At 55.5% G+C, this 110,035-nt stretch carries 123 protein-coding genes, 3 tRNA genes, 1 other RNA gene and 5 pseudogenes (1 of these 132 cut by a window edge); 65 read left to right on the forward strand and 67 right to left on the reverse strand.

Annotated elements, in window-relative coordinates; translation table 11 throughout:
• Positions 1–197 precede the first annotated feature (197 nt).
• From A7P96_RS00675 to A7P96_RS10525, 7 genes are all read left to right on the forward strand, one after another.
• Positions 198–2,399: a UvrD-helicase domain-containing protein gene (locus tag A7P96_RS00675; RefSeq protein WP_067523963.1), complete on the forward strand. Its 2,202-nt coding sequence runs from the start codon at positions 198–200 to the stop codon at positions 2,397–2,399.
• A gap of 107 nt (positions 2,400–2,506) precedes the next feature.
• A complete protein-coding gene (locus tag A7P96_RS00680) occupies positions 2,507–2,968 on the forward strand; it encodes an HIT family protein (protein WP_067524339.1) in 462 nt (153 codons plus the stop codon).
• 419 nt (positions 2,969–3,387) lie between these two features.
• The gene (locus A7P96_RS00685) at positions 3,388–3,993 is read left to right on the forward strand and encodes a sigma-70 family RNA polymerase sigma factor (RefSeq protein ID WP_067523964.1); all 606 of its coding nucleotides are present in this window, start codon (positions 3,388–3,390) and stop codon (positions 3,991–3,993) included.
• An 11-nt stretch (positions 3,994–4,004) separates the two neighbouring features.
• Positions 4,005–4,196 carry a zf-HC2 domain-containing protein gene (locus A7P96_RS00690; protein ID WP_067447873.1) on the forward strand — a complete coding sequence of 64 codons (192 nt, stop codon included), beginning with the start codon at positions 4,005–4,007 and terminating at the stop codon, positions 4,194–4,196.
• A gap of 115 nt (positions 4,197–4,311) precedes the next feature.
• Positions 4,312–4,387 (forward strand) — tRNA-Phe (locus tag A7P96_RS00695).
• Positions 4,388–4,586: 199 nt separating this feature from the next.
• The gene (locus A7P96_RS00700; RefSeq protein WP_082887877.1) at positions 4,587–5,672 is read left to right on the forward strand and encodes an integrase arm-type DNA-binding domain-containing protein; all 1,086 of its coding nucleotides are present in this window, start codon (positions 4,587–4,589) and stop codon (positions 5,670–5,672) included.
• A 66-nt stretch (positions 5,673–5,738) separates the two neighbouring features.
• Positions 5,739–5,909, forward strand: a complete 171-nt coding sequence (locus A7P96_RS10525) for a hypothetical protein (protein WP_156496216.1) — start codon at positions 5,739–5,741, stop codon at positions 5,907–5,909.
• A 650-nt stretch (positions 5,910–6,559) separates the two neighbouring features.
• Here the strand turns inward: A7P96_RS10525 and rpsI are convergent.
• The 3 genes and pseudogenes from rpsI to A7P96_RS00715 all read right to left on the reverse strand — a co-directional run bounded on the left by rpsI (position 6,560) and on the right by A7P96_RS00715 (position 8,254).
• Complete coding sequence (gene rpsI, locus A7P96_RS00705) at positions 6,560–6,952, reverse strand: 30S ribosomal protein S9 (RefSeq protein ID WP_067523965.1); 393 nt, start codon at positions 6,950–6,952, stop codon at positions 6,560–6,562.
• A 12-nt stretch (positions 6,953–6,964) separates the two neighbouring features.
• Positions 6,965–7,393: a 50S ribosomal protein L13 gene (rplM, locus tag A7P96_RS00710; RefSeq protein ID WP_067523970.1), complete on the reverse strand. Its 429-nt coding sequence runs from the start codon at positions 7,391–7,393 to the stop codon at positions 6,965–6,967.
• Positions 7,394–7,723: 330 nt separating this feature from the next.
• A pseudogene (locus tag A7P96_RS00715) lies at positions 7,724–8,254 on the reverse strand (alpha/beta hydrolase).
• 270 nt (positions 8,255–8,524) lie between these two features.
• On the opposite strand from A7P96_RS00715, the gene pseB reads away from it, so the two are divergent.
• From pseB to A7P96_RS00750, 8 genes are all read left to right on the forward strand, one after another.
• Positions 8,525–9,523, forward strand: a complete 999-nt coding sequence (gene pseB / locus A7P96_RS00720; RefSeq protein WP_067523972.1) for a UDP-N-acetylglucosamine 4,6-dehydratase (inverting) — start codon at positions 8,525–8,527, stop codon at positions 9,521–9,523.
• 30 nt (positions 9,524–9,553) lie between these two features.
• Positions 9,554–10,189 (forward strand): Sbal_3080 family lipoprotein, encoded by a 636-nt coding sequence (locus A7P96_RS00725; RefSeq protein ID WP_067523974.1) that lies wholly within the window; start codon positions 9,554–9,556, stop codon positions 10,187–10,189.
• A gap of 118 nt (positions 10,190–10,307) precedes the next feature.
• Positions 10,308–11,465, forward strand: a complete 1,158-nt coding sequence (pseC, locus tag A7P96_RS00730) for a UDP-4-amino-4,6-dideoxy-N-acetyl-beta-L-altrosamine transaminase (RefSeq protein WP_067523976.1) — start codon at positions 10,308–10,310, stop codon at positions 11,463–11,465.
• A gap of 95 nt (positions 11,466–11,560) precedes the next feature.
• On the forward strand, positions 11,561–11,956 hold the full coding sequence (locus A7P96_RS00735) for a hypothetical protein (protein ID WP_067523978.1): 396 nt from the start codon (positions 11,561–11,563) through the stop codon (positions 11,954–11,956).
• A gap of 165 nt (positions 11,957–12,121) precedes the next feature.
• A complete protein-coding gene (locus tag A7P96_RS10530) occupies positions 12,122–12,295 on the forward strand; it encodes a hypothetical protein (protein WP_156496217.1) in 174 nt (57 codons plus the stop codon).
• Positions 12,292–12,591, forward strand: coding sequence for a hypothetical protein (locus A7P96_RS00740; protein ID WP_067523981.1), 300 nt, complete (start codon positions 12,292–12,294; stop codon positions 12,589–12,591). The genes A7P96_RS10530 and A7P96_RS00740 overlap by 4 nt, the downstream gene beginning before the upstream one ends.
• Before the next feature lie 104 nt (positions 12,592–12,695).
• Entirely contained in the window at positions 12,696–13,421 is a 726-nt protein-coding gene (locus A7P96_RS00745; protein ID WP_067523983.1) for a nitroreductase family protein, read from the forward strand.
• Between the two features lie 230 nt (positions 13,422–13,651).
• Positions 13,652–14,419, forward strand: coding sequence for a pseudaminic acid cytidylyltransferase (locus A7P96_RS00750; protein WP_067524341.1), 768 nt, complete (start codon positions 13,652–13,654; stop codon positions 14,417–14,419).
• A 98-nt stretch (positions 14,420–14,517) separates the two neighbouring features.
• On the opposite strand, the gene A7P96_RS00755 is transcribed toward A7P96_RS00750, so the two are convergent.
• A complete protein-coding gene (locus A7P96_RS00755) occupies positions 14,518–14,790 on the reverse strand; it encodes a GNAT family N-acetyltransferase (RefSeq protein ID WP_067523985.1) in 273 nt (90 codons plus the stop codon).
• Between the two features lie 90 nt (positions 14,791–14,880).
• Between A7P96_RS00755 and pseG the strand changes: the two genes are divergently transcribed.
• The 9 genes from pseG to A7P96_RS00805 all read left to right on the forward strand — a co-directional run bounded on the left by pseG (position 14,881) and on the right by A7P96_RS00805 (position 25,850).
• Positions 14,881–16,509, forward strand: a complete 1,629-nt coding sequence (gene pseG, locus A7P96_RS00760) for a UDP-2,4-diacetamido-2,4,6-trideoxy-beta-L-altropyranose hydrolase (RefSeq protein WP_067523987.1) — start codon at positions 14,881–14,883, stop codon at positions 16,507–16,509.
• 51 nt (positions 16,510–16,560) lie between these two features.
• A complete protein-coding gene (gene pseI, locus A7P96_RS00765; RefSeq protein ID WP_067523988.1) occupies positions 16,561–17,613 on the forward strand; it encodes a pseudaminic acid synthase in 1,053 nt (350 codons plus the stop codon).
• 573 nt (positions 17,614–18,186) lie between these two features.
• Complete coding sequence (locus tag A7P96_RS00775) at positions 18,187–19,386, forward strand: oligosaccharide flippase family protein (RefSeq protein WP_067523993.1); 1,200 nt, start codon at positions 18,187–18,189, stop codon at positions 19,384–19,386.
• Entirely contained in the window at positions 19,379–20,464 is a 1,086-nt protein-coding gene (locus A7P96_RS10910) for a glycosyltransferase family 52 (RefSeq protein WP_067523995.1), read from the forward strand. The genes A7P96_RS00775 and A7P96_RS10910 overlap by 8 nt, the downstream gene beginning before the upstream one ends.
• Positions 20,465–20,488: 24 nt before the next feature.
• Complete coding sequence (locus A7P96_RS00785) at positions 20,489–21,313, forward strand: beta-1,6-N-acetylglucosaminyltransferase (RefSeq protein ID WP_067523997.1); 825 nt, start codon at positions 20,489–20,491, stop codon at positions 21,311–21,313.
• Positions 21,310–22,173 (forward strand): glycosyltransferase, encoded by an 864-nt coding sequence (locus tag A7P96_RS00790; RefSeq protein ID WP_067523999.1) that lies wholly within the window; start codon positions 21,310–21,312, stop codon positions 22,171–22,173. Before A7P96_RS00785 ends, A7P96_RS00790 begins: the two co-directional genes overlap by 4 nt.
• A 251-nt stretch (positions 22,174–22,424) precedes the next feature.
• A complete protein-coding gene (locus A7P96_RS00795) occupies positions 22,425–23,660 on the forward strand; it encodes a sugar transferase (protein ID WP_082887878.1) in 1,236 nt (411 codons plus the stop codon).
• A 97-nt stretch (positions 23,661–23,757) separates the two neighbouring features.
• Positions 23,758–24,777: a UDP-glucose 4-epimerase GalE gene (gene galE, locus A7P96_RS00800; protein WP_067524002.1), complete on the forward strand. Its 1,020-nt coding sequence runs from the start codon at positions 23,758–23,760 to the stop codon at positions 24,775–24,777.
• A gap of 269 nt (positions 24,778–25,046) precedes the next feature.
• Positions 25,047–25,850 (forward strand): outer membrane beta-barrel protein, encoded by an 804-nt coding sequence (locus A7P96_RS00805; RefSeq protein WP_067524004.1) that lies wholly within the window; start codon positions 25,047–25,049, stop codon positions 25,848–25,850.
• A gap of 117 nt (positions 25,851–25,967) precedes the next feature.
• Here A7P96_RS00805 and pta read toward each other — a convergent pair whose 3' ends face one another.
• The 5 genes from pta to mutS all read right to left on the reverse strand — a co-directional run bounded on the left by pta (position 25,968) and on the right by mutS (position 32,485).
• Positions 25,968–28,046, reverse strand: a complete 2,079-nt coding sequence (gene pta / locus A7P96_RS00810; RefSeq protein ID WP_067524006.1) for a phosphate acetyltransferase — start codon at positions 28,044–28,046, stop codon at positions 25,968–25,970.
• A gap of 208 nt (positions 28,047–28,254) precedes the next feature.
• Positions 28,255–28,815, reverse strand: coding sequence for a hypoxanthine-guanine phosphoribosyltransferase (locus tag A7P96_RS00815; protein WP_067447924.1), 561 nt, complete (start codon positions 28,813–28,815; stop codon positions 28,255–28,257).
• Between the two features lie 62 nt (positions 28,816–28,877).
• Positions 28,878–29,084: a hypothetical protein gene (locus tag A7P96_RS10535; protein WP_156496218.1), complete on the reverse strand. Its 207-nt coding sequence runs from the start codon at positions 29,082–29,084 to the stop codon at positions 28,878–28,880.
• Between the two features lie 174 nt (positions 29,085–29,258).
• Positions 29,259–29,738, reverse strand: coding sequence for a hypothetical protein (locus A7P96_RS00820; RefSeq protein ID WP_067524008.1), 480 nt, complete (start codon positions 29,736–29,738; stop codon positions 29,259–29,261).
• A 152-nt stretch (positions 29,739–29,890) separates the two neighbouring features.
• Positions 29,891–32,485: a DNA mismatch repair protein MutS gene (gene mutS, locus A7P96_RS00825; protein WP_067524010.1), complete on the reverse strand. Its 2,595-nt coding sequence runs from the start codon at positions 32,483–32,485 to the stop codon at positions 29,891–29,893.
• Between the two features lie 264 nt (positions 32,486–32,749).
• On the opposite strand from mutS, the gene A7P96_RS00830 reads away from it, so the two are divergent.
• From A7P96_RS00830 to aroA, 9 genes are all read left to right on the forward strand, one after another.
• Complete coding sequence (locus A7P96_RS00830) at positions 32,750–34,057, forward strand: murein transglycosylase A (RefSeq protein ID WP_067524345.1); 1,308 nt, start codon at positions 32,750–32,752, stop codon at positions 34,055–34,057.
• Positions 34,058–34,278: 221 nt separating this feature from the next.
• Positions 34,279–35,775: a hypothetical protein gene (locus tag A7P96_RS00835; protein WP_067524012.1), complete on the forward strand. Its 1,497-nt coding sequence runs from the start codon at positions 34,279–34,281 to the stop codon at positions 35,773–35,775.
• Positions 35,776–35,778: 3 nt separating this feature from the next.
• Entirely contained in the window at positions 35,779–36,903 is a 1,125-nt protein-coding gene (locus A7P96_RS00840; RefSeq protein ID WP_067524014.1) for a hypothetical protein, read from the forward strand.
• A gap of 11 nt (positions 36,904–36,914) precedes the next feature.
• Positions 36,915–37,451 (forward strand): ATP/GTP-binding protein, encoded by a 537-nt coding sequence (locus A7P96_RS00845; RefSeq protein WP_064089950.1) that lies wholly within the window; start codon positions 36,915–36,917, stop codon positions 37,449–37,451.
• Between the two features lie 2 nt (positions 37,452–37,453).
• The gene (locus A7P96_RS00850) at positions 37,454–38,113 is read left to right on the forward strand and encodes a roadblock/LC7 domain-containing protein (protein WP_067441086.1); all 660 of its coding nucleotides are present in this window, start codon (positions 37,454–37,456) and stop codon (positions 38,111–38,113) included.
• A gap of 23 nt (positions 38,114–38,136) precedes the next feature.
• Positions 38,137–38,505, forward strand: coding sequence for a roadblock/LC7 domain-containing protein (locus A7P96_RS00855; protein ID WP_067441083.1), 369 nt, complete (start codon positions 38,137–38,139; stop codon positions 38,503–38,505).
• A 127-nt stretch (positions 38,506–38,632) separates the two neighbouring features.
• Positions 38,633–39,988: a signal recognition particle-docking protein FtsY gene (gene ftsY, locus A7P96_RS00860; protein ID WP_082887879.1), complete on the forward strand. Its 1,356-nt coding sequence runs from the start codon at positions 38,633–38,635 to the stop codon at positions 39,986–39,988.
• A gap of 109 nt (positions 39,989–40,097) precedes the next feature.
• Positions 40,098–41,762: a DNA repair protein RecN gene (gene recN / locus A7P96_RS00865; protein ID WP_067524018.1), complete on the forward strand. Its 1,665-nt coding sequence runs from the start codon at positions 40,098–40,100 to the stop codon at positions 41,760–41,762.
• Between the two features lie 170 nt (positions 41,763–41,932).
• Positions 41,933–43,225, forward strand: coding sequence for a 3-phosphoshikimate 1-carboxyvinyltransferase (gene aroA / locus A7P96_RS00870; RefSeq protein ID WP_067524020.1), 1,293 nt, complete (start codon positions 41,933–41,935; stop codon positions 43,223–43,225).
• Here the strand turns inward: aroA and A7P96_RS11450 are convergent.
• Both A7P96_RS11450 and A7P96_RS00880 read right to left on the reverse strand, forming a co-directional pair.
• Positions 43,192–43,575 carry a hypothetical protein gene (locus tag A7P96_RS11450; protein WP_067524022.1) on the reverse strand — a complete coding sequence of 128 codons (384 nt, stop codon included), beginning with the start codon at positions 43,573–43,575 and terminating at the stop codon, positions 43,192–43,194. The two genes, aroA and A7P96_RS11450, sit on opposite strands and share 34 nt — an antisense overlap.
• A gap of 33 nt (positions 43,576–43,608) precedes the next feature.
• On the reverse strand, positions 43,609–44,394 hold the full coding sequence (locus tag A7P96_RS00880; protein WP_067524025.1) for a zinc-binding dehydrogenase: 786 nt from the start codon (positions 44,392–44,394) through the stop codon (positions 43,609–43,611).
• A 196-nt stretch (positions 44,395–44,590) separates the two neighbouring features.
• Between A7P96_RS00880 and A7P96_RS00885 the strand changes: the two genes are divergently transcribed.
• The 8 genes from A7P96_RS00885 (at position 44,591) to A7P96_RS00920 (ending at position 50,834) form a co-directional block, all read left to right on the forward strand.
• Complete coding sequence (locus A7P96_RS00885; RefSeq protein ID WP_067524027.1) at positions 44,591–45,484, forward strand: ABC transporter ATP-binding protein; 894 nt, start codon at positions 44,591–44,593, stop codon at positions 45,482–45,484.
• Between the two features lie 60 nt (positions 45,485–45,544).
• Positions 45,545–46,792, forward strand: coding sequence for an ABC transporter permease (locus tag A7P96_RS00890; RefSeq protein ID WP_067524029.1), 1,248 nt, complete (start codon positions 45,545–45,547; stop codon positions 46,790–46,792).
• A gap of 1 nt (position 46,793) precedes the next feature.
• Positions 46,794–47,081 carry an acyl carrier protein gene (locus A7P96_RS00895; protein WP_067524032.1) on the forward strand — a complete coding sequence of 96 codons (288 nt, stop codon included), beginning with the start codon at positions 46,794–46,796 and terminating at the stop codon, positions 47,079–47,081.
• 65 nt (positions 47,082–47,146) lie between these two features.
• A complete protein-coding gene (locus A7P96_RS00900; protein ID WP_067524034.1) occupies positions 47,147–47,623 on the forward strand; it encodes a hypothetical protein in 477 nt (158 codons plus the stop codon).
• A 3-nt stretch (positions 47,624–47,626) separates the two neighbouring features.
• Positions 47,627–48,742 (forward strand): beta-ketoacyl synthase N-terminal-like domain-containing protein, encoded by a 1,116-nt coding sequence (locus A7P96_RS00905; protein WP_067524035.1) that lies wholly within the window; start codon positions 47,627–47,629, stop codon positions 48,740–48,742.
• 55 nt (positions 48,743–48,797) lie between these two features.
• Positions 48,798–49,496 carry a hypothetical protein gene (locus A7P96_RS00910; RefSeq protein WP_067524037.1) on the forward strand — a complete coding sequence of 233 codons (699 nt, stop codon included), beginning with the start codon at positions 48,798–48,800 and terminating at the stop codon, positions 49,494–49,496.
• A gap of 534 nt (positions 49,497–50,030) precedes the next feature.
• Positions 50,031–50,231 (forward strand): (2Fe-2S)-binding protein, encoded by a 201-nt coding sequence (locus A7P96_RS00915; RefSeq protein WP_067524039.1) that lies wholly within the window; start codon positions 50,031–50,033, stop codon positions 50,229–50,231.
• Positions 50,232–50,330: 99 nt separating this feature from the next.
• Positions 50,331–50,834, forward strand: a complete 504-nt coding sequence (locus tag A7P96_RS00920) for a hemerythrin domain-containing protein (protein ID WP_067524041.1) — start codon at positions 50,331–50,333, stop codon at positions 50,832–50,834.
• A gap of 84 nt (positions 50,835–50,918) precedes the next feature.
• Here the strand turns inward: A7P96_RS00920 and A7P96_RS10915 are convergent, their stop codons facing one another.
• The 15 genes and pseudogenes from A7P96_RS10915 to fur form a co-directional block, all read right to left on the reverse strand.
• Entirely contained in the window at positions 50,919–51,065 is a 147-nt protein-coding gene (locus A7P96_RS10915; RefSeq protein WP_197476431.1) for a hypothetical protein, read from the reverse strand.
• Between the two features lie 50 nt (positions 51,066–51,115).
• Complete coding sequence (gene ftsH / locus A7P96_RS00925; RefSeq protein ID WP_067524043.1) at positions 51,116–53,152, reverse strand: ATP-dependent zinc metalloprotease FtsH; 2,037 nt, start codon at positions 53,150–53,152, stop codon at positions 51,116–51,118.
• A 69-nt stretch (positions 53,153–53,221) separates the two neighbouring features.
• A complete protein-coding gene (locus tag A7P96_RS00930) occupies positions 53,222–53,842 on the reverse strand; it encodes an RlmE family RNA methyltransferase (RefSeq protein WP_067524347.1) in 621 nt (206 codons plus the stop codon).
• Between the two features lie 102 nt (positions 53,843–53,944).
• Positions 53,945–54,265: an iron-sulfur cluster assembly protein IscA gene (gene iscA / locus A7P96_RS00935; RefSeq protein WP_049257904.1), complete on the reverse strand. Its 321-nt coding sequence runs from the start codon at positions 54,263–54,265 to the stop codon at positions 53,945–53,947.
• A gap of 57 nt (positions 54,266–54,322) precedes the next feature.
• Positions 54,323–54,565: a recombinase RecA gene (locus A7P96_RS00940; RefSeq protein ID WP_067524045.1), complete on the reverse strand. Its 243-nt coding sequence runs from the start codon at positions 54,563–54,565 to the stop codon at positions 54,323–54,325.
• A gap of 251 nt (positions 54,566–54,816) precedes the next feature.
• Entirely contained in the window at positions 54,817–55,083 is a 267-nt protein-coding gene (locus A7P96_RS00945; protein WP_067524047.1) for a DksA/TraR family C4-type zinc finger protein, read from the reverse strand.
• A 2-nt stretch (positions 55,084–55,085) separates the two neighbouring features.
• On the reverse strand, positions 55,086–55,469 hold the full coding sequence (gene iscU, locus A7P96_RS00950) for a Fe-S cluster assembly scaffold IscU (RefSeq protein WP_067447952.1): 384 nt from the start codon (positions 55,467–55,469) through the stop codon (positions 55,086–55,088).
• Positions 55,470–55,611: 142 nt separating this feature from the next.
• The gene (locus tag A7P96_RS11335; RefSeq protein WP_255361152.1) at positions 55,612–55,743 is read right to left on the reverse strand and encodes a hypothetical protein; all 132 of its coding nucleotides are present in this window, start codon (positions 55,741–55,743) and stop codon (positions 55,612–55,614) included.
• 135 nt (positions 55,744–55,878) lie between these two features.
• Positions 55,879–57,093 carry an IscS subfamily cysteine desulfurase gene (locus A7P96_RS00955; protein WP_067524049.1) on the reverse strand — a complete coding sequence of 405 codons (1,215 nt, stop codon included), beginning with the start codon at positions 57,091–57,093 and terminating at the stop codon, positions 55,879–55,881.
• Positions 57,094–57,227: 134 nt separating this feature from the next.
• A complete protein-coding gene (locus tag A7P96_RS00960; protein WP_067441032.1) occupies positions 57,228–57,647 on the reverse strand; it encodes an Rrf2 family transcriptional regulator in 420 nt (139 codons plus the stop codon).
• A 148-nt stretch (positions 57,648–57,795) separates the two neighbouring features.
• Positions 57,796–59,490 carry a glutamine--tRNA ligase/YqeY domain fusion protein gene (locus A7P96_RS00965; protein WP_067524051.1) on the reverse strand — a complete coding sequence of 565 codons (1,695 nt, stop codon included), beginning with the start codon at positions 59,488–59,490 and terminating at the stop codon, positions 57,796–57,798.
• 138 nt (positions 59,491–59,628) lie between these two features.
• Entirely contained in the window at positions 59,629–60,225 is a 597-nt protein-coding gene (gene pncA / locus A7P96_RS00970) for a bifunctional nicotinamidase/pyrazinamidase (RefSeq protein ID WP_067524053.1), read from the reverse strand.
• A 69-nt stretch (positions 60,226–60,294) separates the two neighbouring features.
• The gene (gene dapD / locus A7P96_RS00975) at positions 60,295–61,116 is read right to left on the reverse strand and encodes a 2,3,4,5-tetrahydropyridine-2,6-dicarboxylate N-succinyltransferase (protein ID WP_067524055.1); all 822 of its coding nucleotides are present in this window, start codon (positions 61,114–61,116) and stop codon (positions 60,295–60,297) included.
• Positions 61,117–61,313: 197 nt separating this feature from the next.
• Positions 61,314–62,062: pseudogene (gene aat / locus A7P96_RS00980) on the reverse strand (leucyl/phenylalanyl-tRNA--protein transferase).
• A gap of 45 nt (positions 62,063–62,107) precedes the next feature.
• Positions 62,108–62,557, reverse strand: coding sequence for a ferric iron uptake transcriptional regulator (gene fur / locus A7P96_RS00985; protein WP_185737504.1), 450 nt, complete (start codon positions 62,555–62,557; stop codon positions 62,108–62,110).
• 87 nt (positions 62,558–62,644) lie between these two features.
• Between fur and A7P96_RS00990 the strand changes: the two genes are divergently transcribed.
• The 7 genes from A7P96_RS00990 to A7P96_RS01020 all read left to right on the forward strand — a co-directional run bounded on the left by A7P96_RS00990 (position 62,645) and on the right by A7P96_RS01020 (position 68,448).
• Positions 62,645–63,034 carry an outer membrane protein assembly factor BamE gene (locus A7P96_RS00990; RefSeq protein ID WP_064106631.1) on the forward strand — a complete coding sequence of 130 codons (390 nt, stop codon included), beginning with the start codon at positions 62,645–62,647 and terminating at the stop codon, positions 63,032–63,034.
• 18 nt (positions 63,035–63,052) lie between these two features.
• On the forward strand, positions 63,053–63,868 hold the full coding sequence (gene dapB, locus A7P96_RS00995) for a 4-hydroxy-tetrahydrodipicolinate reductase (RefSeq protein WP_067524057.1): 816 nt from the start codon (positions 63,053–63,055) through the stop codon (positions 63,866–63,868).
• Between the two features lie 33 nt (positions 63,869–63,901).
• Complete coding sequence (locus A7P96_RS01000) at positions 63,902–64,177, forward strand: oxidative damage protection protein (protein WP_049257916.1); 276 nt, start codon at positions 63,902–63,904, stop codon at positions 64,175–64,177.
• Between the two features lie 90 nt (positions 64,178–64,267).
• Positions 64,268–66,052, forward strand: coding sequence for a DNA primase (gene dnaG / locus A7P96_RS01005; RefSeq protein WP_067524060.1), 1,785 nt, complete (start codon positions 64,268–64,270; stop codon positions 66,050–66,052).
• Between the two features lie 40 nt (positions 66,053–66,092).
• Positions 66,093–68,036 carry an RNA polymerase sigma factor RpoD gene (gene rpoD / locus A7P96_RS01010; RefSeq protein WP_067524062.1) on the forward strand — a complete coding sequence of 648 codons (1,944 nt, stop codon included), beginning with the start codon at positions 66,093–66,095 and terminating at the stop codon, positions 68,034–68,036.
• Between the two features lie 48 nt (positions 68,037–68,084).
• Positions 68,085–68,160 (forward strand) — tRNA-Ile (locus A7P96_RS01015).
• 199 nt (positions 68,161–68,359) lie between these two features.
• Positions 68,360–68,448, forward strand: a tRNA-Ser gene (locus A7P96_RS01020).
• 307 nt (positions 68,449–68,755) lie between these two features.
• Here A7P96_RS01020 and recA read toward each other — a convergent pair.
• Entirely contained in the window at positions 68,756–69,841 is a 1,086-nt protein-coding gene (recA, locus tag A7P96_RS01025) for a recombinase RecA (protein WP_067524063.1), read from the reverse strand.
• 152 nt (positions 69,842–69,993) lie between these two features.
• On the opposite strand from recA, the gene trmB reads away from it, so the two are divergent.
• The 4 genes from trmB to ispH all read left to right on the forward strand — a co-directional run bounded on the left by trmB (position 69,994) and on the right by ispH (position 73,350).
• The gene (trmB, locus tag A7P96_RS01030; protein ID WP_067524065.1) at positions 69,994–70,689 is read left to right on the forward strand and encodes a tRNA (guanosine(46)-N7)-methyltransferase TrmB; all 696 of its coding nucleotides are present in this window, start codon (positions 69,994–69,996) and stop codon (positions 70,687–70,689) included.
• Between the two features lie 251 nt (positions 70,690–70,940).
• Positions 70,941–71,768, forward strand: a complete 828-nt coding sequence (locus A7P96_RS01035) for a DUF4184 family protein (protein ID WP_067524067.1) — start codon at positions 70,941–70,943, stop codon at positions 71,766–71,768.
• Positions 71,769–71,879: 111 nt separating this feature from the next.
• Positions 71,880–72,386 (forward strand): signal peptidase II, encoded by a 507-nt coding sequence (gene lspA, locus A7P96_RS01040; RefSeq protein ID WP_156496221.1) that lies wholly within the window; start codon positions 71,880–71,882, stop codon positions 72,384–72,386.
• A complete protein-coding gene (ispH, locus tag A7P96_RS01045; RefSeq protein WP_255361155.1) occupies positions 72,373–73,350 on the forward strand; it encodes a 4-hydroxy-3-methylbut-2-enyl diphosphate reductase in 978 nt (325 codons plus the stop codon). The genes lspA and ispH overlap by 14 nt, the downstream gene beginning before the upstream one ends.
• 353 nt (positions 73,351–73,703) lie before the next feature.
• On the opposite strand, the gene A7P96_RS01050 is transcribed toward ispH, so the two are convergent.
• The 3 genes from A7P96_RS01050 to groES form a co-directional block, all read right to left on the reverse strand.
• Complete coding sequence (locus tag A7P96_RS01050) at positions 73,704–74,216, reverse strand: hypothetical protein (protein ID WP_156496222.1); 513 nt, start codon at positions 74,214–74,216, stop codon at positions 73,704–73,706.
• Between the two features lie 332 nt (positions 74,217–74,548).
• The gene (groL, locus tag A7P96_RS01055) at positions 74,549–76,192 is read right to left on the reverse strand and encodes a chaperonin GroEL (protein WP_067524076.1); all 1,644 of its coding nucleotides are present in this window, start codon (positions 76,190–76,192) and stop codon (positions 74,549–74,551) included.
• 52 nt (positions 76,193–76,244) lie between these two features.
• A complete protein-coding gene (gene groES, locus A7P96_RS01060) occupies positions 76,245–76,532 on the reverse strand; it encodes a co-chaperone GroES (protein WP_067524078.1) in 288 nt (95 codons plus the stop codon).
• Positions 76,533–76,747: 215 nt separating this feature from the next.
• Between groES and A7P96_RS10085 the strand changes: the two are divergent.
• Positions 76,748–77,086, forward strand: a pseudogene (locus A7P96_RS10085) (3-dehydroquinate synthase); the annotation flags it as partial.
• Positions 77,087–77,452: 366 nt separating this feature from the next.
• Here the strand turns inward: A7P96_RS10085 and A7P96_RS10090 are convergent.
• Positions 77,453–78,102 (reverse strand): annotated as a pseudogene (locus tag A7P96_RS10090) (IS1595 family transposase).
• 112 nt (positions 78,103–78,214) lie between these two features.
• On the opposite strand from A7P96_RS10090, the gene A7P96_RS01080 reads away from it, so the two are divergent.
• The 3 genes from A7P96_RS01080 to grcA all read left to right on the forward strand — a co-directional run bounded on the left by A7P96_RS01080 (position 78,215) and on the right by grcA (position 79,680).
• A complete protein-coding gene (locus A7P96_RS01080) occupies positions 78,215–78,457 on the forward strand; it encodes a molybdenum cofactor biosynthesis protein MoaE (protein WP_067524083.1) in 243 nt (80 codons plus the stop codon).
• A gap of 397 nt (positions 78,458–78,854) precedes the next feature.
• Positions 78,855–79,193 carry a hypothetical protein gene (locus A7P96_RS01085; protein WP_067524085.1) on the forward strand — a complete coding sequence of 113 codons (339 nt, stop codon included), beginning with the start codon at positions 78,855–78,857 and terminating at the stop codon, positions 79,191–79,193.
• A 97-nt stretch (positions 79,194–79,290) separates the two neighbouring features.
• Entirely contained in the window at positions 79,291–79,680 is a 390-nt protein-coding gene (grcA, locus tag A7P96_RS01090) for an autonomous glycyl radical cofactor GrcA (RefSeq protein WP_067524087.1), read from the forward strand.
• A gap of 307 nt (positions 79,681–79,987) precedes the next feature.
• Here grcA and glmU read toward each other — a convergent pair whose 3' ends face one another.
• Together glmU and A7P96_RS01100 are read right to left on the reverse strand one after the other, a co-directional pair.
• Positions 79,988–81,358 (reverse strand): bifunctional UDP-N-acetylglucosamine diphosphorylase/glucosamine-1-phosphate N-acetyltransferase GlmU, encoded by a 1,371-nt coding sequence (glmU, locus tag A7P96_RS01095; RefSeq protein WP_067524089.1) that lies wholly within the window; start codon positions 81,356–81,358, stop codon positions 79,988–79,990.
• 93 nt (positions 81,359–81,451) lie between these two features.
• A complete protein-coding gene (locus A7P96_RS01100; protein ID WP_067524091.1) occupies positions 81,452–81,721 on the reverse strand; it encodes a hypothetical protein in 270 nt (89 codons plus the stop codon).
• Positions 81,722–81,957: 236 nt separating this feature from the next.
• On the opposite strand from A7P96_RS01100, the gene A7P96_RS01105 reads away from it, so the two are divergent.
• Positions 81,958–82,569, forward strand: a complete 612-nt coding sequence (locus A7P96_RS01105) for a hypothetical protein (RefSeq protein WP_156496223.1) — start codon at positions 81,958–81,960, stop codon at positions 82,567–82,569.
• 79 nt (positions 82,570–82,648) lie between these two features.
• Here A7P96_RS01105 and A7P96_RS01110 read toward each other — a convergent pair whose 3' ends face one another.
• Positions 82,649–84,079 (reverse strand): MFS transporter, encoded by a 1,431-nt coding sequence (locus A7P96_RS01110; RefSeq protein ID WP_067524096.1) that lies wholly within the window; start codon positions 84,077–84,079, stop codon positions 82,649–82,651.
• Positions 84,080–84,192: 113 nt separating this feature from the next.
• A complete protein-coding gene (locus A7P96_RS01115) occupies positions 84,193–84,843 on the reverse strand; it encodes a pyrimidine 5'-nucleotidase (protein ID WP_067524099.1) in 651 nt (216 codons plus the stop codon).
• A gap of 203 nt (positions 84,844–85,046) precedes the next feature.
• Between A7P96_RS01115 and fba the strand changes: the two genes are divergently transcribed.
• A complete protein-coding gene (fba, locus tag A7P96_RS01120) occupies positions 85,047–86,114 on the forward strand; it encodes a class II fructose-bisphosphate aldolase (protein WP_067524102.1) in 1,068 nt (355 codons plus the stop codon).
• A 129-nt stretch (positions 86,115–86,243) separates the two neighbouring features.
• Here the strand turns inward: fba and A7P96_RS10545 are convergent, their stop codons facing one another.
• Positions 86,244–86,387, reverse strand: coding sequence for a hypothetical protein (locus A7P96_RS10545; RefSeq protein ID WP_156496224.1), 144 nt, complete (start codon positions 86,385–86,387; stop codon positions 86,244–86,246).
• Positions 86,388–86,412: 25 nt separating this feature from the next.
• Between A7P96_RS10545 and A7P96_RS01125 the strand changes: the two are divergent.
• The 4 genes and pseudogenes from A7P96_RS01125 to ffs form a co-directional block, all read left to right on the forward strand.
• Positions 86,413–87,269 (forward strand): annotated as a pseudogene (locus A7P96_RS01125) (homoserine O-acetyltransferase); the annotation flags it as partial.
• Positions 87,270–87,329: 60 nt separating this feature from the next.
• Positions 87,330–87,530, forward strand: a complete 201-nt coding sequence (locus tag A7P96_RS10095; protein ID WP_082887882.1) for a methionine biosynthesis protein MetW — start codon at positions 87,330–87,332, stop codon at positions 87,528–87,530.
• Between the two features lie 171 nt (positions 87,531–87,701).
• Positions 87,702–87,980: a hypothetical protein gene (locus tag A7P96_RS01130; protein WP_067440955.1), complete on the forward strand. Its 279-nt coding sequence runs from the start codon at positions 87,702–87,704 to the stop codon at positions 87,978–87,980.
• A 237-nt stretch (positions 87,981–88,217) separates the two neighbouring features.
• Positions 88,218–88,315: signal recognition particle sRNA small type (gene ffs / locus A7P96_RS01135), an RNA gene on the forward strand.
• Positions 88,316–88,396: 81 nt separating this feature from the next.
• On the opposite strand, the gene A7P96_RS01140 is transcribed toward ffs, so the two are convergent.
• Positions 88,397–88,591 (reverse strand): hypothetical protein, encoded by a 195-nt coding sequence (locus tag A7P96_RS01140; RefSeq protein WP_067440952.1) that lies wholly within the window; start codon positions 88,589–88,591, stop codon positions 88,397–88,399.
• Between the two features lie 171 nt (positions 88,592–88,762).
• Positions 88,763–89,638 (reverse strand): ribosome small subunit-dependent GTPase A, encoded by an 876-nt coding sequence (gene rsgA, locus A7P96_RS01145; protein WP_067524104.1) that lies wholly within the window; start codon positions 89,636–89,638, stop codon positions 88,763–88,765.
• Positions 89,639–89,770: 132 nt separating this feature from the next.
• Between rsgA and dxs the strand changes: the two genes are divergently transcribed.
• The gene (gene dxs / locus A7P96_RS01150) at positions 89,771–91,639 is read left to right on the forward strand and encodes a 1-deoxy-D-xylulose-5-phosphate synthase (protein ID WP_067524105.1); all 1,869 of its coding nucleotides are present in this window, start codon (positions 89,771–89,773) and stop codon (positions 91,637–91,639) included.
• A 447-nt stretch (positions 91,640–92,086) separates the two neighbouring features.
• Here the strand turns inward: dxs and A7P96_RS01155 are convergent, their stop codons facing one another.
• The 20 genes from A7P96_RS01155 to A7P96_RS01245 form a co-directional block, all read right to left on the reverse strand.
• The gene (locus A7P96_RS01155) at positions 92,087–92,575 is read right to left on the reverse strand and encodes a hypothetical protein (protein WP_067524107.1); all 489 of its coding nucleotides are present in this window, start codon (positions 92,573–92,575) and stop codon (positions 92,087–92,089) included.
• 205 nt (positions 92,576–92,780) lie between these two features.
• The gene (locus tag A7P96_RS01160) at positions 92,781–93,779 is read right to left on the reverse strand and encodes a tyrosine-type recombinase/integrase (protein WP_067440801.1); all 999 of its coding nucleotides are present in this window, start codon (positions 93,777–93,779) and stop codon (positions 92,781–92,783) included.
• A 557-nt stretch (positions 93,780–94,336) separates the two neighbouring features.
• Positions 94,337–95,116, reverse strand: coding sequence for a DNA adenine methylase (locus A7P96_RS01165; protein ID WP_067440804.1), 780 nt, complete (start codon positions 95,114–95,116; stop codon positions 94,337–94,339).
• 42 nt (positions 95,117–95,158) lie between these two features.
• Complete coding sequence (locus A7P96_RS10550) at positions 95,159–95,287, reverse strand: Com family DNA-binding transcriptional regulator (protein WP_156496225.1); 129 nt, start codon at positions 95,285–95,287, stop codon at positions 95,159–95,161.
• Positions 95,288–95,455: 168 nt separating this feature from the next.
• Positions 95,456–95,692: a hypothetical protein gene (locus A7P96_RS01170; protein WP_067524109.1), complete on the reverse strand. Its 237-nt coding sequence runs from the start codon at positions 95,690–95,692 to the stop codon at positions 95,456–95,458.
• Positions 95,689–96,123: a DUF551 domain-containing protein gene (locus A7P96_RS01175; protein ID WP_067440810.1), complete on the reverse strand. Its 435-nt coding sequence runs from the start codon at positions 96,121–96,123 to the stop codon at positions 95,689–95,691. Before A7P96_RS01175 ends, A7P96_RS01170 begins: the two co-directional genes overlap by 4 nt.
• A 2-nt stretch (positions 96,124–96,125) precedes the next feature.
• Positions 96,126–96,617: a methyltransferase domain-containing protein gene (locus A7P96_RS01180; RefSeq protein WP_067440813.1), complete on the reverse strand. Its 492-nt coding sequence runs from the start codon at positions 96,615–96,617 to the stop codon at positions 96,126–96,128.
• Between the two features lies 1 nt (position 96,618).
• Entirely contained in the window at positions 96,619–96,915 is a 297-nt protein-coding gene (locus tag A7P96_RS01185) for a hypothetical protein (protein ID WP_067524111.1), read from the reverse strand.
• Positions 96,916–96,928: 13 nt separating this feature from the next.
• Positions 96,929–97,726, reverse strand: a complete 798-nt coding sequence (locus tag A7P96_RS01190) for a hypothetical protein (RefSeq protein WP_067524113.1) — start codon at positions 97,724–97,726, stop codon at positions 96,929–96,931.
• The gene (locus A7P96_RS01195) at positions 97,723–98,232 is read right to left on the reverse strand and encodes a hypothetical protein (protein ID WP_067440822.1); all 510 of its coding nucleotides are present in this window, start codon (positions 98,230–98,232) and stop codon (positions 97,723–97,725) included. Before A7P96_RS01195 ends, A7P96_RS01190 begins: the two co-directional genes overlap by 4 nt.
• A 30-nt stretch (positions 98,233–98,262) precedes the next feature.
• Positions 98,263–98,757, reverse strand: coding sequence for a hypothetical protein (locus A7P96_RS01200; protein ID WP_156496227.1), 495 nt, complete (start codon positions 98,755–98,757; stop codon positions 98,263–98,265).
• Positions 98,727–101,510, reverse strand: coding sequence for a toprim domain-containing protein (locus A7P96_RS01205; RefSeq protein WP_197476427.1), 2,784 nt, complete (start codon positions 101,508–101,510; stop codon positions 98,727–98,729). Before A7P96_RS01205 ends, A7P96_RS01200 begins: the two co-directional genes overlap by 31 nt.
• Positions 101,507–101,875: a hypothetical protein gene (locus A7P96_RS01210; RefSeq protein ID WP_064084067.1), complete on the reverse strand. Its 369-nt coding sequence runs from the start codon at positions 101,873–101,875 to the stop codon at positions 101,507–101,509. The genes A7P96_RS01205 and A7P96_RS01210 overlap by 4 nt, the downstream gene beginning before the upstream one ends.
• Before the next feature lie 2 nt (positions 101,876–101,877).
• Complete coding sequence (locus tag A7P96_RS01215) at positions 101,878–102,111, reverse strand: hypothetical protein (protein ID WP_156496228.1); 234 nt, start codon at positions 102,109–102,111, stop codon at positions 101,878–101,880.
• 155 nt (positions 102,112–102,266) lie between these two features.
• Positions 102,267–102,989: a hypothetical protein gene (locus tag A7P96_RS01220; protein WP_067440830.1), complete on the reverse strand. Its 723-nt coding sequence runs from the start codon at positions 102,987–102,989 to the stop codon at positions 102,267–102,269.
• A 58-nt stretch (positions 102,990–103,047) separates the two neighbouring features.
• On the reverse strand, positions 103,048–103,275 hold the full coding sequence (locus A7P96_RS01225; protein WP_067440833.1) for a hypothetical protein: 228 nt from the start codon (positions 103,273–103,275) through the stop codon (positions 103,048–103,050).
• Positions 103,272–103,922 carry a tyrosine-type recombinase/integrase gene (locus A7P96_RS01230; RefSeq protein WP_067440836.1) on the reverse strand — a complete coding sequence of 217 codons (651 nt, stop codon included), beginning with the start codon at positions 103,920–103,922 and terminating at the stop codon, positions 103,272–103,274. Before A7P96_RS01230 ends, A7P96_RS01225 begins: the two co-directional genes overlap by 4 nt.
• Positions 103,919–104,185, reverse strand: coding sequence for a hypothetical protein (locus A7P96_RS01235; RefSeq protein WP_067440839.1), 267 nt, complete (start codon positions 104,183–104,185; stop codon positions 103,919–103,921). Before A7P96_RS01235 ends, A7P96_RS01230 begins: the two co-directional genes overlap by 4 nt.
• 149 nt (positions 104,186–104,334) lie before the next feature.
• The gene (locus A7P96_RS01240; RefSeq protein ID WP_067440842.1) at positions 104,335–104,808 is read right to left on the reverse strand and encodes a phage regulatory CII family protein; all 474 of its coding nucleotides are present in this window, start codon (positions 104,806–104,808) and stop codon (positions 104,335–104,337) included.
• 66 nt (positions 104,809–104,874) lie between these two features.
• Complete coding sequence (locus A7P96_RS01245; protein ID WP_064087302.1) at positions 104,875–105,078, reverse strand: helix-turn-helix transcriptional regulator; 204 nt, start codon at positions 105,076–105,078, stop codon at positions 104,875–104,877.
• Between the two features lie 115 nt (positions 105,079–105,193).
• Between A7P96_RS01245 and A7P96_RS01250 the strand changes: the two genes are divergently transcribed.
• Positions 105,194–105,556 carry a helix-turn-helix domain-containing protein gene (locus A7P96_RS01250; RefSeq protein ID WP_255361153.1) on the forward strand — a complete coding sequence of 121 codons (363 nt, stop codon included), beginning with the start codon at positions 105,194–105,196 and terminating at the stop codon, positions 105,554–105,556.
• Positions 105,553–105,984, forward strand: a complete 432-nt coding sequence (locus A7P96_RS01255; protein WP_156496229.1) for a hypothetical protein — start codon at positions 105,553–105,555, stop codon at positions 105,982–105,984. Before A7P96_RS01250 ends, A7P96_RS01255 begins: the two co-directional genes overlap by 4 nt.
• A 90-nt stretch (positions 105,985–106,074) precedes the next feature.
• Here the strand turns inward: A7P96_RS01255 and A7P96_RS01260 are convergent, their stop codons facing one another.
• The 9 genes in view from A7P96_RS01260 to A7P96_RS11110 are tightly spaced (at most 43 nt apart) and all read right to left on the reverse strand, a layout consistent with a single transcriptional unit that may run on beyond the window.
• On the reverse strand, positions 106,075–106,575 hold the full coding sequence (locus tag A7P96_RS01260; protein ID WP_067440851.1) for a hypothetical protein: 501 nt from the start codon (positions 106,573–106,575) through the stop codon (positions 106,075–106,077).
• A gap of 10 nt (positions 106,576–106,585) precedes the next feature.
• Complete coding sequence (locus A7P96_RS01265) at positions 106,586–107,095, reverse strand: D-Ala-D-Ala carboxypeptidase family metallohydrolase (protein WP_067440854.1); 510 nt, start codon at positions 107,093–107,095, stop codon at positions 106,586–106,588.
• A gap of 43 nt (positions 107,096–107,138) precedes the next feature.
• Positions 107,139–107,402: a hypothetical protein gene (locus tag A7P96_RS01270; protein ID WP_067440857.1), complete on the reverse strand. Its 264-nt coding sequence runs from the start codon at positions 107,400–107,402 to the stop codon at positions 107,139–107,141.
• Entirely contained in the window at positions 107,390–107,779 is a 390-nt protein-coding gene (locus A7P96_RS01275) for a hypothetical protein (protein WP_067440860.1), read from the reverse strand. The genes A7P96_RS01270 and A7P96_RS01275 overlap by 13 nt, the downstream gene beginning before the upstream one ends.
• Positions 107,776–108,018 (reverse strand): hypothetical protein, encoded by a 243-nt coding sequence (locus A7P96_RS10555; RefSeq protein ID WP_156496230.1) that lies wholly within the window; start codon positions 108,016–108,018, stop codon positions 107,776–107,778. The genes A7P96_RS01275 and A7P96_RS10555 overlap by 4 nt, the downstream gene beginning before the upstream one ends.
• Entirely contained in the window at positions 108,015–108,719 is a 705-nt protein-coding gene (locus tag A7P96_RS01280; protein WP_067440863.1) for a hypothetical protein, read from the reverse strand. The genes A7P96_RS10555 and A7P96_RS01280 overlap by 4 nt, the downstream gene beginning before the upstream one ends.
• Position 108,720: 1 nt before the next feature.
• Positions 108,721–109,224, reverse strand: a complete 504-nt coding sequence (locus A7P96_RS01285) for an enoyl-CoA hydratase (RefSeq protein WP_067524119.1) — start codon at positions 109,222–109,224, stop codon at positions 108,721–108,723.
• Positions 109,221–109,856: a DUF4376 domain-containing protein gene (locus A7P96_RS01290; RefSeq protein ID WP_067524121.1), complete on the reverse strand. Its 636-nt coding sequence runs from the start codon at positions 109,854–109,856 to the stop codon at positions 109,221–109,223. The genes A7P96_RS01285 and A7P96_RS01290 overlap by 4 nt, the downstream gene beginning before the upstream one ends.
• Before the next feature lie 13 nt (positions 109,857–109,869).
• On the reverse strand, positions 109,870–110,035 hold the 3' portion of the coding sequence (locus A7P96_RS11110) for a phage tail protein (RefSeq protein ID WP_067524123.1). Its footprint extends 1,283 nt past the window's final position; the window shows 166 of its 1,449 coding nt (coding positions 1,284–1,449); its start codon lies beyond the right edge, outside the window; the stop codon is at positions 109,870–109,872.

The following is a 110,035-nucleotide window of genomic DNA, read 5'->3' on the forward strand; positions in this document are numbered from 1 at the left end:
AACGAACCAGCGCCGATGATAGTACGGATTACCCGTGCGAAAGTAGGACACTGCCAAACACCTATTTACGACACCTGCCTGATGGCGGGTGTCGTGCTTTGTGGGAGTATGATGAAAGGAATGGAAAGAATACTCAGATTAATTAAGAATTTTAACTATATAATCCATCTTTTCTAGTTAGCCCAATACTCCATATCGTGTTCACGCCTATTCCGAAAAACTCCCTACTTTCCGGCTTAAACAATGAGCAACTTTCCGCGGTAACCTGGCCGGCGCAATCTGCTTTGGTGCTGGCTGGTGCCGGCAGTGGTAAAACGAAAGTGCTTACTACCCGCATCGCCTGGCTCTTGCATAGCGCCCAAGCTAGCCTACATTCGGTGATGGCGGTTACTTTCACTAATAAGGCTGCGAAAGAAATGCGTGCCCGGCTCGAAGCCATGTTGCCGCTTAATATTCGCGCTATGTGGCTGGGTACGTTCCATAGCCTGTGCCACCGATTTCTGCGTTTGCATCACAAAGAAGCTGGTTTGCCTGCTGCCTTCCAGATTTTAGATAGCAGTGACCAGCTCGCTCTAGTCAAACGCCTGCTCAAAGCTCTCAACATTTCCGAAGAAATCATCGCCCCGCGTGTCTTACAAGGCTTTGTCAACGCGCAAAAAGAAGCAGGTTTGCGTGCTGCTGTGCTACATGCCAACAATCCGTTTGAGCAGCACCTGATTGAATGCTATGCCGAATACGATCGTCTGTGTCGGCAGGAAGGGGTAGCAGATTTTGCTGAACTCATGTTGCGTAGCTATGAAGTGTTGCAAAGTAACGAGATCCTACGTACTCACTACCAAAACCGCTTCAACCACATCTTGGTGGACGAATTCCAAGACACCAACAAATTGCAATACGATTGGCTCAAACTTTTGGCTGGGCAACATGCTGCCGTGTTTGCTGTAGGAGATGACGATCAAAGTATCTACCGTTTCCGTGGTGCGCGCGTGGGCAATATGGCCGACTTCATGCGCGAATTTCAGGTAGCCTCTCCCATCAAGCTGGAGCAGAACTACCGTTCGGTGGGCAACATCCTTGCTGCGGCCAATGCCGTGATTGCCCATAACGACGGCCGCTTGGGCAAGAACCTGCGCACTGAAGCCGAGCATGGCGAAAAAATCCGCTTCCTTTCTGCCTTTACCGACGGTGAAGAAGCCGAATTCGTGGTAGAAGAAATCAAAGCCCTGCACCGCGACGGCATGGATTTGGCACAAACTGCCGTGCTCTACCGCAGCAATGCCCAGTCGCGAATTCTCGAACAAGCTCTGTTTCGTGCAGGACTGCCCTATAAAATCTACGGCGGCCTGCGCTTTTATGAGCGGCAGGAGATCAAACATGCACTTGCTTATTTGCGGCTGGCGGTTAATCCTGACGACGATAACGCTTTGTTGCGCGTCATCAACGTGCCCGCACGCGGCATTGGCAGCCGTACGGTGGAAAACATTCAAGCCGCTGCTGCGCAGGAAGGCATGCCGCTGTGGCAGGCAGCCTGCCGCGTGGCCGTGAAAAACGGCAAAGTGGCAGCCTTTGTGCGCCTGATTGAAAGCCTGCGTGGCTGCATTGGCCAAGCGGGGCTACCTGAAATTGTGGCCGAGGCCGTGTGCAGCAGCGGTCTGTATGAGTATTACCAAAACCAAAAAGCCGACTATCAAGACCGCTTAAACAACTTGGACGAACTCATCCGTGCGGCCGAAGAATTCCGCCCTGAAGACAGCACGTTTGAAACCCTGCCCGCCGATGCCGCAGAGAGCCCGGCATTCCCCGTGCTTGCCTTTTTGAGCAATGCTGCGCTTGAGTCCGGCGAAAACCAGGCTGCCGCCGATGAATCTGCCGTGCAGCTGATGACCGTACACGCCGCCAAAGGGCTGGAGTTCGACGCCGTATTCCTTACCGGCATGGAAGAAGGTCGGTTCCCCAGCGAATTGAGCCTGACCGAACACGGCGGGCTGGAAGAAGAGCGGCGGCTGATGTATGTGGCCATCACGCGCGCACGGCAGCGGCTCTACATCAGCATGGCGCAACAGCGGATGTTGCACGGCCAAACCCATTTCGGCACCGTATCGCGCTTTGTGGAAGAAATTCCGCCCGATTTACTGCATTTCCTTACTCCCGTGCTAAAACCACGCTTTCCCGTGCCCGAAGGCCGGCCTCAACAGAGCAGGGCAGAATGGGCTGCGCCGGTGGCGAAGCAGGATTACGACGGCTTCAGCATCGGCCAAAATGTGCGGCACGCCAAATTCGGCACCGGCGTAATCATCGAAGGTGAGCACAAAGCCGGCAGCGCCCGCCTCACCGTAAACTTCGGCAAGCAGGGCATCAAAGTGCTGGACACCAAGTTTGCCAAACTGGAAGCCGTGTGAGTTTTCAGGTAGCCTTAGGGCTTGAAGCAATTTGCTTAGCAGGCTACCTGAAAAACATCAGCCGCAACGTAGCTGAAAAATTCTTATTGACTATCAAGGAGAACGCCATGTCCGCATACGACAGCAATAATATTTTCGCCAAAATCCTGCGCGGTGAAATTCCCAACCATACGGTGTACGAAGACGAAAAAGTCCTCGCCTTTCTCGACGTGATGCCACAGGCGCGTGGCCATGTGTTGATTGTGCCGAAAACACAGGCTGTGGAGCTGACCGACCTGCCGACGGAATACGCCCAAGCCGTGTTTGCTGCTGCCCAAAAAATCATTGCTGCCCAGCGCAAAGTTCTGCAGCGGCACGGCATCGTGCAAATGCAGCTTAACGGCCAAGAAGCAGGCCAGAGCGTGTTCCACTACCATATGCACCTGATTCCCGGGCATTTGTACGAGCTGGCGCAACACGAAGATAAAATGGCCGATCATGCAGAACTGGCCGTGCTGGCCGCCCAACTGCGTGAGGCCGTGGCAAAGTCGTGCTCCTATTCGGCAGCATATCGAAGCGGCGGCAATTAAATCGACTACATGCACAGCAGCATTCACGGCAAACCTGAAAAGTTTCAGGTAACCTTTTGGAAGAATCCAATTGAGTTGCTGAAGTTAGCGGCATAAGACCTTTTAAGAGTTGCCGAATATGGGCGCAGTTCAAGGCGTTTCACCAAACACCTTCTTCTCCTCCCCTTACGGCGTTAGCTCACCTTGTTGTACTACTGTGCTTTCTGCAGCTCGCTGCTTTGCGGGGAGAAAGAATTTGTTTGGCTGTCGCAGCACAGGCATATCATTAGGTAGGTAAGCGATTGAGTAGCGCATAATGCCCTAAGTGCCCGTGGGAGGTAGTTTTTCAAAGGTCTTAGCATGTCAGAATGGCAGTAGCTAAATCGTCTAATCACAAAGTATGGGCTACTTGAAAGTTTCAGGTAGCCTTCCAAAGCAAAATGAAACCTAACCAAGCAGACCCCAATCACCACCTGGAACAGGTTTGGCAGCAGGCCGATGTTGCCGAACTGCGGCGCAAACTTCTACGTTTTGCCACCCTGCAACTACACGATGCCCAATGGGCGGAAGACGTGGTGCAAGACACCCTGCTGAAAGCTTTTGCCCGCCGGCAGCAGTTTCAAGCTGCCGCACAATGGCAAACATGGGTGTTTGCTATTTTGCGTAACACCTTATTAGACAGCCTGCGTAGCCAACAAAACCGACTGCAATGGCAAGTGAGCAGCGAAGACGAGCAGTTTCTCGATGCCGTCCGCCGGCAGCAGTTTGACGAGAACGGCCATTGGATGGACAGCGCCAACCCACAAGCATGGGCTTCTCCGGAAGACATCATCCGGCAGCAGGAATTTATGCATACTATGGAATACTGCCTCGAACAATTACCGGACAATACCGCGCGAGTATTTATGCTACGGGAGTTGATGGGGTTGGAAGTGGCTGAAATTTGTCAGCAAACCGGTATTAGCGCTGATAACTGCTACACCATTCTTTACCGCGCCCGTAATGGCCTACGTCGCTGTCTGCAAAGTAATTGGTTAAACGGATAAGGAGGATGCATATGCTGAAATGCCAACAAGCCGCAGAACTGATTTCGCTACAACACGACCGTCCACTGAGCCTCTTGGAACACTGGCAACTGCGATTGCATCTCCTCGTTTGTTCACCTTGCAAACACTACCGTAAACAGCTGTACACTATTGAGTTGGCAATGGAACATTTGCGGCAGGATCAGGGTAGAGACAAGAGATGAAAGGCTACCTGAAAAATATTTGAGAAAATAATATATTCGCTAATTAACAAAAATATTTTCCCGGAAAAGCTTGACTCAGATTGGAATAACTGGTGTAATAATAAGCTGCGAAAGCGGCCAGATAGCTCAGTTGGTAGAGCAACGGATTGAAAATCCGTGTGTCGGCAGTTCGATCCTGCCTCTGGCCACCACTAACCGCTTTTTAGCGGTTATTTTTTTGTCTAACGTCGTCTATCCAAATCTACAAGACCAAAGCCCAGCAAGGCCTTCAGCCATGTTTAGGGCTTGTTTGGTATCTACCGCCGTCTATCCGAATTGCATTGAAGCAACAGAATTTTAGGGGTATATTTGGAGGTATCTTAGAAATACCGCCGAAAAAATACCCCCAAAATGCCGCTAACCGACCGCCAAATCAAGAATGCCAAGCCTGCCGCCAAAGCCTACAAGCTGGCTGACGGTGGCGGGCTGTATCTGCAAGTTACCCCGGCAGGCGGCAAACTGTGGCGCTTGAAATACCGCGTAGGCGGCAAAGAAAAACTGTTATCAATCGGGAAATACCCCCTTATCTCCCTGCTCGAAGCGCGGGAAGCCGCCGAAAGCGCGCGCCGCCTGCTGGCTGCCGGGCAAGACCCGGGCGAAGCCAAGAAGCAGGCCAAACAAGAGCGCATTGCCGCCCTGCAAAACACCTTCCGCAATTTGGCCGCGGAATGGTACGAACACCAGCGCGCCGGCTGGACGGCAGGCCATGCCGCTAAAGTGTGGCGCAGCTTCGAAGTGGATATTTTGCCAGCGCTTGGCAGCCTACCGATAGCGGAAATCCGTATTAAGGACGTGAAAGCAACTGTTGATGCGGTGGCCGCACGCGGTGCGTTGGATACGGCGGCCAGCGTATTGCAGCGCATCAAAGCCGTATTCAATCACGCCATACGCACGGAGCGAGCCGAAAATAACCCCGCCGCCGCGCTAACCGGCACAATCAAACTGCCCAAACAAAAACACCAGCCCGCCTTGCCGCAAGCCGAGCTGGTGGAGTTTTACCGCCGTTTGCTGGCCGAAAAAATCCGGCAGCCAACCCGGATAGCCATGCTGCTGATTATGCTGCTGTTTGTGCGGGCAGGGGAATTGAGGCGGGCGGAATGGGAGGAAATCGACTTTGAGGCGGCAGAGTGGCGCATTCCCGCCGAGAAAATGAAGATGAAAGCCCCGCATATCGTGCCGCTGGCCAATTGGTCGCTGGAACTGCTGGCCGAACTGCGGGCGATAACCGGCTACAGCCGCTATTTATTTCCCGCCGTGAGCCATGCCGATAGGTGCATGAGCGAAAACACCCTGTCTTATCTGACAGGTAGGATGGGCTACAGCGGCATAGCCACACCGCACGGCTTCCGCAGCTTGGCTACCGATATTCTGAACGAAAACGGCTGGCCGCCGGACGTTATCGAGCGGCAGTTATCCCCTACATTAGATAACCACTAAAGCCGATAAAGGATAGCCGTAGCTATACAGACCGCCCAGCCTGATACCAGCGAATGAGGCCAAGCCATGCGCCTGCCGGCAGACTGGCAGGGTTTCAATGCTGCTACCTGCGAATTGGTAGATGAGGGCATAGTGCGTGCCCAAGACAGCCAAGGGCACGATGTATTCGCCGATTGGCAGGAATATAGCCGTTATGCGGCGCTGTGCAGCGGTTTGGCTAGAATGGGCGTTGGCTGATAGCCTTATGTAGGCGGTTGTGTTGTGCCGTGCTATTGCTTAGGCAGCGTATTTGGTAGAATGGACGGGATAGCTGCTGAAAATCGGGCTGCCTGAAAACTGTGTCTAAAAATGTCTAAAAGTCCAAAAAAAGCTTAGACATTGCAAATTGGGGGTATTTTTGGGGGTATTTTCGGATTTTTGAAAATTTGTACCTTTATATTTCAATAAGTTATCTTTTCATTTCGATAGAGCCTCTGTTATTTTTTTGTCTAACGCCTCTACGGCAATCTCCCAAATCCAAGACCAGCAAGGCTTTCAGTCATGTTTGGAGTTTGTTCAGTATCTATCGCGGATTATCCGGGTGTCATTGAAACGACAGAATTTTTGGGGGTATATTTGGGATATTCTAGAAATACTTTCGAAAAATGCCCCTTATAATGAACCGACAACTAAGTTGATCGTACCAAGTTTAGTTATAACACGGTGGTGAGTATAGGCATACAAATAGGTAAGCGATAAGTGAGCCGGCAGCAAACAAAGAAAGTAGGCATGTGTCACAAACAACGTTTTTCAAGTATCTAAGGCTACCGAGAATTTTCAGGTAGCATTAGATACTTGCATATAAATAAAGAGCCGGGGAAACCGGCTCTTCTGCAATATAAAACGAATTAACGTTTGGAGAACTGTTTGGCGCGCCGTGCTTTGCGCAGACCGAATTTCTTACGCTCCACTTCGCGGGCATCACGGGTAACGAAGCCGGCTTGGGAGAGGGCAGATTTCAAGCCTGCATCGTAGTCGATCAGGGCGCGGGTGATGCCGTGACGGATGGCGCCGGATTGGCCGGTTTCACCGCCGCCGCACACGTTTACCATAATATCGAATGCTTCAGTATTTTCGGTCAGAACCAAAGGCTGGCGAACCACCATGCGGCTGGTTTCACGGGCGAAAAATTCGTCAACGGGGCGACCGTTTACCACAATCTGACCAGAACCTTTTTGCAGGAACACACGGGCTACAGAACTTTTGCGACGGCCGGTGCCGTAGTAGTATTTGCTGTTCATAAAATGGTGTCCTTAAATTTCCAATACTTTGGGTTGTTGGGAGGCATGCCGGTGTTCGCTGCCAGCGTACACTTTCAGCTTGCGGATCATGGCGTAGCCCAAGGGGCCTTTGGGCAACATGCCTTTAACGGCTTGCTCCAGAGCGCGACCTGGGAATTTGTCTTGCATTTCCCGGAAAGTGCGCTGGTAGATACCACCGGGGAAACCAGAGTGACGGTAGTAAATTTTGCCTTCGTTTTTATCACCGGTAACACGCAGTTTGTCGGCATTAACTACAATGATGTAGTCGCCAGTATCTACGTGCGGGGTGTATTCGGGCTTGTGTTTGCCACGCAAGCGACGGGCGACTTCGGTAGCCACGCGACCCAGAACTTTATCTTGGGCATCAATGACATACCATTCGCGCTTCACCTCGTGCGGTTTGGCTGAGAAGGTTTTCATAGCAGGAAAATCCAAATTAATATAAGAAAACTTTAATTTTAAAGATTAAGTGGTTTACTGTCAATGTTTATCCTGAGCGGAAACGGAATTTATGGCGTAATCTCTATACATTGTTGCAGTAAGGCAAGATAGGGAGGAAGGCTGTATATATGGATAGGCTGCCAGTTTTGGCCGCTATTTGATATTGTTTGGCTGGGTGTGAGTTCGGATAAAGTCAATTTATTTCAATAGATCAGATTTATCCTGTGTTGATCTGATTTGGTGCATGGAAAACGTGACAAGGAGTGTAGAGGCTATCTGAAAACCGTATTGCTCGTAGCGCCAAAGATATTAGTCATCCCACAACATTTCCTGCATCAGCCGCATGCCCCATTGCCAGCCGCCCAAGCGCTGGTTGAGGTGGCCGGACTGCGGTGCGCGTAACAGCCTGGCTTGCCAGATGGTGGCGGTATCGCTTGCCCAGTTGGTTGGGCACAGCGGATTTTCATCTTGCCCGATTACTAAAGCGGCTTTGCAGTTGGTACGGGCGCGTTGCAGGGTATGCCATTCATCATCCATGTAGGCAGATTGCAGGGGGGGAGGCCAAGATCATGCTACGGATGCGTTGCTGGCCGCGCATGCTGTTTTGGAACTGCCAGGCCATCACGGCTGGTACGCCTGCGCCGTGTGCCACAATCATGGCCGGGCCGGGAATAATCCTCCACGCTGTGTTGATTTTACTTTGCCATTGGGCAATGCCTTCATCGGCAGCGCAGGATACCTGTTGCACCAGCGGATAACTGCGTGCCCAAATATCTATCCACATTCCGGCTCGGCAGCGTCACGCACGAGGAGCAGGGTAAGGTCTTGGGCGGCAGACATAGGCGGTAGGGTGGAGTAGGGGAAAGGCATTATTGTAATGCATGGCTACTCCAAAGAGGAGTGACGTGGGGGGAATCTATTATTTCTACTTTGGCACGGCTATCAGTGTAGTTGGGAGAGGTTGTGCTGCCACTTTTCAGGTAGCATGCGGTACGATAGAAGCCACCGAATGCCGGTGCTATAATCCGCCACTTCATATTATGCTGTTTCCATTAAGATGATTTTGCGGTGGAATCAGCTATCCTATTAAGCTAAAACAACAGGTTATCCATGCTTTCTAATTCCACCATCCTCGTAACCGGCGGCACCGGCTCGTTCAGCAACACCTTCGTGCCCATGACCCTGGCCAAATACAATCCCAAAAAAATCATCATCTTCTCCCGCGACGAAATGAAGCAGTGGGAAATGGCGAAAAAATTTCAGGGCGACAAACGCGTGCGCTTCTTCATCGGCGACGTGCGCGACAAAGACCGCCTGTACCGCGCGCTTGATGGCGTGGACTACGTCGTCCATGCCGCCGCCACCAAAATCGTCCCCACCGCCGAATACAACCCGTTCGAGTGCGTGAAAACCAACATCAACGGCGCAATGAACCTGATTGACGCTTGCATCGACAAAGGCGTGAAACGCGTCGTCGCCCTGTCCACCGACAAAGCCAGCAGCCCCGTCAATTTATACGGCGCCACCAAGCTCGCCAGCGACAAACTCTTCGTGGCCGGCAACGCCTATTCCGGCGAACACGGCTGCCGCTTCGCCGTGGTGCGCTACGGCAACGTAATGGGCTCGCGCGGCTCGGTGATTCCGTTTTTCCTCACCCAGCGCGCACGCGGCACACTACCGATTACCGACCCGCGCATGACCCGCTTCATGATTTCGCTGGAACAGGGCGTGGAGCTGGTGTGGCACGCGTTTGACGACATGGTGGGCGGCGAAATTTATGTGAAAAAAATCCCGTCCATGAACATTTGCGATTTGGCCGCCGCCGTTGCCCCCGAATGCACGCAGGAAACCGTCGGCATCCGCCCAGGCGAGAAACTGCACGAGCAGATGATTGGCGCGGAAGACTCGTTCCACACCTACGAATACCCCGAACACTTCAAAATCCTGCCCGCCATCAACGGCTGGGACGAAACGCCCGAGCGCATCAAAAATGGCGTGAAAGTGCCCGAAGGCTTCGTGTATGCCAGCGACAACAACACGGAATGGATGACGCGCGAGGAATTGCAGGCGTGGATTGAGGCGAACAAAGAGAAAATCGGCGCGATTTGAGAGAGAAGGCTACCTGAAAGAGAAGCTTCAATGAAGTTAAAACTAGTTGAACAATTTTCAGGTAGCCTGAATTTTATGATGGAGACATTAAAGGAGAAAATTATGTATTCAAATCAAAAGAGACTTTTGGCAGCATTGTTAGGAGCAACCGTCCTTTTTGCATGTACATCAATTACGGTTCAACCTGTTAGTGCGGCTGAGGATATTAGGGAAATCTGTATTGAGAATAACCCGCGTGTGCAGGTTAGAGATTTTGTTAGCGTACTGCAAAATCGGTTGGCATATCATAATATTCAGTCGCAAGTTGTAGAAAATAAATCAGCACAAGGTTGTGTTTATTCTATGACTTATACTGCTTTGCGTTCTTGGGACGTAACTACTTACCTATCTCATGCCGAATTATATCTTTGGAAAGAAGGAAGACAAATTGCGCAAGCAGAATATCATTTGCGTGGCGGTGGCGGTCTGGCATTGACAAAATTTGCTTCTACACAAACCAAAATGGAACCTGTCATTGATCAATTGTTAGGACGAAGTGGTGTAAAACAAGGTGCTCCTACAACAGTTACTCAGCCACGAGTTTCCCCTGTTCCTATGCAGCAGCAGCAACCTCAGCAAATAGAGCAGGAGCAGCCGATGATAAACGAGAATATGGGCAGTAATTAAAACCTAATTTCAGGTAGCCTGCATCCGTAAAGGCTACCTGAAAATAAAATCCCAGCAGCTACGCATCAGAAAAGCCATTTCCACAACAAATCCATCTATCCAACTAAAGGACTCCCCCATGATCCCCTATGGCCGCCAAACCATCTCTGAAGCCGACATAGCCACCGTCGTGCGTGTGCTCCAATCCGACTTTCTCACCCAAGGCCCGCAAGTGCCTGCCTTTGAAGACAGCCTGAAGAATTACTGCGGTGCGCAGCACGCCGTTGCTGTAAACAGCGCCACTTCCGCCCTGCACCTCGCCTGCCTCGCCCTCGGCCTGGGCAAAGGCGACAGCCTGTGGACATCTCCCATCACCTTCACCGCCTCTGCTAACTGTGCCCGCTATTGCGGTGCTGATGTGGATTTTGTAGATATTGATCCGCACACGCTGGATATGTCCCCCGCTGCGCTGGAAGCCAAGCTGAAAGCGGCCAAAGTTTCAGGTAGCCTGCCCAAAATCGTTGTGCCGGTTCACTTTTCGGGTGAACCCTGTGATATGCGGAAAATCCACGCATTATCCAAAGAATACGGCTTCAAAATCATCGAAGATGCCTCCCATGCCGTTGGTGGCAGTTATCAGGGCGGCAAAGTTGGCAACTGCCAATATAGCGACATCACCGTATTCAGTTTTCACCCCGTCAAAATCATCACCACCGCCGAAGGCGGCGCAGCCCTCACCAACAGCCCAGAGCTTGCCGCTAAACTCGCCCTGCTGCGCAGCCACGGCATCACCCGCAATCCTGAAGAAATGACCCAAGAGCCGGATGGCGCTTGGTATTACCAGCAAATCGACCTCGGCTACAACTACCGCATGACCGAGCTGCAAGCCGCCCTCGGCGTGAGCCAGATGACCCGCATCGACGAATTCGTCGCCCGCCGCCATGAACTTGCTGCGCGATACGACCGCCTGCTTGCCTATCTGCCGCTCGTCTTGCCGTACCGACATCCAGAAAGCCGCTCCGCCTTGCATCTCTACCCCGTGCAAGTTCGCGCCGACAGCGGCAAAACCCGCCGCCAAGTGTTTGACTTCCTGCGGCAAAACGGCATCGGCGCCAACGTGCACTACATTCCCGTCTACACCCAGCCCTACTACCGCCAACACTTCGGCTTCAAAACCGGCGACTTCCCAGCCGCCGAAGCCTACTACGCCGGCACAATCAGCATTCCGCTGTATTTTGATCTGACTGAAGCCGAACAGGATAAAGTGGCGGAAGTGTTGGAACGGGCTTTCAGGTAGCCTTTGGCAGCGAGGGGAGGCAGCCTGAAAATGAGGTTTCCGCAGGAAGATGAGTTTCTACAAAGCTAAAATTTCTGCTGCCTGAGAGAACAATCATGACAAATAAAGCATTATGGATATTACTGGCCTGCACGGTATTTGCTGCCCGGGCCGAGCCTCCGTCGCCTGAGCAAGAACGTGGTTATGCGCTTATGGTTGCAGCCATGCTCGGGCAGGCACATCAGGCATTGGTGCTGTGCGGCCTGTCGCAGGGAAACGACCCATTTTTTGCCGAGGGCAACCCCATTCAGCAAAACATGGTGATTCATATGAATCGCGTAGCGCCTGACGACAAAGCTTTTCCACAAATGTTTTACCAGACGTATCAAGATGCATTCCGCCGGTCCAATCCCGATTTTTCGCCTGAAAAATGTGGTCATTTGGATGAGGAAGCCGTGAATCGGGGAAAGCAGCGTTTGCTGGATCGGTTTGCTGCACCGTTTGGCAGATAGCAACAGCCGTAAGATATGTGTGTGAGCAAGCTTCCTCCTGCTTGCTGATGAAGAGGTCTTGACGCAGACAAGACTGTTCATGTTCAGGTAGCCTTTATTAAAGTATAAAGGCTACCTGAAAACGAACGTAGTGCACTTCTACACAGCATAACTTCAAGCCGCCCGGTGTTCGTATCCCAAATGTGCCGCACCCGCGAAACCACCGCACCCTATTGCCGGCACTATGGCATCGAGCCCGCTGAGTTGCCCTGTTTAAACGAATTTTCCTATCTGCCATTCGATTTGATCGCCAAGCTCAGCCCTAGCGAGCGCCGGCCTATTGGCAGCGCGGCGATGTGAACGAGCGAGTAGGGCAGGGCGCAGACAGCTTTGCCGATTTCGATGCACGGCTGGAGGCGTTTTTGCAGCAATGGCATCAGTTGCCAGATGGCAGTTTGTTGTTCGGTCACGGGATTTGGATTGCCTTATTGGCGTGGAAGCTGTTGGGCTTTCAGGTAGCCTCTCCTGCCGACATGGCAGCCTTCCGTGCCTTTCAAACTGCCATGCCTATGCCGAATACCGCCATGTGGACGCTCGTTGGCAGCTGCCGAGAAGATTTGCGGCTGGTGTTTCAAAGCGGCCCGGTGGCAGAGTGAGATCCCAAATAGTACATTGCCACCGCCTGCGCTTATTAAGGATTAATGCAATCATTTTATGCATTGTTTAAAATAATGTTTTCAGGCTACCTGAAGGAGTAATCATGACCCTGCAACAAGCTCTCGAACACCGCCGCTCCGTGCGCCACTACGGCGATGTGCCCATTGATGCCGACATCGTTCGCCAATGCCTGCGCCTCGCCCAGCTCGCCCCCAGCAGCTCCAATATGCAGCTTTACGAGTTCTACCACATCACCGATGCCGCCGTGTTAAAGCAGCTCGCTGCAGCCTGCCTCGGCCAAAAAGCCGCCGCCACCGCGCCGCAGATGGTGGTGTTCGTTACCCGCCAAGACCTGCACCGCAGCCGCGCCCAAACCGTGCTCGATTTTGAGCGAGGCAACATCCAACGCAACAGCCCGCCCGAAAAACAGGCCAAACGCATTCAGGCGGAAGAAGGCTACCGCAACAAGCTCATGCCCTTTGTTTACGCCCGCTGCTTCGGCCTGCTCGGCGCATTCCGCACAATGCTGGCATGGAGCATCGGCCTGTTCCGCCCGATGATGCGTGACGTGTCTGAAGCCGATATGCGTATCGTCGTACACAAAAGCTGCGGCTTGGCGGCGCAAACCTTTATGCTCGCCATGGCCGAAGCGGGCTACGACACCTGCCCGATGGAAGGGCTGGACAGCCACCGCGTGAAACGCATCCTGAACCTGCCGCGCGGCGCAGAAATCAATATGGTTGTTTCCTGCGGCATCCGTAAAGAAGGCCACGGCATTTGGGGCGAACGCTACCGCCTGCCGTTTGACGAGGTGTATCGGCATATTTGAAGCGCCGCACACAAATTTGAGGCTACCTGAAAAGTTTCAGGTAGCCTTTTTGATAGACGGGCGGATTTTATATTTGCCAAGCCCCGCCGAAACCCCTGTTGCAGCCACCGCAATCCCTGCCTACGCACATCGCAAACCGCTGCGGCGGCCTGCCCAAATCAGCTATAATCCCCGCCTTAATAAACCGTATGCGCCACGCCTTCCCAAAGGCCGGCAGAAACCGCGATTCCATGACCCTATGCATCATTCCCGCCCGCGGCGGCAGCAAACGCATTCCGCGCAAAAACATCAAGCCATTCAACGGCAAGCCGATGCTTGTCTATTCCGTCGAAGCGGCGCTGGAGAGCGGCTGCTTTGCGCGTGTGGCGGTGTCGACCGATGATGAAGAAATCGCCGCCGTGGCGCGGCAATACGGCGCGGAAACCCCGTTTGTGCGCCCGCCCGAGCTGGCGGATGATTTCGCCACCACCGGCGCCGTGATGCGTCATGCCGTTGCCACGCTGCTGGCGGAGAGGCTACCTGAAAGTGAGCGCGGCGGGTTGTTGCACGGCAAAAGCGGGCAGCCGGATTGTTCAGCTAGCCTCAAACCAACCTTGCCCGAAGTCTGCTGCCTGTATGCCACCGCCCCATTCGTGCGCCCTGCCGACCTGCAACGCGGGCTGGATACGCTGCGCCGAAGCGGCGGCGATTATGCTTTTTCGGTAACCGATTTCCCCTTTCCTATCCAGCGTGCCCTGCGGCTGGACGGGCAGGGCGGCGTGTCGATGTTTCAGCCGGAAAATTTTGCCGTGCGCTCGCAAGATTTGGAGCATGCTTGGCACGATGCGGGGCAGTTTTATTGGGGCAATGCCGAGGCTTGGCTGGCGGAAAAACCGATTTTCAACAGCCGTGCCGCTGCCGTGAAACTGCCGCGCTATCGTGTGCAGGATATTGATACGCCGGAAGATTGGGCGCGGGCGGAAATGATGTGGCGGGTGTTGCAGGAGATGGGCGGTTAGCCGGATTAGCAAATCCCGCTGCGCCTTTTGCCGGGTAGAAGCTCGCGACAATCGCTTTGGCTACGCAGAAGCCCGCTGCGTCCGTTTTCAGGTAGCCTTTAGGCTTCCAAATCGGCAAATTCCGGATGAAAGGCGAGATAGCCGATTACGAACGGGCAGTCGCTGTGGATTTTCACGCCCTGCCGCCGCGCTTCTTCCAGCGCGGTGCGGACGATGTCGGCAGCGATGCCGCGCCCGTAAGGGCTGGCCGGTGCTTCGGTGTGCAACAGCTGCCAGATGCCGCCTTCGACTCGGTAGGACACATAATAGGTTGCGCCGTGTTCGGTGTATTCGAAGCGTTGCGCGGCTGGGTTGTGGGTGATGGTGCGCATATATGGTTTTCCTGTTTTCAGGTAGCCTGTGTTTTTGCTACGCAGAAAGCTGCGTTCGCTTTCAGGTAGCCTTTGATTAAAGGACAAACGATGAAGATTTTAATCCGTGCAGACGCGTCCCTCCAAATCGGCAGCGGCCACATCATGCGCTGCCTCACGCTGGCGCACGAGCTTGCGCGGCGCGGCCACGAGGTGCGTTTTATCTGTCGTGCGCTGCCCGGCCATTTGGGCGAAACCATCGAGCGCGCCGGTTTCGGCTTGGTGTTGCTGCCCGTGCCGCCGCAGGCCGGAAGGCTACCTGAAAGCGAGTGCGGTGAACTTCTGCGCAGCAAAAACGAAGCAAAGGCCGCAACATGTGTTCAGCTGGCTCATGCCCATTGGCTGCCGGTATCGCAGGCGCAGGATGCTGCCGACTGCGTGCCGCCTATCCGCGCTTTTGCGCCGGATTGGATCATCTGCGACCACTACGCCTTATCCGCCGAGTGGGAGTTGACCGCCAAAGCCGCTGCGGGCAGCCGCCTGATGGCGATCGACGATTTGGCCGACCGCCCCCACGCCGCCGATTTGCTGCTGGATCAAAACCTCGGCTACACCCCTGCCGATTACGCCGGCCTGGTGCCGCCCGCCTGCCGTCTGCTCATCGGCACGCGCTACGCCCTGCTGCGCGAAGAATTTGCAGCCTGGCGCGAGGTAAGCCTGCAACGCCGCGCTGCCCAAGCCGACAAAGGCTACCTGAAACATATTTTGGTGAACTTGGGCGGTGTGGATAAGGACAACCATACTTTGGCGGTGCTGCAGGCGCTTTCAGGTAGCCTGCCTGCCGCCTGCCGCGTCACCGTAGTGATGGGCAAAACCGCGCCGCACACCGTTGCCGTGCAGGCTTTTGCCGATAGCGCGCCGTATCCTTGCCGCGTGCTGGTGGGCGCCAACAATATGGCCGAGCTGATGGCCGAAGCCGATTTGGCCATCGGCGCGGCGGGCAGCACTTCGTGGGAACGCTGCTGCCTGGGATTGCCCACCATGATGCTGGTGTTGGCGGAAAACCAACGAGGCATAGCTGAAACCTTGCAGCAGGCTGGCGTGGCGAGCGTGGCTGATATGGCGGATTTGCCTGCCAGTTTGGCCAGTCTGTTGGCCGAAACGCCTGCCCTGCGGGCAGAACAAAGTCGCCGTGCCGCCGCGCTGTGTGATGGGCGCGGCGTGCTGCGGGCAGCCAATAATTTGGCCGATTTCGCGCCTGCCGTGCTGCGCCCTGCCACGCCCGCCGACTGTCGCCGCCTGTTTGAGTGGCGCAATCATCTTGAGATTCGCCGCTTTATGTTCGATAGCGGGGAAATCGCTTGGGATGGGCATCAGGCATGGTTTGCCCGCCAGCTGGCCAATCCCGAGTTCACCATGCTGTTGTATGAAACCGGCGGCACGGCGCAGGGCTATGCCAGCTTCAAACACCTGGGCGGTGGCCGCTGCGAATGGGGCTTCTACCTTGCGCCCGATTGCCCGCGCGGCCAAGGCCACGGCGGCACATTGGGGCAGCTGGCGTTACAATACGCTTTCTGCCGCCTGAATATGCGCGAAGTGCACGGCCAAGTGTTGCCGCACAATACCGCCAGCCTGGCTCTGCACCGCCGGCTCGGTTTCCGCCCGGCGGATAAGGCAGCCGGGCAGAATGCGCAGCAGGCCTTATCATTTGTGCTTCGTGCCGAAGATTTTTTGTATTAAACGCTAAAACGGCAGCCTCCCCATGAAGGCTACCTGAAACCGAAACCACCCATGAAACCCGCATTCCAAATCAACGGCCGCCCCATCGGTGCTGCCCACCCACCCTATATCATTGCCGAAATGTCGGCCAATCATAACGGCAGCCTGCAAACCGCCTTTAACATCATAGAACAGGCCAAGGCCGCCGGTGCCGATGCCGTCAAAATCCAAACCTACACCGCCGACACCATCACGCTGCGCAGCAACGCGCCCGAGTTTCAAATCAAAGGCGGCCTGTGGGACGGGCAAACGCTGCACGAGCTGTATCAAAAAGCGCATCTGCCTTGGGAATGGCACAAGCCGCTGTTTGATTTTGCCCGCGAGCAGGGCATCACCATTTTCAGCTCGCCGTTTGATTTTACGGCGGTGGATTTGTTGGAAAGCCTCGATGCCCCGGCTTACAAAATCGCCTCGTTTGAAGCGGTGGATTTGCCGCTGATCCGCTATGTGGCGCAAACCGGCAAGCCGATGATCGTGTCCACCGGCATGGCCGATGCCGAAGAAATCGCCGAAGCCGTGGCCGCCGCGCGCGACGGCGGCTGCAAGGAATTGGTGCTGCTGCACTGCGTGAGCGGCTACCCCGCACCGGCGGCGGATTACAACCTGCGCACGCTGCCCGATATGGCGCAGCGTTTCGGCGTGCCGGTGGGTTTGTCCGACCACACGCTGGATAACACCACCGCCATCGCCGCCGTGGCGCTCGGTGCGTGCGTGATCGAAAAACACTTCACGCTAGACAGAAACGGCGGCGGCCCGGATGACAGTTTTTCTTTAGAACCGCAGGATTTAGCCGAATTGTGCCGCAGCAGCCATACCGCCTGGCAGGCGCTGGGACAGGCCGATTACGGCTTGAAATCGAGCGAGCAGGGCAATATCCAGTTTCGCCGTTCGCTGTATTTTGTGAAGGATATGAAAGCGGGCGACACCATCGGCGCCGACTGCATCCGCAGCGTGCGCCCCGGCTACGGGCTGGCGCCCAAGCATTACGATGCGCTCATCGGTAAACGCCTGCGCCGCGATGTGGCAGCCAATACGGCCACCGATTGGGATTGCGTGGAAGAGTAGAAAAAGTTTCAGGTAGCCTTCTGGCGGTGTTTGGGGCTACTTGAAACATGAGTACCAACGAAGCTGGGAATTCGCTTTTTGTTGTGTCTGAAGCAGTTTGCCAAATTTCAGGTAGCCTTCCTTCATTTATGCCTTGTTCACCTTTGCGCCTCATGCCGGCGCGGGGCACTCGTTTAGCTGCGTAAAAACAAGCTCTCTTGCAGAGGTCTTGTTTTAACTTCGTTAAAACGAACCCTTCTAGCGAAGGTTTCGTTTTTGCTCCGCAGAAACTCGCCCCCCTTCGGAGACCTCGTTTTCTTTGCTTCGCCAAAGAAAGGAAGCAAAGAAAGGCGACTGCGGGCACAGGTTTGGCTTCGCCAAACTTCCCTCACTCCGCGCGGTTTTTCGGGCGCAAAGAGAAACTGGATTAGCTGCAACTTGCGGCTACGCCGCTTCGGGCATGCAAGCCCTTGTCCCCCGAAAAACCTCGCTCCGTTCGGCTGTGCCAGCAGAGCAGGGTATAACCCCACCGTTTGTGCCAAATATTTTATGTTTGGATATGTAGGAAGTTTAATATCGGCTTCGTAGTGAAACATGAAGATTCTAAAAGACAGCCTCATCTACCTAGTCGGCGAAATGCTGGCCAAGGCCATGCCTTTCCTGCTGTTGCCCTATCTCACGCGCAAGCTGGGTACGGCGGGTTTTGGTGAGCTGTCGTACTATCAGGCGGCATTTTCGCTGCTGCTTATAGGCTTCGGCATGAGCCAGGATGGCGCGGTTACGCGGTATTACTATGTGTATGGCCAGCGCAATCTGCACAGTGTGGTGTATGCCGGTGCGCTGTATACTGTTTTTGCCGCGCTTATCGGCTTGTTGGCAGCATGGCAGCTGCATTCGCTGGCGTTGGCGGCGGTGGTGTGTGCGGCGGCGGTGCAAACCGTGCTGGCCACGCAACTGAGCCTGCGCCAATGCCGCAAGCAGGCCTTGGCCTATACGGCCATTCAGTTCGGCAGCAGCCTGTTCACCACCGTGCTCACGGTGTGGCTGCTGGAAATGAGCGCGGATTATCCGGTGGAGCGGCGATTCTTGGCTTTGTTTGCCGGGAATGTGCTGGTGTTGCTGGTGGCTTATTTGCTTTATCGGCGCAGTGCCGGGCAGCGGCTAGGCTTCAACCGGCGGCGGGTGCGGCAGGCTTTGCGCTATATTTTCGCGCTCGGCCTGCCTTTGGTGATCCACCATGCGGGCAATTATGTGAAAGGGCAGTTCGACCGCGTGGTGATTTATCAGGGCTATTCCACCGCCACGCTGGGCGTGTATTCGGCGGGTTATCAAACCGCCAGCGTGTTGGGCGTGTTGCTGATGGCACTGAACAAAGCCACTGTGCCGTATTACTACCAGGCCTTGCGCAGTGGCAAAATCACGGCGGCCACGGTGCGCCGCTGGGCGCTGCTCTCGCTCTTGGCCGCGCCGCTGCCGGCAGTGGTGGCCTGGCTGATGCCGGAGCAGCTGTTTTTGTGGCTGCTTGGGGCGCAGTATGCGGGAGTGCATTACTATATTTGCCTGTTTTTGCTTGGTTTCGGTTTGACCGTGCCGTATTATTTGCAAGTGAATTATTTGTTTTACCATGCGCAAAACCAGCGCATCGCGCTCACTTCGCTGCTCTCGGCGGGCGGCTATTTGCTGGTGTTGTTGCTCACCGCGCGGGTGGGCATCCAATGGGTACCGCTGGCGATGATTGCCGGCAACGCGCTGATTTTCCCGATATTGTTCCGGCAGGTGAAACCGTATGGCTGATTTGGCGAATTTAATCATCTGCCTCACGCCCCTGCAGGCCTTGATAGCGCAGCGGCTGATGGCGCAGCGCGAGCAGCCTTTCGATTTGCTGATGCTGTGCTACGAAGATGCGGACAATGCTAAGTTTAGGCATTATTTTCAAGTAGCCTCCGCGGGCTGCCGCCATGCCGAATATGCCCTGATTCCGCAAAGCAAATGGCGGCGCGAGCTGGGCTTGCCCCGCCTGCTGTGCGGGCTGGATAAAGAATACGCCACCGCCTTTGCCGCCAGCATCGATAATCCAAATGTGCAATATGTGCTGAACCGCATCCGCTTTGCCGCGCTGGAAACCTTCGATGACGGCACGGGCAACCTGATTCCCGGCAGCGTGCTCTACCGCAACAGCAGCAACCGCCAGCGGCAGCTGATGAACCGGCTGCGCGGCATCCGCCTGCAAACCGAAGACCTGCGCCGCCTCTCGCGGCGGCACCACACGCTCTATCCCGGCCAGCCCAATATTGCCGCGCCCACCGTGCCGCTGGATTTGTGGGCGGCAGCAGAACAAGGGCTACCTGAAAGAGGGCAGGGTGGGCTTCGCCAAAGCGAAGGCAGAGAGGTGCTGAGAAGCGAAAATGGGGCAGTGAATGAGTGTGGCTTAAACGAAAGGCTACCTGAAAAAAATACGGCCGACGTGGCTGCCGCAAACCCTACGCCCGTCCGCACCCGCCGCATCCTGCTCGGCCAGCCGTTGCTGCCCAACGCGGCAGATAACGCCGCGCTGGCCGAAAGCCTACTGCGCCGTTTTGAGATTGGCGAATATTTCCCGCACCCGCGCGAAACCTACCGCGTATCGGGCGCCGAATACATTGCCAGCCCGCTGATTTTTGAAGACTATCTGCTGGAAAGCCTGCGCCGCGAGCCGGATACCCGCTTCGAGGTGTATCACCTCGTCAGCACCGCCGCACTGAATGTGCACGCCTTCCCGCGCACCGCCGTGTATGCCGTGCGCCCCGCAGAAGCCGCCTTTCACACGCTCGGCGTGGCGCGGATTTATGAAGTGATGGCGCAGTTGGGCATTCCGATTATCGATATTGAGTGAGTTTCACGATAACTGTTTAGCGTTATGAGCAGCGCCTTTTTAATTTTGTGCCACCGCCCGCCGCTGTATTGGCTGCGGCTGGCCGAGCGCCACCCCGAAATCCGCCTGCTGCTGCACTACGATGCCAAGGCGGATATCGGCGCGTTGCCGCCCCTGCCGCCGAATGCGCGCCTGATTCCGCAGCGCGTAAATATCCGCTGGGCGGGCTTCAGCATGGTGGAAGCCACGCTGCACCTGATGCGTGCCGCGCTGGCCGATGCAGACATCCGCTTTGCGCACCTCGTGAGCGGCAACTGCGTGTTGCTGAACAACCCTGCGCAAATCGAGCACGAATTTGCCGCACTGCCGCGCGGCAGTCTGCTGCTGGAATGCCGTGCCGAGCCGCGCCTGCGCTACCGAGTGCGTTTCAACACGCCGCACGCCGACACTGCCTGGCAGCGCCGCCTGCCCGGCAAGCTGCTCACCAAAGCATTTCAGGCAGCCGATAAAATCCTGCCCGCCGCGCAAACGGCCTATGCCGGCAGCCAATGGTTTTCTGCCGACCGTACGGCCCTGGCAACCCTGCTGAACGCGGCAGATGAACAGGCCTGCGCCTTCTTCCGCAAGAAGCTTTGCCCGGATGAGCATTTCTTCCAATATCTGGCAAAAAGGCTACCTGAAACGGCGGGCATCACGCTGTGGCCTAGCAACCGCCGCCACATCCGTTTCGCTCCGGGCAGCAACCACCCCGATACGCTGGCTTTGGCCGAATTGCAAGCCTTGCGCCCCAGCCCAAACTGGCTGGCACGCAAAGTGGACGACGATACCGCGCTGCGCTTTTTAGACGAGATAGAAGGAGCAGCGGCATGACGGCGCCAGCGCAAAACCAACTTTCAGGTAGCCTTTCGGTGGAAAGCACGCCGCCGTTTTCTGCGTTGATGTCGCTGTATGCGCGCGAGCGGCCGGAATATTTGCGCCAATGTTTGGCTAGTTTAGCCGCGCAAACCCTGCCGCCAAACGAAATCGTGCTGGTGTATGACGGCGGGCTACCTGAAAGCCTGGAAGCCGTGGTGGCAAGCTTTTCAGGTAGCCTGCCGCTGAAGATTGTGCGGCTGCCGCAAAACGTGGGGCTGGGGCGGGCGCTGAATGCCGGTTTGCAGGCCTGTGCGCACGAATGGGTGTGCCGCATGGACACCGATGATATCTGCCACCCCGAGCGTTTCGCGCGGCAGCTGGCTTTTGTGGCGGCGCACTCAGAGCTTGACATGTGCGGCAGCCAGATTGACGAGTTTGAACATGCGCCGGCCGATGCTGCGCACAGCCGCCGCGTGCCCTACGAACACGAGGAAATTGCACGCTTTGCCAAAAGCCGCAATCCCATCAACCACATGACGGTGTGCTACCGCAAATCGGCAGTGCTGGCAGCGGGCAATTATCAGCACGCGCCGCTGTATGAGGATTACGATTTGTGGGTGCGCATGCTGCTGAACGGCTGCCGTTTTGCCAACCTGCCCGAAGTGCTGGTGTATGCGCGCGCGGGAGACGAAATGTATCGGCGGCGCGGCGGCTGGGCGTATGCGAAAAACGAGCTGGCCATGCAATGGCGCTTCTACCGCGCGGGCTTTTTGAGCGTGGCGCAGTGGGCAAAAAACGTGCTGCTGCGATTGCCGGTGCGGCTGCTGCCGAACAGGGCGCGGCAGTGGGTGTATCGGGTGTTGTTGCGGAAGTAGATTTGCTGTGAAGCCGGGCTTTGATTAAGCATAATTTGAGCTTGGGCAGCTTGCTGAATTTCAGGTAGCCTCTACCATTTTTACTCCATTCGCCATTGTTCCCCGAAAAACCGCGCTCCGTTCGGTTGTGCCAGCAAAGATACATAGCCCGAACCATATGCTCATAATGGCCTGTGCTTGGTTTTATAGGGTGTTTAAAATTTCAGGTAGCCTGTATCGACCCAACTGCCAAACGAGAAATAACGGAAATAATGAAAACGATAAAAATGATTCTGCGCTTTGTCGCCGCGGCCTTGGTGATTCTGATTGCGCCGGCGTGGTGGTTTTGGCCGCCGCGCGAGTGGACTCATCCCACGGCCACCAATCTTTCCAGCTACAGCCTACTCTTGGCCGGCCTGCTGCTCTCCTACGCTTTGAGCCGCAACCTGACGCGTTTCCCCGGCGAGCGTTCCAAGCTGTCGGTGATTCCGGTGTCGGCCATCGGGCTGGGGCTGCCGCTGGTGTTTGCCGCCATGCTGCGCCTGCCGTATTCGGTGTATTACCTGGCCGCCGGGTTTGCGCTCACGGTGTTGTATCTGTTTGCCGAAACCTGGCTGGAAAAGCGGCACATCCGCCATCTGTACTATATTGATGTGGAAGGCATGCGCGATTTGCCGCAACTATCCAACATCCGCTGGCACGAGCTTGCCGAGCCTAGGTTACCTGAAACCGGCCGCGTGAACACAGTGGTGACCAATCTGCACGCGCCCGATTTGGGGGCGGATTGGCAGCGTTTCCTGGCCGATTGCACCTTGCGCGGCATCGCGGTTTACAACATCCGCCAGGTGGAGGAGTCTCTCACCGGTCGCGTGAAAATCCGGCATATGTATGAAAACGATTTGGGCTCGCTGCTGCCCAGCCCGGCCTATATGGCGATTAAGCAGGCGCTGGAAGCCTTGATGGTGGTGGCCAGCCTGCCGCTCACCCTGCCGCTGATGCTGGCCACCGCGCTGGCCATCCGGCTGGAAAGCCCGGGGCCGGTGCTGTTTGTGCAAAACCGCGTGGGTCGCGGCGGGCGCGAGTTTAAAATTTATAAATTCCGCAGCATGGTGTGCGATTCGGAAAAACACGGCGCGCAACTGGCGCAGGAAGGCGACGCGCGCGTTACCCGCACCGGCCGCTTCATCCGCAAAACCCGGCTGGACGAACTGCCGCAGTTTTGGAACATCATCAAAGGCGACATGGCACTCATCGGCCCGCGCCCCGAGCAGAAAGCCTTTGTGCAGCAGTTTGAACAAAGCATCCCGTTTTACGGCTACCGCCACATCGTGCGCCCCGGCCTTTCCGGCTGGGCGCAGGTGATGCAGGGCTACGCGGGCAACACAGACGAAACCCAAGTAAAAATCGAGCACGATTTCTACTACATCAAGCACTTCTCCTTCGCGCTGGATGTGCTGATTCTGTTTAAAACCCTGAAAACAATCATCACCGGCTTCGGCGCGAGATAAGTTTCAGGTAGCCTCTTGCCAGATCAAAGGCTACCTGAAAACCAATGCGGCGGGCTTTTGTGAAGCCAAAATACCCTCTGAACAAAAAGGAAACCCTATGTCCACCATCCTCGTTACCGGCGGCGCCGGTTTTATCGGCTCGCACACCGTGGTCGAACTCATCCAAGCCGGGCACACCCCCGTGATTATCGACAACCTCTGTAACGCCTCACCCCGAGTTATCGGCCGCATTGCTGAAATCACCGGCCACACCCCCGCCTTTTATCAGGGCGACATCCGCGACCGCGAATTATTGCGCCGCATTTTTGCCGAACACCCCATCCAATCCGTCATCCACTTCGCTGCTCTCAAAGCCGTGGGCGAGAGCGTGAGAAAACCGCTGGAGTATTACAGCAACAACGTTTCAGGTAGCCTCATCCTGCTGGAAGAAATGCAGCGCGCGGGCGTGAAAAGCATCGTGTTCAGTTCCTCCGCCACCGTGTATGGCGATCCGGACACCGTGCCGATTACCGAAACCGCCCCCCTCGGCGAAGCCACCAATCCCTATGGCGCGTCGAAACAGATGATGGAGCGCATGATGGCCGACCTCCACACCGCCGACCCCGAATGGAGCGTGATTTTACTGCGCTATTTCAACCCTATCGGCGCGCATCCCAGCGGCCACATCGGCGAGCAGCCCAACGGCATTCCGAACAATCTGCTGCCCTACGTTTGCCAAGTGGCTGCCGGCAAACTGGCCGAACTCTCCGTATTTGGCGCCGATTACCCCACACCCGACGGCACCGGCGTGCGTGACTATATTCATGTAATGGATCTGGCACTCGGCCACGTGGCCGCCCTCGATAAAAAAAGCCGCGAAGCAGGCGTGCACATCTACAACCTCGGCACCGGCAAAGGCTCGTCTGTGCTGGAAATCGTCCGCGCCTTTGAAGCCGCCTCGGGCAAAAAAATCCCTTATGCCGTCAAACCCCGCCGCGCGGGCGACATCGCCGAATGCTATGCCGACCCCGCCCGCGCCGCTGCCGAGCTGGGCTGGCATGCCGAGCGCAGCCTGAACGACATGATGCGCGACTCTTGGCGCTGGCAAAGTGGCAATCCGAACGGGTATGGAGATTAATGGCGGAAAGGCTACCTGAAAAGAATAATGTGCTAATTTTTCTAAATCTCAAAGCCCTATCTTGTTATGCTGCATGGTGGCAAACCTAATGGGTAGCGGAAAGAGAACTGTTTGTTTATTCAGAGTTGAAACTCAATTGGGTCAGGATTATCATGCTCGCCGGAATATTGTTTCCTCAAAGCATTAAACTGATTTTGTCAGCAGTATTCCGCCGTTGGATGCGGTAAACCGCCGCCACGGCATTCTTTCCATCCACACCGGAGAAAATTATGCAGAAAACCCTAATTGCCTTGGCCGTGTTGGCCTTGTCTGCCGCTGTTCAGGCCGCCCCCACAGATGAGGGTGTGCCGCTGCATCCCATCAAAGACGGCCGCTACACCGTAACCACCGGTTACGCACACGAAAATGCCAAAATCGATCAACTTAAATATTCCGGCAACGGCGTTGCCCTGCAAGGCCGCGCCGATATTCCGCTAGCTCAGCAACACGCTATTCGTGCCGAATTGGGCTATCAATACCTCAATTCCGATGCGAAAGCCAATGGCGAAAAAATCATCAACGGCGCCAAAACTAATAACGTAGATGTGTATGCCGGTTATTTGTTCTCTCCCTCCGGCTTCAAAAACGGCGGTCTGCGCGTGGGGGGTGGTTTGGGCTATAGCCACGGCAAAATAGATGTGCACAGCCACCGAATCGATCCCGACGACGATGCTGTCGATATCAGTGCCAACAACCTGTATCTGAAAGCCCAGGTGGAATACGAGCAGCAACTGGGCAGCAGCTGGAGCATTACCCCGTGGACCGAAGCCCAAGTCAGCCTACACCGCCGTGTGGAAGAACAATATACACAGATTGAGTATGCCAGTGACGGTAAATACAAACAAAACAACTACAGCCTCGGATTGGGTGTAGATGTGAACAAACAGCTGGGCGAAAGCACTAGCCTCACCTTCGGCCCCTATTACCGTTACACGCGGGATAAAGCCACCAACTTTACCCACGAAGGTGAAAATATCGAGGTGCAGAAAACCAACCGCCACAGCTTCGGCATCCGGGGCGGTGTGCGTTTCTAATAGTTGTATTTGTCTGCAATGCAAAGGCTACCTGAAAACGAGCTCGCGAGTTTCTGCGAGGCTAAAGTTTTCAGGTAGCCTTTTACTTGATGTCTAAATCCCAACAGGGCGGGCGGTTTATTTACCCATCTGCACGGCCTGGATGGCAGTGAGGGCGATGGTGTAGACGATATCGTCCACCAATGCACCGCGCGAGAGGTCGTTTACCGGTTTGCGCAGGCCTTGCAGCATGGGGCCGATGCTCAATACGTTGGCGCTGCGCTGTACGGCTTTGTAGGTGGTGTTGCCGGTGTTCAGGTCGGGGAAGACGAACACGTTGGCTTGGCCGGCCACTTTGCTGTCGGGTGCTTTTTGGCGACCTACGCTGGGCACGCTGGCGGCGTCGTATTGCAGTGGGCCGTCGATAAGCAGGTCGGGGCGTTTTTCCTGCGCCAGGCGTGTGGCTTCCTTCACTTTTTCCACATCGGCGCCGCTGCCGGAGGTGCCGGTGGAGTAAGAAATCATGGCCACTTTGGGGTCGATGCCGAAGGCTTTGGCGGATTCGGCCGATTGGATGGCGATGTCGGCCAGCTCTTCGGCGGTGGGCTCGGGGTTCACGGCGCAGTCGCCATACACGAACACCTGCTCGGGCATCAGCATGAAGAACACGCTGGACACCAGGCTGGCGCCGGGGGCGGTTTTAATCAGCTGCAGGGCGGGGCGGATGGTGTTGGCGGTGGTGTGTACCGCGCCGGACACCAAGCCATCCACGTCGTCTTGCTGCAGCATCATGGTGCCGAGCACGACGCTGTCTTCCAGCGCCTGGCTCGCCAAGCCGGGGGTGAGGCCTTTGTTTTTGCGCAGTTCTACCATCGGGGCAACGTATTGCTCGCGGATGGTGTCGGGATCGATGATTTCCAAGCCTTCAGGCAGGATGATGCCGCGGTTGGCGGCCACTTCGCGCACGGCTTCTGGTTTGGCCAGTAGCACGCAGCGGGCGATACCTTTGCTTTGGCAGATGGCGGCGGCTTCCACAGTGCGCGGCTCGTCGCCTTCCGGCAGGACGATGCGGCGGTTGGCGGCGCGTGCCTGCTCCATCATGCGGAAGCGGAAGGCGGGCGGCGACATCAGCAGCTGGCGCGGCCGGCCGATGTGGCGGCAGAGCTCTTCCACATCAATGTGTTCGGCCACAAATTCCACCATGGTTTCCATGCGTTCGGTGTCGTCGGCGGGGATGGTTTGGTCTTGGTGCGCCAGCGCGTAGGCGGTGGCGAAAGTGTCGTGTTCGGTGAGCAATACCGGCACGTTTTGGCTCAGCGCGGGGCTGATGATGCCCTGTACGGCAGGCGAAGGCGCGGTGCCGCAGGTGAGCAGCAGGCCGGCCACCGGCACGCCGCTGAGGATTTTCAGCGAGGCAGCCATCAGGATGTCTTCACGGTCGCCGGGGGTGATGACCAGCGCGCCGGAAGTGATGCGGTGGTGTATGTGGGCGGCATTTTGCGCGGCCACCACGATTTCTTTGGTGCGGTTGCCCAAATGCTCTTTCCCAGCAATCACTTGGGCGTTCAGGTAGCCCGCAATGTCGGCCACGCGGCGCAGCGATTTCTCCGGCGCGAAAGGCAGCACGCCCATGCAGGGGATGCCGCCGCGTACTTTGGCAGACACTTCGGCGGCGAAGGCTTTGCTGTCGTTGCCGTGGTAGCGGTTGATGATGAAACCGGCCACATCGGTGTGGCTGTTGGCGTATTCCTGTGCGGCCAGGTTGATTTGGTCGGCCACCTGTTCGGCACTGTGGTTGCCGGCTGCGGCCACCAGAATTACGTTGGCGTTGAGCGCGGCGGCGATTTGCGCGTTTTTGCTGGTGAGGAAGCCGCGTTCGCTATCGGGCATCACGCCTTCAATAATAGCTACATCGTGCTCGGCGGCGGTAACCTGGTCGAAATCGGATACCATCAGCTCGATCAAATCGTCGGCACGCCCTGCGCCCACCAGCTCTTCCACTTTGGAGAGCGGCTGCGGGTGCGGCGGGTTGAGGTGGAACAGTTTGTTGGCAAATACGATGGCGGCTTCGGTGTCGCCGGCGGGGGTGGGCTTGTGCGATACCGGTTTGTAGTATACCGGACGGCGGCCGCTGTGCTGCAGGGCGCGCAGCAGGCCGAGTGAGATGCTGGTGAGGCCGGTTTTGGTGCCGATAGGCACGAGGAGGAAGTTTGGCATAGGGCTTCTTTCTTGGTAAAGGGTTAATCAATCAGCGTAAAGCAGCCGAATCAATAAGACGGCCGGCAGACGTTTGCCTGTGCTGGTTTTTCGCAGGCCGCATTGTTGCACTATTAACCAGGGGCGGCAAGCGATGGGATTGGGTTTATTTGGGTAAGGCTACCTGAAAGTGATTCGGTGCCTCAGGTAGCCTTAAGTTTGGGTTTGGCTATTTATTGGCCAGGGCGTAGATGGCGCCGAGGTTGCGCCACATGCCACCGGCATCCATGCCGTAGCCGAACACATAGCGGTCGGGCACGTGGATACCTACATAATCAGCAGTGATGGGTTTAGGGCGGTTGATGTTTTTATTGGCGAATACGGCGGTGTAGCAGGAGGCGGCGCCCATTTCCAGTACTTGTTTGTGGATGGCGGCCATGGTGTGGCCTTCGTCTAGAATGTCGTCGAGCACGAGAACGTGTCGGCCTTCCACGCTGTTTTGCGGGGCACGCAGCCAGTTAAGCTGTACGCTGCCGCTCAGTTCGCTGCCGTAACGGGAAACGTGTACGTAGTCGAAATCGAGCGGGAAGCGCAAGAGGGGCAGGAGCTGGCCGGTGAAAACGACGGCACCGCCCATCACGGGCAGGAGCAGGGGGTATTGCTCGGCCAAGTCGGCGGTAATTTCTTCGGCCATGCGCTCCAGGGCAGCTCGGCAGGCGGCTTCGTCGAACAGGAGGTCGGCTTCTTCCAGTATGGTGCTGGCTTGCCAGAATCGTTGTTTGATGGTCATGTGGGATGTCCTTGCGCTGGGGTTTGGATTGGGGCTATCTGAAAAATGCGTTGCGAACACGCCTAAGAGGCGAATTTGGAAATGGTGATTTCTATGTTGCGGCCTTTGCGCTCAAAAAGGGTGGCACGGGTGTAGGGGGTGGCGGGGTCGTTGTAGAAGAATCTGACCAGTACACGGTTCGGGTCGGGGCGGTTGGTTGATGATGAGTTTGATCGGGTAGGCTTCGTTTTGGCTGTTGCCGTTGTAGTCAAAGAGGTCTTGGCTGTCATGGGGGGATGTCTTTGGGGGTGTTGGTATGGTGGCCGCTGCTTATGTGTGGCAGGGAGGTAGTGGGGATTATAACGCTAATGGGTGCTGAGGTTGGTGTGTGGTGGCGTTAATGAAAAGGCTACCTGAAAACCGCGTAAGGGGTTCAGGTAGCCTTTGATGATGTATGGCGCGGATTATTTGTCGAGGCGGCGGGTTTCCACGATGCGACCGTCGGCCACCATCCGGGGTAGTTCGTCGCGTTTGATTTGGATGCGCTCGGATTCGTCCCAAGTGATGTTGGAGAGGTTGCCGTTCAGGTCTTGTTTGGCGCCTTCTGGCACTTCCCAAGCAGCATCTTCGGTGATAACGATGATGTGGTTGGACTGCACTTCCACCACTTTCATCAGGCCGTAGGCTACGGACTGCTCTTTGCCGTTTCGGCCAAAGCCTTGGTCGGAAAACGCGCTGATTTTAGCGGCGTAGAGGTCGCCCACTTTAGGGTCGGCTAGTACGGAATCGAGAGCAGGGGCGGTAGCAGCGGGTTGTGCGACGCTGGCAGCAACGGGCTGTGTGCTGCTGGTGTCGGTTGATTGAGCCGGGGCAGAGCTGTTGGTTTGCCCGCCGCAGGCTGCCAATACGGAAATGAGGGCTAAGGCAAGTAAGCGTTGTTTCATGATTGGGAGGGTCCTTATGGATAATTGAATTTATTTATGGCTTTCGTGTCCGAAAGCAGGTGTATTATCGCTGTTTTACAGAAAATAGACAAATTATTACGCTTTTAGGCAGCACTTTGTGGCAAGGTCACCTGAAATTGATACATGCATTTTCAGGTAGCTTCCTGCGCGGCAACAGCCTGTTTTTGCAGTTGATACAGCAGCTCGAGGGCTTGGCGCGGGGTGAGTTCGTCGGGATGCAGCGCAGCGATTTCTTGCAGTAGGGGGTGGACGGCAGGTGGGATGGGCTCGGCTGGGCTGTGTCCGGGCGCAGCTTCTTCGGGCAGGTTGAACATGTCCATCTGTGGGCGGTGGGCGGCGGCTTGGGCTTCGAGCTGTTCGAGGTGTTTCTGCGCGGCTTTGAGGGCGGGAGCGGGCAGGCCGGCGAGTTTGGCTACGGCGATGCCGTAGCTTTTTTCGGCCGGGCCGGGCTCGATGTGGTGCAGGAAAACGATGTCTTGCCCTTCTTCCAGGGCGGAGAGGTGCATATTGACGGCGGCGCTGTGCTGCTCTGGCAGGCGGGTGAGTTCGAAATAATGGGTGGCAAACAGGCTGAAAGATTGGTTTTTTTGGATTAAATGTTCGGCCACGGCTTGGGCGAGGGCGAGGCCGTCGAAGGTGGAGGTGCCGCGGCCGACTTCGTCCATGAGCACTAGGGATTGCTCGGTGGCGTGGCGCAGGATGTAGGCGGTTTCGCTCATTTCCACCATGAAGGTGGAGCGGTTGGCGGCGAGGTCGTCGGAGGCGCCGATGCGGGTGAAGATTTGGTCGATTTGGCCGATGCGGGCGGCTTCGGCGGGCACGAAGCTGCCGGTGTGGGCGAGCAAAACGATGTGGGCGACTTGGCGCATATAGGTGGATTTGCCGCCCATATTGGGGCCGGTGAGCAGCATGAGGCGGTGTTTGTGGTCGAGGCGGGTGTGGTTGGGGGTGAAGTGCGGCACTTGGCCTTCAACCACGGGGTGGCGGCCGTTGTCGATTTCGATGCCGGGGTAGTCGGTGAACTGGGGGGCGTGGTAATCGTGTTCGGCGGCAAAGTGGGCAAAGCAGCAGAGTACGTCCAGCGCGGCGGCGGCCTTGGCGGTACGCTGCAGCAGGGGCAGCTGCTGCTGGAGTGCTTGCAACAGGCTGTCGTAGAGGCGTTTTTCGAGGGAGAGGGCACGCTCTTGGGCGTTGAGTACTTTGTCTTCGAAGGTTTTAAGCTCGGGGGTGATGAAGCGTTCGGCGTTTTTCAGGGTTTGGCGGCGCTGGTAGTCGGCGGGGGCTTCGGCGGCTTGGATTTTGGAAAGCTCGATGTAGAAGCCGTGCACGCGGTTGTATTCGACTTTGAGGGTGGAAAGGCCGGTGCGCTCGCGTTCGCGGGCTTCGAGTTCGAGCAGGAAGTCGCTGCCGTGGTTTTGGATGCGGCGCAGTTCGTCGAGCTCGGCGGAAAAGCCGTGGTTGATTACGCCGCCGTCGCGCAGCCATACGGCGGGTTCGGGCAGGATAGCGGCTTGCAGCTTCTCGGCAATATCGGCACCTTGCGGGAAAATATCGGCCAGGGTGTTGAGCAGGCTGCTTTCAGGTAGCCTGAGTCGGGTGAGGGTAAATAAGCTGTCGCGCAGGCCGGAGAGGTCGCGCGGGCGGGCGGAGCCTACGGCAATGCGGGCGGCGATGCGTTCGATGTCGGCGATGGTTTTCAGGTAGCCTTGCAGGGCGGAATAATCGCTTTGCAGGGCGGATACGGCTTCTTGGCGGGCGCGGATGTGTTCGCGGTTGCGCAGGGGGTTGTGCAGCCATTGGGCGAGCAGGCGGCTGCCCATATTGCCGGCGCAGCGGTCGAGGGTGGAAAAGAGGGTGGGCTCTTTTTTGCCGGACAGGGTGGCGGTGATTTCAAGGTTGCGGCGGGTGGCGGCATCCATGCCGATGTATTGCTGTTCGGTTTCGAGGCTGAGGTTGTCGAGGTGGCGCGGCAGGCGGGATTGGGTGTGGCGGATGTAGTTGAGCAGGGCACCGGCGGCGCCGATGGCGGGGTCGTGTTCGCCTGCTTGGAGGCCGAAGCCGAGCAGGTCTTGGCAGCCGAAGTAGTCGGTGAGCAGGGTGTGGGCGCTGTCGGGGGCGAATTGCCAGTCGTGCAGGCGGGTGGGGTTGCAGTTTTCAGGTAGCCTAAGTTTGGCGGCGGCTTGGTCGGGCAGCAATACTTCGGCGGCCTGCAAGCGGGCGAGTTCGTCGGGCAGTTGGGCCGGGGCGATGATTTTGGCCTTGAATTCGCCGCTTTGCAGGGAGGCCCAGGCGAGGCCGACCGGCTGCTTGGGCTTGCCGTTCCAAGCCACGGCGGCGATGCGGTTGGTTTCTTTGTCTTCCAACAGGGCGGCATCAGTGAGCGTGCCGGGGGTAATGATGCGCACCACTTCGCGCGCTACGGGGCCTTTATTGGCGCCTACTTCGCCCACTTGCTCGCAAATGGCCACGCTTCGGCCGAGTTTGACCAATTTGGCTAAGTATTGCTCAGCCGCATGGTGCGGCACGCCGGCCATTTTGATGGGTTCGCCGTTGATCTGGCCGCGAGTGGTGAGCGTGATATCGAGCAGGCGGGCGGCTTCTTCGGCGTCGGTGAAGAAGAGCTCGTAGAAGTCGCCCATGCGGTAGAACAGCAGTTTGTCGGTGTGTTGGGCTTTGATCTCGAGATACTGCTGCATCATGGGGGATACGGCGCTTTTGCGGCTCATGAAAGGCTACCTGAAAAATGGAAAGGCGAAAAACGATATTGTAGCCGATGCGGCCGCGGGCGAAATGTTTGTGCTTGTAAAATGATTTGCCCGACGGCTTGGGTGGGTGGTTAAATTCTGCCAGTTTGCGCCTGCGGCCGCCGTAAACGGGCAGGAGTTGGCTAGAAAGCATCGGAAACGATGCGGGACGGGCGGCAATGTTTATATATTATTTATCGATTTCTTTCAGTGGTATAAATTCAACTTCATGGAATGAAAACTGAAATGGCAGGAAAATTTCTTTCTTCTCGTAACGGCTGGCTGCTGCTGTCGGCATTGCTGCTGGGCGGCTGTTTTTTTCATAGCCGGCCCAAGCCCTCTGGCAGTGGTATCAGCGGTATGCCGGCTTTGCCGCCCGGCCAGCGTTATGCGGAAGGCTATCAGCACCGGGTTTCAGGTAGCCCGGCAGGGTATAAGGCGGTATCGTTTGCGGCGTTGCCGCAGTGGCCGCAGCAGGATTTTGCGGCTAGCCTGAATGCGTTTCGCAAAAGCTGTACTGCTTTGAAAAACAAGCCGCAATGGCAGAATGTGTGCGCCCAGGCCGACAGGGTGGGCAGTCAGTCTGCGGCGGCTAGGCAGTTTTTCGAGCAATATTTCACGCCATGGGAAGTGAGCCACAATGGGCAGTTGGGCGGCACGATAACCGGCTACTACGAGCCAGTGTTGCACGGCAGCGCACGGCAAACGGCACAGGCACGCTTCCCGATTTATGGCTTACCCGCTGATTTGGTTACTGTGCCGTTGGCTGGTGCGCCGCAATCAGGAACGGTGCGTATCCATCTCACCGGTCGCAATAGTGGCCAAATTGCCGCCAATGGTGAATACACGGCTAATCTGGCTGATTTCCCTGGTCGTGAGAAAAGCCGATCTTTGAAAGGGCGGGTTTCAGGTAGCCGTTTTGTGCCGTATTACACCCGTGCCCAAATTAATGCTGGTGCGGTAAACGGTAGTGCGCCAGTGTTGGCTTATGCCGATGATCCGGTTGAGTTGTTTTTCCTGCATATCCAAGGCTCCGGCCGAATCCGTACGCCAGACGGGTGCTATATCCGCCTGGGGTTTGCCGATAAAAACGATCATCCCTATATTTCTATCGGCCGCTATATGGCCAATAAAGGTTATTTGCCGTTAGCGCAAACCAGTATGCCGAAAATCCGCGATTGGTTGCGTGCACATCCGGATAAACTGGCTGAGGTGTTGGGCCAAAACCCCAGTTATGTGTTTTTCCGCCAACTGCCGGATGGCAATGACGGGCCGATTGGTTCATTGGGTGTGCCATTGAGCGGCGGTTATTCCGGCGCGGTGGATAAACGCTTCATCACTTTGGGCGCACCACTGTTTCTGGCCACTGCGCATCCTGAAACCGGCCATGCGCTCAACCGCCTGATTATGGCGCAAGACACCGGCAGTGCCATCAACGGCGCGGTGCGGGTGGACTTTTTTTGGGGGTATGGCGATGAGGCAGGAAGGGTGGCCGGCCGCATGAAGCAGACAGGCTATGTTTGGCTGTTGTTGCCCAACGGGGTGTTGCTGTGAAAATTGCCTATCAGTTACTGCCTGCTGGGAGGAGAACAAAGATACGCTGTTGGTGCGTAACTCCTTCCTTTTTGGTGGCGGTTTTCGTGAATCCGTTTGAATAGAACGTGTAAATTAATATATACTTTAGGCTGAATTTTCAACATTTGTATTTGGAAAGACGTAATAAGAGAAGTAGGATGAATATTTTCATTCAATTATGTTTAGGGAGGGTGGGATAAATGGATCTGATGATTCTGATTCCGCTATTGGTGGTTTTAGCCGGCTTGATTTTTGTTCAACGCCGCCAGAAACAGCAGGCAAAAGCCGCTGTTGATGAAGAGAAAAAAGGCAGAAGTAAGCGTGCTGCCGCTAGGGTGACCAGCAAGAAATCGGCTCCAGCGGCAGATCGACAGTCTGTAGCCGCTTCGTTATCCGAGCCTGAAGAGGTTGAAGTGAGCGAAGACTGGGGTTGGGAAGCTGTACCTGATGTGGAAGTGGAAGAGGCTGCCAATGTGTCGCAGGAAGTGGATGCACTGACGGAATATAAAGTCTATAAGCAATTCGGTTACCACGAAAAAGCTGCCGAATCGCTGTCTCAATATCTAACTTCTGGCTCGGTAGTCGTGAGCGATGGTATGCGCAGCTCTTTAGTTAATGAGCTGGTGCAGCTGTGGCTGGATGCTAAAAAGCCGGATGAATTGGCTGAAACTTTGCGCCAGTTCGGCAATCTGCTCACTAAAGCGCAAACCGAGGACTACATCAAACAAGGTTTGGCAGTTGATAAAAACAACCTTAGTCTGCGCGTGTTGGCTGAAGAATTACTAGGCTGGGGTATACAGCAGACCTCTGCTGAAATCGGCGAACGCATCGGGCTGGATATGCCGGCACAAACCAAGCAGAAAAGCCGCCGTGTAGCCGTAGAAGCCGAGAGCGAGCAGAAAGTGGCCAATTCAGCATTGGCCGAGTCCCGCAAAGAGCTGGTTACCAATTCCAAATATACCGGTGCTATTCTTGTACATGATGAAGAAAAAGCTGCTCTGATGGGCTTTATGAAGCCTGAATCTGGCTATCGCCTGATGAAGGACAGGCTTGCCTACGATACGGCAGTTAGCTATGCCAATAAGGCCATCCGCCAGGCCAACAAACCAGCTGCGTTGATTATTGATGCGCTGAGTTTGGACTATAAAAATCAAAATATTGACCGTTTTGCCCAACATCTTTGGCAGCTTTACTACACCTTGGGCCCGTATGGCCGCCAAGTGAAAGAAAGAATGCTAGGCTGGGGTCTCAATTTGGGCGAACACCCCATCTTTACTCAGTTGGAATCCAATCCGAATGAGGTTCAACTGCGCGAAATCGGGACTGCCAACGGTTTCTTGGATCGTGGCACCAGTACTCAAAAAGCGCACCGTAAACCCCTTATTAAAACACGTACTGATGATGTCAGCATGAAACAGACCCCGGCAGAAAAAGTGTTGCGTGATGTCGAATCATTACTGATGTATGGCCAGTTAGATGAAGCAATGAATTTGCTGGAAGAATCCATCTTGGAGTACCCCAGCGAATCACAGTTGTATATTACGTTGTTCGATATTTGCGAACGTGCAGAAGAATGGGAGCGCCTGGAGCAGGTATTGCATAAGATACGTGCCAATATCCAGCATCCGCCAGAGGAGGTAGTATTGGCAATGAGCCAATTACTACAAAAAATCAACTACGGTTCTGTTCGGACATGATAAATGACTAATAACGCAATCCCCCAAGTGAAGACGGTTCACATCATGTTGTTGGGCATGGACGAGCGCCAATATGCGATGTTCCGTATGGCATTCAAAATGCATGGTATTACTAATTATGAACTGGTTACAGTGGAGCAGGGTATTCAGCCAGATATGGTATTGGCCGATGCCGATACTGATGTGGAGATTTGGAAAGATGCAAAAAACCAGTTTCCCGATGCGAAGGTGGTGTATTTTTCCAGCTTGCCGCCTCCGGTAACCGCTCCTTATCTGGCCAAGCCGATTAAGTTCGATACTCTATTTTTGAACTTAAAAAACCTGCAACAGGGTAACGGCATTTGGGTAGCCAGTAGTAGCCGAGCGGAGCATGCTCCTAGGCTGGCAACACAGGAAACCGAGCAAGCTTCGTCTGTACGATCTCATTCGGCTAGTATCACCATCGAACATTTCGATGAAGACAACGGTTTGTTGGGCGAAGTACGCAAAGCAGCCAAGCAGGATGTCAATGTGGCGGTAATGCACAACGGCAAACCTATGTTGCTGGTGTTCCCGTCCATTCAGAAAGTGTTGTTGGTAACCGATTCTGAAACACTCAAATCTTTGTGTGAACAGAAATTTGTTGATTTGCAAACGCGAGCGATTACTGAAGAGAACTTGAAAGCCAAGGCCAAGCTTTCCATTACTGCTTGCTTATGGCAGTTGGCTATTTGGACAAGTAATGGCCGCTTTCCCAAAGTAATCAACAAAAGCACAGTATTCAAAGTTCGCAACTGGCCAAACCTGACTCGTTTGGCACCGCTTGCCGAATCAATGCGCCTATCCGCCTTCTTAACCAAGGCTTCAGGTAGCCTGACTATTCTGCACAAGCTGATGCTTATCGATAACAAAGATTTAGCTGATTATCTTACTGCGGTCTATGTTACCGACCATCTGATTGTGGAATCGGCCGGGCAGGCTGAGACTCAGACTGCTGGAGCAGGGCAAGCTAGAGTTGCTGCACAAACGCAAACTATACAGCGTCCGGAGAGAGTTCATACTAGAGCGCATGAAGAAGATAGCGACGAAGAAGTACCGAAACAGCGCGGGCTGCTGCAACGTTTGATGAATAAAATTATTGGCCGATAAAGGAATATAACATGGCAGAGAATAAGATTATTTTTACAGGTCCGGTCGGCGTAGGGAAAACTACCGCTATTGCTGCGCTGTCAGATGACCCACCAATTAAGACTGATGCCCGTGCATCTGATATGACTACCTCCATGAAAAGCCACACCACCGTGGCCATGGACTACGGTGTGATTCACTTAGATGAGAATACCAAGGTGCATTTGTACGGCACGCCCGGGCAGGAACGTTTTGATTTTATGTGGGACATTTTGAGCCAAGGCAGTATGGGCTTGGTGTTGCTGTTGGATAATACCCGTTCCAATCCTTTGAAAGACCTGAAATTCTTCTTGGATTCGTTTAGTGATTTGCTCAAAACCGCACCTGTGGTTGTGGGTGTAACCAAGATGGATTTGAAAGCCACGCCCGGTATCGAGGTGTATCAGAAATACCTGCTGCAATACGGCATGAACGTGCCGGTATTTGAAATTGATGCGCGGAATGAAAACGATGTGAAACAGCTGGTTACTGCGATGCTGTATTCAATTGATCCTGGTTTAGAGGTATAAAAATGGATTCGACACTACTTTTGCAGCCTAATCTATACCCACGAGTAACTCCCGCTGGCGCATACTATGCGGTTTCCAATAAAGGCCAAAGCGCTAGCCGTACTCTGCTGGGCGGTATTCTGCAGGCTGGCGAGCAGGAAACTGTTGGCCGGGAAAATTTATTGCGTTGGGCGCAAACCAACGATATTGATGCCGCACTCAACTTGTTGTACCGCATGCAGCGTTTGGAATTTTTGTATGGCGAAGACGAGCCAGACAAAAAAACCGATTTGCTTAGCGGCACCGGCCTGCCCAATATCCTGACGCACCTCTCTGATGTGCAGAAGGCATTATTGGTAGATCAAGACGGTTTCTATTTTTCCAGCTCCGGTTTCAACCACGAAGCTGCTGAAGAAATCGCAGTGTTGGCCAGTGAAGCCGTTCGCTTGTATGAACAGCATAGCCTCTTGATTAAGAACAACCTGAATATCTACCACAATGCGGTGGGCATTTGTGATCCATCAGGCCAGAGTGAGCTGACTTTCTTCCCGCTGTATATCGGTGATTTGAAATTTATCCTGGTTACCGGCGGTGTACCGCAGCTGCATAAAGATGAATTTGTATCTTTAGTGCGGGCGCTGTATCAAATCGTTGATTCTGCTAACCAGATTGAAGCACTCTAATTAAATTATTGGGAAAACACAATATGCAACAACAATTAGTTTCTTCTGTATTGAGCGATTTAAACAGCTCGTCTGTTGATATTACCGCTTCCGCTGTTATTTCCAGTGACGGCTTGCCGGTTGCCTCTATGCTCCAGGCCAATATTGACCCGGATCGTGTGGGTGCTATGTCTGCCGCGTTGCTGGCCTTGGGCAACCGTACCACCAAAGAGCTACTATGTGGCGAATTGGAGCAGGTGATTGTGAAAGGCACCGATGGCTACATCCTGTTGATTCAAGCCGGTGAAGACACTGTATTGGTAGTAACTGCCCGAGAAAGCGCCAAACTAGGCTTGATCTTGCTCGACGCCCGCCGTGCCGCACGCAGCATTGTAGATTTGGAAAGCAGCTAAACGCCTATCCGACACGCAATGAGTGCCGCACGCCAGGCTACCTGAAAATACAGCCAATCTGTTTCAGGTAGCCTTTGTTCCATTGCTGGCTAGTAAACCGGTTTGTTTATGGAGTATAACCAACCAGATGGTATTTGGATTTTTTAGAAAACGCAAAGTGCAACCAACTGCCCCACAACAGAAAGCTGGGTTGGTGCAGGCTGTTGAAGAAGCAGTTCAACCAGATGAGGTTGCGGCACAATCTGCCTCAAAAACAGCAGAGCAATCCGCTGCCCCGACATTTGCTGCTGAAATTTCTGTTGCCGAATCGAAATCGACTGACTTGTCCAACAAAACATTGGTGCATGAAACTGCAGCTACAGAGGTAGCGAATGCTGAAGCACCGCTCGTGCAACTGGAAGTCTTGGCTGAACAATCCATTGCCACGGCTGAAGAAGTTGCTTCGATCGATGAATATGCCTCTGATGAGCAGTCAACTAACGAACTAGCATTCAGTGAACAGAAAGCCGCTGAACTGGCTGCTTCATCAATTGCAGAAGCAATCACTACCGAACCTTCGCCTGAACAGCCCTCCTCACTCGGCTGGGCTGCCCGCCTCAAGCAAGGCTTGAGCAAATCGCGCCAGCAAATGGCCAAGTCGCTGGCCGGTGTGTTTGGCGGCGGCAAGATAGACGAAGACCTGTATGAAGAGCTGGAAACCGTGCTGCTCACCAGTGATATGGGTATTGAAGCCACCGAGCATCTGATGGAAGAAGTACGCCAGCGCGTGAGCCTGCGCGGCCTGAAAGACGGCGAAGAACTGCGTGGCGCATTGAAAGACGCCATCTACGAGCTGATTAAACCGCTGGAGCAGCCGCTGACCTTGCCCGCAGACAAACGGCCGTTTGTGATTATGCTCGCCGGCGTCAATGGCGCAGGCAAAACCACTTCCATCGGCAAGTTAGCCAAATATTTCCAAGCTCAGGGCAAAAGCGTGCTGCTGGCTGCCGGCGACACTTTCCGCGCCGCTGCCCGCGAGCAGCTGGCCGAATGGGGCGAGCGCAACGGCGTTACCGTGATTTCTCAAGCTTCCGGCGATTCTGCCGCCGTCTGCTTCGATGCCGTGGAAGCCGCCAAAGCGCGCGGTATCGACATCGTGCTGGCCGACACCGCCGGCCGCCTGCCCACGCAAACCCATTTGATGGAAGAAATCAAAAAAGTGAAGCGCGTGTTGCAGAAATCCATGCCCGACGCGCCGCATGAAATCGTGGTGGTGCTGGATGCCAATATCGGCCAGAATGCCGTGAACCAAGTGATTGCCTTCGATGACGCGCTGGGGCTTACTGGCCTCATCGTGACCAAGCTCGACGGCACGGCCAAAGGCGGCGTGCTGGCCGCGCTGGCCAGCCGCCGCCCCGTGCCGGTGCGCTTTATCGGCGTGGGCGAAGGCATCGACGACTTGCGCCCGTTCAACGCCCGCGAGTTTGTAGACGCACTGTTGTAACCCAAAGATACACAGCAAAAGGCTACCTGAAAAACCGTTTTCAGGTAGCCTCTCGGTTTTCAGGTAGCCTGTTATATAATCCGTCTCACCTTTTTCTTTCGAGAACACCATGCTGCTTGCCCTCTCTTTGCGCGATTTTGTGATTGTTGAGCAACTCCATTTGGATTTCCAGCCCGGCTTTACCGTGCTCACCGGCGAAACCGGCGCGGGCAAATCCATTACGCTCGATGCACTCAGCCTGCTGCTCGGCGATAAGGCCGACTACAGCCAAATCCGCCACGGCTGCCCCGAAGCGCAGCTTTCTGCCCTGTTCGACTTGAGCGGCCTGCCCGAATTGCGCGCCGAACTCTGCGAACAAGGCCTGCTCGGTGCAGACGAGGTCGAGCTTTCCATCCGCCGCACCATCGACAGCAAAGGCCGCAGCCGCAGCTTCATCAACAATCAGGCCGCCACCTTGGCCCAACTGCGCCAAATCGGCAGCCGCCTGGTGGACATCCACGGACAAAGCGCGCACCACTCGCTCAACAGCGAAGCCGTGCAGCGCGATCTGCTGGACGCTTTTGCCAACAGCAAACCCTTGGCCGAACAAGTGCAAGCCGCCTATCGGCAATGGCGGCAGGCGCAGGAGGATTTGGCCACCGCCGAGGCCGAGGGCGAGCGTTTGGCCGAAGAGCGCGAACGGCTGGCCTGGCAGGTGGGCGAAATGGAAAAACTTGCCCCGGTGGAAGGCGAATGGGCGCAGCTTTCGCAAAGCTACGACAGCCTGGCGCATGCTGCTGAGCTGTTGCAGGCTGCCGAAGAAGTGGCCGCCCACATCGACGGCGACAGCGGCCTGCACAGCCTGGCCGGGCGCTGCCGCCGCCAGCTGGAAAGCCTCTCCGGCATCGAGCCGCGTTTTGCCGAAAGCCTAGAAATGCTCGACAGCATCGAGGCCGAGCTGGGCGAAATCAGCAGCCACATGCACAGCGTGGCCGCCCGTGCCGAAATCAACCCCGCCGAATTGGCCGCGCAGGAAGAGCGTATGGCCGAACTGATGTCTGCCGCCCGCCGCCACCGCATCGAGCCAGAAGAGCTGCCTGCCCGCCTGGCGCAGCTGCAGCAGGATTTGGCCGATTCCGAAGCCGCCGCCGACATCGAAGCCCTGCGCGAACAAGTGCGCCTGGCCGAAGCCGCCTATCGGCAGCCCGCGCGCGAGCTGTCCGCCCAAAGGCAGCAGGCCGCCGCCAAACTGGCCGAAGAAACCACCAAACACATGCAGCAGCTTTCCATGCGCGGCGCACGTTTCCACATCGAGCTCATTCCATGCGAAGCGCAGGCATACGGGCTGGAGCAGGTGCAGTTTCAGGTAGCCGCCAACCAAGGCAGCCCCTTGCGGCCGTTGAACAAAGTTGCTTCCGGCGGCGAACTGGCCCGCATCAGCCTGGCCCTGCAGGTAACCGCCAGCCAATACACGCAGATTCCCACCCTGATTTTCGACGAAGTGGATAGTGGCATCGGCGGCGGCGTGGCCGAAACCGTTGGCCGTGCCCTGCGCACGTTGGGGCGGCAGCACCAAGTGCTCGCCGTTACCCACCTGCCGCAAGTGGCCGCCTGCGGCGCACAGCATTGGCAGGTGAGCAAACACAGCGGCGGCGGGCAAACCGTGAGCACCATCCGCGAACTCGAAGGCAGTGCACGCGTTGAAGAAATCGCCCGCATGCTCGGCGGCGAAACCCTCACCGACACCACCCGCCGCCATGCCGCCGAAATGCTGGAAATGGCGGCAGCAGAGTAGGGCGCTTGTTTCAGGTAGCCTTTAGGCCAAGCAAGAGGCTATCTGAAAAAGAAACCAGCCAAAATTTCAGGTAGCCAGAATACACGAAAGGCTACCTGAAAGCAGCCATCCCACTATAAAACCCGCTGCCTGTTGGCAGCCAGCCTTCCCTATCCCAAGCCCATCCCATCATGACCGATTCCCTCTACCTCCCCGCCGCCCGCCTGTGCCCCGCCGCCATCACGCTGCCCGGCTCTAAAAGCATCAGCAACCGCACCCTGCTGTTGGCCGCCCTGTCCGACAACGCCTGCTGCATTGAAAACCTGCTCGATGCCGACGACACCCGCCATATGCTTGCTACGCTGCAAAGCCTCGGCGTCCGCATCGAACATCATGGCGGCGGCAGCTACACCGTACACGGCTGCGGCGGCCGTTTCCCGCAGCGGCAGGCCGATTTGTTCCTCGGCAACGCCGGCACCGCCTTCCGCCCGCTCACCGCCGCTCTGGCCTTGCTCGGCGGCGATTACCGCCTGTACGGCGTGGCACGGATGCACGAACGCCCCATCGGCGATTTGGTCGATTCCCTGCGCCAAGCCGGGGCAACTATCCGCTACGAAGGCTGGGAAGGCTATCCGCCGCTGCACATCAACAAGCGGCAGGCCGGCGGCCAGAGCCGCATTACCGTGCGCGGCAACGTGTCCAGCCAATTCCTCACCGCCCTCCTGATGGCTTTGCCGCTCACCGGCCAGGCGCACGAAATCGAAGTGCAGGGCGAGCTGATTTCCAAACCCTATATCGACATTACACTCAAACTGATGGCACAATTCGGCGTTCAGGTAGCCCACGACAGCCACCGCCTGTTCAGGCTACCTGAAAGCGCCCGCTACCATGCTCCGGCCACTCTCCATGTGGAAGGCGATGCCTCCGGCGCATCTTATTTCCTCGCCGCCGGCCTGCTTGCCGCTGCCCCCGTGCGCGTGAACGGCATCGGGCGGCACAGTATCCAGGGCGATACCGCGTTTGCCGCCGAGTTGGAAAAAATCGGCGCCGCCGTGGAGTGGGGCGAAAATTATATTCAGGTAGCCCGCCGCCCCGACCAGTGCATCCGCTCCTTCGATTTGGATGCCAACCATATTCCCGACGCAGCAATGACCCTGGCCGTGGTGGCTCTTGCGGCTGGCGCGCGTTGCAGCCTGCGCAACATCGGCTCGTGGCGCGTGAAAGAAACCGACCGCATCGCCGCTATGGCCGCCGAACTGCGCAAACTCGGCGCACGGGTGGAAGAGGAAGCCGAAGCCATCCACATCACCCCGCCGCCCCGCCTAGCCGCCAACGCCCGCATCGACACCTACGACGACCACCGCATGGCCATGTGCTTCTCGCTGGTTTCCCTGCTCGGCGTGCCTGTATATATCAATGACCCGCAATGCGTGAACAAAACCTTTTCCGATTATTTCCAATTGTTTGGATCCATGTGGGCGTAAGGGCTATTTGAGATTCCGCAGGGTATATTTAATGCCTGCACGCCACCGCACCGAAGGCTACCTGAAATCCATTTTTCAGGTAGCCTTTCACACAAAACCGCCCGCAAGTTTCCCTGTGAGCAGCTGTTTGGTGTAAGCGGGCTAAGCGCTTGGTTTGGAGACACTAAAATCTTCACTTGGCTCTTCTCTTTCACCAGGGCTTCAAAGCCTTCGCTCACGATGTCTTGCGGCTTGATGCGTTTGGTAAACAGCTTGTTTTTCGGGAAGTAGCCTTGTTCCATCAGTTGCAATACGGCGGGGAAAATGTCGCGGTAGGCGATGATGCCTTTCACAGTTTTTTCTTTAATCACGATTTCGTTCGGGTGGATGGAGGCTTCGTTTTCCTAAATGCTCACGATCACGCATTTGCCGTCGTTTTCCACGGCTTCGATGGCCTGTTTCAGCACGGGAGCCACGCCGGTTAACTCAAACGACACGTTTACGTCGTCATCGTTTTCGGCTTTGATGTGTTCTACCACACTCACTTTGGAGGGGTTGATCACCACGGCACCCAGTTTGCGAGCTTTGGCTTGGCGTTCGGGAGAAAGCTCAATGGCGTAGATGGTGGTGGCACCGGCAGCACGCAGGGCTTCGATGGTGGGCAGGCCGATGGGGCCGTAGCCGAATACGGTGGCAGTGTCGCCGGCTTTGAAGCTGCTTTGGCGTACGGCATACAGGGCTGCGGCAACGGGCTCTGACGTACCCTGTTCGTAGTCGATGCTGTCGGACAATTTGTGGCACAATTCGCCGTCTACCACGCAGTAGCTGGTGAAGCCGCCATCGGCAGCCAGGCCGACAAAGCTGAGGTTTTTGCCAAGGTTGTATTTGCCTTTGAGTCCGTCTTTGTCCAAAATCGGCCCAACGGTTATGCAGTCGCCTACTTTCACATTGGTTACGCCTGTTCCCACTTCCACGATTTCGCTGGCAAATTCGTGGTCGGGCGTGAGCGGGTCTTTGCGGCTGGAATAGGGGTGCTCTTTCTCTACCAGGATAAAGATAGGGCCGCCGAGGTATTCGTGCAGGTCGCTGCCGCAGATACCGGTGTATTCATAGCGATTTTCACTTATGACGGGCGTGTGATTTCGGGAACGGCTATGTCTTCCACACGGATGTCGCGGCGACCGTACCATCTTGCAGTTTTCATTGTACTCATATCAGTATCATTATTAGGTTGAGTTAAGAACGAGGATCGATTTTAGAAATTTTGGGCGGCAGTTTCGAGCAGACTTAGGCTATTATTCTGATATTATTTTTCAGGTAGCTGAATAAAAGGGACAGTTTCTGGCAACTTTGTTAAGAATTTAAAATGTTAAGAATTTAAAATTTATGATTGAAATACAAGAAATTACATACCGCTATTCACAGGCACAGGAAAACGCACTCGACAGCGTGATCCTACCAGTAGCCGAGGGGGCGGCGCTGGGCCTGCTCGGCCCCAACGGCGCGGGAAAAACCACGCTGATGTCTCTTTTGGCCGGGTTGTTGCCGGTGCAGGGCGGGCAGATTTTGTTTGACGGCGTGCCGCTGGGCAGGCTGCCGGCCAAAGAGCGGCAGCGTATTTCGCTGGTGCCGCAGGATTTTGCTTTTTATCCCTTGCTCTCGGTGTGGGACAATATGCGCTTTTTCACCGCGCTATATGCCGTGCGCGACGAAGGCTACCTGAAAACCTTGCTGGAGCAGGCCGGCCTGGCCGAACACCGCGCCAAACTGGCCAAACACCTTTCCGGCGGGCTGAAGCGGCGCTTAAACTTTGCCATCGGCCTCATCAACCGCCCCAAGCTGATTTTTTTAGACGAAATCACCGTGGGCATCGACCCCGAATCGCGCCGCTTTATTTTGGATAGCGTGGCCGCGCTCACGCAGCAGGGCATCACGGTGGTGTACACCTCGCATTATTTGCAGGAAATCGAGCTGTTGTGCCGCGATATTGCGCTGCTGCACGGCGGGCGGTTGGTGTATCACGGCGGCCTGCATGAGATATTGCGCCAATGCGGGCAATCCGGCCTGACCCTGCGCACCGTGCCGCCGCTGCCCGATGCCGAGCTGGCCGCGTTGCAAGGCCGCCGCGCCGCCGACGGTACGTTGCATTTCGATACCGATACGCCCGCCGAACTGCTGGCCGCGCTGCAAGATAAAGGCTACGCCGCCGAAGCCTGCCGTTTTGGCTTTGCCTCACTGGAAAGCTTTTATTTGGACTTCTTGGCCAAGCAGGCTACCTGAAAACCATAAAACGAATATGATCAAACCCATGCAAGCATCCCATCCCACAAGGCCGGCCTCATGTTAGCCGCCGCCATCACCAAAGAACTCAAGCTGCTCAGCCGCGACCTGCACGGCGTGGCCGTGCTGTTTGTGATGCCGATTCTGTTTATGCTGATTATGTCGGCCGCCTTGAGCAGCAGCCGGGAAAACCTCAATCCCGATGCGCAAATCGTGCTGCTCGGCAAACCAGACAGCCCGCTTAACCAACAGTTTCTGCAAGCCCTGCAAAACGAGAAGCTGAAAGTGCAGCTGGCCGATAAAAGCCGCCTGGCCGATTTTCAGGTAGCCTTACAGCGTGGCGAGGCCGATTTGCTGCTGCTCAATCCAAACGATGAAACCACCCCGCTGGAAAAAGAACAGCCTCTGCACCTGTGGCTCCAGCCCGATGCCGATCGCGGCTGGCTGCTCGGCATCAAAGGCCTGATGCGCCAGCACTACACCCAGGCACGCCTGGCGCAGTATTTCGATGGCAACGAAATCGTGTTGGACAACAACAAAAATCCCGCCGTGCGCCGCATTCAAGACCAAGTGAACAAAGAATTGGACAATAAGTTCGGCCAAATCGAAACTTATCTGGGGCGCGAAATGTGGCAGGAAACCTATCTGAACCGGCAGGGCGAGGCGGTGGAGCAGCCCAACTCCGTGCAGCACAGCGTGCCCGCCTGGCTGATTTTCGGCATGTTTTTCATCATGATACCGCTCTCCAACGTGATGGCGATGGAACGGCAGACCAACACGCTCACCCGCCTGAACATGGCGCGTGCCCCCGCTTGGAAACTCTTGGCTGCCAAGCTGATTCCCTACTTCTTAATCAACCAGTTGCAGTTTGCCGGCATGATTGCGCTGGGCGCATGGGTGCTGCCCCTGCTCGGCATGCCCGCCTTTGCGCTGGCCGGCGGCTGGGCGGGCTATGCCGCCGTATCCTGCGCCGTGAGCCTGGCCGCGCTGGGCTACGGGCTTTTGGTGAGCGTGCTGGCCAAAACCACCGAACACGCCGTGGTGCTCGGCGGCGGCGGCATCATCATCATGGCCGCACTGGGCGGCGTGATGGTGCCCGTGCACATCATGCCCGCGCTGATGCAGCAGCTCTCCCAGCTCTCGCCGATGGGCTGGGGCTTGTCCGCCTTCCAAAAACTGCTGTTAAACCATTACACCCTGGCGCAAATTGCCCCGCAGCTGCTGCACTTGGCCGGCTTCGGCCTGGCCGCCCTCGCCGCTGCCGCCGCGCTCTACCGCCGCCAACTCAAAACCCAAGCGAGATTTTAAAGTGAACACGCCCGATTTAAGCTCCCCCGCGCTGGAGCAGGCCTTGAAAAGCCTGATTGTGCGCGAAACCGAAAAACAAAACGATGTGGACATGGCCGCCTTTGCCGACGACTCCCCGCTGTTCGGCCCGGAAAGCCCGGTCGGCCTCGATTCGCTCGACGCGCTGCAAATCACCGTCGCCCTGCAAGCCCATTACGGCGTGCGCCTCAACGGCGACCGCATGGTGCGCAAACACATGATGAACGTGCGCGATTTGGCCGCCTTTATCCGTGAACAGCACGGCGCATAAAGGCTACCTGAAAAACCGTTCTGCCCGTTTTCAGGTAGCCTTTGCCGTATCGCTAAACACACCGCATGAATCCGAAAATCGCCCAACTCCAACAACGCAACGCCCAAGTTCGCCTGCGGCAGCGCTACGCCTTTTTAAACATTGCCGACATCCAATCCACAGATGGCGACATTGCCCGCCGATTTATCGACAGCGGCATCTATCGGCTTACTAACCCGGCCGCCGCCACCTTCCCGTTTCATCAAAACGGCATCATCGACCACCCGCTATACCAAGCCCAGCATCAAGCCGCCTGTACCGAAATGGTGCGCCGGATACACGCCTTGCTTGCTGATACGGCGTGGATAAGCTTAAGCGAAAACGGCTTCGGCTTCTGGGCGCGCATTTCCCTGCCCGCCTTGCAGGCCGCTTTGGATCATTGGTTTGAACAATACGGCGATTTCGGGCTGTATCTTGAAAACGGCCATGCGCTGGCCATCCATGAGGCGGAGTACGAATGGGAAGTGCTGGAAACGCCGGGCAAACCGCTTGAGGCTATCTGAAAAATGAACACCACAAACACTCCATCCCGCGCCGCCTATTTGTGCGGCAGCAGTTATTGGTGCGCACAAGGGCAGGGCAGCCGCCCGTTCGGGCTACCTGAAACCTTATTCTTGCCGCCGGCCTTCCGTACCGCACATGGCTTGGGGCAGCAGCGCGAGCTGCCGTATTTTGCCGCCTTCCCCGCCGCTCCGGCCACGCTGGCGCAGCTGTGCGGCTGGATTGAGGCTCAAATCCGCCAAGCCGCTACGGCAGCTGGCTGGGATGCAGACAACCTGGCCGGCATTCCCGTGTTTATCGGTTCCACCTCCTATGTGATGTCCGACCGCGAAGCTGCGCCGGCTGCCAGCCCCGAAGAAGAACACTACACCCTGTGTGAAATTGCAGGCTACCTGAAAATCCGTTTGCGCAGCCCCAACGTATTCAGCTTTGCCACCTCCTGCACCGCCGCCGCCCAAGCCCTGCTCGCTGCCGCCCGCAGCATCGGAAACGGCTTGGCCGAACGCGCCATCGTGGTCGGCATTGAAAGCTTCAACCGGCTCACCTTCGAGCATTTCCAAGCCATGGGTCTGCTGGAAACCGAGCCGGGCAGGCTGCCGTTTCTCGATGCAGGAGGGCTGGTGTTGGGCGAAGCCGCCTCCGCGCTGGTCTTGTCGGCACAGCCGCACCGCGATTACGCCTGCCGCCTGCACGGCTTCACCGCGCAAACCGACCACCTCAACCTCACCGCTTCTTCCGTCGAACCGCTGCACAGCCTGCTTGCCGAATGCTTGTGCCGCGCCGGAATGGCTGCGCCGGATTTGTGCGGCGTGAAAACCCACGGCAGCGGCGGCCTGAGCGATGAAGTGGAAATGCAGGTGCGCCGCCAAATCTGGCCGCATACCCCCGCCTTGCTGTTCAAACCCTACACCGGCCACACCCTCGGCGCGAGTGCCGCCGTGGAAACCGCTCTGTTGCACGCCGCCTTGCAACAAGGCCGCCTGCCACCCCTGCCCGTATCCTCCTCCGATTTCCCCCTGCCTACCCTGCACGGCCAGCCGCTGCCAAACGGCAGCTATCTGAACTATTTCCTTGGCTTCGGCGGCAGCCATTGTGCCTGGGTGTTGGATTGGCAGGGTTGAGGCTACCTGAAAAGTATATTTGATGATGTCGAATCCATTGCACCCAGGCCAAACATTGGCCTACCTCCAAGCCAGCGCCCGCTTTATCGCCGAGCCGCAGCAGCCCGATGCTGAACTGCGACGCCTTTTGCGCGAGCAATACGGCATCGATGCACGCCGCCTGAGCCGTTTCACCCTGCTCGCCCTACTCGGCGCCTTGCCGCTGTGCCATGGGCTACCTGAAAACCCTGCCATTTATCTCGCCTCGCCGTTCAGCTCCCCCTCCCGCATGGCCGCGATGCAGCAGAAACTTGCCGCCTGCCAGCCCTCGCCGCTCGACTTTATGGCCAATCTCCACAACGCTGCCACGTTCCAGCTGGCGCAAATCCTCGGCAGCAGCGGAAACAGCGTGTTTCTTGCCGCCGATACCGTCGATTGCCTCAGCCCGCTGTATGCCGTGCTGAACGCATTGTTGGCCGAGCCTGGGCAAACTGTGCTGTTGGGCTGGGCTTACGAACAGGCAGGGCAGGGGGAGCAGGAAGGCAGCGTGTGGTGGCAAGTTTCAGGTAGCTTGTCACCCCAGTGGCACGGCTGGCGGATAAGCACCGCTGCGATCAATCACACCATCACCGTCATGCCGCACCAATTTGCCTTTCTGCCTGTGGCATTGGTCTTGGAAGAGCAGCTGTACGGCCGGGGCCGGCTTCTGCTGCCACCACACGGCATCTGGCCAGCGTTGCAAATAGAGACACTTTCTGCCAACAAGATAGAGTAGTTGAACTGATTAGAGACATTCCCGAACACCGCCGGTCTGTCAGCACACACAGCGTGATTGTGGATATATAAGGTAAAGATGAGTGTGAAATTGAATTCGTGGGCGGAAACGGCGAAACCTTGGCCTTGCCCGTTTTAAATGGGCAGGCAGATTCTGAGCTGGAGTAGGGGGGGGATATATAGCCTATCATTACACAGAGAATAGTGGGTAAAGCTCATCCTGCCAACATAATAAGGCTACCTGAAAGCTCCAGCTTCTACGAAGCTAAATTTCAGGTAGCCTTTTATGTTAGTTTGGCCAAATAGCAGAGAAGGTTTGTAGCAGCCAGAAAGGCCATAGCTGAAGCACTCATACAAGGCGAGCCAACGCAGTAGGATAGAGAAGTGCTTTAGCTATATACCTAAGGCCACAACTGCAACTTTTCCCTGCCCTCCTATTTACATAAAAACCTATTGCCATACTAAATTAGTTTCCATTACTATACACTAATAATACTGATTATCAATAGAACAACTATTTTTAAGGGGCACACTCATGTTTGTTTGTGTTTGTAATGCCATTTCCGACCGCCAGATTCAAGAAACCGTTGCCGCCGGAGCCACCAGCCTTACTGACCTGCAAAACGCCTTGGGCGTGGCCACCTGCTGCGGCTGCTGCGCCGATTTGGCCGTTTCCTACCTAGGCAACCACAGCGACAACCATCAGGTTGCTACCGGCAAAAACAATCTGCAATAGCCGCGTTGTCATCGCCGCCCACCTAACCCTGCACACATTGACACTGCTGCCGTATTACGGCAGCATTTTGCTTTTCAGGTAGCCTCAACAATACACATCATGGACTTATTCAATACCCGTTCTGTTACCTTCGAGCAGCCCACCGCCATGCTGCGCGCCTGCCACGGCAAAGTAAAACGCTTCTGCAGCCAACTGCACGCCCTGCCCGACTATCTGCAACAGCACGGCTACAACACCGTAGCTGAGCAAGCCATTACCCAAATCCGTCACTATTTCAACGTAGCCGCCCCGCTGCACCACCAAGACGAAGAAGAAGATTTCTTTCCCCTGCTGCTGCAATACGCCCCCGAAGCAAAGGCGCTGATCCAAGAGTTGGAAAGCGAACACCAATCCCTGCACAGCAGCTGGGATTTGCTCAACCAACACCTGGCCTCCCTCGCCGACGGCACACCGCTCAATCTCGAGCTCATCTCCTGCTTCACTGCCGGCTACGACTTCCACATTCCGCGCGAAGAGCAGCTGTTCGACCTAGGCGACCAAAAAATCCCCGAAGCCGAACTGCACATCATCGGCAAACGCATGGCCGCCAGGCGGCAAGGGTAAAGGCTGAGTACTGTTCGGCAGTAAGATTAAAAAGGCTACCTGAAACTTTCAGGTAGCCTTCTTTATCAAAAGAACCAACCAAACTTAGCTGCCACAAACGCCACAGCAACCGCTTTCGGTGGTTTCGCCGTTGTTGTTGTCGGCATTGTTGAGCACCTTCAGCTCGGTATCATCCTGCACTTGCGGTGCATTGCCGGCGGATTCGGGCTGGAGGGTTTCGTTTTGGCTCATTGTTTTTCCTTTCATCGGATGTGTTGGCAGGAAAATAATACACCGTGATTTTAAAGCTGTTTGTCGGCAGCGGCCTCTTGCTGCTCTGATTCTTCTGCAGCCTGTGCGTTCAGCGGAACGGCAGCTTGGTCTTGCTCGGCAGCCTCATCTGCCAAAGCCGGAGCGGGTTCGGCAAGAGGCTGGTCAGTTTCGCCTGCATCTGTTGCCTCAGCGCTGCCGGCATCGGCGTCGTTGCCGCCACGCACATTGTGGCTGTAGTCTTTCGGCGGACTGGGCTGCTTGCCTTCCATGATCTCCAGCACTTGATCGCGATCGATGGTTTCCCATTCTATCAATGCCTTACACATGGTTTCCATTTTATCGCGATTTTCATCCAAAATTTTATAGGCCACCGCATATTGTTCGTCCAGAATGCGGCGGATTTCGGCATCCACGTCCTGCTGAGTTTTCTCGGAAATATGCTGTGAGCGGGTAATGCTGCGGCCAAGGAACACTTCGCCTTCGTTTTCGGCATACACCATCACACCCATTTTTTCGCTCATGCCATAACGCGTTACCATTTCGCGCGCTATCTGTGTGGCACGCTCGAAATCGTTGGACGCACCGGTGGAAATGCGGCCGACAAAAATATCTTCGGCAATGCGTCCGCCAAACAGGATAGCCAGCTGGCTGAGCATTTGGTCTTTATACATCGAAATACGATCGCGCTCCGGCAGCTGCCAGGTCAAGCCCAGCGCACGGCCGCGCGGCATAATGGTTACTTTATGCACCGGATCGGTAAACGGCAGGCTCTCGGCCACGATGGCATGGCCGGCTTCGTGATAAGCGGTGGCACGTTTTTCGTCCTCATGCATCACCATGCTGCGCCGCTCAGGGCCCATATAGATTTTATCTTTGGCATCTTCAAAGTCGCTCTGATCAACCTTGATTTTATTGCGGCGGCCGGCAAACAGCGCAGCCTCATTTACCAAGTTAGCCAAATCCGCACCGGAAAAACCGGGTGTGCCGCGCGCCAGCGACACCAAATCCACCGAAGCATCCAGTGGCACTCTCTTGGCGTGCACTTTCAAAATCTGTTCGCGGCCGCGGATATCAGGCAACGGCACCACCACTTGGCGGTCGAAACGGCCGGGGCGCTGCAAGGCTGGGTCGAGTACATCCGGGCGATTGGTGGCAGCAATCACGATAACCGTTTGATTGCTTTCAAAACCATCCATCTCCACCAACAGCTGGTTCAAAGTCTGTTCGCGTTCATCGTTGCCGCCACCCAAACCGGCACCACGCTGGCGGCCCACGGCATCGATTTCATCGATAAAGATGATACAGGGCGCATTTCTCTTAGCCTGCTCAAACATATCGCGCACGCGGGAAGCGCCCACGCCCACAAACATCTCCACAAAGTCCGAGCCGGATATGCTGAAAAATGGCACGCCTGCTTCGCCGGCAATCGCCTTGGCCAACAAAGTCTTACCTGTACCCGGGCTGCCGGCCAGCAAAATTCCGCGCGGCACACGGCCACCCAAGCTCTGATAGCGGTTTGGCGCTTGGAGGTAATCCACGATTTCCTGCACTTCTTCTTTCGCCTCGTCGCAACCGGCCACATCGGCGAAGGTTACGCGGTTGGCATCTTTATCCAGCAGCCGAGCACGGCTTTTGCCGAAGGAAAACGCCCCGCCTTTGCCCCCGCCGCCGTTTTGCATGCGCAAAAAGTAAAACCAAGCGCCAATCAGCAACAGCACCGGCAAGAGGCTGGTGAAGAAAATATTGCTCCACAGGCCGGGTTTTTCTTCGGGGATGTATCGGAAATCAACGTTCTTGTCCTGCAGCATCGTCAGGAGTTTGTCGTCCATCGGCGCATTGGTATAGAACTTGGATTTGTCGGTGCGCTCGCCTTTAATCACATAACCGCTCAGCAGCGTACCTTCAATATCCACTTTGGCCACTTCGCCTTTGTTTACCTGCTGGATAAACTGCGAATAGTTGATCAGCTGTTTGTCTTCCTTCTTGCCCAGCAACGTTTGGGCCGAGGCAAGCAGCACCCCGGCTAGAAACAGCCAAACCAAAATCGTCCTAACGGTGTTACGCACGGTAACAAGCTCCTAACTATATAAATGCCACAACAAATAAAAAACAGATGATAACCAGCACCTTGCTGATTACCGCTTATTCCTGCCCAGCAGATACACCTCGCTGGAACGGCTGCGCGAGGCCTTTGGCTTGCGCACCTGCACTTGGGCAAACACCCCGCGCATGGCCTGCATATATTCCTGAAAACCGGCTCCCTGAAACACTTTCACCAGTATATTGCCGCCAGTTTTCAGATGTTCGGCGGCAAAATCCAGCGCCAGCTCGCACAAAACATAGCTACGCGCCTGATCGGTTACCGCATTGCCCGACATATTGGGTGCCATATCACAAATTACAAGGTCTAGCGCGCGGCCTTCGAGCAGGTTTTCCAACTCCTCCAGCACCTCGTTTTCGCGGAAATCACCTTGGATAAACGATACGCCCACAATCGGCTCCATTGGCAAAATATCCAAGGCAAACACCCTGCCCTGCGCCCCCGCCAGCTTAACCGCCACCTGCGACCAGCTGCCCGGCGCACTGCCCAAATCGGCCAACACAGTGCCGTTTTTAATCAACTTGTCTTTTTCGTTGATTTCCAGCAATTTGTATGCCGCCCGGGCACGGTAGCCGTCTTTTTGCGCCTGATGCACATAGGGGTCGTTCACGTGCTCGTTCAGCCAGCTTTTGGAGGATTTGGAACGGGTTGCCATCATCAATCCCAATCAAAGAAACGGCCGCATTGTAGCCGATAAGGCTACCTGAAAACCACAATCGGGGTTTCAGGTAGCCTTCTGATGCGCTAATCCAAGGGCTCAAACATTAAAGCTTTCGCCGCAACCGCATTCGTTTTTCACGTTCGGGTTGGCGAATTTGAAGCCCTCCTGAAGGCCTTCTTTGGTGAAGTCCAACTCGGTGCCGTCGAGATAGATATGGCTTTTCGGATCAACCAATACTTTCACGCCGTGCCCTTCAAACACCAAATCATCGGGCAGGATTTCATCGGCAAATTCCAGCGTGTAGGCCATGCCGGAGCAGCCGCTGGTTTTCACGCCGATGCGGATGCCTTCGCCTTTGCCGCGCTTGGTGAGGAAGCTGCGGATGTGTTCAGCAGCGTTGGGTGTGAGTGTAATCATGGGGTGTCCTTTGTTTTAGGTTCTTTAAGAGGCTACCTGAAAAACAATATCAGGTTTTCAGGTAGCCTTTTGTCGGTTTACCGCCCAAGCAATGGCGGCGACTACAGCAGCTTTGGCCTGTGGGCTATTTTTCCAGCAAGTGCTGCCGGTGAGCGCCGCGCTCTGCTCCAATACATCGGCAACATCAGCAGCGGCCAGTTTGGCCACATCGTCCAAACCCATTTGCTGTAAGCGTTGCAGCACGGTTTTGCCGATACCTTTTTCGGCGAGCAGGGATTGGGTTTCTTCTAAGGTAAACATGGGGTTGTTCGGTATTTAGGTTAGCAAGACTTTTTTAGGAGCGCAGGCTACCTGAAAACGGAGTTTCTGCGAAGCTAAAGCGCAGCTTCAACGCAGTTAAAACCGTTAGGCAACGAAATGGTCGTACATGGCATCGATACCTGCGCAGGCACGTTGAACCGCTTCTTCCCAGTCGCCAGCCGTGTCTTCGGCACAAACAGTTTCCACCGAAGCGAAGCCCAAGAAGCCGCCAAGCAGGGTTTTCCGGTAGCCTATTTCAGCTGGCTGTCCTTGCTGCCGCGCCGATTGTAGGCGGAGCGGAATTGCTGCTGTTTGTCGGCCTCTTCTTGGCAGGTAATGCACAACTGCACGCCGGGCAGGGCACGGCGGCGGGCTTCGGGAATGGGTTCGCCGCATTCGGTGCATTCACAGGCGCTTTCGCCGGAGGGCAAATGTTGCCGGGCGGCGGCCAGCGCATCGTCTAAATTGGCATCAATTTGCGCCTGTTCCGCGCCGTCGGGCGCCCAGCCACCGGCCATAGTTATACGCCTTTTTTCTTTTTATAATCGGCCACGGCGGCTTTCACTGCGTCTTCTGCCAAAATCGAGCAGTGGATTTTCACGGGCGGCAATTCCAATTCTTCGGCAATTTCGCTGTTTTTAATCGCCAGCGCGTCGTCCAGGCTTTTGCCTTTCACCCATTCGGTAATCAGGCTGGACGAGGCAATGGCCGAGCCGCAACCGTAGGTTTTGAATTTCGCATCTTCGATGATGCCTTGATCGTTCACTTTGATTTGCAGGCGCATCACGTCGCCGCAGGCGGGCGCACCCACCATGCCGGTGCCAACGTTGTTGTCGTCTTTATCAAGCGTGCCGACGTTACGCGGATTTTCGTAGTGGTCAATAACTTTATCGCTGTATGCCATGATGTGTTTCCTTATTAAAAATTATGATGGTTTGTGATTGGATTAAGGCTACCTGAAAACGGAGTTTCTGCGAAGCTAAAGTTCTAGTTTCAACGAAATTAAAACGGGCAAAACAGATTCCTGCGAAGCTCAAACAGGGCGGCTAAATTTTGCACGCACCGCCTTCACAGCCGTCATCGTTGTTTTCAGGATCAGTGCCGCCTTCCACGGTGATACCATCGAAGTCTTCGAGTAGGGCATCCAAATTATCAAGGTCTAGTTCTTGGTCGTTCATGGTTGTGTTCTTCAAAGTTTAATGTGGAATTAAGGCTACCTGAAAAAAGGATTTTGCTATTGTTGGGTTTTTAACCCAACCTACTTGCTAGGATTGGTAGATAAATCTCAGCCAGCCTTCTCTTTATAGAGCAAATCAATGTTCTGCCCACTCTACCGTACTCAAATCAATTCCTTCCTTAAACATCTCCCACAGCGGAGAAAGCTCGCGCAGTTTGCCGATTTTGGATTTAATCAGTTCTGCTGCAAACTGCACTTCTTCTTCGGTGGTCATGCGGCCGAAGGTGATGCGCAGAGATGAGTGCGCCAGTTCGTCGTTGCGGCCGAGCGCGCGCAGGACGTAGCTGGGTTCAAGCGAAGCGGAGGTGCAGGCGGAGCCGCTGGATACGGCGAGTTCTTTCACTGCCATAATCAGGCTTTCGCCTTCGACGAAGTTGAAGCTGACGTTCAGGTTGTTCGGGGAGCGGTGTTCGAGGTCGCCGTTGATATAGACTTCTTCGATGCCTTCGATGCCTTTGAGGAAAATGTCGCGCAGTTTGGTGTAGTGCGCCATATCTTGCGCGAGTTCTTCTTTGGCGATGCGGAAGGCTTCGCCCATGCCGACGATTTGGTGGGTGGGCAGGGTGCCGCTGCGGAAACCGCGTTCATGGCCGCCGCCGTGCATTTGGGCTGCGAGGCGGACGCGGGGTTTGCGGCGGACGTATAGTGCGCCGATGCCTTTGGGGCCGTACACTTTGTGTCCGGACATGGACAGTAAGTCGATTTTGGCGGCTTCAACGTCCACAGGTATTTTGCCGCAGGCTTGGGCGGCATCGACGTGGAAGATGATTTTTTGTTCACGGCAGATTTCTCCGATGGCGGGGATGTCTTGAACCACGCCGATTTCGTTGTTTACCCACATCACGGAAATCAGGATGGTGTCGGGTCGGATGACAGCTTTGAGTTCGTCCAAATCGATCAGGCCGTTTTCTTGTACGCCGAGGTAGGTGACTTCAAAACCTTGGCGTTCGAGGTCGCGCATGGTGTCGAGCACGGCTTTGTGTTCGGTTTTGACGGTGATGAGGTGTTTGCCTTTGGATTTATAGAAGTTTGCCGCGCCTTTGATGGCGAGGTTGTCGGACTCAGTTGCGCCGCTGGTGAAGACGATTTCTTTGGGGTCGGCGTTAATTAGGGCGGCGATGTTGGCACGGGCTTTTTCAACAGCTTCTTCCGCCGTCCAGCCGAATGTGTGGCTGTTGGAGGCGGGGTTGCCGAAGATGTCGCTCAAATAGGGAATCATTTTTTCGGCCACGCGTTTGTCTACGGGGCAGGTGGCGGCGTAGTCGAGATAGATGGGGGTTTGTTTGGCCATGATTTTCTCTGTTTGGTATGTGGTTGTGTAATTAATTCATAGCGGAAGCGCATTTCCAAAGCGGCTGGCTTACCCCCGCAGAAAGAAATTAAGTGCCTTAGCTATAGTGGATATGGGTAAGGCCGATGGCGGCATCATGACAGGTAGTGGCTATACCTTTTATCAAGCACATCTTGCAGGGAGATGCTGTTCAGGTAGCCTTGGATGGTTTGGTTGAGGTTCTCCCATAAATCATGCGTGAGGCAGAGCGCGCCTTTATGGCAGTTGGTTTGGCCACCGCAGCGGGTGGCATCCAGCTTGTCTTCGGCGGCGTAGATGATTTCGGCAATGTTAATACTACCGGGCTGGCGGCTGAGCAGATAACCACCGCCGGGCCCACGCACGCTTTCTACCAGCCCGGCGCGGCGCAGTTTGCCGAAAAGCTGTTCGAGGTACGATAAGGAAATATTCTGCCGTCCGCTGATAGCATTGAGGCTGACGGGGTTTTCGCACCCGTGCAGCGCTAAATCGAGCATGGCGGTTACGGCAAAACGGCCTTTGGTGGTTAATTTCATAGGACTATGGCCTTGTTGCATCAAGAGGATACGAATTTTCCAATACCCAAGTGATTTAGTCAAGTATAGACACCTTCCGGCATGAAAGCAGGCTACCGGAAAACCTGGTCTAAGCGTTTTCAGGTAGCCTTTGCATCCGGCGCAGGGATTATTGGGCTTTCGCCTGCCAAGTGTCGCGCAAACCCACCGTTTTGTTAAACACGGGCTTGTCTTTCGCGTGGTCTTTGCGGTCGGTGACAAAATAGCCCAGCCGTTCGAACTGCCAGCGGCTCTCCGCAGGCAAATCGTTGGCGGCGGCTTCAACGTAGGCGGTGATTTCTTTAGCCGATTCGGGGTTGAGGAAATCGGTAAACGGCAGGGATGCACCGTCTTCGCCGCGCACGGCATCGGGGCGGGGTTCGGTGAACAGGCGGTCGTACAGGCGCACGGTGGCGGGTACGGCGTGTTCGGCGGAGAGCCAGTGGATAACGCCTTTCACTTTACGGCCTTCGGGATTTTTGCCCAAGGTGTCGTAATCCAAGCTGCATTTGAGTTCGATGATGTTGCCATCGGCGTCTTTCACCACTTCGTCGCACTTCATCACATAGCTGTGGCGCAGGCGCACTTCGCCGCCGGGCGTGAGGCGTTTCCAGCCTTTGGGCGGGTTTTCGCTGAAATCGTCGGCTTCAATATAGAGCGTGGACGAAATCGGCAGTTCGCGGCTGCCCATGTCTTCGCGGTTCGGGTGATACGGCGCGGTGCGGCTTTCGGCTTGGGCTGCATCGTAGTTGGTAAGCGTTACCTTGAGCGGATTCAGCACGGCCATCATACGCGGGGCTGAGTTTTCCAGCTCTTCGCGAATCGCGCCTTCCAACACGCTCATATCGACGATGTTTTCAGATTTGGAAATACCGGCGCGTTTGGCAAAGAGGCGCAGGCCTTCGGGCGTGTAGCCGCGGCGGCGCATACCGGAAATGGTTGGCATACGCGGATCGTCCCAGCCGGCAACGTGGCCGTCGGCAACCAGTTGGTTCAGCTTGCGCTTGGAGGTGATGGAATACAACAGTTCCAAACGGGAAAACTCATATTGGCGCGGACGGGTGGCGTGCGGCGCGGGGATGTTGTCCAACACCCAGTCATAAAGCGGGCGGTGGTCTTCAAACTCGAGCGTACACAAGGAGTGCGTGATGCCTTCGATGGCATCGGAAATGCAATGCGTGTAGTCGTACATCGGGTAGATGCACCATTTATCACCGGTGTTGTGGTGATGGGCGCGGCGGATGCGGTAGATGACGGGGTCGCGCATATTGATGTTGCCTGATGCCATGTCGATTTTCAGGCGCAGGGTTTTGCTGCCGTCGGGGAATTCGCCGTTTTTCATGCGTGTGAACAAATCGAGATTTTCTTCGATGCTGCGATCGCGGTAGGGGCTGTTTTTGCCCGCTTGTGTCAGCGTGCCGCGATATTCGCGCATTTGTTCCGGCGTTAAATCATCCACATAGGCTTTGCCGTCTTTGATAAGGCCGACGGCGTAGTCATACAGCTGGTCGAAATAATTGGAAGCGAAACGCGGCTCGCCCGCCCAATGGAAACCCAGCCACGCAACGTCTTCCTTGATGGCATTAACATATTCGTCGTTTTCCTTTTCGGGGTTGGTATCGTCGAAACGCAGGTTGCACAAGCCGTCGTAAATATACGCCAAACCGAAATTCAGACAGATGGATTTGGCGTGGCCGATGTGCAGATAGCCGTTGGGTTCGGGCGGAAAACGGGTTTGGATGGCACTGTGTTTGCCGCTTTTGAGGTCTTCTTCGATGATGGTGCGGATGAAATGGTTGTCGGCGAATTGGTCTTTATTAAGCATGGTTTGGGCTACCTGAAAATAATGATGGTCGGGCGGATTTTACCTGAAAGCGCGGGCGGCTGTCAGATACGGCGTTGGCTAAAATTTTTCAGGTAGCCTTTGATAACGCAGAGGCTACCTGAAAAACGCGCACCAAAACTAATCGGCCAGCGAAAAATTCGGATGCGCCAGCAGTTCGGCTTTTTTGGCGGCGAAGCCTGCAGCATCGATAGCACGGGTGGCGTGCTCGAGCAGGTGCACGCGGAAGCCTTCGGCGAGCGCGTCGGCCATGCTGAAATACACGCAGAAATCGGCAGCCAGCCCCGCCACATCAATATCGGTTACGCCGTGGGCGCGCAAATAGGCGGCAAGCTGGGTGCTGCGACGGCGGCCGTTGTCGTAAAACGCGCTGTAGCTGTCGGTGTGCTTGTCCATGCCCTTGCGGAACACGGCGGCGATGGGCGTGGAGTTGAGCTCGGGATGAAACGCTGCGCCGCTGCTGCCGGCAATGCAGTGATCCGGCCACAGCACTTGCTCCAAACCGTGCAGATTGATGACATCGAACGGCTTTTTACCGGCATGGGCGGAGGCGAAGCTCTCGTGTCCGGCGGGATGCCAGTCTTGAGAGGCCACCACCAGCGGATAGCCGCCGATAATCCGGTTTACCGGCTCGATAATGGCATCACCTTCAGCCACAGGCAGGCGGCCGCTAGGCATGAAGTCGTTTTGGATATCGACAAGAAGAAGGGCTCGCATGGTTTTCTCCTAAGTTAAATAGCTTTCAGGTAGCCTTCTTGCAAACAGGCTACCTGAAAATCCGGCAAGCTACACGCCGCGCAGCAGTTCGTTCACGCTGGTTTTGGCGCGAGTTTGCGCGTCTACTTTTTTCACGATCACGGCGCAGTAGAGGCTGTGCGTGCCGTCTTTGGCGGGCAGGCTGCCCGACACTACCACTGAGCCGGCGGGCACGCGGCCGTAGTGGATTTCGCCGGTTTCGCGGTCGTAGATTTTGGTGGATTGGCCGATATACACGCCCATGGAAATCACGCTGCCCTCTTCCACAATCACGCCTTCCACGATTTCGGAACGCGCGCCGATGAAGCAGTTGTCTTCAATAATGGTGGGCGCAGCCTGCAAGGGCTCGAGCACGCCGCCGATGCCCACGCCGCCGCTCAGGTGCACGTTTTTACCGATTTGCGCGCAAGAGCCCACGGTGGCCCAAGTATCCACCATCGCGCCCTCGTCCACATAGGCGCCGATGTTCACATAAGAGGGCATCAGCACCACGCTTTTGCCGATAAAGCTGCCGCGGCGCGCCACGGCGCCGGGCACGGCGCGGAAACCGGCTACCTGAAACTGCTGCGGAATCCAATCGGCGAATTTAGTCGGCACTTTGTCGAAATATTTGCTCACGCCGTCGCTGGATACTTCGTTATCGGCAATGCGGAAGGAAAGCAGCACGGCCTTTTTCGCCCACTCGTTCACTTTCCACTGCCCCACTCCCTGCCGCTCGGCCACGCGCAGGCTGCCGGAATCGAGCTGATAAATCGTATCGAGCACAGCTTCCTTCACTTCGGTGGAAACGTTGTGCGGAGTAATTTCGGCGCGCTGTTCAAACGCGGTTTCGATGATGTTTTGTAGAGACATGGTTTCTCCTTGTGGGTGATGGGTGATACGGCGGATTCACTTCCCTTTTGCCGCGGCATGATAGCCAGCCCGGCATGAAAGCAGGTTTATCCGCCATAGAGTAAGCGGGAGGCTACCTGAAATTTTCAGGTAGCCTGCAATCTCAAACAGCCGATATTGTGCCATGTAACACGCTTCTTGCGAACCGGTTTCGGCACTCACGCCTCCTTGCCGAACCACGCACCTTGCTGTTGGAGCAGGCGCTGGCCGATGGGTTCGGCAAGTATTTGTGCGGTCAGGCGGTTTAATTCGGCCTGGAAATCGTCAAAAGCCATCAGCTCCGAGCCGAAACGCGCCAGATGCGGTGTGTCTTGCTGGCAATCATCAAGGCGATGCCGCAGCGCTGCAAAAACGGCACGGCATGGGCAAAAGCGATTTTCGAGGCATCGTTCTGCCAGGCAAACATCGATTCGCCGAAAAACACCCGACCAATCTGCACGCCATAAAGCCCGCCGGCCAAAAGCAGATGATCGTTTTCATCGGGATACCAGCATTCAAACGAATGCGCATGGCCGATGCGGTGCAGCTCGTTGTAGGCTACCTGAAACGCCGGTGCGATCCAGCTGCCGCCCTGATGTGGCCTGGGCGTAGCGGCGCAGGCGGAAATCACGGCGTGGAAGTTTTGATTGACCGTTACCGCATAATGCCGGTTGCGCATGGTCTTGGCCAATGAGCGGCCGACGTGCAGCCGTTGAGGGGGCAACACCGTGCGCGGGGCGGTGGCAAACCAAAAAAACAGGCCATCCTCCTCAAACCACGGGAAGATGCCCTGTTGATAAGCCGCCAAAAGCCGCTGTGCCGTTAAATCCCGGCTCACTGCCACCAAGCCATCGTGTTCGGCAATGGCCAAGCGCGGGTCGGGAAACTGCAAACAGCCTTCCGGTAGCAAAGGAATATTTTGAGCCATAGAGGCTACCTGAAAATATTGCTGCCTGCTTTATAGATAGTGTTTCTACTGACAATTGCCGCACACACCATACAGATACAGCGCGTGGTCCACAATGAGGTAACCGTTTTCTTCGGCAATTTTGCCTTGCAAGTTTTCGATGGTGGGGTTGTGAAACTCGGTAACTTTGCCGCATTTCACGCACACGATGTGGTCGTGGTGGTCGCCCTTGTTCAGCTCGTACACCGCTTTACCGCTCTCGAAATGGTGGCGCAACAAAATATCGGCCTGTTCGAACTGGGTTAAAACGCGGTAAATGGTGGCCACGCCAATTTCAACGCCCTCTTCCAGGAGGATGCGGTACACATCTTCCGCACTCAGGTGCTCTTCGGCATGGGTTTCAAACAAATCCAAAATCTTCAAACGCGGGCCGGTTACTTTCAGGCCGCTGCCTTTGAGTTGTGCAATATTGTTTTCCATGATGTATGATGTTCTGTCGCTCAAATTTGTCAACAACCGTTATAATACGCATTTTTAAGGCACTTGCCCACCTTTAAATTACTCAGCCGGGGCGGTGCGCGATTTATCTTGAAAGGCATGTTTGTGAATAAATCCGTTTATTTGGCCTTGGCCGCCTGCATCGGTTTGGCCGCGTGCAGCACCGAACGTCTTGCCCGCTTCCCCTCCTACAAGCTCACCATCGTGCAGGGCAACGAACTCGATTTGCAGGCCGTAGCCTCGCTGCACCAAGGCTTGAGCAAAGAGCAGGTACAGCACATCCTGGGCACGCCGCTGCTGCGCGACCCGCTGCACGGCAACCGCTGGGACTACGTTTTCGAAGTGAGCCGCGGCGGCAAAGTGCGCGAACGCAAAAACCTCACCCTGTATTTCGATGCGAACGATTCCTTGGTTAAAGCCGAAGGCGATGTGTTGGACGAATTGCGCAAGCAACAACAGCAGCAAGCCGCGCCTGCCGGCCAAACCGCACAATAATCCCGCTTGAGGAATATTATGTCTGCCACCATTAGAGTTGCCCTGGCCGGGGTAAACGGCCGCATGGGCAAAGTGCTGGTTGAAGCCGTGGCGGCCAATCCGCACACCGTGCTCACCGGCGCGCTGGAACACGCAGGCTCCGAAGCCTTAGGCTTGGATGCCGGCCATGCCTCCGGCTTGAAAACGGGCGTAGCCATCAGCAGCGACGTCGATGCCGTGCTCGCCAACTGCGACGTGCTCATTGATTTCACCCGCCCCCATGTTTCAGGTAGCCTTTTGCCCCGCTGCGCCGAGCGCGGCATCAAAATGGTTATCGGCACCACCGGTTTCGACGAAGCGGGCAAAGCCGCCATCGCCGCTGCCGCCAAACACACCGGCATTGTATTTGCCGCCAACTTCAGCATCGGCGTAAACCTCACCTTCCACATCCTTGACACCGTAACCCGCGTGTTGAACGAAGGCTACGACATCGAAATCATCGAAGCGCACCACCGCCACAAAGTGGACGCCCCCAGCGGCACCGCGCTGCGCATGGGCGAAGTGATTGCCCACGCCCTTGGCCGCAACCTGGCCGATTGCGCCGTGTATAGCCGCGAAGGCCACACCGGTGCGCGCAGCCCGCAAACCATCGGCTTTGCCACCGTGCGCGGCGGCGATATTGTGGGCGAACACACCGCCCTGTTTGCCGGCGAAGGCGAGCGCGTGGAAATCACCCACAAAGCTTCCAGCCGCATGACCTTCGCCGCCGGCGCCGTACGTGCCGCCGTGTGGCTACAACAGCAACGCACCGGCCTATACGATATGCAAGACGTATTGGGCTTAAACAACCGTTAAACCCCCACTCACACCACCCGAAAAGGAAAGCACATGACCCGCATGGTAAATTGCATCAAGCTGGGCAAAGAAGCGCCCGGCCTAAAATTCCCGCCCCTGCCCAACGATTTGGGCAAGCGCATTTTTGAAAACGTATCGCAGGAAGCATGGGATGCCTGGACGCGCCACCAAACCATGCTCATCAACGAAAACCGCCTCAGCCTGGCCGACCCGCGCGCGCGCCAGTATCTGTCGCAACAGATGGAAAACTACTTCTTCGGCGACGGCGAAGCCGATGTGGTGCAAGGCTACGTTCCTCCTGCCAAATAAACCCATAGCTGTCCGCACAGCATTGAGGCTACCTGAAAAATCCTCCAACCCATTTTCAGGTAACCTTTCCTACCGAAACCCCGGCCCGCCATGATTCCCAGCGAATTCATCGACGAGCTGCTGGCCAAAACCGATATTGTCGACATCATCGACGAGAGCGTGCCGCTGAAGAAAGGCGGCGCCAACTACATGGCCTGCTGCCCGTTCCACAAAGAAAAGACTCCGTCGTTCTCCGTCAGCCCGAGCAAACAGTTCTATCACTGTTTCGGCTGCGGCGCACACGGCACGGCCATCGGTTTCGTCATGGAATACCAAGGGCTGGGCTTCACCGAAGCCGTGCAGTATCTGGCCGACCGTGCCGGCATGGTGGTGCCGCAGCAAAAAGGCCGCCAGGAAAGCCCTGAAGCGCGCGCGCGCCGCAAACAGCGCCAGCAAACCCTGGAAGAAACCACCGCCCAAGCCGCCGCCTTCTACACCCGCGAGCTGGCTGCCAACGAAACGGCAAAAGGCTACCTGAAAAAACGCGGCCTTTCCGACGAAGTCGCCGCCCACTACGGCCTGGGCTATGCGCCCGACAGCTGGCGGCCGCTGGCGCAAAGTTTCGCCCCCTACCCTTCCGAAGCACTGGTCAACAGCGGCATGGTGATTGAAAAAGACGGCAGCCACTACGACCGCTTCCGCCACCGCATCATGTTCCCCATCCGCAACAGCAGCGGGCAGGTTATCGGCTTCGGCGGCCGCGTGCTGGACGACTCCAAACCCAAATACCTCAACTCGCCCGACACCCCGCTGTTCGATAAAGGCAAAAACCTCTACGGCCTCTACGAAGCCCGCGCCGCCGTGAAAGAAGCCGGCCGCATCCTGGTGGTGGAAGGCTATATGGACGTAGTGGCGCTGGCGCAGTTCGGCATCGGCTACTGCGTGGCCGCACTGGGCACCGCCACCACCGCCGAGCACGTTAAAATCCTGATGCGCCAAACCGACAGCATCTATTTCTGCTTCGACGGCGACGCGGCCGGCCGCAAAGCCGCCTGGCGCGCATTGGAAAACGCCCTGCCTCAGCTGAAAGACGGCAAATCGCTGCACTTCCTCTTCCTGCCCGAAGGTCACGACCCCGACAGCTATGTGCGCGAACACGGCCGGGAACGTTTTGAAGATATGCTGCTGCACCAAAGCAAGCCGCTTTCCGCCTATTTTTGGGACGCACTCACCGCCAAGCTCGATTTGCGCAGCCAAGAAGGTAAGGCCGAACTGGTAAAAACCGCCACTCCGCTGCTCACCCAGATTACCGCCCCCGCCCTCGCCTTCCTGCTCAAGCAGGAACTGAGCAACCTAGTGGGCATCGATCCGGCCAATCTGGCGTATCTGATGGGGCAAGAAGCCCCCAAACGCCACATTGCCCAGCAACGCTACACCCTACCGCGCCAAACCTTCCGCCAGCCGCAAATGCTGAGCTTGGCGCAACAACAAATCCGCCGCCTATTGATAAATCCGCAATGGGCTACATATATCGACCTACCCGACCATCTGGAACTGGATACCGACCTTGCCTGCCTGAGCGTCATGGCCACCCATGTGCGCCGCAGCCGCTCGCCGCTATCCAGTGCCGGATTGATGGAAGCCATGCGCAACACCCCCTATTACGGCAATATCAGCCGCATCATGCAGTCCGGTACGGACAGCGCCCACTTTGAGGGGGATGGCGAATCCGACGCACTGGATTTCCAATCGGGTATGCAAAAATTGATGAACGCCTTGAAAACCCAGCAAGTTGAAGCGTTGAAACGCAAACGCATCGAACACGGCTTGAGCGATGACGAAACCAAACTGCTGCTGGAGCTTTTGAGGCGTCCTCCTGCTAACGGCACCATTTAGGCAATGCCGATTACACCGACCTGTGAACAACGAGAGAAACATGTCCGAACAGAACAACCCCGCCACCGAAGAACAAGACGAAAGCAACCGCCCACTCACGCCGGAAGAGCAAAGGGCACGGCTCAGACAGCTGATTTTGCAAGGTAAAGAACGCGGCTACATCACCTACGCCGAAATCAACGATGCCCTGCCCGATGATATGTCGGATGCCGAGCAGATCGACAATATCGTCAATATGATTTCTGGCCTGGGCATTCAGGTAACCGAAGAAACGCCCGACAGCGAAACCCTGCTGTTGGCCGACAATACGGCCAACATGACCGACGACGATGCCGTTGCCGAAGCCGAAGCCGCCCTCTCCAGCGCCGACTCCGAATTCGGCCGCACCACCGACCCTGTGCGCATGTATATGCGCGAAATGGGGCAGGTGGATTTGCTCACGCGCGAAGACGAAATTGTTATCGCTAAAAAAATCGAAACTGCCCTGCGTAACATGATTCAGGCCATCTCCGCCTGCCCCGGCTCGATTGCTGAAATCCTCGAACTGATCGAAAAGATTCGCAACGGTGAAATCCGGGTGGACGAAGCGGTGGAAGATATTATTGACCCGCACGAAGAGCTGCTTGATGAATTGGGCATCGGTGTGGGAAAAGCCGAAGAGGCGGCTCCCAATACCAATTTGGATGAAAACGAAGACAGCAATGCAGATGAAGAAGATACTGAAGAAGATACTGGCGCCATCTCTGCCGCCAACCTCGAAGAGCTCAAGCAAAAAGTGTTGACACACTTTGAAAACATCCAAGCTACCTATCAGAAAATGATTGCTGCGCTGCAAAAACACCATAGCCAGCACAAAACCTATCTGAACCTGCGCAACTATATTGCCGATCAACTGCTTAATGTACGCTTTACCACCCGCCAGATTGAAACTCTGAGCAACAATCTGCGCACTCGCGTAGACAGCATCCGCCGCCTGGAACGCGAAATCCGCGACATCTGCCTCAACCGTGTACACATGGATCGCGATTACTTTATCAACAATTTCCTGTCCAATATTACCGATTTAAATTGGGTGGAAGCCGAAATCAGCAAAAACCATGTGTGGAGCGAGGCCCTGAGCCGTTTCCAATATGCCATCATCGAAAAGCAGAATATTCTCATCGAACAGGAGAAACACGCGCAGATTTCCATTGCGGAACTGAAAAAAATCAGCAAAAACATGGTGGCCAATGAAAAAGAAACCGCCGCTGCCAAGCAAGAAATGATACAGGCCAACCTGCGCCTAGTAATTTCCATCGCCAAAAAATACACCAACCGCGGCCTACAATTCCTCGATTTGATTCAGGAAGGCAATATCGGTTTAATGAAAGCGGTGGATAAATTCGAATACCGGCGCGGTTACAAATTCTCCACCTACGCTACTTGGTGGATACGCCAAGCCATTACCCGTTCGATTGCCGACCAGGCGCGTACTATTCGCATCCCAGTGCACATGATTGAAACCATCAACAAAATGAACCGCATCTCGCGCCAGTATCTGCAGGAAACCGGTGAAGACCCAGACGCCGCCGAGCTGGCCGAATTGATGGAAATGCCGGAAGACAAGATCCGAAAAATCATGAAGATTGCCAAAGAGCCTATTTCTATGGAAACCCCAATCGGCGACGACGACGACAGCCACTTAGGTGACTTTATCGAAGACGTAAACAATATTGCCCCGGCCGATGCCGCCATGTATTCCGGACTGCGTGAAGCCACCAAAGACGTTTTAGAAAGCCTCACTCCGCGTGAAGCCAAAGTTTTGCGCATGCGTTTCGGCATCGACATGAACACCGACCATACGCTGGAAGAAGTGGGCAAACAGTTTGACGTAACCCGTGAACGCATCCGCCAAATCGAAGCCAAAGCTCTGCGCAAACTGCGCCATCCCACCCGCAGCGACCGCTTGCGCAGCTTCCTAGACAGCGAGGAAAACAAGCAGTAATCCTTGCTAGGCCGGCGGCTTGTCGGTACAATGCCGCCCTTTCTAGCCGGGTCTGTAGCTCAGGGGTTAGAGCAGAGGACTCATAATCCTTTGGTCGCTGGTTCGAGACCAGCCAGACCCACCAAAAATAGCCAGCAGGCTGCATGCAGTTGCAGCCTGTTTTCTATTGCAACAGCCTAAAAGCACGGTTTCTCCACCCTGCTGTATGGCCAAATGAGACAAATCGGCGAACCAACACAGTACCCCTTCCTATTTGGAACAGCTACACAAAATAATGCTGTTCAAATTCGCAAAAAACCTGTATAGTGCGCGCTTCCTAAACTGGAAGCGTGGCAGAGTGGTTTAATGCAGCGGTCTTGAAAACCGTCGTGGGTTAGGCCCACCGTGAGTTCGAATCTCACCGCTTCCGCCAAATTGAAAAACCTTTGTTTCGCAACAAAAGTTTTTTATTGCCTTTTGCTCTCTTGCAAAAGGCTGCCTGAAAGTGCAGTTTCACGAAGTGAGTTTTAATTGCGTTGCAGCTGTGATTTCAGGTAGCTCCATTTTTATTTCAGGTGCCTTTCCTTATTCCAACTACCTATCCAGCCTCTGTTGTACCATTTCGGCGGCAGGGCGGCACTTTGGTGCAGTTGTTCGTGCAAGGCTTCTGCGAAGCCAAAATGAAAAAGGCTACCTGAAAATCTTGCGTTTGGTATCTTCAGGTAGCCTTTTCGGCAGACTTACTCTTCCGGCTGTTCGCCGTCGGTCTTGTCGCGTTGCCCTTCGGTAATCTCGATATTGATACCGACTTCCTTGCGGATTTGCGCTTCAATTTCGGTAGCCACTTCCGGATTTTCCTTCAACCACACGCGCACGTTGTCTTTGCCTTGGCCGATTTTATCGCCGTTGTAGCTATACCACGCGCCGGATTTTTTGATGATGCCGACTTTGTCGCCCCAGTCGATCAGCTCACCTTCACGGCTCACGCCTTCGCCGTAGAGGATGTCGAACTCGGCCTGGCGGAACGGCGGCGCCACTTTATTTTTAATCACTTTCACGCGGGTTTCGTTGCCCAAGATGTCGTCGCCTTTTTTAATCTGGCCGATGCGGCGAATATCGAGGCGCACGGAGGCGTAGAACTTGAGCGCGTTACCGCCGGTAGTGGTTTCCGGGCTGCCAAACATCACGCCGATCTTCATGCGGATTTGGTTGATGAACACCACCAAAGTGTTGGTTTTCTTAATGTGGCCGGTGAGCTTGCGCAAGGCTTGGCTCATCAGGCGGGCTTGCAGGCCCACGTGGCTGTCGCCCATTTCGCCTTCGATTTCCGCTTTCGGCACCAGCGCGGCCACGGAGTCGATCACCACCATGTCCACACCGCCGGAGCGCACCAGCATATCGCAGATTTCCAGCGCCTGCTCGCCCGTGTCCGGCTGCGACACCATCAACTCTTCCACCTTCACGCCCAGCTTGCGCGCGTAAATAGGGTCGAACGCGTTTTCCGCATCGATAAAGGCACACACGCCGCCGTTTTTCTGACATTGTGCGATGGTTTCCAAACACAGCGTGGTTTTACCAGAAGATTCCGGGCCGAAGATTTCCACAATACGCCCGCGCGGCAAACCGCCCACGCCCAGCGCCAAATCCACGCCCAAAGAGCCGGTGGAAAACACTTCCAAGTTTTCATCCTGATGGCTGCCGTCCATCTTCATGATGGCGCCTTTGCCGAAATTCTTTTCAATCTGCGCCAGCGCGGCGGCCAGAGCCTTTTTCTTATCGTCTTCAGGAGTAGACGCTTTATCTGCCTTGTTTTTTGCTTCTGCCATAATCAATCCCTGTTTCTGAAGTGTGAATAAATCTAGCGGATTATCGCACAAAGCACAGCCGCTGTGTTTGCCGGAAAGCGGTTGAAACTTGAGCGCCCCGCCCGATGCTGGCAATATAGCACCATTTGATCCACACATTGCAGACACCCAACATGACCCAATCCGATGCCCAACACGAACAACACCCGCGCAGCATCAAATCTTTCGTTTTGCGCCAAGGCCACATGACTCCCGCCCAACAGCGCGCCATCGATGAAAACTGGCCGCGCTTCGGCTTGGATTTTCAACACGCGCCTATTGATTTAAACGCCGCCTTCGGCCGAGAAGCCCCGAAAATCCTCGAAATCGGCTTCGGCATGGGCACCGCCACCGCCGAAATCGCCCAAAGGCTACCTGAAAAAGATTTTCTCGCCATCGATGTGCACGGCCCCGGCGTGGGAAATTTGTGCAAACTCATGGCCGAGCAGGATATTACCAATATCCGCGTGATGCGCCACGATGCCGTGGAAGTGGTGGAACCCATGCTGCCCGATGCCTGCTTGAGCGGCATCCACATCTTCTTCCCTGACCCTTGGCACAAAAAACGCCACCACAAACGCCGCCTGATTCAAGCCCCCTTCGTGGCCAAACTGCTGCCCAAACTCAAAAGCGGCGGCTACATCCACCTCGCCACCGACTGGGAAGAATACGCCGTGCAGATGCTTGAAGTGCTGAGCAGTTTCCCCGAGCTGCAAAACACCGCCGAAGCCTACGCCCTCACTCCCGCCTACCGCCCCGAAACCAAATTTGAAGCACGCGGCAAACGGCTCGGGCATGGTGTGTGGGATTTGGTGTTTAAAAAACGCTGATGAGTGGGTTTCAGGTAGCCTTTGGTTTACCATAGCTAAAACCCTTACTCTCTTCATACCGCGTTGGCTTGGCTTTCCGTATTACTCATACTGCCTGCGGTTCGCCGCCTGGTATAAAAAAATAATTGTTTCAGCTATAATCTTGCGCCCACACACTAGCATTTGCATACCCAACTCAAAAAAAGCTACCTGAAAACGAATGAAGTAAGTTTCAGGTAATTTCTTACCATACCCTCAAATCTTCCCCGACCATGCCCTTCACCCTTGCTCACCCCGTTGCCATGCTGCCCTTTGCCCGCCACCGCCGCGTTCACTTCCCGGCCATGGTTATCGGCAGCCTCGCACCGGATTTTGTGTATTTCCTGCACGGCCGCGCAGTGCCGGGCGGGCATGGTTTGGCCAATCTGCTGTGGCCGAACCTGCCGCTGTGTTTCGCCATCTACGCGCTCTATCTCGCCTTATGGCACCACACTTTGCGCAACTTCCTGCCCAACTGCCTCAGCGCGGCCTACAGGCTACCTGAAAATACCATAGCCGCCGCACCGCAAAAACGCCGCCAAATGGCGGCTGTGCTGTTTGCCTTTTTGGGCAGCGCCCTGTTCGGCATGGCCACCCATCTGTTTTTGGATACCTTCACCCACTCGACCGGCTGGTTTGTGCAGCATTTTGCCCCGCTGCAGCAGCTGGTGCTCGCCCTGCCAGCCTATAAGTGGCTGCAATATGGTGGCGGTGTGCTCGGCTTGGGCGGCTGCCTGCTGTTTGCGCTCTATACCGCCCGCCGTCGGCCGCACCGCTCAGCCAAAACCGCGCAGCAGAAAAGCTTCTTCTGGGCAGGCTGCACCCTGCTGACGCTCTCCGGCGGGGCACTTTGGCAAACCGCTGTCCCATGCCGCTACGCAAACAATCCGCCTCATCGACTGCGGCGTGCTCAGATTATCACTGCTCTGCACGGCGCTTTGCTTTCAGGTATCGCTAACGCACTTCTCTTCTCTTACTGCGTTGGCTTGCCTTGCTGTACTTTTGTACTGTCTGCGGCTCATGGCCTGGTAGGAGAAGATGTTGCTTCAGCTATAGCCTGAATGGAGTTGAGAGAGGCGGGATGTTTGTTTGACGCTGGAGCCTGTTCCATAAGTTTGGCTGCATGCAGGCGCTTTATAGTACAGTGCGGCCACTTTTTTATCTGTTGGGTAATGATGAATATGAAAGAAGTTTCGTGGTTCCGGCTGTGGTCGTATGCTTTGCTGGCTGCTTTGGTGGTGGTGGTGGATCAGTGGAGCAAATTGTGGGTGTTGGATCATATCGTGTTCAACTGGCGCGAACCGGTTATCGAGGGGTTTTTCGATCTGACACATGTGTACAACCCCGGTGCGGCGTTTAGTTTCCTGGCCGGTGCCTCAGGCTGGCAGAAATATTTGTTTGCCGGCTTGGCGGCGGTGGTTACGCTGTATTTGGCATTGGGTATCCGTTCTGGGAAATTCGGCCGTTTGGGTGATGTGGCAGCAGCGATGATTATCGGCGGCGCCATCGGTAATGTCATCGACCGCATCAACTACGGGCATGTAATCGATTTCTTATTGTTTTATTGGAATAATCGCTACTATCCTGCGTTTAATGTGGCCGATAGTTTTATCTGTATTGGCGCAGTATTGTTCGTAATTGACGGTTTCTGTCAGGGCAGGCGAGATCAAGCTACCTAAAGATAGCAACAGACACACACAGAGGAAAAATATGGTGAAAACCATTATGCTTGCCAATCCGCGCGGTTTTTGCGCAGGAGTGGACCGTGCCATCAGTATTGTGGAACGGGCATTGGAGCTGTTTGGTGCGCCGGTTTATGTGCGGCATGAAGTGGTGCACAATAAATTTGTGGTGGACAATTTGCGCGCCAAAGGGGCGATTTTCGTGGAGGAGTTGGAGGAAGTACCGCCCGGCGCTACACTGATTTATTCGGCGCACGGCGTATCCAAGGCGGTGCAGCAGGAGGCGGCGGAGCGTGGTTTCCGTGTGTTTGATGCCACTTGTCCGCTGGTAACCAAGGTGCACCGTGAAGTGGCGCGATTGGACGAGCACGGCTACCAAATCGTCATGATCGGCCATGCTGGCCATTCGGAAGTGGAAGGCACGATGGGGCAGCTGCCGCCTGGCAGTATGCTTTTGGTGGAAACGGCGGCGGATGTGGCCGATTTGGAAGTACACAACCCCGATAAGCTAGCGCACGTGAGCCAAACCACGCTGTCGATTGACGAAACCAAGGAAATCATCGATGCGCTGCGGGCGCGCTTTCCCAATATCCGAAGCCCGCACAAGGAAGACATCTGCTATGCTACCACCAACCGTCAAGAGGCGGTGAAGCAGCTGGCGGCGGCCAGCGATGTAGTGGTGGTGGTAGGCTCGCCCAATTCTTCCAACAGCAATCGTTTGCGCGAAGTGGCCGCGCAGCATGGCGTGGATGCCTATATGGTGGATAATGCAGGCTACCTGAAAAAGGAATGGTTCACCGGCAAAGAGCGGGTGGGGATTACTGCTGGAGCCTCTGCACCAGAGGTGCTGGTGCGAGAGGTAGTGGATACCGTGCACAGTTGGGGCTATGAAACGGTGCAGGAAAGGGAGGGCAAGAAAGAGAGCATCGTGTTTGTGCTGCCCAAAGAACTGCGTGGGTGAGTGTGGACAGATTGGGCAGCAGGTAATACCGGAATGTTTGTGTTCTCGGGAAAATAGATACTCTGGTTTTGGCTGTATTGAGGTAAGGGCAGATTTAAGCAACCAGTATGGTAAAGGTTGCCCGAAAATGGGTTTTAGATAGCCCTTTGTTTGGCTTGTGTTGTAAAAGATTTATAGCTAAATGCATTGATTTCTTTATACGGCGTAGACCTACCTTGCCGCACTCTTGTACTGTCTGTGGCTTGCTGCTTTGTATGAAAAACGTACTTTAGCTATATACTACGAATCATGCAGGCAAAAAGCAGGCTACCTGAAAAATCAAGCAGCCTAAAAGAACAGCTAGAGAGTAACTTTTACTGGGTGCAGATGCTTTCGATAGCCTGCGGGATATCGCCGGCACAAGCCCAAATCAATTGACCCTGCGACTGCATTGGCAGCAGGAGAACCGCGCGTTCGGCAGTGCTGCCGGCAGGAATAGCAGTAATCGCGCCTTGACTAAGAGTGATACTCTGCCAGAATTCCTCCTGACCAGCAGGAACATCGATTGCTTCATTGATTTCATTCAAGCGGGTACCTTTGGCTAAGCGGGTTTCCACCCATACTTTCGCCATATTCAGTGCTTCAACGGCTTTCGGATCGGTGATGGTGGGGGCAGCAGGCACTTGCGGGGCGGTTGCGCCCATACCGCTTTCATTGGCCGGTTCGGCCAAGCCGACAATGGATTTTGCCTGCTCGATGATTTCTGGGTTTATATAGGCATATACGCCGCCACCTACCAGAATCAGAGCCAACAGAAGGCCGACTGAACGCAATGCGCCGCCGCTGTGTTTGCTGCGGGATTTGTTGTTACGGGATAATTTTCTCACTGCTGTAGCCATTTATTTGGTGTCCTAATAATTGTTGGATAGTTTAGATGGGTAGAAAAAGAAATTTCGATAGTGGATAAGCATAAAGCGTGCCAAAGTTTGATGTTGGATTAAGTTTGGCGTGATGAATTTTCATTTTGATTATTATTTGTTGTTATATATAGAAATTTATTTATAGAGAATATGCGGATTAGTGATGGGGAAGAGGCTACCTGAAAACGCAGCGCAGTGAAGTTTCTGCGAAGCTAAAATTTCAGGTAGCCTTTAACGGCAAATGGCAGGCAAGAAAAAGCACCCTCAGGCGAGGGTGCTTTTGCATGGCGTTGGGACAATTACATCATACCCATTCCGCCCATGCCTCCCATTCCGCCCATGTCCGGAGCGGCGGGCTTGTCTTCTGGAATGTCGGCTACCATGCATTCGGTGGTCAGCATCAGGCCAGCGATGGAAGCGGCGTTTTGCAGCGCAAAGCGGGTAACTTTGGCCGGATCGATTACGCCCATTTCCAGCATGTCGCCATAGCTATCGTTGCCGGCGTTGTAGCCGAAGTTGCCGTTGCCTTCCAGCACTTTGTTCACCACCACGCTCGGCTCGCCGCCGGCGTTGGCCACGATTTGGCGCAGTGGAGACTCAACCGCACGCAATACGATTTGCACGCCGGCTTCTTGGTCGGCATTAGCGGTTTCTACTTTGCTCAGGGCAGAGCGGGCACGCAGCAGGGCTACACCGCCGCCGGCCACCACGCCTTCTTCTACAGCGGCACGGGTGGCGTGCAGCGCGTCGTCCACGCGGTCTTTCTTCTCTTTCATTTCCACTTCGGTGGCCGCGCCCACTTTGATTACGGCCACGCCGCCAGCCAGTTTGGCCACGCGTTCTTGCAGTTTTTCCTTGTCGTACTCGCTGGTGGCGGTGTCAATCTGGGTGCGTATTTCGACCACACGGGCTTCTACGGCGGATTTGTCGCCCAAACCATCGATGATAGTGGTGTTTTCTTTGCCCACTTCGATGCGTTTGGCTTGGCCCAAATCTTCCAGCGTGGCTTTTTCCAAAGACAAGCCCACTTCTTCGGCGATCACAGTGCCGCCGGTGAGGATGGCGATGTCTTGCAGCATGGCTTTGCGGCGGTCGCCGAAGCCTGGGGCTTTCACGGCCACGGTTTTCAGGATGCCGCGAATGTTGTTCACCACCAACGTGGCTAAGGCTTCGCCTTCCACATCTTCAGCGATAATCAGCAGCGGACGGCTGGTTTTGGCCACTTGCTCCAGCACGGGCAGCAGGTCTCGGATATTGCTGATTTTCTTGTCAAACAACAGAACAAACGGGCTATCCAGCTCGGCCAGTTGTTTTTCCGGGTTGTTGACGAAATAGGGGGAGAGGTAGCCGCGGTCGAACTGCATGCCTTTTACCACTTCCACTTCGTTTTCCAGCGATTTGCCGTCTTCCACGGTAATCACGCCTTCTTTGCCCACTTCGTTCATGGCTTGGGCGATGATGTTGCCGATGGATTCGTCGGAGTTGGCGGAAATAGAAGCCACTTGGGCGATTTCCTTGGATTTCTCCGGCACGGGCTTGGCAATGTTCTGCAATTCTTTTACCAAAGCGGAAACGGCTTTATCGATACCACGTTTCAGATCGGTCGGGTTCATGCCGGCGGTAACGTATTTCATACCTTCGGCCACGATGGCTTGTGCCAACACAGTAGCGGTAGTGGTACCGTCGCCGGCCACATCGTTGGTTTTGGAGGCGACTTCTTTCACCATCTGTGCGCCCATGTTTTCAAACTTGTCTTTCAGTTCGATTTCCTTGGCCACGGTAACGCCATCTTTGGTGATGTGCGGGCCGCCAAAAGTGCGGTCCAACACCACATTACGGCCTTTCGGGCCGAGTGTTATTTTCACGGCGTTAGACAAAATGTTTACGCCGTTTACCATCTTCTGGCGGACTTCATTGCCAAATTGTACATCTTTTGCTGCCATATGTATGACTCCTAAAATAAAAAATCAGAAATTATTATCTTGACGAGCTTGCTTATTCCACGATGCCGAAAATGTCTTCTTCGCGCATCACTAGCAACTCTTCGCCGTCTGCTTTCACGGTTTGGCCGCTGTATTTGCCGAAAATCACGCGGTCACCCACTTTCACATCCAGCTTACGGCGCCCGCCGTCTTTGGTGAGCTTGCCGGCGCCCACGGCCACTACTTCGCCCATATCGGGTTTTTCAGCGGCAGAGCCGGGCAAAACAATGCCGGAAGCGGTTTTTTCTTCGGCTTCCAGGCGTTTGATAACCACACGGTCGTGCAACGGACGAATTTTCATAAATCTTCTCTCCAGAATTGAATTTGATGATTTGTTGCTACCCGATTGAGGGTAAACAGAAATATGCCGGGCAGGGCACGGCACACCACTTGTGCGGGCTTGAAGATAAGGCTGGTGACGTTGAATTCAAGAGTGGGGTGGGAAAAATATTTGGCTGAAGGAGGAGAGGATGGCAGAGAGCAAACTCTGCATGTCCCCCCGGCCACAGCTACCCCATCCACATCGGCTTTCGCCTGCTTGATAATCTGGCCGAACACATCCGCCCACACATTAGCAGCAAAGCCGCCATCATCAGCAACCAGACCGTTGCCCCGCTCTACCTTGCTCCTATTGAAGCCGCCTGCCGACAACTCGGCATCAGTACCTGCAGCATCATCCTGCCCGACGGCGAACAATACAAAAATAACGAATCCCTCCAGCAAATCTACACTGGATTGTTGCAGCACCATGCCGACCGCCGTACCACCATCCTCGCTCTCGGCGGCGGCGTAATCGGCGACCTTGCAGGCTTTGCTGCTGCCACCTATCAGCGTGGCATCCCCTTTATCCAAATCCAAGATATCTGCCTAGATACACAAATTCGGAGGTGAACATTGAGTTCAACTGTTGAAATTACTGAGCTGTATTTCGCCGCCCTGTGCGAGCAGGCAAAGAAGGAAAAATCCACATCGCCGAAGGCTGGGCCACGGCAGCCTTATACGAACAACTTTCACAGCAATACAGCTTTACTCTATACAACAGGAACGTGTGCGCGTGGCGGTACATGCTTTTGCCGGTTGAGAGCAGCTGATTGTTGCCAACGACATCGTGGCCTTTATCCCTCCGGTAGTAGTAGGCTGAATATTTGATTTGAATGAATAAGCAATAGAAAGCCAAGCCCTGCACCAACAGTTTTAATAAGGGGCTGTACTAGATTAGCCCTAAATTCCACACCACTTCCGCAGCGTTTTAAGCTGCCGGGATGGTGTGCCGAAGTTAAGCCGGAATTCGCATTCTTTCAAGAATAGCAGGAAAGATTTGCGGTCGATTCCGTTGTATTTGCGTAAGGCGCGTTTTGCCTGATTCCAAAAATTTTCGATGCCGTTGATGTGGTTCTGACGGTCTGCAAACGCTTTGGCATGATTGATGCGGTGATAGATAAAACCACTCACATCCAGTCTGTCGTAGCTGCTTAGGCTGTCCGTGTAAATGATGCTGTCAGGGATAATTTTTTATTTGATGACAGGCAGTAAAGTTTCATACTTGTCGTTATCTGCAACCACCGTATAGGCCTTATCATGCTGTTTCAGAATACCGGAGACGACCACTTTACCTGCCGCCACGCGACCGCGCCTACCCTTACGCCGTCTGCCAAAATAACTTTCGTCCAACTCAACTGGGCTATCAAAAATCTCATTAGTAGCCAGTGCCAGATGATGGCTGATGACTTAGCGGATTTTGCGGTAGAACAGGGCTGCCGAATTGGGATGGATACCTAAAATATCGGCAGTGGCACGGGCAGTAACTTCCAGCACAAAAAACGGATCAGTTCTTTCTGTACTTTTTTTAATTTGCAGTGTGTTATCTTCATACTTTGAGGGTAACATAGTTGCTAATCTAGTACGGTCCCCTTAATAAATGAGCAATGCTGTGCTTTCCTCAACTTCGAAGACTGGATACGCCGTCAAAACGACGGGTAGCGCGTGGATTATTTGGTGTACAGCGTGTATGAAGAGTTGGCGCGACGGCAAGGGCAGGCCGTGATTGAAGAGGCCAAACGCTGCTTTGGCTTGGAAGCAGCCGTGTGCGTGTACCACTACAGGTGGCTGGAAGTGGGTGGCATGGCGGTGTGGGTGGGTGTAACCACCTGCCACCACGATATGGCCTTCGCCGGCTGCCGCTACGTTATCGACATGGTGAAAGCCGAAGAGCTGATTTGGGAATAGGAATTCTATAAGCGTCCAAGTTGTTGTCTCATGATTTGGATAACCAAACGGCGGGTGGCGAACGCCAACAGGTCAAATAGCGGGTTGCAGTCATAAACAAGCTACTTGAAATTTCATGTAGCCTTTTGCCTTGTGTGGTTTTTTAGCCAATCGCATCCGCCACGCGGATTTTGGAGCGGTCGATAATTGAGGCAGGCCAGTAAAATCTGTAAAATAGCAGAATAGGGCGGCAGGTTTGGAATAATTGCCCACATCCTTTTGCCCTGTGCCGTTTCAGTCTGGCCGTCGGCGCGTTTTTTGCCGAATTTAATTTAAAACCGAATGGTTGTCGTATCCCAATGGCCCTATTGTAGTGCCAACCTGGCATTGGCAGCATTCGGTTTTCAGGAAAAACACCATGCGAGGCTATCAACTCAACCCTAACCAACCCGTAGGCGGTATTATTGCGGAGGATGCTGACCAGCAAATCGTGCAGCTCAACCTGCAAAAAGGCAATGAAGTGCCACCCTATTCGGCTGAAGCCATCATTACCATCACCGTCCTCTCTGGCGCGGTATGCCTGAAAACCGAGCAGGGGCAGATTGATTTGCAGCCGATGACCCTGGCGCGGCTTGAACCGCAGGAAACCCATGCCCTCGTGGCTTTGGAGGATAATACCTCCGTACTCGTGGTGAAACAGCTGTGCTACCATGCCCTGTTAAACCAAAAACTGCGCTTTGGCCGCTGCTGCGTTTAACCCTAATCCTTCCCCCCCCCCCCATATCGGCAGCCTGCTGGTATGGAATTATTTTAAAACTATAGCTTTACAACACAACTCTTGGAGATGAACCATCATGATTAAAGGCATTCAAATTACCCAATCCGCCCAACACCCCGCCCTGGTGCGCTCTTTCTGGCTGTTGGACGACGAAACCCAGCAGGCGCGTTGTCTGTGCAGCAAGGACGAGCATTTCGCTGCCGACCAAATCGTTGCCCTGAGCGATTTGGGCGATGTAACCTACCAAGAAGTGGCTGTAGACAGCTACATGCGCCCGAAAGTGGAAGGCGGTCAGCACCTAAACGTGAACGTAATGAGCCGCGAAATGTTGGAAGACGCAGCTGCCAACCCCGATAAATACCCGCAGCTCACCATCCGCGTGTCCGGCTATGCCGTGCGCTTCAACTCCCTCACTCCCGAGCAGCAGCGCGATGTGATTACCCGCACCTTCACGCAGCATATGTAAGCTGGAAACAATACAGCCCCGCCATTTTAGATGGTGGGGCTGGTTTCTTTTGTGCGTGAGAGAAAATAGTTTTTGGGTTTTATAGCGGATCAAGTTTAAAGCAGAACAAGGCGGTGGGCCGCAGATAGTGAGAGCAGCACAGCAGGGTGAGCCAACGCAGTATTGGTTTTGATTCATCCGCTATCAAAAAGGTTTCAGCTAGCCCGATCAGGCAACAGGAAGGCTACCTGAAAATTCAAAATTGTTTGATTATATTGAAGATATTTCTTTCAGGTGGCCTCATGCAGTCGAAACTTTAAGCTCCGGCTTATTTTTTCTCTTTCTCCGGCCGCATCCAGCCGGAAATAGTGGTTTGACGAGCGCGGGTGAGGGTGAGTTCGCCTTCGGGGCAGTTGCGGGTGAGCGTGCTGCCGGCTCCGGTGGTGGCACGGTGGCCGATGGTGAGCGGGGCGACCAGCATATTGCCGGAGCCGATGCGCACTTCGTCGCCGATAACGGTTTGGTGTTTATGCACGCCGTCGTAGTTGCAGGTAATGGTGCCGGCGCCGATGTTGCTGCGGCAGCCGATTTGCGCGTCGCCGAGGTAGGTGAGGTGGTTGGCTTTGCTGCCGCGGCCGATAGTGCTGTTTTTCACTTCCACGAAGTTGCCGATGTGCACTTCGTCGGCCAAATCGGCATTGGGGCGTAGGCGGGCGAAGGGGCCGATGCGGGCGCTGCTGCCGATGCGGCAGTTTTCGAGGTGCGAGAAGGGCTCGATAACTGTGTTGTCGCCGATGACAGCGTTTTTAATCACGCAGTTGGCGCCGATGGATACGTTGTTGCCGAATTGGTTTTCGCCTTCCAGCACCACGTTCACATCAATCACCACGTCTTGGCCGTGCTGAAGGCTGCCGCGCAGGTCGAAGCGGGCCGGGTCGCGCAGGGTGAGGCCGGCTTGGAGCAGGCTTTGCGTCTGTTCGCGTTGGAAGATGCGCTCGAGTTCGGCGAGCTGGATTTTATTGTTCACCCCGGCGGCAAGGTGGGAGGAGGCTACCTGAACGGGATGCACGGCCACGCCGTCGGCGCGGGCAAGGGCGATGACGTCGGTGAGGTAGTATTCGCCTTGGGCGTTGTTGCTGGAGAGGCTGCCCAGCCAGCGGGCGAGGTGGGCGTTAGGCAAAACAAAAATGCCGGTGTTGGTTTCGCGGATGGCTTTTTGCTCGGGCGTGGCGTCTTTTTCTTCCACAATGGCCGCTACTTGGCCGTTGGCCTCGCGGATGATGCGGCCCAGCCCGAAGGGGTTGGGCGGAATGTCGGTGAGCAGACCGATTTCGCTGCCAGCGGCTTGTAGCAAATCTTCCAGGGTGGCGCGGTTAATCAGCGGCACGTCGCCGTAGAGCACGAGAGTGCGGCCGATGTTGCCGAGGTGCGGTAGGGCGGTTTGCGCGGCATGGCCGGTGCCGAGCTGTTCGGTTTGCTCCACCCAGCGGATACCTTCGCGCTGTACTTGCTCGCGCACCTGCTCCTTGCCGTGGCCGATCACCACGTTGATGCTTTGTGGGCTGAGGCTTTGCGCGGTATCGATAACGCGCTCGAGCATAGTTTGGCCGCCGATGCGGTGCAGCACTTTGGGCAGGGCGGAATACATGCGCGTGCCTTTGCCGGCGGCGAGGATGACGATATGGAGGGGCTGGTGCATGGGTGGGCCTTCTTGAAACGATTTCTTGGGAGTGATGGTTTTCAGGTAGCCTGCTGGGGGCTACCTGAAAAAGGAGGATTCAAACTGCATACATTAATGGCTGCTTGGTGCTTCGGGCACGCTGTCGCCACTCCAGGTGGTGCGCGGCACGCTGTGTTGGTGTTGCTCGCGGGTAACAGGCACGGGCACGGGGCGGTATTCGTTGTAGCGTTGGTCGCGGGCGAAGGTGCCGTCTTGGTATACCACGGGCGTGCCGGGGGCATAACGCTGGCGCAGGCCGGTTTTGCCTTGTTGGTCTTGGTAGGTTTCCCAAGTGCAGGCGGAAAGGGCGATGAGGGCGAGCAGTAGAACGGCTGGGCGCATGGCTTTATCCTTTTTCTGTTGTGAGACGAGTGTTGCTTTTGGTGCCAATTATAACGCGAACAGCCGGGGCTGGCTGTTGGTTTTTAGGCTTTGAGGGAGGTAGGGAGTTGGGGATAGCTGTGTGTCCGTTGAGTTTTCAGGTAGCCTTTGGTCGGCGTGGGGTGGTTGCCGGTGTTGAGGCTACCTGAAAGATTGGTCAGTATATCGGCTTAATGGTAGAGTAGCGGGAGGCAATCGTGCCGTTCAAGCAATGGGAGAAAATCATGAAGCGTTTGGGTTTGATGCTGGTGGCCATTTGTGCGGTGATGAGTGGGGCATATGCTGCTCCAGCATGGGACACGGGCTATGCGTATGGGGCAAACCATTGTTATGGTTTCCACGCACCAGCAGGCTGGACGCAGGATAACCGGTTGCTGGCCGATAAGGGCGTGCCGATGGTGTTTTTGCCGCAAGATGGCAAGTTGCGTGCGGCGCGGGTGATGATTTATGCGGGCAGCATCGGCCGCAAGCCGAACGAGAACTTTACTACAGCCGTACGCGGGCAGGTGAATGATGTGGTGGCGCAATATGCCCAATCGAATGAGCGCATACGGCCGGCCATGCTGCGCCGTATCCGTGCACGCGACGGGGTGAGCGGCGAGCTGTGGCGGTTTACCGGCTACAGCAACGGCGGGCAGGAGCTGGTGGCTTATCTGCCGGGCAGCCGTTCGGTGAATTATTTTGTGGCGCAAATCCCCGCGCAGGCAGATGCGGCGGCTGTGGAAACCGCTATGCTGGCTTTGGCTGCCAGCTACCACGAGCGGCCGTCGTGCCCGCCGTGCCGTGGCGAAGGATGTGCATCGGAGTGATGATGTAATAAGCCAAAGGCTACCTGAAAACGAGCTTTGTGAGCTTTCAGGTAGCCTTTTGCTTTGTCTGGCATAAATTCTAATCGCTGCTTTCGCTGTGCGGTTTGAGCCGGTAGGCGCAGACGATGGTGAGGATGCCTACGGCCAGGGCGAGGCTCATGCTCAGGTGGATGCCGTTGAGCATGGCCTGCTGTGGGCTGCTGCCGCTGGAGAGGCGCTCGCCGATGTTGGTCGTGCCCACGAAGAAGGCTGCGCCGATGGCGCCAGCGATGGGGTTGATGGTGGTGATGATGGCGACGCCGTACGGGTTGAGGTGTTTGGGCAGGGCGTTGAGGCCGTGGGTTTCGCCGGTGATGCAGGCGGATACGGATACGGCCATTAGGGCAAACATGGCGGAGAGGGCGGTGGTTTGGGTGTCGATTTTCAGGTAGCCCCACAATACGGCCAGGGCGACGGTGAGCATAATGGTGGCAGGCAGCACCACGAAGCGGCCGCCTTTTTTATCCAGCAGTTTGCCAAACAGTGGAGCGGCCAAGGCTTGTGCGATGCTCGCAGGCATGAGGATGAGGCCGGTGGCGGTGCCGGAGAGCAGCAGCACTTGCTGGGTGTAGATGGGAATCATCAGCTCGAGGCCGAGGAAGAGGAAGCCGGCACAGGCGAGGATGGCGAGGCAGAGGCTGAATTGGCGGTATTGCAGAGCACGCAGGTTTAAGAGTGGTGTGGCGATGTGGAATTGGCGGCGTACAAACCAGCCGATGAGCACCACCGAGCCGGCCAACAGCAGCACGAATTCGGCCAGGGGCAGGCTGGCGAAGTTGCTGCAGGCATACACCAGGCCGCCGAAGCCGCCGATGGAGAGCAGGGCGGAGGGGATGTCGATTTTTGGGCGGGTGATGGGGCTGAGGTTGACACTGAGGTATTTGCCCACGAGGAACATGGCCACGAGCATAAACGGCGCGGTGGCGGCGAAGAGCACGCGCCAGTGGGTGTGGTCGATGATGATGCCGGAGAGAGTGGGGCCGAGCGCGGGGGCGGCGGTAAACATCATGGTGATTACGCCCATGGCCGTGCCGCGCCGGTTGGGTGGGAAAATGTTGAGGATGCCGTTAAACAGCAGCGGCACGAAGAAGGCGGCGGATATGGCCTGCACCATGCGCCCGGCCAGCAACACGCCGAAATTGGGCGCGAGGGCGCAAATCAGCGAACTGGCGAGGAAGGTGGCTTGGGTGATGAGCACCATTTTGCGGGTTTCAAACCATTGGATGACGCTGGCGGTAATCGGCGTGAATGCGCCCATCACCAGGAGAAAACCGGTGGTGAGCCATTGGGCGGTGGTTTTGTCGATGTGGAAATCGCGCATGATGGGCGTGAGCGCCACGTTGAGCAGGGTGTCGTTCAGGTAGCCGAAGAAGGCGCCGATAAAGAGCGTGGCCACGATGGTTTTAGCGGGGAAGCCGGGGCGGTCGGCAAAATATTCGTGTTGGGTATCGGCAGAATCGGTGTGTTGCATGAGGTGTTCTTTCTTGTTATTCGATTATGGCAAAGAGGCTACCTGAAAGCGTGAGCTTCGACCGGGCTACACAGGCTACCTGAAAACCAGTATTGGAATGCAAGAGCCAGATTTTACATGATTTCGCCAGCCAGAGCCTGCAGCTCGCACATATCGCGGGCGATATGATCGGCACAGGGCTGCGGTTGGGCACGGCTGCCAAACCACACCGTGCGCATCCTCAAAGCTTTGGCCGCTTGCAGATTGGCCGGGCTGTCGTCCACCAGCACGCATTGCTGCGGCGGCACGGCCAGCGCGGCGCACACCATATGGAAGGCTTGCGGCTGCGGCTTGTAGTGCAGGGCAAGGTTGTCCACGCCGAACAGGGCTTCAAAATGGCTGCCCAGCCGCATGGCTTCGATTAGGGCGCGCACATAAAACGCAGGGCCGTTGGAAAACACGGCTTTGCGGCCGGGTAGGGCGGCGAGCGCGGTATCGATGTGCGGCATCGGCTGCAAGGTGGCGATGAGTTCGGGCAGATGGTGGCTTTGGCACAGGAATTCGGCGGGGCAAACCTGAGGATGGTGCTGCTGCAAACCGCCGAGCGTGGCGCCGTAGAGTTGCCAATAGTGCTCGCGCAAATCGGAGGCTTCGGGCAGGCTCAGGCTCAGTTCGCGTGCCATGAATTCGGTCATGCGGCGGTTGATGAGGCGGAAAATGCCCGCATCGGCGCGGTGCAGGGTGTCGTCTAGGTCGAACAGCCAAACGGGCTGGGAGGGCGGCATGAGGCTACCTGAAAAATAAAAAACCGAATTATATAGCTGCTTCAAATGAGCATTCTACTGCTTTGCCCGCCTTGCCATACTTGCCGCTGCGGCCTGCTGCCATGCCCAATTTGAATTGATGCGGCTCACACTCCCGCCATCGGGGCGGTTTGCTGCTATAATCCCACTGATTTTCACAACCAATTATCATTCAGGAGATTGCTATGGCTCTGGTATCCATGCGCCAGCTTTTAGACCACGCCGCCGAACACGGCTACGGCCTGCCCGCTTTTAATGTGAACAACTTGGAGCAGATGCGCGCCATCATGGAAGCGGCCGACCAAGTGAACGCGCCCGTTATCGTGCAGGCTTCCGCCGGCGCGCGCAAATATGCCGGCGCCCCCTTCTTGCGCCACCTGATTTTGGCGGCGGTGGAAGAGTTTCCGCATATTCCCGTGGTGATGCACCAAGACCACGGCGCTTCGCCCGATGTGTGTCAGCGCTCTATCCAGCTGGGCTTCTCCTCCGTAATGATGGACGGCTCGCTCCTGGCCGACGGCAAAACCCCGTCTTCCTACGAATACAACGTGGACGTTACCCGCACCGTGGTGAACTTCTCCCATGCCTGCGGCGTGTCGGTTGAAGGCGAAATCGGCGTGTTGGGCAACTTGGAAACCGGCGAAGCTGGCGAAGAAGACGGCGTGGGCGCAGCGGGCAAATTGAGCCACGACCAAATGCTCACCAGCGTGGAAGATGCCGTGCGCTTCGTGAACGACACCGGTGTGGATGCGTTGGCGATTGCCGTGGGCACCAGCCATGGTGCTTATAAATTTACCCGTCCGCCCACAGGCGACGTATTGCGCATCGACCGTATCAAAGAAATCCATGCCGCCCTGCCGAACACGCATATCGTGATGCACGGCTCCAGCTCGGTGCCGCAGGAATGGCTGAAAGTGATTAACGAGCACGGCGGCGGCATCGGCGAAACCTACGGCGTACCGGTGGAAGAAATTGTGGAAGGCATCAAACACGGCGTGCGCAAAGTGAATATCGACACTGACCTGCGCTTGGCCAGCACAGGGGCAATCCGCAAATTCTTAGCCGAAAACCCTGCCGAATTCGACCCGCGCAAATACCTGGCCAAAACCATCGAAGCCATGAAAGGCATCTGCCTGGCCCGTTATCAGGCCTTCGGCTGCGAAGGCATGGCCAGCAAAATCAAACCGATTTCGCTAGAAAAAATGGCCACCCGTTATGCCAAAGGCGAGCTGAACCAAGTGGTGGCGAAGTAATATAGTGAATGCAATTTAAATCGAGGAAAGGCGGCGAGCCGCAGGCAGTACGCGCGTACAGTCAGACGAGCCAACGCGGTATCGGTTTAAATGTAATCTGCTATAACTTGATTTGAATGATGTAACAGGCTACCTGAAAATATGTTCAGGTAGCCTGTTTGTTTGGGGCAAGAGGCTACCTGAAAAAGCAGCAGAGCAGCTCCAATGCAGTTTCAGGTAGCCTTCTCCGTTGCCCACCATGAATTTCCCCGCCTCATCCGCTATAATCCGCATAAATTAATCACATCAATTTCTATCTATGAACCCACCCGCTTCCGTGGGCATCGTTACCCCGCAAACCATTGCATTCGAACAGCCCTTTGCCCTGCAAAATGGCGATACGCTGCCCCGTTTTGATTTGATTACCGAAACCTACGGCACACTCAACGCCGATAAATCCAACGCCATCCTGATTTGCCATGCCCTGTCCGGCACGCACCACGTGGCCGGCCGCCACCATCCGGACGACGAACACTCCGGTTGGTGAGGCAACATGGTCGGCCACAATAAACCGGTGGATACCAAGCTTTTTTGTGGTCGGGCCCAATAACCTGGGCAGCAGCGGCCCGTTGAGCATCAACCCCGCCACAGGCAAACCTTACGGCTCGGATTCTCCGATGGTTATCGTAAAAGACCGGGTGCGCTCGCAAGCCATGCTGGCCGACCATTTCGGCATCAAGGGGCGGCAGTCTCGGCAGTATACAGACCTTGCAATGGGCAACCGACTTCCCCGAACGTGTGCGTCACGTGCCGGTGATTGCCTCTGCGCCTAAATTGTCCACCCAAAACATCGTGTTTAACGACATGGCCCGCCAGGCCATCCTCACCGATCCCGACTTCCACGAAGGCCACTACTCCAGTCGCCAAGCCGTGCCCCGGCGCGGCCTGAAGATTGCCCGCATGATGGGGCACATCACTTATCTGGCTGAAGACGGGCTGGGCAAAAAATTCGGCCGTCAGATGAGGAGCGGTAAGCTGCAATACGGCTACAGCATTGAATTTGAGGTGGAAAGCTACCTGCGCTACCAGGGCGACAAATTCGCTGACCGCTTCAATGTCAACACTTACCTGCTTATGACCAAGGCGCTGGACTATTTCGACCCCGCCGCCGATTTCGACTACTGGCACAACCGTTTTCAGGTAACCTTCGGTGGGCACATATGCTTGTGAGCAAGGATATGTTTTAGTGATTGGTACGACACGCCGAACATCCATTGGTGCATCCTGGGCTATTTCGATCACCTGTGCGCGAGAAACCGCATCCACGTACTGGAACGCGCGGTGACAGTTGGCAGCCAGCGTATTTCCTCCCTGCCGAACCTGTTGGGTGGTTTGGTGTCTTATCGCGAGGGTCAAATGATATATTTGGTTTTATAATTCAGCCTGTTGCCTATATTAACGGGGAGATTGTTTAAACATACCTAATTCGCCATTTGTTTGATTTAAGTCAAATATATCGCGCCCACAGGCAATGGTATCGCCTGTGGGCAAAACGTATAATCAAGTTAAATTTTTTAGACATTTTGTAATGTCAAGGGGGAAAGCAGTATGTTGCGCAATTTTTCAGACAAATTTTTCGGCAACGACGACAAGGGTGACTTCGAGCTGCAATGCCTGATGATGATTATCGAAGACCCGGCACGCCGCCAATGGGCGGTGCGTTTGAAAATCACCAAAAAATACGATGTTAGCAACGCCCGCACCATATTGTTGGAAAAATTCGAAAAAGGGTTTGAAAAAGAACATGATGCCCAGTTGTTTGTGTTGGACGAGCTGGATGAGTTTCCGATATTCCGTGTTAAGGTGTTGGAAGGTTTCCGACAGTAATTGAGTTGTTGATTTATACAAAAGGCTACCTGAAAGCTGGATTAGGCTTTCAGGTAGCCTTTTTAGGAATGTTGAGCAAGTAGGTGAATTTTATCTTCGTGAGGGCAGGTAATACCAGGCTACCTGAAACACTGTAGCAGCTGAGTTTGCACCCATCAGCTGTACCAGTTGAGGCTACCTGAAAATGGTGCTGTCTTGGCAAAACGCATTCGGCTCCGTATAATTCGCACTTTCTACGGCGGGTCTCCCCGCATGCAGGTTTGGGACAAGGGGTCAGGTGCGGAAGCAAGCAGCCCACCCTGAATTCAGCAGTGCCGGGGCTCTGGCTCGCCACCTCATATAAAAACCGCCCCGGTGTAATACCGGAGCGGTTTTGCTATATATGGCTGAATAGCTGAAGCTATTTCAGCAAGAGCTTATTTGTAAAAACGCTCAATAGAATGAATTTTAAACGCGCTTACTTGGCATTTGTCGGCCACGAATTTTTTAAATTCGGCCTGGTTCAGATAGCGCACTTCCTCGCGTGGCAGCTGCAACAAGACCTGGCGGTTTTGGTTGCTGTTGATGGCATCAGCAATGGTTACAACGTAGTTGGTGGTTTTTTTTGTCATAATTTACTCTCTTTAAAGCTGTTATTTTCTAGTGCAAACAGAATTTTTATTATCTGATAGATTGCTTTTGTAAAAATGGTAAATTATCTATTCTGATTGTGCAAGGTTCAGGAGGGTAAAGATATGCAGGGCTATGTAAATGCAGTAATGTCGGTAGGCGGCCTCAGAGGTTTACCACTTTTTTGTGGATAGTTCATCGGTCAGCTGTTGCAGAAGCTGTAAGCGGTTGGCACGGATATGGCCGGCTTCTGCAGTGGCTTTGATCGCGCAGCCAGGTTCTTGGCGGTGGCTGCAGTTGTGGAACCGGCATTGGCCGATGAAGTCGCGCATATCGGGGAAATAGTGGGGCAGGGAGGCTACCTGAAGATGGTGCAGGCCGAATTCCTGCAGGCCGGGGGAATCGATGATGTGGGCGGTTTCGTTTAGGTCGTAGAGCTGGGCGTGGGTGGTGGTGTGTTTGCCGGAGTCGAGGGCGCTGGAGATTTCGTTGGTGTGGGCGATGCTTTGGCCGAGCAGGGCATTAATCAGGGTAGATTTGCCCATACCGCTTTGGCCAAGCAGGATGCTGGTGTGCCCATTCAACACTGGCAGCAGGGCGGCGGCATCTTGCATGGCGCTAACGGGCAGCACGGGGTAGCCCAGGCCTTCATAAAACTCTAGTTTGCTGCGCCATTGTCCTGTTTCCGGCAAATCGGTTTTGTTCAACACAATCACTGCGCCGATATCGGCTGCTTCTGCCGCCAGCAGGGCGCGTTGTAGTAGCAGCTCGCTGGGTGTAGGCACAGCAGCCAGCACAATCAGCAGTTGACTCACATTAGCGGCAATCAGCTTGGTTTTCCAAGCATCTTGGCGGAAGAGCAGGCTGCGGCGCGGCAGGAAATCTTCAATCACCGCTTGCTCGGCATTCAGCGGCGTGATGTGTACTTGGTCGCCGCAGGCGAAGTCTACCCGCTTTTTGCGGGTGGTGGCCTCGAAGGTGTGACCGCCGGTGGTGCGTACAATAAAGCGGCGGCCGTAGCTGGTAATGATTTGGGCGGTGTCGGTCATGGCAGTGTGCCGGGTGGGAAAGTGTCATCATAGCAAGGATTGGCATGCTGATGCCAATTTGCCTGCTGTGCCGGGCAGAATGGCTATATAATCCAGCTTTATTTATCCCGATCAATAGGGAATCGCCACACCATGACTACCACGCCGCTTCTCGATACCATCGACTACCCGCAGGATTTGCGCCGTTTGCGTGAAGACCAGTTGCCGCAGCTGGCTGCTGAATTGCGTACCTTTCTGCTCGACAGCATCAGCAAAACCGGTGGCCATTTTGCCAGTAATCTGGGCGCGGTGGAGCTGGCTGTGGCATTGCATTATGTGTACGACACGCCTAACGACCACTTAATTTGGGATGTGGGCCACCAAAGCTACCCGCATAAAGTGCTCACCGGCCGCCGCAACCGCATGCACACCATGCGCCAATACGGCGGTTTGGCCGGGTTTCCTAAGCGCAGCGAATCGGAATACGATGATTTCGGCGTTGGCCATTCTTCCACTTCCATCGGTGCGGCATTGGGTATGGCGGTGGCCGATAAACTTTCAGGTAGCCCCAACCGTAGCGTGGCTGTTATCGGCGACGGAGCGATGACCGCTGGCCAAGCTTTTGAAGCGTTGAACAATGCGGGCGATATGGATACCGATTTGCTGGTTATCCTCAACGACAACGAAATGTCGATTTCCCCCAACGTGGGTGCCTTCCCCAAATACCTTGCCGGCAGCCAGGCCAAAGACTGGCGCGACACCCTGCGCAGCATCAAACACAAATCCGAAAAAGTGCTCGACAAACTGCCCGGTGCGCTGCACATCGCGCAGAAAGTGGAGCAGCGGCTGAAAAGCGTGCTCGACGGCTCGCGCATCCGCCCCGATTCCCTGTTCGACAACTTCGGCTTCACCTACACCGGCCCAGTGGATGGCCATGATGTGCGGCAACTGGTGGCTGTGCTCAAAGATATGAAACAGCGCAAAGGCCCGCAGCTTTTGCATGTGCTCACGCAAAAAGGGCAGGGTTACAAACTGGCTGAAAACGATCCGGTCGGTTTTCACGCCGTGGGCAAATTTAATCCCGACCAAGGCCCGGTGAGCGGCGGCGGCGCCCCGTTGAGCTACACCCAGATTTTCGGCCAATGGATATGCGATCAAGCCGCTGCAGATGGCAAATTGGTCGCCATTACTCCTGCCATGCGTGAAGGCAGCGGATTGGTGGAGTTTGAGCGACGCTTTCCCGACCGCTATTTCGATGTCGGTATTGCCGAGCAGCATGCCGTTACCTTTGCTGCCGGCCTAGCCTGTGGCAGCATAAAACCCGTGGTGGCGATTTACTCCACCTTCCTGCAGCGAGCCTACGACCAACTGGTGCATGACGTGGCATTGCAAAACCTGCCGGTATTGTTTGCTATCGACCGTGCCGGTATGGTTGGTGCCGACGGCCCCACCCATGCCGGCGCCTATGATCTGAGCTTCCTGCGCTGCATTCCGAATATGGTGCTGGCTGCCCCCAGCAGCGGCGAAGAATGTCGCTTGCTGCTTTCCACCTGCTACGTGCTGGATTGCCCCACTGCCGTGCGCTACCCGCGCGGCGCCAGCGGCAGCACGGCAATCGGTAGCAGCTTGGATACCGTGCCGGTAGGCAAAGGCGTGGTGCGGCGGCAGGGCAGGGGAACTGCTGTGTTGGCTTTCGGCAGTATGGTGCAGCCCGCGTTGCAGGCAGCGGAACAGCTGGATTTAACTGTGGCCGATATGCGCTTTGTGAAACCGCTGGACGAAGAATTGATTGCCGATTTGGCTGCCACCCATCAGCAGCTAGTGTGCATTGAAGAAAACGCCGTGCAAGGCGGAGCCGGCAGCGCGGTGTTGGAGGTGCTGGCCAAACAAGGCTGCCGCTTGCCCGTGTTGCTACTGGGCATCGAAGACATCGTTACTGGCCACGGCGACCCGACTATCCTGCTGGACGACCTGGGTTTGAGTGCTGAGAAACTGACAGCACGGATTGAAACATTTGCATAATTAGTTGGCTGAGTACAGCTGAGAGCAGCTATTGTGATGGGATGAATCATAAAATGATGGTAAAAAGGCTACCTGAAAATTTCAGGTAGCCTTTAATTGCGGTTGAACAAAAAGGGTTGTAATGTATTGGTTATTGCCAAAGCACTTTACTTCCTACTATGTTGGCTTACCTTGTTGTATTCCTGTATTGTTTGTGATTAGCCATCTTGTATCAGTTTCAGTAATTCCGATAAAGCAATAGCAGATAATTGTAGCAGATACAATACATAAAACATAAATAAGAAGAACTTAACTTTGGAAACAAAGTTAAGTTCTAAAGTCATTATTTTTTGTTATTCCAAAGCCCAAAATTAACTGAACTCTTGAAATCTTGGCACGCCGTACTTTCCGTACTACGAACTCAGAAAATGCACATCCATCTCCCCGAAATCTTTCACACCAAGAAATCTAACTCTCGCTTTTGGCGATAATCTTGTAAATCTGTGAAGGGTGAATCCTCTCTCCCAAATTTTCAGTAGCCTTTTTAGCTATCTTTGTCATTCCAACCCCATCATTATTTTTGTGCAGCATCACAATATGCCGATTCCTCAAATAACGGCGATAGGATTTAAAGGCGCGGATTTTTACCATAATCCCGCCCCAGTCCGTCCGCAAATGCTCGTCGTTGTCCAAAATTTCCCACATCTTTAAAAAATTATCTACGCCGATGGTGGCGGCCACTTTTAGCAGGGTCGGATTCAGCCCGATTTGGTGCAGGTCTTTTAGCCGCGGGTCGATTTTTTCGGCAGCATAATCCGATTTTTCAAGTTCACAAAACCTGTAGGTATCTAGGTACCCACCCCCCTGGGCGGGAGGCTGCGAGGTGTCTTGCCGAGCCCCCACCCCTGCTGACCGTGCAGTTCCGTGGCTATGACTTCGCTTTTCTGTCGGTTTCATCTTCGTTTTGTCCTTGTGTTGCTGTGGCTGAACTTCGCTCTTTGGTGTTATGCGAAGTGTTGAGTTGTAGGAATCAGTTTGTTTTAGCCCGTTCTTAGGGTCAGTTTGTGGAACTGCTGGAAACACCGTCTATCATAGATTGGTGGCAAGAAAGTGGTTCAGCCACTATGAGTTGTAGGAATCAAAAGAGACCTAAAAGAGGCTTCTATGGACGTGGTAATTTCCCGAGCAGTTCTGTAACTGGCGTTTTAATTTTTGCCAGAGGATTACCGCGGTCAACATCACCTGTCAGCTTCCGGGTGGCGAGGTGGGTGTAAATCTGGGTGCTGCGTGGGTCACTGTGCCCGAGCAGTTGCTGGCGGACGCCATCCTGCACGTCGCTCTCGGCCAGCTCGGTGCCGTACAGGTGGCGCAGGGCGTGTGGGTGCAACTGGTTGGCTGGGATGCCGGCACGCAGGCCGAGGCGGCGAATCATGGCATGCAGGCCGCGGGTGGTGAAGCGGCGGCGCTCGCCGTGGTATTGGTGTTCGGGGCAATGGCGGTTGTTGGTGGTCACGAACAGCACCCGGTCGCCGTCCGGCAGGCTGCGGTCGATACTTTTCAGCTCGTCATGCTCCAGATAAATACGCAGCAGCAGGTCGGCTTCGCGCGGCACAGGCAGCAGGCGCTCTTTGCTGCCCTTTTCCAGTGTGCGCAGGCACAGGCGCGGCTCGCGGTCGATGATCTGGGTCTGCAGGTTGCTCTCGTTCAAGCCAACCACCCCAGCCACGCGCAAGCCGCAGCCGAGCAGCACGGAGATGATGGCCGCATCCCGCACGCCGGTGAAGGTCTCTAAATCCGGCGCCCAGATCAGCTTTTCGGCATTATCGAGCGTGAGGAAAGTAGGCAGCTTGCGCCCGGTTTCCGGGTAGTCGAGATTTTCCGCTGGGTTGGCGGGGATGCGGTGCACCACACTGTGCAGCCAGCGGTAAAACTCACGCAGGCAGGCAATGTATGGTCGGCGGCTGATGGGTCTGAGCTTGCTGCGGTGCAGATACGGGCCGGTGAACACCAACAAGTCGTCGGCACTGACACTTTCAGGCAGCTTGCCGTCGAGCCAAGTGTCGAAACGCTGCAGAATGTCGCGGTAGGCGGCAATGGTGCGGTCGGCTTTACCTTGGTTTTCGGCTTTGAATAATAAGAAGGCTTCGTAGACGGTTTGCATACTGTTTCGGGGAACCACTAGCAAAAACGGCCGTGATTCCGTGGATAAAGGAAAGATTACAGATAATATTATATTTAATCAGCAGCTTACAATCTACGGAAATCCACAAAAAACCCGTGGATGCACCAACAATTCCGTGGACTATTTTTTAAGCAACCCTATTTTCCGTGGACACACCATTTCCTATTTTCTCCGCTCTTTATCTCTTTATCTTTTTGAAAAAATTAAAATAAATAATGATAAACGGGCAAAACGGCGCAAAACCCATCCACATACAAAATGTCGAAACTGTGGAATATAGAAGCGAAACTGTGGATTAAAAAGCAAAACTGTGGAAGCTGATTTACAATAAATCAATCAGTTAAGTGAAAACAAGGCGAAAATCCACAAGTTTTTTTTGAAACTGCGCCAATCTTTTGGCGGTAACGGCCTTTTTAGCCTGTTTTTTATGCAACAGCCCGCCAAAGCCGAAAAAGCCGAATGTAAAGAATGGTAGGAAAAGCGAAGTCATACCCTAAAAAAGAAGCGCCCGGGCTTCGGGCGCATTTGGAAGGAAGTTACCAATTACAGATGGCTAGCTCGCGGCTGGCCTTCCCCGTCTTTTCCCGGCTGATTGAATAAGCCAGTTCCAGCTCTATAGTACGGAAACCGGCAAACAGCGCGCGGATGTCGGGATGGTCGTTAATTGACAGCAGCAGGCGGCCCTGCATGGTGCGCATACGCGCAGCCAGCGCCTCATAGTCTTGCCAAGAGAACGAAGATTCGTAATCAGCCGCCTGCCAATACGGCGGATCGGCATAAAAGAAGGTGTGCGGTCGGTCATATCGGGTCAAACAGTCCTGCCACCGCTCATGCTCGATATACACCCCGCCCAGCCGTTTCTGAGCCGCCTGAATCTTATGGCGCACATTGGCCGCATTAAACGCGCGGTCGGTGGTGGCCGTGCCAAAATGCTGCTTGTGGGTTTTCCCGCCGAAAGCCGTGTGCTGCAGGAAGAAAAAGCGCGCAGCCCGCTGAATATCCGTCAGGCAGCCTGCCGGCGTAGCCTGACAAAGTGCAAAAGTATCCCGTGCCGTGAGCACACAGTCGAACTGGCGCACAAACTCATCGAAATGATGCTGCACCACCCGGTACAGGTTCACCAGCTCGCCGTTGATGTCATTCAACACCTCCGTGCGTGCTGGCTCCGGGCGCAGAAAGAACAAGGCTGCCCCGCCGGCGAAAAGCTCGACGTAGCAGCTATGTTCGGGAAATAAAGGCAGCAGCTGTTTGGCCAGCCGCCGTTTACCACCCATCCAAGGAATCAGGGGCAGCGGTTTATACGATAAAACGCCCATAAAGCGTCCTTTCATAAAAAATGACGCTCACGGGCGTTCTGGTTAATTGAATGCAGCGAGGAAACCGCAGCGGGTGCATTTAATCTGCACCACCGCCTTGCCCTGGCTGCAGCGGGCCAATAATTTACCACAGCGCGGGCAGCGGAGTTCGCGCACAAGTCTATACTGCATTGGCGTGATTCCTTCTATTGGGTTAGAATCAGGCCGCCTGATCGGGTGGCGGCCACGGGCTGATGCAGGCTCGCTCTGCTGAGGCTGGCGGAAGGCGTGTTCGCGCACACCAACCGCCGCCGTCTTATTCGTGATGGCTCTTTAAGTGAATATTCTCCTTTCATGCGTTTATTTTCTGTAACATTGCAATTTCGCGTCCGCTATCCAGCGGGCGCGTTTTGCTTGTCCGGCTGCCGGCAGTGCCTGATAGCGCGAACAGGCCGGATGGCGCTGCGGCAGGTAGTTCCACGGCTCGCCCAGGGCGCAGGGCGCCATATCATGGCGCAGCATCGGCGTAGGGCGATCCACTTTATCCGAGCCTTTTTCATAAGTGCACCAATGCAGGCAGGATAGGCAGCTGCTCATTCCCCCAACCCCTTTACCTGTGGGCCTATAGGCAGCGGCATCCAATAGTCGGGATCAAAGCTCACTTCCACCATGTCCCAGTCATTATCATATTCCATATAAAAGAATTTCTTCCCGTTAAACTGGCAGATCCTCGCTTCACAACCGGCAGCACTGACTAAATAATCGCCTTCTTTTTCAGGCAGCCTGTATTTCACACCAATCCAGCTCCAATCTTTCAATCCATCGGCCACACCGGCCAAATAAGCATGGTTGCATTCATGTGCCGTCCGTTCCGCCTGCTCACTCCACGCCTTCCATGCAGTCTCCATCACGTCATTCAAAGCATCCGGCTCATATTTAACCAGCGCATTGAACCATATTTCAAAAACTTGGCGCGCCAAGCTGGGTATTTCCTGTTTTGCTGCATCTCTTTGAGGTTTATTTTCCATTTTCAAGGAGCCTCCTTCATGAAAGTAAACCAATGCGTCTGTGTTTGGTTTCGTTTGTGTTTCATGGTGGTATGCCCAAACAGCGGCTGTTGGTCGGTCAAAGCCAATATCTCTTTCACGGGGATTTGGTTTTCGTTCCATTTGAAAATCAGCACGCCACCGTCTTCCAACACGCGGAAACATTCGGCGAAGGCGCGGTGCAGGTCTTCGCGCCAGTCCGATCCAAGCGTACCGTATTTTTTGGCCAACCATGATTTCCGCCCGGCATGGACAAGGTGAGGTGGGTCGAGCACCACTAGCTTAAACTGACCGTCCGGGAACGGCAGCGCAGTAAAGTCGAGCTGCACGTCCGGGCGGATTTCCAAATGGCGGAGATACTGGCGGTCTTTGAGCAGATGGGTTTCGGCGCGGGCGTCACCGAACAGGCAGCGTTGGTCTTGCTTGTTAAACCACATCATGCGGCTGCCGCAGCAGGGATCTAGGATAGATGGCATTTCAGGTAGCCTCTGATTCCGCGGCGGCCTGCTCCTGCATGGCGGCATCGATATTCGCCCGCAGGCAGGGCTTTAGTTGGACGGTGTTGCCTAGTGTGATATCGATATCGTCTTGTGCGGCTAGCCAGTCGATGCGCTCGGTGTCTGGATGGGGGATGGGTTGCAGCCGGTTGGTTAGGTAGTCGTAGGTACGGCCGTCCTCTCCCGCTACAGTACAGCTTGATAGGAAGCTGCGCAGGAAAACAAACTGCTTGCCGTCTGCATCTTGTACACGGTCGCCGAATTTGAATTGATTCATCGGAATACTCCTTTTAAGCAGTTTTAATAAAAGCATCAAGGTTGACCAGCGCCACGCCGAACAGGCGGCGGAAGTCGGCCACGCGTGCGGCGGCCTGGCCGGCCACGCTTTTCAGTTGGTCGATGGCCTGCAGGTAGATTTGTTTGTGCCGGCGGGCGGCGGTGAGCGTCCACGGCCGCGCGAAATCCACCTCAGCCCACAGTAGGTTGTGCAGCTGGTGCAGCATGATCAGGCAGTTTTTCTTCAATTCCGCCTGTCCGGCGCCGGCCTGCTCGGCAGCGGCCTTCAGTGTGCCGCCGGCAAGCAACTGTTTCAGCGCGGCGGCGGTGTAGTCCGGCAGGGCGATGATGACGGCGATACAGGCCAGCTGGCCGCAGGCGGCGGCGTGGTCGTTGCATTCCACCAGCAGGGTGGCACTGGTATGCTCCATTTCGCGGTCGAAGCTGTTTACCAGCGCACTCAACCACGGGAAGCGGCGTGGCCCGTCTTGGGGGCTGGCTTCCAGCTCCTGCTGCGCCTTATCGGCGGCATCTTTGTATTTCGGACGCTCCTGCAGTAGGCACATGGTGCGGATGTGGTCGAGGAAGTGTTGGAAGTAGCGCACCCCGTCCACATCGTGCGCCTGTTTGAGCTGCAACAGATACAGATGCAGCTTGATGCGCGAATCGAGCAGGGCGGTTTCAGGCAGCTTTTGCGGGTTTTTCAGCAAGAGCAGGCGGTTTTGCGCGTGCGGCTGGCGCAAGGTACGGGCTGGCGCGCCCGGTTTGCGCGCGGCCTGCCGTTCGGCTTGGCGGCGTTGCAGGCGGTTCATGACTGTCCCTCCTCCAGCAGTTCGGCGTCTTCAAATTTGATGATGCTGCGGAAGGTGTCGTCTTCTGGCTGCTCGTCGCGTTTTACCAGATAGCGGGCTGGCTCGTATGCGTACAGGGCGGTGATGGTGGCGGTTACTCTTTCAAACCCATATGGAACCCGCACGCGGCTGCCGATCGGGAATGGCGGCTGGATTTGATGCTCTTCCGCCCATTTTTTTTCTTCGCGTAGCAGGAAGCGGTCAATATAAATGTGGTAATCCTCCAATTCCTCCACTATATCCGACGTGATGTCCCAGCCAGCGTGGTACTCTAGGTGTTTGGCCAGCTCATAGCCGTCCCAATATTCGTCGCCGCACATGGCGAGGTCATCAGCAGCGCGATTAAACGCGGCTTCATCATCCGTATCCGGTCGTAGTTTGGGGCTGTTTTTCAGCAGCTCGCAAGCGGCCTGCAGTTTGATTTCGTAATTCACGCTGGGGCGTGGTGGGTTGTATGTGATTTTCATATTGCTTTTTCCTGTGTTAAATAGCGGGTTTTAATTCGGTTCGACTTGGCCTTCGTATTCCGTGTTTTCTACAATTTCGAATTCTTTGTCATATATTTCCCTAATCCACGATGACTTAAGCAAAATGCCGCGTGAACCATCTAGCGGGATATAGCCCTCTGCCTTATTGAAAGATTCGACTAAATCATCATGCCACCAGTCTTCGCCTATCGTGTTGTAGAAACAGTAGTTGGCTAGTTTCTGCAGCCACGCCTGCAGGTGTACCTCAAACGGTGCATCGGCACTTGGGCAGCCGTGCCAAAATAAACTCATACCAATGATGTTTTTCCTTACGTCCGGCATATCGAAATCAATCGCTACTTCGATTTTGCATAAATCACCTGATTCGCCGCCCAAACAGACTTTAAAAAGCTGTTTGCCGGTGGTTTTTAATTCGCTTGCTTGCATTCTTTCTATCTCCAAATAAAGCCTGAATCCTTCAGGCGCGGTGGCGGCTAAATACCGTCTTTCATGGCCGGTTCCCACGGGGTGGCATACAGGCCGAGTTTTTCCAGTTTGGCCAGCGAGATGCCGGTCAGGTGGGCGGTGCGTTTGCCTTGTATCGAGCGCTCCACGTCTTCCAATCCCGGCACCACCACGCCGCTGGCCATCAGCTGGCGTTTGAAAATGCGCCCGGTTTTGATGGGCAGGTGGTTGAACTTGTCGCGCAGGTGGTTGGCGGTGCCGATGTGGTCCATCACGTGGTTGGGGCGCAGGAACAGCACCCAGCCGTGCTGGTGGTCGCGCTCCCATAAGAAGGGGTGGTCGTAGCGTTTGGCGTCCAGCTCGGAGAGCAGGATTTCCATAATCCACACCCACGGCAGGCGGGTGCCGTCGGTGTCCATCAGGTGGCTGTTCATTTCGGCGATGGTGTCTTCGATGAAGCCGCCCTGTTCTTGGGCGAAATCGGCATAGTCGGACAGCAAAGCCCAGGCAGTCAGCACCGCGGCGTAGTTTTCCTGCATACGGCGCGCGGTGGCGTCGGTGCTGTCGCCGCTGGCGCGGGCGGCGCAGTAGTCCGTCCATTTGCCGTGCAGGTTGCGGATGGTTTCCGGGTCGACCGAAGCGAGGTATTGCAGCCATTGCCACACCGGGAACTGCGGCAGCTTGTGCGGGATGATTTTGCCCTGCTTGGCCACGCTCAATGTGCTGCGGCAGGTTTTCGACTGCAGGCTCTCCACGTCCACCTCTTCGCCGGCCAGCAACACCGGGCTGCACATCAGATAGGGCGTGAGCGCGGCGCCAACGCGGGTGAATTCGAAGCGGTAGGTGGATTGCAGCAGGCCGTCGATGTCGGAGAGTGCGGATTTCGGCAGTTTGGAATATTCGTCCCAGCCCACCGGGTGCGAGGTGTAGGACACCGAAGCACGGCGGCGGTGGTCGGTTTTCAGCATCTGGCCGGAGAGCACCTGAAACGCCAGCGAAGCCTGCAGGCTTTCCAGCAGTTTGGATTTGCCAGAACCTTTCTCGGCCTGCATCTGGAAGTGTGGATAGAAGCCGAGCACCGCTTTCAGGTGGCAGCCCAACGCCCAAACCAGCGCAATGGCGGCGGCGTTTTCTTTGAAGGTCTCTTGATAGGCTTCCACCACCATGCGGGCGTGCTGCTGCGAGCCGCGCGGGAATACCATGTTGTGGTACAGGCACTGTTTGGCCGGTTCGGTGAAAAAGGTGTCCTGCCCTTCCATTGCCGCCAGATGCCCGTCTCGCCACGCCAGCCCCACAAAATTCACCACGTCGCGCGCCGCCAAGTCGGCACTGCGTTCCATGATGGTCAGCATGCGGGTGAACTGCGCCGGCTTCCACACCGGGCCGAGCCGTTTCCACCAGTCGAGGTTGTAGAGTTTTTCACTCTGGATGACTTCGCGGGTGAGCGTGATGCGGCGCGGTTGCTGTACCGATATGCAATACACCTCTTCCGGCTGGGTGTCGGTGCTGCCGTTGATGGTGGCAAGGTGGCCTTGGATGTTCAGGCGGCTGGTGGCGGCCAGCCGGAAGCCGCACAGATCGCCCAGCGTCTCGCTGCGCTTTTCTTCACCGGTGTCTTCGTCGGTGCTGGTTTTGAATTCGTCCACAAACTGGGTGAAGTCGTCGCTGATGCGGTAGCGCCAATACACGTTCCAGTCTTGCGCCGGCAGCATGATGCGGCGGCGGCCCTTGCCTTTTTCCACTTGATGCGCCGGCAGGCTGGGCATACCGGCAATCAACCAGCCGTCGAGCCGTTTCAGGCGTTTCAGCAGCTCCTCCGCGCCGTGCCGCTGCAGCACGTCGTTGATGTCTTCGCCTTCCTCCCAATCAATCATATCCACCATACGCGCGGCCACATCGGCGGCGGTCAGCGCGTCGTAGAGCCGGTAGGCGGCATCCATGCCGGGGCGTTTGCCGGTTTTCGGGTTCACGGCGTCGGTGTGGTCCAGCGCAATCAGCGCCCGTTTACCGCGCAGCAGCGACCAATCGATGTTGTCCACATTGGCCACGCCACGGATGGCCATCGCCGCCACACGCGGATGATGGGCAAAGGCGGTCTCCACCGATAAGGCATTGATGGGTGATTCCACGATGTATACCGTACCGGCGGCAGCCAACCGGCGCGGGTCGCTGGTCCAGTAGTGGCCGCTTTTTTCGCCCTGGCATTGGGTTTTCACATTGCCGTTGAGCTCGGCGTCGGCATAGCGCAAATCCACTGCCACACACACGCCGTTGCGGTCGTACACCATGAAGGCGGCGGCGGGGCCGCCGTAGCCGGGCGAACCGGCGGCGACTTTGGGCGATGTCCAGGTATTCCAACCGGCGGTGCGGCGGCTGATGGCTGCCTGAATCACGTCTTGGGCAATCCCGCGGCCGGCGAGGTAATCGAACAGCGGCTCGGGCATGGCCAGGCATTTCTGCGCAATGAAACCGGCCTTGGTCAGCTGGCGCGGTGTTTGGTTTTCCGGCGCCGGTTTGGGCAGTCCGAACCAGTTACCGAGCAGGGTGGCGGCACTCATCGGATCGTTGGCGAAGCCGCCGTAGATTAAGAGGTCGATGGTGCTGCCGCCTTCGTTGGTGGCATGGTCTTTCCAGCCTTGGCCGTATTTGCCCTGCTTGTGCAGGCTCAGGCTGTGGTGTTTGTCCGGGCGGTTGGGGGAGCGGTAGTTGCCGTGGCTGCCGTCGCGCTCCAGCCCCATTTTCTCGGCCACTTGGTGGATGTCGAGCATCTTCAGCTGCTCGAACCACTGGCTCATGGCAGGCGATTGGCTCATGACTGCACCACCTTATGCACATAGTCGTTGCTGATGCCCAATCGCAGCCCGTCCGGCAGGCTGAACACCGTGGCGGCGTACTCCGGCAGCGGTGCGCTGAGGAAACTGCGCTCGGCAATGCCCAGCGAGAGCAGCAGCGGCGGCACAAACAGGTCGGCATCGAATCCGGCCGGGGTGTCGGTCTCCACGTCCAGCACACTCCAAATTTCGTGCCACGGCACGGGGCAAACCAAAGGCAGGTTTTTCAGGCAGCCTGAAATCATAATTTCCGGCACCGCCACCACCATGCCCGGGATGGCGGCCACCACATGGTCGAAGCAGCGGTGCGGTGTGGCAAAACGGGCGAGAATGGGAAGGGGATACATGCTTATTCTTTCGGCAGGAGGTAGATATCGAAGCCGGGGCCGTCGCCCTCTTCGGTGTAGATACGCCGGCAGAGGCCGTCGTTCCGGCTCACCATGCCAACCAGCAGGCTGTGCTTTTTGCACAGATCATCAATACCGATAGCCTGCAGCAATTCGTCATACGTCCAATCGCGGTCTTGTGCCAACACCACCAAGGTTGGCGCATCTTCAATAGCCATAGCTAGATGACACAGCATGTTTTTTTCCGTAAATGCTTGCCGGAGTATGTCCATCACCCAAACCAGCTTCAATGCGGTTGCTACCCTCCTGTTGAGTCGGTTCTGTTGGGCTTGAGCGCACTCCAGAATCTGCCGTGTTAGGTCGCCAAAGTAGGGATGGATGGCGGCGCGGTTCATTTTTCGCCCTCCTGCAAATCCTGCTCGCGCATCCGCTCCGCCCAGGCATCCACCTGCCACAGCGCCGCTTCGTAGCTTTCGGCGTAGAACCATTGGGTGTAATAACAGCCCCACGAATAGATCACGCCGCCGCCAGCACCTCTCTTACTCACCGGCGTTGCGGCCTGCACCAACCAGCCCATCAGGCCGTTTTCGTACAACAGGCTGAACACTTCATCGTGGTCTGGATAAGCACCGTCTTCAATGGCATCGAGCATACCGAGGAAATCTGCCCGCCCGGCCTGTTCTGCCAACATCTGCCGTACCCGCTCTTCAGGGAGCTCATCATCGATAAATTGGGCGAAGTCATCGCAGATGTGTTCGGCCTGTGCCGCGATGTGAATAACGCGTTCGATGCCGTAGCTTTTCTCTTCACTCATCGTGCGGGATAAATCCTGATTGAAAGTAGTGATACCCAGCGCCTCTTCGTCCAGCTCCGGCAAATCAGGCATGGCCTTCAGTTCGTCCAAATAGCATTGCGCTGCGGCCACCGCTTCGGAATAGGTTTCAAATTCTCCGTCTAGCTGTATTCCTCGCAGGAACGGCGCGAAATACGAACTATTGAAATCAAAGCCTCGGCTCATCTGCTGCCCTCCCGGCTCGCCTTTGCGCAGCCACGCCTGCTTTTCCGGCAGGGAGGCGGTTTGAAAGAAACGTTTTTGGGCTTGGTTGAAATACATGGTTTAGTTCTCCGTGTGAGGGGGTGTTGAATTTTCAGGTAGCTTGAATGGCGGCTGCTTATTCGGTGGGTTCATAAACCACGCCGCGCATTACCTCATAGTCATTCATCTCTTCGTAATGCTTGGCCAGCTCGGCGGCTTCGGCCTCGGCTCGCAGTTCGGCGGCCTGCAGCAGTTGCCGGGTTGGGTAGTCGGCGGGCGGATTTTGCGGTTGCAGATAATGGTCTTGCGCGTCCAAGCTGGGGGCGGCCAGCAGGGCGACAGCTAAAAATAAGATGGTTTTCATGCTGCGGTTCTCCGTTGGTATTCGCGGCGCAGTTGCGCCAGCGTGATGCGGGGCTGCCGGCCTTGGTCGGCGGCGTTCATGGCCTCGGCCACTTCTTCGCGGCTGGCCTCGGTGTAGATCGACGTGCTGTTAATGTTGCGGTGGCCCAGCGCCGACTTCACCACGCGCAGCGGCTCGCGGGCGCTGCTGTGCCGCAGCAGGTTCATGGCGGCGGTGTGGCGGAAGTAGTGCGGGGTGATGTCGAGATGCGCGAGCCCGGCTTCTTTCGCCCAGGCTTTCACCCGCTGCTGCAGGTTGCGCGCGCTCATCGGGGTTTGGTCGTTGCGCCCGGCCACCAGATAGTGTTCGGCATCGGTGCTTTCGCGGATGGCGAGCAAGCTGCTCAGGTCTCGGCGCAGGGTTTTGGTTAGGTACACGCTGTGGTCGCGTTTGCCGCCTTTGCGGTTGGCGGCGGGAATGTAGAGGTAGTTGGTATCCAGCGCGGCATACACGTCGCCCACGGTAACCAGCAGGAATTCGCCGATGCGCAGCCCGCTGGCAATCAGCGCGGAAACAATATGGAAATCGCGCTGCGCCTTTTCTTCACGGTATTGCCCGATGGTGGCCAGCAGCTTGCCTTGCTCGGCTTCGGTCAGATAATGGTTCATGCTTGTTCTCCTACCGGCAGGGTCAGCATCAGGGGCTGGCTGCCGCTTAAACTGAAAATAATCTCTGGTTGTCCGTCTTTGATAATTTCCAAGCGGCACAGGATGCCGCCTGTTTCAAACTGATTGGTCTTCCGCGCGGGGAACCGGTCTTTGCCGATTTCTATGTATAGCTGCCCGTTTTCACGCGGCAGGCTGAGGGTGGTGATGTGGTTCGCTCCGGCCAAAATCATTTGAAGGCCCGGCTGAATGGCGATTTCTTTCATGGCATTCCTTTGATTCTTCGTTACGGGGTGCCGGCACTGCGGCGAGAAACTCCTCACCGAATAAGTCGGCCAGCAGCTCGGCGGAAACGGAAAGCTGCCCGCCTTGAGCGTTATCGCAAACAAGCCGAATGCCATGCTTCTGCAGGAAGTCAGGTGCTTCTTCTTTCATTCACAATCACCACCATGTTTTTAAATCGCCGCCGCAGTGCCACGATGGCAGCCACCCATTGCCTGCATTCCAAATCGTAGGCGCTGTATTCCTCTTCGCTTACCTGTCCGTCCGCCAGCGCCTCGGCCATTACCGTATGCGCGCGGCCGCCTTGAACATAAACCTGATTCACCATATCCAGCAGCGCGTCGTCGCCCATCTGCTCCATTTGCGGCAGCGGGAATACCGCGTGGTCGAACAGCCCTGCCAGCCCATGCAGCGCGGCGGTATCGCCGGTGATGCCGAGGATGGCGATGAAGTCCTGCAGGGTCAGTTTGTGGTGGCTGCAGCCCTCGTCGTTGTTGAGCTTGTTGTAGAGCGTGCCGGGAGCCAGCCCCATCTTGGCGGCCAGCTTCGGCACGCCGTAGTGGTAGGCGCTCTGTCGGATTAACTCGAAAACATCGTTTTTAAACATGTGTGAAACCTTGTGTGTTTGTCATTTGTAGCGGATGGCGTGACGGCGGATACTGCAGTTGATGGCTTACTCTGCCTGATTGCCGGGATACAAAATATCCATCGGCGAAAGCCCAAGCAGCTCAGCCAGTTTCTGTGCAATTTCCGGGGTTGCCCGCTGCCGGCCGATTTCGATGTGGCTGATATTGGTTTGAGTACACCCAACCTGTTCCGCCACATAAGCCTGTGTGAACCCCTTTGCTTTCCTTGCCTTGAGTAATTTGCTTTCCATGTTTTTGTTTAACCCTTGGTGTTTGCTGTGTGCGAATAATAGTATCACTATTAAAATAAGTCAAATAGCAATACTAAGTTTTCTGTGTAATAGTTCAGCTATTAAAATTAAGCCTATGATTGGAAATAGAATAAAGTTGGCAAGAAAACAGCGCGGCCGTTCTCAAAAATGGCTGGCTGATGAGGTAGGCGTCCACCAAACCGGTGTCGCTCAATGGGAAACCGGGCGGACAGATCCCGCCACGGAGAACTTGTCGCGCATTGCCCAAGTGCTGGATGTGAACTTCGAATGGCTGGCTACTGGCAAAGGTGAAATGACCGGCATCGTGTATGAGCCGGCCAGTGTCGTATTGACTGAAGCCCTGCCTGAATACAACAGCTATACCGAAGAGCAACGCGAGTTCTTGCGCCTGTTCGACAAGCTGCCCAAAGGTAAGCGCGAAATCCTGCTCACGTTTATGCGGGAGTGGGTGAAGTGAAGAATTTGGAGCCGGTAGAGTTTCTGGAATATCAGGAAGCCTGCAGGTTTTTGAGTTTCATCCGCTCGCAAACTCACGAGCTGGCGCTGCGCGATTACTGCGCAGTTTTTATGATGCTGGAATATGGTTGGAAAATCAGCGAGCTGCTCAATAAAAAAGTATCTGATGCCTTACAGCTTATCGAAGAAGAGAATGTCGGGCATAAACCATTAAGGGAATGGTGTTTAGGCCGCCCGCCCGGATCTTTCCTTTTCCCCGGAAAAGATGGACGGGAGATGACGGCCAGAAATATCCAGCAGCGGCTACTTATGTGGTCTTATATCGGAGGGTTCAAACCTATCACTCCTTCTATCCTAATCAACACCCACAGGGTAGCCAAGCTAGCTGCTATGTTTACTGGGGAATATTTCGAATGGGATGGGAAATAACAAAATTACACCTTCCCACCATCCGTAATTTTCAGGCTGCCTGAAATATAAAAACCGCCGATTCAATCGGCGGTTTCTTGGTTTAGCTCGCTATTCGGCAGCCTGTTGATTCACGCGGCCATACGCCTGCCACTCGGCTGAATCGTTCCTTAATTCGTCGGCGTCTTTAGCCACCGCTGCATATCTTTCCGTGCATTCTCCGAATAGCTGCCAGCCGGCGGCAGCTGTTTCGCCATCAGGTGTGCCGGCGGCTGCAGCGGTTTGGGACAGGGCGCGGCGATGTGCGTCGGTGGTTTGGCGCACGCGGCCAAGCTCAGTATACAGATCGGCAATAGTAGTTTTCGCATGTTCTCGTTCCTTTTCGATTTCACTTTGTGCGGCAGCCAGCTGTGCCTGTTGCCGCCTCTCTTTGGCTAATACGGCCTCTGCCTGCTCTCGTGCCGCTTTTTCCTGCTCTGCTTGTAGCTTGGTCTCAGCCGCCTTGTAGCCGGCGCTGTAGCGCTGCTCGCCGTAGTAATACTCGCCGCCGATAATGGCGGCCAGCAGCAGCGCTGGCACCCAATATTTCCAATATTTAATCAAGATACCCATATCTGCTCCTTTAAGGATGTAGCCCAGGCAGATAGCGGGTTTTGCCGTTATTGCCGCGCTTGGTGGCAGTCAGAATCTGATTGCGCTCTGCCGAATGGTGGCGGCAGCCGAAATGTATCCAGCCTGCCTCGCCGCGTTCCGGGAACTCGTAAATCAATTGGTCGAAGGCAATCGCGCCCTCGTCGCGCATTTGGATAATGTCTTTCGCCAGTTGCAGGTTGCTGATGCCGGATGCATCAATATCCGCCGCACTGCCGAAACGGTGGGCGGAGGTTTTCGAGCCGCCGACGGCACGGTTCACGGCTTCGCTGCGGTAGCAGGACAGCACATAAATCCCCACTTCGCGCCCGTATTTCTTGCCCAGCCAAGCACGGATTTTTTCTAGGCGCTCGGCAGTCTTTTTGATGTTTGCCAGCTCTTGCTCGTTTGGTGTATTGCTTAAGCCTAAGCGCCTACCGGTCGCGCTATTGGTAAGTTCGCGGTAGGTAAAGTGCACTGTGATTTTGGTTTCCGGTGTCATTTCGTTTCCTTTCTAATTTCCAGGCAACCTGAAATTTTGCCGTCTAGCGGCGCGCCTTGAAGGCGGGATTATCGCGGCAGCTGTCAGCAAACTCCTCCAGCCTCTTAGCGTATACGGTGGCGGTGTGCAGCGATTGGGTCAGCAGTTCCAACGCCCTGTCTTGGCTGGTACCGGCTCTGATTTGTGCCGCCGCCAGCCGAGGGGTATCGGTTTTGGGTTTTGGTTGGCTGCACACGGTCGGGTAGCCGGCGAGATTGGTGCAGGCTGACAGCCACAACAATGCAGCAGTCAGGATTACTTTTGCCATAATCGGTTTATCCTCCTCACGTTGTTAGCGGTGGCTCGGCCGACTTTTTCAGGCGACCGGTAAGCGGTGGACGGGTGTTTGGCAGCCAGCTCTGCCCGCATCTGCGCCAACTGTCGCGTGTGGGCTAGGATTTCCGCCTGACTGCCGGCATTATCCAGTTTGGCGTTTTGCAGTGCCTTGGTCTGGCTCTGTATCAACCCATCCTGCGCCACCATAATTTTTAATAATTCGTCCCGCTCGGATACCAAGGCCGCCAATTCGGCGTTTTTCGACGCCAGTGCGTCGGCAAAACCATACCACGAATAGCCGGTAAATCCGGCTAACGTGCCACAAATCACAATGCTGGCGATGTAGCGTTTAGGGAGTCCCCGTCTCATGCTTCACCTCCTTGTTCGGGCGGCGATATGGCAGGACGTTTACTCAATATACTCAGAGCTTTGTTGGTGCTGTTCGCGCCGTAGCTGGCGCAGATGTAAGCTAGGAAGAAATCAAAATGCAGGTTGTTGGTATAAGCCTGCCAACCAATAATGCAACTACAGACCAGATGTCCTGAAAACATCACAACCTTAGATAAACTGGCAGCTTCGCTACCAAACCCCGTTAATAAACCTTTCATAGATACGCTCCCAGTCTCGCGGCAGCGGTCTCCAACTGCGCCCGCGTCGCCGCGTCCAATTCCCCCTCCGCATACACGGCGAGATACCCCGCCACGCGCCCGCCTTTTTTGACCGGGTAGCGGTATACCCGCCGCACGCCGTAGCCGTGCGCCAGCAGGTCGGTATTCAGGCTAGGGGTTTCATCCGCCGTGCCGTCGGCAAAGTAAAAACCCTGCTTCTCCGGCTGCCACACCGACACGTTGGGCTGCCCAGCGAGGATGCGCTCGACCGTGGCCTTGCCGCTCAAAATCGGCAGCCACGACAGCCCGATTTCTGACACCATGCGCTGCTCGTCCTGCTTGGTCTTCGCGAACACTAATAAACGCCCCTGATATTCGTAGGGGTTGCTGCTCGGCACGAACTTGTAGCCCAAAATGGCTTGTACGTTCTCCATTGCCACTCCATCCGCCGCGTGCTCGGCGGCTTTATCCTCTACAAACCCGTTCGGCGTTTGCACATAAGGGGTAGTCAACCCATCCTTGTGCACTCCCTCGATAACTACTCCGGCGTTTTTCTGGCTGAACCGGTCGATCAGCGCGATGGGGTCGGCTTTCCACAGTATCAACACCGTGACCCCGGCGAGAAACAACAGCAAACCGCGCCGAAAACCGACCTGCTTGAGGAAATCGACAATGGTTTGGTATTTATCCTGTTCCGGCATTTCATTCTCCGTTTTCAGGCAGCGCCGCCCGTAGGTATCCGGCCAGCGCGGCCGGGCTGTAGTGCTCGGGTTCAGCCAACCCCAAAGCTGCCGCGCACCACTCGCTGCAAAACCATTTGTGTTGGTCGTCACGCCAGTGGGTAATCACGCCAACGGCACCCAGCCAGTCGTAGCGCTGCCCGTGCGTGGCGGCGTAGTGCTTGAGCGTGTCCGTATAAGCGTTACTTTGGAGAACAGGGATTAAGTCCCATTTATCCGCCGGCAGCGGCATGGGTTTGGTGCGCACGCCGCCGTCGCGGATACTGGACGAGTAGCAGGCGTATTGCACTGCACCGGTTTCATTTTTTTCAGACAGCCTAACGGCCAATTCGCAATGGCTGTATAGGCTTTTGGTGAGCGTGCGGATCAGCCAATCGCAAAGGCGGGCGGCGGCCACTTTTGGGTGGTACCACGAACCGTCTCTGCGCCCGCGGTATAAAGCCAAATAAATCGGTTGCGTGTTCATTTGGCAGCCTCTTCCAATTCGGCGGCCGCCTGCTCAAAAGTCTGCGTCCAGCCTCCGCTGTAATCATATTCGAGTGGGTGTTCAGCCTGCTCCATCACCGCTTTGTGGCGCTCAGCATTTTTATAGTCGGCCTGCTCGTCTAGCAGCAACTTAATAGATAACTCGTCCAGCAACTCCTTGGTCATGATGACAAAGCTGTTGTCCATCGTTTTCCAAGACAGGTTTTCGGGTAGTGTTTTCAGGGTGCGCATAAAGGTGTACTGCTGGCGGCTCTCGTCGTTGTTGTGGAACCACTTATCAACGGATTTAATGTACACCCCGCCGCGTAGGTTTTCGTGGCGTTTGATCTTGATGCGCTCCCACATTTCCGCCTGCTGCTCGGCCTTAAGCCGGGCGGCGCACTCGGGGTCGATGTGCCACTGCTCGCCGTCCCAAGTGCTGGATGGGCAGGGCGGCTGCTCTGCCAGCACCGGCTTGCCGTCTTTGCCCGGCATAATCACTTGTCCGCCAGACTGCCCCGCCAGCAGTGCGGCGTGCTGCTCGGCGCTAATCGCCACCGCATCTTCAGGTAGCCTGCTGTGTATTTGGTCGTCGTAAAAACCGCCGGTGGATTGTGAGTAATACAGTGTCATGAGTTATCTCCCGTTATTTGCCGATGGCACGCCATAAAAAGCCCTGGAAATCATTGGCCGCCGCACCTTGAGCCCATGTGTTAAGCATGGCGCTAAAGCCGGTGGCCGTTATCTCTCCCGCGCCGATGGTTAAGTCAGTGCCCACCGAGCCCGACCGGCCGCTGCTTTTGACGGTGATT

It is taken from the genome of Eikenella sp. NML03-A-027, assembly GCF_001648395.1.
GTDB lineage: Bacteria > Pseudomonadota > Gammaproteobacteria > Burkholderiales > Neisseriaceae > Eikenella > Eikenella exigua.

Excerpts from the sequence above, each read along its gene's own strand:
- A7P96_RS00680 (WP_067524339.1), top strand. The coding sequence starts at position 2,507 with ATGTCCGCATACGACAGCAATAATATTTTCGCCAAAATCCTGCGCGGT.
- A7P96_RS00685 (WP_067523964.1), top strand. The coding sequence starts at position 3,388 with ATGAAACCTAACCAAGCAGACCCCAATCACCACCTGGAACAGGTTTGG.
- A7P96_RS00690 (WP_067447873.1), top strand. The coding sequence starts at position 4,005 with ATGCTGAAATGCCAACAAGCCGCAGAACTGATTTCGCTACAACACGAC.
- A7P96_RS00700 (WP_082887877.1), top strand. The coding sequence starts at position 4,587 with ATGCCGCTAACCGACCGCCAAATCAAGAATGCCAAGCCTGCCGCCAAA.
- A7P96_RS10525 (WP_156496216.1), top strand. The coding sequence starts at position 5,739 with ATGCGCCTGCCGGCAGACTGGCAGGGTTTCAATGCTGCTACCTGCGAA.
- rpsI (WP_067523965.1), bottom strand. The coding sequence starts at position 6,952 with ATGAACAGCAAATACTACTACGGCACCGGCCGTCGCAAAAGTTCTGTA.
- rplM (WP_067523970.1), bottom strand. The coding sequence starts at position 7,393 with ATGAAAACCTTCTCAGCCAAACCGCACGAGGTGAAGCGCGAATGGTAT.
- pseB (WP_067523972.1), top strand. The coding sequence starts at position 8,525 with ATGCTTTCTAATTCCACCATCCTCGTAACCGGCGGCACCGGCTCGTTC.
- A7P96_RS00725 (WP_067523974.1), top strand. The coding sequence starts at position 9,554 with ATGAAGTTAAAACTAGTTGAACAATTTTCAGGTAGCCTGAATTTTATG.
- pseC (WP_067523976.1), top strand. The coding sequence starts at position 10,308 with ATGATCCCCTATGGCCGCCAAACCATCTCTGAAGCCGACATAGCCACC.
- A7P96_RS00735 (WP_067523978.1), top strand. The coding sequence starts at position 11,561 with ATGACAAATAAAGCATTATGGATATTACTGGCCTGCACGGTATTTGCT.
- A7P96_RS00745 (WP_067523983.1), top strand. The coding sequence starts at position 12,696 with ATGACCCTGCAACAAGCTCTCGAACACCGCCGCTCCGTGCGCCACTAC.
- A7P96_RS00750 (WP_067524341.1), top strand. The coding sequence starts at position 13,652 with ATGACCCTATGCATCATTCCCGCCCGCGGCGGCAGCAAACGCATTCCG.
- A7P96_RS00755 (WP_067523985.1), bottom strand. The coding sequence starts at position 14,790 with ATGCGCACCATCACCCACAACCCAGCCGCGCAACGCTTCGAATACACC.
- pseG (WP_067523987.1), top strand. The coding sequence starts at position 14,881 with ATGAAGATTTTAATCCGTGCAGACGCGTCCCTCCAAATCGGCAGCGGC.
- pseI (WP_067523988.1), top strand. The coding sequence starts at position 16,561 with ATGAAACCCGCATTCCAAATCAACGGCCGCCCCATCGGTGCTGCCCAC.
- A7P96_RS00775 (WP_067523993.1), top strand. The coding sequence starts at position 18,187 with ATGAAGATTCTAAAAGACAGCCTCATCTACCTAGTCGGCGAAATGCTG.
- A7P96_RS10910 (WP_067523995.1), top strand. The coding sequence starts at position 19,379 with ATGGCTGATTTGGCGAATTTAATCATCTGCCTCACGCCCCTGCAGGCC.
- A7P96_RS00785 (WP_067523997.1), top strand. The coding sequence starts at position 20,489 with ATGAGCAGCGCCTTTTTAATTTTGTGCCACCGCCCGCCGCTGTATTGG.
- A7P96_RS00790 (WP_067523999.1), top strand. The coding sequence starts at position 21,310 with ATGACGGCGCCAGCGCAAAACCAACTTTCAGGTAGCCTTTCGGTGGAA.
- A7P96_RS00795 (WP_082887878.1), top strand. The coding sequence starts at position 22,425 with ATGAAAACGATAAAAATGATTCTGCGCTTTGTCGCCGCGGCCTTGGTG.
- galE (WP_067524002.1), top strand. The coding sequence starts at position 23,758 with ATGTCCACCATCCTCGTTACCGGCGGCGCCGGTTTTATCGGCTCGCAC.
- A7P96_RS00805 (WP_067524004.1), top strand. The coding sequence starts at position 25,047 with ATGCAGAAAACCCTAATTGCCTTGGCCGTGTTGGCCTTGTCTGCCGCT.
- pta (WP_067524006.1), bottom strand. The coding sequence starts at position 28,046 with ATGCCAAACTTCCTCCTCGTGCCTATCGGCACCAAAACCGGCCTCACC.
- A7P96_RS00815 (WP_067447924.1), bottom strand. The coding sequence starts at position 28,815 with ATGACCATCAAACAACGATTCTGGCAAGCCAGCACCATACTGGAAGAA.
- A7P96_RS10535 (WP_156496218.1), bottom strand. The coding sequence starts at position 29,084 with ATGACAGCCAAGACCTCTTTGACTACAACGGCAACAGCCAAAACGAAG.
- A7P96_RS00820 (WP_067524008.1), bottom strand. The coding sequence starts at position 29,738 with ATGAAACAACGCTTACTTGCCTTAGCCCTCATTTCCGTATTGGCAGCC.
- mutS (WP_067524010.1), bottom strand. The coding sequence starts at position 32,485 with ATGAGCCGCAAAAGCGCCGTATCCCCCATGATGCAGCAGTATCTCGAG.
- A7P96_RS00830 (WP_067524345.1), top strand. The coding sequence starts at position 32,750 with ATGGCAGGAAAATTTCTTTCTTCTCGTAACGGCTGGCTGCTGCTGTCG.
- A7P96_RS00835 (WP_067524012.1), top strand. The coding sequence starts at position 34,279 with ATGGATCTGATGATTCTGATTCCGCTATTGGTGGTTTTAGCCGGCTTG.
- A7P96_RS00840 (WP_067524014.1), top strand. The coding sequence starts at position 35,779 with ATGACTAATAACGCAATCCCCCAAGTGAAGACGGTTCACATCATGTTG.
- A7P96_RS00845 (WP_064089950.1), top strand. The coding sequence starts at position 36,915 with ATGGCAGAGAATAAGATTATTTTTACAGGTCCGGTCGGCGTAGGGAAA.
- A7P96_RS00850 (WP_067441086.1), top strand. The coding sequence starts at position 37,454 with ATGGATTCGACACTACTTTTGCAGCCTAATCTATACCCACGAGTAACT.
- A7P96_RS00855 (WP_067441083.1), top strand. The coding sequence starts at position 38,137 with ATGCAACAACAATTAGTTTCTTCTGTATTGAGCGATTTAAACAGCTCG.
- ftsY (WP_082887879.1), top strand. The coding sequence starts at position 38,633 with ATGGTATTTGGATTTTTTAGAAAACGCAAAGTGCAACCAACTGCCCCA.
- recN (WP_067524018.1), top strand. The coding sequence starts at position 40,098 with ATGCTGCTTGCCCTCTCTTTGCGCGATTTTGTGATTGTTGAGCAACTC.
- aroA (WP_067524020.1), top strand. The coding sequence starts at position 41,933 with ATGACCGATTCCCTCTACCTCCCCGCCGCCCGCCTGTGCCCCGCCGCC.
- A7P96_RS00880 (WP_067524025.1), bottom strand. The coding sequence starts at position 44,394 with ATGGTACGGTCGCCGCGACATCCGTGTGGAAGACATAGCCGTTCCCGA.
- A7P96_RS00885 (WP_067524027.1), top strand. The coding sequence starts at position 44,591 with ATGATTGAAATACAAGAAATTACATACCGCTATTCACAGGCACAGGAA.
- A7P96_RS00890 (WP_067524029.1), top strand. The coding sequence starts at position 45,545 with ATGTTAGCCGCCGCCATCACCAAAGAACTCAAGCTGCTCAGCCGCGAC.
- A7P96_RS00900 (WP_067524034.1), top strand. The coding sequence starts at position 47,147 with ATGAATCCGAAAATCGCCCAACTCCAACAACGCAACGCCCAAGTTCGC.
- A7P96_RS00905 (WP_067524035.1), top strand. The coding sequence starts at position 47,627 with ATGAACACCACAAACACTCCATCCCGCGCCGCCTATTTGTGCGGCAGC.
- A7P96_RS00915 (WP_067524039.1), top strand. The coding sequence starts at position 50,031 with ATGTTTGTTTGTGTTTGTAATGCCATTTCCGACCGCCAGATTCAAGAA.
- A7P96_RS00920 (WP_067524041.1), top strand. The coding sequence starts at position 50,331 with ATGGACTTATTCAATACCCGTTCTGTTACCTTCGAGCAGCCCACCGCC.
- A7P96_RS10915 (WP_197476431.1), bottom strand. The coding sequence starts at position 51,065 with ATGAGCCAAAACGAAACCCTCCAGCCCGAATCCGCCGGCAATGCACCG.
- A7P96_RS00930 (WP_067524347.1), bottom strand. The coding sequence starts at position 53,842 with ATGGCAACCCGTTCCAAATCCTCCAAAAGCTGGCTGAACGAGCACGTG.
- iscA (WP_049257904.1), bottom strand. The coding sequence starts at position 54,265 with ATGATTACACTCACACCCAACGCTGCTGAACACATCCGCAGCTTCCTC.
- A7P96_RS00940 (WP_067524045.1), bottom strand. The coding sequence starts at position 54,565 with ATGTTTACCTTAGAAGAAACCCAATCCCTGCTCGCCGAAAAAGGTATC.
- A7P96_RS00945 (WP_067524047.1), bottom strand. The coding sequence starts at position 55,083 with ATGGCCGGTGGCTGGGCGCCCGACGGCGCGGAACAGGCGCAAATTGAT.
- iscU (WP_067447952.1), bottom strand. The coding sequence starts at position 55,469 with ATGGCATACAGCGATAAAGTTATTGACCACTACGAAAATCCGCGTAAC.
- A7P96_RS11335 (WP_255361152.1), bottom strand. The coding sequence starts at position 55,743 with ATGAACGACCAAGAACTAGACCTTGATAATTTGGATGCCCTACTCGAA.
- A7P96_RS00955 (WP_067524049.1), bottom strand. The coding sequence starts at position 57,093 with ATGGCCAAACAAACCCCCATCTATCTCGACTACGCCGCCACCTGCCCC.
- A7P96_RS00960 (WP_067441032.1), bottom strand. The coding sequence starts at position 57,647 with ATGAAATTAACCACCAAAGGCCGTTTTGCCGTAACCGCCATGCTCGAT.
- A7P96_RS00965 (WP_067524051.1), bottom strand. The coding sequence starts at position 59,490 with ATGCTTAATAAAGACCAATTCGCCGACAACCATTTCATCCGCACCATC.
- pncA (WP_067524053.1), bottom strand. The coding sequence starts at position 60,225 with ATGCGAGCCCTTCTTCTTGTCGATATCCAAAACGACTTCATGCCTAGC.
- dapD (WP_067524055.1), bottom strand. The coding sequence starts at position 61,116 with ATGTCTCTACAAAACATCATCGAAACCGCGTTTGAACAGCGCGCCGAA.
- dapB (WP_067524057.1), top strand. The coding sequence starts at position 63,053 with ATGTCTGCCACCATTAGAGTTGCCCTGGCCGGGGTAAACGGCCGCATG.
- A7P96_RS01000 (WP_049257916.1), top strand. The coding sequence starts at position 63,902 with ATGACCCGCATGGTAAATTGCATCAAGCTGGGCAAAGAAGCGCCCGGC.
- dnaG (WP_067524060.1), top strand. The coding sequence starts at position 64,268 with ATGATTCCCAGCGAATTCATCGACGAGCTGCTGGCCAAAACCGATATT.
- rpoD (WP_067524062.1), top strand. The coding sequence starts at position 66,093 with ATGTCCGAACAGAACAACCCCGCCACCGAAGAACAAGACGAAAGCAAC.
- recA (WP_067524063.1), bottom strand. The coding sequence starts at position 69,841 with ATGGCAGAAGCAAAAAACAAGGCAGATAAAGCGTCTACTCCTGAAGAC.
- trmB (WP_067524065.1), top strand. The coding sequence starts at position 69,994 with ATGACCCAATCCGATGCCCAACACGAACAACACCCGCGCAGCATCAAA.
- A7P96_RS01035 (WP_067524067.1), top strand. The coding sequence starts at position 70,941 with ATGCCCTTCACCCTTGCTCACCCCGTTGCCATGCTGCCCTTTGCCCGC.
- lspA (WP_156496221.1), top strand. The coding sequence starts at position 71,880 with ATGATGAATATGAAAGAAGTTTCGTGGTTCCGGCTGTGGTCGTATGCT.
- groL (WP_067524076.1), bottom strand. The coding sequence starts at position 76,192 with ATGGCAGCAAAAGATGTACAATTTGGCAATGAAGTCCGCCAGAAGATG.
- groES (WP_067524078.1), bottom strand. The coding sequence starts at position 76,532 with ATGAAAATTCGTCCGTTGCACGACCGTGTGGTTATCAAACGCCTGGAA.
- A7P96_RS01085 (WP_067524085.1), top strand. The coding sequence starts at position 78,855 with ATGCGAGGCTATCAACTCAACCCTAACCAACCCGTAGGCGGTATTATT.
- grcA (WP_067524087.1), top strand. The coding sequence starts at position 79,291 with ATGATTAAAGGCATTCAAATTACCCAATCCGCCCAACACCCCGCCCTG.
- glmU (WP_067524089.1), bottom strand. The coding sequence starts at position 81,358 with ATGCACCAGCCCCTCCATATCGTCATCCTCGCCGCCGGCAAAGGCACG.
- A7P96_RS01100 (WP_067524091.1), bottom strand. The coding sequence starts at position 81,721 with ATGCGCCCAGCCGTTCTACTGCTCGCCCTCATCGCCCTTTCCGCCTGC.
- A7P96_RS01110 (WP_067524096.1), bottom strand. The coding sequence starts at position 84,079 with ATGCAACACACCGATTCTGCCGATACCCAACACGAATATTTTGCCGAC.
- A7P96_RS01115 (WP_067524099.1), bottom strand. The coding sequence starts at position 84,843 with ATGCCGCCCTCCCAGCCCGTTTGGCTGTTCGACCTAGACGACACCCTG.
- fba (WP_067524102.1), top strand. The coding sequence starts at position 85,047 with ATGGCTCTGGTATCCATGCGCCAGCTTTTAGACCACGCCGCCGAACAC.
- A7P96_RS10545 (WP_156496224.1), bottom strand. The coding sequence starts at position 86,387 with ATGCGGATTATAGCGGATGAGGCGGGGAAATTCATGGTGGGCAACGGA.
- A7P96_RS01130 (WP_067440955.1), top strand. The coding sequence starts at position 87,702 with ATGTTGCGCAATTTTTCAGACAAATTTTTCGGCAACGACGACAAGGGT.
- A7P96_RS01140 (WP_067440952.1), bottom strand. The coding sequence starts at position 88,591 with ATGACAAAAAAAACCACCAACTACGTTGTAACCATTGCTGATGCCATC.
- rsgA (WP_067524104.1), bottom strand. The coding sequence starts at position 89,638 with ATGACCGACACCGCCCAAATCATTACCAGCTACGGCCGCCGCTTTATT.
- dxs (WP_067524105.1), top strand. The coding sequence starts at position 89,771 with ATGACTACCACGCCGCTTCTCGATACCATCGACTACCCGCAGGATTTG.
- A7P96_RS01155 (WP_067524107.1), bottom strand. The coding sequence starts at position 92,575 with ATGAAACCGACAGAAAAGCGAAGTCATAGCCACGGAACTGCACGGTCA.
- A7P96_RS01160 (WP_067440801.1), bottom strand. The coding sequence starts at position 93,779 with ATGCAAACCGTCTACGAAGCCTTCTTATTATTCAAAGCCGAAAACCAA.
- A7P96_RS01165 (WP_067440804.1), bottom strand. The coding sequence starts at position 95,116 with ATGGGCGTTTTATCGTATAAACCGCTGCCCCTGATTCCTTGGATGGGT.
- A7P96_RS10550 (WP_156496225.1), bottom strand. The coding sequence starts at position 95,287 with ATGCAGTATAGACTTGTGCGCGAACTCCGCTGCCCGCGCTGTGGTAAA.
- A7P96_RS01170 (WP_067524109.1), bottom strand. The coding sequence starts at position 95,692 with ATGAGCAGCTGCCTATCCTGCCTGCATTGGTGCACTTATGAAAAAGGC.
- A7P96_RS01175 (WP_067440810.1), bottom strand. The coding sequence starts at position 96,123 with ATGGAAAATAAACCTCAAAGAGATGCAGCAAAACAGGAAATACCCAGC.
- A7P96_RS01180 (WP_067440813.1), bottom strand. The coding sequence starts at position 96,617 with ATGCCATCTATCCTAGATCCCTGCTGCGGCAGCCGCATGATGTGGTTT.
- A7P96_RS01185 (WP_067524111.1), bottom strand. The coding sequence starts at position 96,915 with ATGAATCAATTCAAATTCGGCGACCGTGTACAAGATGCAGACGGCAAG.
- A7P96_RS01190 (WP_067524113.1), bottom strand. The coding sequence starts at position 97,726 with ATGAACCGCCTGCAACGCCGCCAAGCCGAACGGCAGGCCGCGCGCAAA.
- A7P96_RS01195 (WP_067440822.1), bottom strand. The coding sequence starts at position 98,232 with ATGAAAATCACATACAACCCACCACGCCCCAGCGTGAATTACGAAATC.
- A7P96_RS01205 (WP_197476427.1), bottom strand. The coding sequence starts at position 101,510 with ATGAGCCAATCGCCTGCCATGAGCCAGTGGTTCGAGCAGCTGAAGATG.
- A7P96_RS01210 (WP_064084067.1), bottom strand. The coding sequence starts at position 101,875 with ATGTATCCCCTTCCCATTCTCGCCCGTTTTGCCACACCGCACCGCTGC.
- A7P96_RS01215 (WP_156496228.1), bottom strand. The coding sequence starts at position 102,111 with ATGCTGTGTCATCTAGCTATGGCTATTGAAGATGCGCCAACCTTGGTG.
- A7P96_RS01220 (WP_067440830.1), bottom strand. The coding sequence starts at position 102,989 with ATGTATTTCAACCAAGCCCAAAAACGTTTCTTTCAAACCGCCTCCCTG.
- A7P96_RS01225 (WP_067440833.1), bottom strand. The coding sequence starts at position 103,275 with ATGAAAACCATCTTATTTTTAGCTGTCGCCCTGCTGGCCGCCCCCAGC.
- A7P96_RS01230 (WP_067440836.1), bottom strand. The coding sequence starts at position 103,922 with ATGAACCATTATCTGACCGAAGCCGAGCAAGGCAAGCTGCTGGCCACC.
- A7P96_RS01235 (WP_067440839.1), bottom strand. The coding sequence starts at position 104,185 with ATGAAAGAAATCGCCATTCAGCCGGGCCTTCAAATGATTTTGGCCGGA.
- A7P96_RS01240 (WP_067440842.1), bottom strand. The coding sequence starts at position 104,808 with ATGTTTAAAAACGATGTTTTCGAGTTAATCCGACAGAGCGCCTACCAC.
- A7P96_RS01245 (WP_064087302.1), bottom strand. The coding sequence starts at position 105,078 with ATGGAAAGCAAATTACTCAAGGCAAGGAAAGCAAAGGGGTTCACACAG.
- A7P96_RS01250 (WP_255361153.1), top strand. The coding sequence starts at position 105,194 with ATGATTGGAAATAGAATAAAGTTGGCAAGAAAACAGCGCGGCCGTTCT.
- A7P96_RS01260 (WP_067440851.1), bottom strand. The coding sequence starts at position 106,575 with ATGGGTATCTTGATTAAATATTGGAAATATTGGGTGCCAGCGCTGCTG.
- A7P96_RS01265 (WP_067440854.1), bottom strand. The coding sequence starts at position 107,095 with ATGACACCGGAAACCAAAATCACAGTGCACTTTACCTACCGCGAACTT.
- A7P96_RS01270 (WP_067440857.1), bottom strand. The coding sequence starts at position 107,402 with ATGGCAAAAGTAATCCTGACTGCTGCATTGTTGTGGCTGTCAGCCTGC.
- A7P96_RS01275 (WP_067440860.1), bottom strand. The coding sequence starts at position 107,779 with ATGAGACGGGGACTCCCTAAACGCTACATCGCCAGCATTGTGATTTGT.
- A7P96_RS10555 (WP_156496230.1), bottom strand. The coding sequence starts at position 108,018 with ATGAAAGGTTTATTAACGGGGTTTGGTAGCGAAGCTGCCAGTTTATCT.
- A7P96_RS01280 (WP_067440863.1), bottom strand. The coding sequence starts at position 108,719 with ATGCCGGAACAGGATAAATACCAAACCATTGTCGATTTCCTCAAGCAG.
- A7P96_RS01285 (WP_067524119.1), bottom strand. The coding sequence starts at position 109,224 with ATGAACACGCAACCGATTTATTTGGCTTTATACCGCGGGCGCAGAGAC.
- A7P96_RS01290 (WP_067524121.1), bottom strand. The coding sequence starts at position 109,856 with ATGACACTGTATTACTCACAATCCACCGGCGGTTTTTACGACGACCAA.